Origin of the sequence: Pantoea sp. Fr+CA_20, assembly GCF_024520835.1 — a bacterium.
In the GTDB taxonomy this organism is placed as follows: Bacteria; Pseudomonadota; Gammaproteobacteria; order Enterobacterales; family Enterobacteriaceae; genus Pantoea; species Pantoea allii.
The window spans coordinates 1-105,549 of record NZ_JALNPN010000019.1 but is presented as its reverse complement, the minus strand read 5'-3'; the positions used below and the strand labels follow the sequence as shown (position 1 = coordinate 105,549).

Below are 105,549 nucleotides of genomic sequence, written 5' to 3'. Positions count from 1 at the left end.
TCAGAAGTGAAACGCCGTAGCGCCGATGGTAGTGTGGGGTCTCCCCATGCGAGAGTAGGGAACTGCCAGGCATCAAATTGAAAACCTGCACGTTACTTCGGGCAGTTCTCTACTCAAAGAGAGTAGGACAAAAGCGAATGCTTTTGAACGCTGCAGAGCAGCGGCCCGAAGGGTGAATCACCGCGTGATTCATCAACTGCCAGGCATCAAATTAAGACCAGTACGCTGGTCGTGACCTTACCGGTGACGCGGAAGGGCGAAACACCTGATATCAGAACGTTTTTCTGATGTCAGTACAGAATCGGTGGAGCGGTAGTTCAGTTGGTTAGAATACCTGCCTGTCACGCAGGGGGTCGCGGGTTCGAGCCCCGTCCGTTCCGCCACCCTTTTTAGGGGCGTAGTTCAATTGGTAGAGCACCGGTCTCCAAAACCGGGTGTTGGGGGTTCGAGTCCCTCCGCCCCTGCCAGAAAGAGAAAAATCCTTTGCTTCGGCAAAGGATTTTTTTTTGCCTGAAGAAAACTAAAAAAGAAAATCAGCCAGCAGAAACTGGCTTAATCCTCTCCCCTCATACCCTTAGTTCGGCACGACAGGAAACTTTAGCAACTGACGAATGTACGTTTGCTGATCGCTGTTTTGTAGCCACACCGCATAAAGGGGTCGAACTGCGACAGAAGTATCAGGCATCACCATCAGATCGCTGTACAGGCTTTGCCAGAAATCGGGCAGAAACGCGCAGGCTCCCGTGGTATGCAACAATTCCCGCGTAACCTGCGCTGATGTCGTTGTTAACACCGGTACATCATCTCCGCCGGAGAGATAGCTTTGATGCTGATGAAAGTCGGCTCCCCATTCCACTTTAATGTAGTCATATTTCTCACGCTTTTCTGTCTGCCGTGAGCGAAAAAGCGCCAGTGAAATATGACCGATCTGCTGGCTGGTTAATTCATCCATCTTCGGTGCTTCAGTCGTAATCAATAAGTCCAGCTGACGCTCGTGTAGCTGCTTAACCAACAAATGACGCTGTGCCACACGCGCTTCCAGATGCAGGCTCTCACGGTTCTCATAGAGCGTCTTAAGCCAGGGTGTTAAGTAGGCCTCCCATAGCGAGGCACTGGCACCGATAGACAGCTCATGGTGCTGCTGCGTATGTGACACTTCTTTCTTGGCCATCAGCCATGTATTCATCAGACTTTCGGCATAGGGCAGCAGGCGCTCTCCTGCAGAAGTCAGACGTATATTGTTGCGATGTCGGGTAAAAAGATTAACCCCTAGCTGGTTTTCTAACTGGCGGATGCGAAAACTGACAGCAGACTGCGTTAAGTAAAGTGCTTCTGCAGCGCGCCCGAAATGGCGAGTTCTGCTCACTTCCAGGAAAGTTTTCAGTAATTCCGTATCCACATCGTTCTCCCAAAATTTGTTTGTCGTATAGATTTAAATGTTTTGTTTTACACTCTGTCAAGCCTATCTAATACTCCGCGCCATAAATCGCACGGCCATAAGAGAAACAGGAGCGTGTAACATGGCGGAAAGCTTCTCAACGGAAAATCGTTTCTTTGATAACAAACATTACCCACGCGGTTTTTCGCGTCATGGGGACTTTACGATTAAAGAAGCACAGCTACTTGAACGCCACGGTGTTGCTTTTAATGAGTTGGATCTTGCTAAACGCGAGCCGACGACAGAAGAAGAACGTTTGTTCATTGAGGTTTGTCGTGGCGTGCGTGAGCCGCAAACGGAAGCAGAACGTGTATGGTCCAAATACATGACACGTATCAAGCGTCCTAAGCGTTTTCACACGCTGTCAGGCGGTAAGCCACAGATGGATACCGTTGAAGACTACACCGAAAGCGACGATTGATGAGAAGGGGCGAAAGCCCCTTTTTACTGCATGCTTTTATGAAGATAGATCATCAGCCGGTCAATGCTACGATAACTGACGGCTTCCTGAAGATGGTGACGCGTAATCGTCTCTTCACCCGCTAAATCGGCCACTGTCCGAGCCACTTTCAGAATACGTTGCCACGCCCGTACCGATAAGCCCAATTGATTTAAAACCGACTCAAGCCATTTGGCATCCGGCGGCGTAATCTCACACCACTGTAGTACATCCGAATTCGCCAACTGGGCGTTGATCTTTCCTGAGCGCGCCATTTGTATCTGACGTGCGGCGAGTACCCGTTCACGCACCTCCGCAGAGCTTTCCCCGGCATGACGTTGCTGACTCAGCATTCCGGCAGGAAGCAAGGGCACTTCCAGGGACAGATCAAAGCGGTCGAGGAAAGGACCTGAAAGCTTGCCGAGATAGCGCAGAATCTGCTGCGGCGACGTACGATTATGCTGGCCTTGATAGTGCCCGGTTGGACTGGGATTCATCGCGGCGATTAACTGAAAGCGTGCGGGATAAACAACTTTTGCCCTGGCCCGTGAAATCGCCACCTCACCGGACTCAATGGGTTCACGTAATGCATCCAGAACGCTGCGCTGGAATTCAGGCAATTCATCCAGAAACAGCACGCCGTTATGAGCCAGCGAGATCTCCCCTGGACGGGGTAACGCACCGCCACCGATGAGAGCATACAGTGAAGCACTATGATGTGGCGCTCTGAAAGGCCGCTTACGCCATTGCTGATGCCACGGTCCGGCAATGCTCAGGCTGGCAATGGCTGCGCACTCTAAGGCTTCCTGATCGCTTAACGGCGGCATGATGCCGGGTAAGCGCGTGGCGAGCATGGTTTTGCCTGTTCCTGGCGGCCCAATCAGCATCAGGTTATGTCCCCCTGCGGCGGTAATTTCCAGGGCGCGCCGACCCTGTTCCTGACCCACAATATCGCGGAGATCGTCTGTGATGATTTCATCGTGTTCCGTATGGGCGGCTGCAACAGCTAACTCACACTTACCGTGTAAAAAGGCACAGACTTCGATCAAGTGCGCAGCGACTAAGGTCGCACCTTTGCGGATCAAACCCGCGTCAGCCTGGTTTTCTGCCGAAAGGATGAGCTGTCGGTTGCCCTCAATCGCCGCCAACGCCGCCGGAATGGCACCCTTAACGCCGCACAGGGCACCGTTAAGGGCCAGTTCACCCAGAAACTCGTGCTGGTCGAGCTTGTCCGCAGGAAGCTGTTCAGAGGCCACCAGAATGGCGATAGCCATGGGCAAATCATAACGGCCGCCTTCTTTAGGTAAATCTGCCGGGCCTAAGTTGATGGTGATGCGTCGGGCAGGGAAGTCAAAACCGCTGTTTATGATGGCGCTACGGACGCGCTCACGCGCTTCTTTAACGGTGGTTTCAGGTAAACCCACCAGTGTCAGTGCAGGCAACCCGTTACTGATATGCACTTCAATCGTAACCAGCGGTGCTTCAACACCGATGGCTGCCCGCGTCAGCACCTTTGATAATGACATCGCCGCTCCCAAATACGGCAATTCTGCCTGCGGGATTCAGGTACGGCGAAGGGTAAAACAGCGAAATGTATCTTGCCCCGCAAACTTTTCCTTCGTCATACATTGGATTTCTTATTTTGCAGAAGCGTGCTGTGAAACGACCAGGATGCGATCAGCGTCATTTTTTGTCAGCAGCAGCACCTGATGAAATACTCTTTTAATAACAAATTGATAACGAAAGAGTGCAGCCTGACGGAATAAAAAACCTGATAAAAAATGTTGTATTTAGCCTGCTAACTATGATAACTCTGTAGGCATTACTTCGAACGAGTGAAAGAATCGAATACGTTATGAAAGCCCTTCTACTAGTGATTAGCCTTGTCGTGATTAGCGTGGTGGTGATTATTAACCCACTGTGCGGGGCAACGCTTGGAGCAAGAAAGGCTTAAAAATCAAGCCAGAACTCTAAAAAACCCCCCGCACCGAAAGGTCCGGGGGTTTTTTTTTGACCTGGCAAAAACTTAGTAAATCTGCAAGGAACAAACAATGAACAGTAGCATAAAATTCTGTTGTTCCCCTAAGGACACAGGAGAATAGCGATGACAGGTGCACAATGGGTAGTTCAGGCTTTACGCGCGCAGGGCGTTGATATCGTATTTGGCTATCCTGGCGGTGCAATCATGCCAGTATACGATGCGCTATACGACGGCGGCGTGGAACACCTGTTGTGCCGTCATGAGCAGGGCGCCGTCATGGCCGCTATCGGCTATGCCCGTTCAACCGGCAAAACGGGCGTTTGCATTGCAACATCCGGTCCCGGTGCGACGAATCTGATCACCGGGCTTGCCGACGCCATGATGGACTCTGTTCCGGTTGTCGCGCTAACCGGTCAGGTCTCTTCCGCGTTTATCGGTACAGATGCCTTTCAGGAAATCGATGTTCTTGGCCTGTCATTAGCCTGCACGAAACACAGTTTTATGGTTGAGTCGCTGGACGAGTTGCCTTCCGTCATGGCTGAAGCCTTTGCTATCGCTCAGTCCGGTCGCCCCGGCCCGGTTTTAGTGGATATTCCAAAAGATATCCAGATGGCAAAAGGCGAGCCTTCACCACAGTTGATGCCGGTCGAGGAAGTTATGTCGATGCCGCATCAGGCGATAGTGGAAGCACGGGCGATGATGGCTCAGGCCAAAAAGCCGATGTTATACGTGGGCGGCGGCGTGGGAATGGCGCAGGCAGTACCGGCACTGCGCGCCCTGGCGCAGGAAACAGGCATACCCGCGGTCGCCACGCTGAAAGGGCTGGGAAGTATTGATGCAGACAGCGATTTATATCTGGGTATGCTGGGCATGCACGGCACCAAGGCTGCGAATCTGGCTGTACAATCTTGTGATCTGTTAATTGCGGTTGGCGCACGTTTTGATGACCGTGTAACAGGCAAGCTGGACACCTTTGCACCGCTGGCAAGTGTGATTCACCTTGATGTCGACCCGGCAGAACTGAACAAGCTGCGCCGTGCGCATGTCTCGCTGCAAGGCGATCTTAACCACGTTCTGCCCGCCCTGAGCCAGCCTTTAGAGATTCAGGCATGGCGTGACGAAGTGACCGCACTGAAGGCACAGCATGCATGGCGCTACGATCATCCCGGCGAAGCGATCTATGCGGCGTTGTTATTGAAACAACTGTCCGACCGCAAGCCTGCCAACACCGTGATCACGACCGACGTCGGTCAGCACCAGATGTGGGCGGCCCAGCATATCTCCTGTGACGCGCCTGAAGATTTCATCACCTCCAGCGGATTAGGCACCATGGGCTTTGGCCTGCCCGCGGCGATCGGTGCGCAGGTTGCGCGTCCCAACGATACGGTGATCTGCGTCTCGGGCGATGGCTCAATCATGATGAACATCCAGGAGCTGGGCACAATCAAACGCGGTAAGCTGCCGGTAAAAATCTTGCTGCTGGATAACCAACGCCTGGGTATGGTCCGCCAGTGGCAGCAGCTGTTTTTTGATGGCCGCTACAGCGAAACCATCCTGACCGATAACCCCGACTTTCTTACCCTGGCCAGTGCGTTTGATATCCCCGGCCAGCGCATCACCCGTAAAGATCAGGTCGACGCCGCGCTCGATGCTCTGCTGAGCAGTGAAGGCCCTTACTTCCTGCATGTTTCAATCGATGAGCATGAAAACGTCTGGCCATTGGTACCGCCTGGTGCCAGCAACGCCAACATGATGGAGAAAACCGTATGAACCAGCATCAATTGTCTATCGAAGCGCGCTTTCGACCTGAAATATTGGAACGTATTTTACGTGTTGTACGCCACCGTGGCTTTCAGGTGTGTTCCATGAACATGGCCACTGTCGCTAACACTGAAAACATTAATATCGAAATGACCGTTGCCAGCCAGCGCTCTGTCGATTTACTGTCTTCCCAGCTAAGAAAACTGATGGATGTCGCCTGCGTCCAGATTCAACAACAGACATCACAACAAATACGCGCGTAGTCGCTATAGGAAATAATAATGAGCACGAAGAAAGCAGACTTTATTTGGTTCAACGGCGAAATGGTTAAATGGGAAGAGGCAAAAGTCAGCGTGATGTCTCACGCGTTGCACTACGGCACATCGGTATTTGAAGGCGTTCGCTGCTATGACTCCCATAAAGGGCCGGTTGTATTCCGTCACCGCGAGCACATGCAGCGCCTGCACGATTCCGCCAAAATCTACCGTTTCCCAATCAAACACAGCGTTGATGAACTGATGGAAGCCTGCCGTGAAGTCATTCGCGTCAACAACCTGAAAAGCGCCTATATCCGTCCGCTGGCTTTCGTCGGTGATGTGGGACTGGGCGTGAACCCGCCGGATGGCTTTACGACCGACGTGATCATTGCGGCCTTCCCGTGGGGCGCTTATCTGGGTGCTGAAGCGCTGGAAAACGGTATTGATGCGATGGTTTCCTCATGGAACCGTGTTGCGCCAAATACGCTGCCAACCGCGGCGAAAGCAGGCGGCAACTACCTTTCCTCACTGTTAGTGGGCAGCGAAGCACGTCGCCATGGCTACCAGGAAGGGATCGCGCTGGATACCAATGGCCTGATCTCAGAAGGGGCAGGCGAAAACCTGTTCGAAGTGAAAGACGGTGTGCTGTTCACCCCGCCGTTTACCTCATCTGCACTGCCGGGCATCACCCGCGATGCCATCATTACGCTGGCGCGGGATATGGGCATCGAAGTGCGTGAACAGGCACTGTCTCGTGAATCGCTCTACCTGGCCGACGAAGTCTTTATGTCCGGCACCGCAGCAGAAATCACCCCAGTACGCAGCGTGGATCGTATTCAGGTCGGTGCAGGCAAATGTGGACCGGTGACCAAACGCGTTCAGCAGGCCTTCTTCGGCCTGTTCACCGGCGAGACTGAAGACAAATGGGGCTGGCTGGACCCGGTTAACGCATAACCAGACCTGCGCGGATGTCGCTGGATGTCCGCGAACTTATTTTCACTGGAGTAAAGAGCATGCCTAAGTACCGTTCCGCTACCACCACCCACGGCCGCAACATGGCCGGTGCCCGTGCCCTCTGGCGCGCAACAGGAATGACCGACGATGATTTCGGCAAACCGATTATCGCCGTCGTGAACTCCTTCACCCAGTTTGTACCGGGCCACGTTCACCTGCGTGATCTGGGTAAGCTGGTTGCCGAGCAAATCGAAGCGGCTGGTGGCGTGGCCAAAGAGTTCAACACGATCGCGGTGGATGACGGTATTGCCATGGGCCATGGCGGCATGCTGTATTCTCTGCCTTCCCGGGAACTGATTGCTGATTCCGTCGAGTACATGGTAAATGCACACTGTGCCGATGCTATGGTTTGCATCTCAAACTGCGACAAAATCACCCCAGGCATGTTGATGGCGTCACTGCGCCTGAACATTCCGGTTATCTTTGTGTCCGGCGGCCCGATGGAAGCCGGTAAGACCAAGCTGTCCGATCAGATCATCAAGTTAGATTTGGTCGATGCGATGATTCAGGGCGCCAATCCGAACGTCAGCGATGCCGACAGCGAGCAGATCGAACGTTCCGCCTGTCCGACCTGCGGTTCCTGTTCGGGCATGTTCACTGCGAACTCCATGAACTGCCTGACTGAAGCGCTGGGCCTGTCTCAACCGGGTAACGGTTCCCTGCTGGCCACCCACGCCGACCGTAAAACGCTGTTTATCAACGCCGGTAAGCGCATCGTTAGCCTGACTAAACGCTATTACGAGCAGGACGATGCCAACATGCTGCCGCGTAACATCGCTAACAAGGCCGCGTTTGAAAACGCCATGACGCTGGATATCGCCATGGGCGGCTCCACCAACACCGTGTTGCACTTGCTGGCTGCCGCGCAGGAAGGCGAGATCGACTTCAATATCTCTGATATCGATCGCCTGTCGCGCAAAGTGCCTCAGCTGTGCAAAGTCGCACCCAGTACCCCGAAATATCACATGGAAGATGTGCACCGTGCCGGTGGCGTGATCGGTATTCTCGGCGAGTTGGATCGTGCCGGACTTATCGACACCAGCGCACGCAACATCCTGCAGCAAAGCATGCGTGAAACGATCGATCAGTACGACATCATGCTGACCCAGGATCAGGCAGTGAAGGACATGTTCCGCGCGGGCCCGGCCGGTATTCGCACCACACAGGCGTTCTCACAGAATTGCCGTTGGGACACGCTGGATGATGACCGTGCTGAAGGCTGTATCCGTACGCGCGAAAACGCGTACTCGCAGGACGGCGGTCTGGCTGTGCTGTACGGCAACATCGCCGAAGATGGCTGTATCGTGAAAACAGCGGGCGTAGACAAAGAGATTCTGACCTTCAGCGGCCCGGCCAAAGTGTATGAGAGCCAGGATGATGCAGTCGAAGCTATTCTCGGCGGCAAAGTGGTTGCGGGTGACGTTGTGGTGATTCGCTACGAAGGGCCTAAAGGCGGACCGGGCATGCAGGAAATGTTGTATCCCACGACCTACCTGAAATCAATGGGCCTGGGTAAAAGCTGTGCGCTGATCACCGACGGTCGCTTCTCAGGCGGTACGTCCGGCCTGTCAATTGGCCACGCCTCACCGGAGGCCGCGAACGGCGGCACCATCGCTCTGGTCAAAGATGGCGATACGATTGAAATCGATATCCCGAACCGCGGTATCAAATTGGCCGTGCCGGATAATGAACTGCACGCGCGCCGTGAAGAACAGCAGGCTCGTGGCGACGACGCTTACACGCCGGTGAATCGTCAGCGTGAAGTGTCGTTTGCACTGCGTGCCTATGCATCGCTCGCCACCAGTGCCGACAAAGGTGCAGTGCGCGATAAGAGTAAGCTGGGAGGCTAAAATGGCTGAGGCTCAACCGCTACCCGAGGCGCCCTGCGGCGCCGAGTATTTGCGCGCTGTATTGCGTTCACCGGTCTACGAAGTGGCTCTGGTTACGCCGCTGCAGAAGATGGAAAAAATCTCTGCGCGCCTGGGCAACACCATCCTGGTGAAGCGAGAAGATCGCCAGCCAGTGCACAGTTTTAAAGTGCGCGGTGCTTATGCGATGATCGCCGGACTTAATGAAGAGCAGAAAGCCCGCGGTGTCGTCACCGCGTCTGCTGGTAACCATGCTCAGGGCGTGGCGTTATCTGCCACGAAGCTAGGGATTAAGTCACTGATCGTGATGCCACTGTCTACCGCCGACATTAAGGTGGATGCCGTACGCGCATTTGGTGGAGAGGCCTTCCTGTTTGGTGCCAACTTTGACGAAGCCAAAGCCAAAGCCATCGAATTAGCGTCGCAACAGGGTTACACCTTTGTGCCACCTTTTGACCATCCGGCGGTTATCGCCGGGCAGGGCACGCTGGCGATGGAGCTGCTGCAGCAGGACGCCCATCTTGATCGGGTCTTTGTCCCGGTGGGCGGTGGCGGTCTGGCGGCCGGTGTGGCAGTCCTCATCAAGCAACTGATGCCGCAAATTAAAGTGATTGCCGTAGAGTCCGAAGATTCAGCCTGCCTGAAGGCGGCGCTGGATGCCGGTGAGCCGGTAGACTTACCGCGCGTGGGATTATTTGCCGAAGGCGTGGCGGTAAAACGCATCGGTGATGAAACCTTCCGTCTGTGCCAGGAATACCTTGACGATATCGTCACCGTGGACAGCGATGCTATCTGCGCGGCAATGAAAGACCTGTTTGAAGATGTGCGCGCCGTGGCAGAGCCTTCAGGCGCGCTGGCGCTGGCGGGCATGAAGAAATACGTTCAGCAGCATGACATCAAAGGCGAGCGTCTGGCGCACGTCTTGTCAGGTGCTAACGTCAACTTCCACGGCTTGCGCTACGTATCTGAACGCTGCGAACTGGGAGAACAGCGCGAAGCGCTTCTGGCCGTCACCATCCCGGAACAACAGGGCAGCTTCCTCAAGTTCTGTCAGACGCTGGGCGGTCGCTCTATTACTGAGTTCAACTACCGCTATGCCGATACCGATAAGGCCTGCATTTTCGTTGGCGTGCGCCTGACTCGTGGGATGGAAGAACGCGCTGAGATCATCAGCCAGTTAACGGAAAACGGTTATCAGGTGGTTGATCTCTCTGATGATGAAATGGCAAAGCTGCATGTGCGTTACATGGTCGGTGGGCGTCCTTCCAAGCCGCTGCGTGAGCGTTTGTTCAGCTTTGAATTCCCGGAAGCGCCCGGCGCATTACTCAAATTTCTGCAAACGCTGGGTACGCACTGGAATATCTCGTTGTTTCATTACCGTAGCCACGGCACCGATTATGGCCGGGTGCTCACGGCATTTGAGCTGGGTAACGATGAGCCGCGTTTTGAAGAGCACCTTACCGACCTGGGTTATGATTTCCATGACGAAACCCATAACCCGGCTTTCCGTTTTTTTCTGGCGGGTCAGTAATTACAGCAGATGCCAGAACGCATTAATCAGCGGCTCACCGAGCCGCTTTTTTTGTACACAAACGCCCAGTTCCAGCGGCGCGACCGACTCCACATTTTCCAGGGGCAGCACCCGGTTTCGTACCGGCTCAGGGCTGTTCTCCAGCACCACATCCGGCAGCAAGGCAATGCCACAGCCGAGCGCCACCATCGAAACGATCGCTTCATGGCCCGCTACCGTAGCGTAAATCAGCGGGTTGACGATGCGGTGACGACGGAACCACAGATCGATAGCCCGACGAACGGGCCCCTGCTCGGGCAGAATAAACGGAATCTGTGACCAGTCAGGTGCGGCTTCTGTTGCCTGAGTGCGCACCGGGCACGGCAGTGCAGGCGCAATCAGGCCCAGCGGAAGCAGTCCCAGCGTGGTGAAGTCTATGCTGGCTGGCAGCGATTCAGGGCGGCCGGCGATAGCCAGATCCGCGTTGCCGGACTGTACCGTTTCAATCGCATCCGCCGCATCCCCGGTGGTCAGTTTGATTTCAACCTGCGGATGTTCGGCGCGAAAGCGGTCCAGAATAGGCGGAAGATGGCTGTATGCGGCAGTCACCGAGCAAAACAGCCGTAGTTCACCACTGAGTGAGGGGCCGTTGAGATCCATGGCATGGCGCAATTGCTGATACTGCAGTAAGGTTTGTTGTGCAAACAGTTTGAGTCTTTCGCCCGCTTCGGTGAGCGCCACGGTGCGGTTATCGCGCAGAAACAAGGCGTGACCGACATCTTCTTCCAGCCGTTGGATCTGACGCGACAGCGTGGAAGGACTGACATGCATGGCGCGTGCGGTGCGGCCAAAATGGCAGCTTTCTGCCAAATGAAGAAACAATTTGAGATCGCGTAGATCCATGTGAGTCTCACCTCAGGACGACATTGCAATTATTGCAATGTAACGTTGTTAATATATCAATTTAAGCAACAGAAATCCTGTCATATGATGGGGTCATTCGCGGCGCTGAACCTGATGCCGTCATCAAACAAAAGCAAACACAACATTTAACCGGAGTTCGCATGGCTAATTACTTCAACACATTGAATCTGCGCAACCAGTTGGCGCAACTGGGCAAGTGTCGTTTTATGGGACGTGACGAATTCGCGGACGGTGCCAGCTTCCTGAAAGGCAAGAAGATTGTCATTGTTGGCTGCGGTGCTCAGGGTCTGAACCAGGGCCTGAACATGCGCGATTCGGGTCTGGATGTGTCCTATACGCTGCGTGCAGAAGCCATTGCTGAAAAACGTGCCTCATTCCGTAAAGCAACAGAAAATGGTTTTAAAGTTGGCACTTACGAAGAACTGATTCCACAGGCCGATCTGGTGGTTAACCTGACGCCGGACAAACAGCACTCTGCGGTCGTGCAGGCTGTTCAGCCGCTGATGAAAGATGGCGCAGCACTGGGCTATTCACACGGTTTCAACATCGTGGAAGTGGGCGAAACGATTCGTAAAGACATCACCGTCGTGATGGTTGCACCAAAGTGTCCGGGCACCGAAGTACGTGAAGAATACAAACGCGGTTTTGGTGTCCCTACGCTGATCGCGGTTCACCCGGAAAACGATCCTAAAGGCGAGGGCATGGCCATCGCTAAAGCCTGGGCTTCTGCAACTGGCGGCGATCGTGCTGGCGTGCTGGAGTCGTCCTTTGTTGCCGAAGTTAAATCTGACCTGATGGGCGAGCAGACCATTCTGTGTGGCATGCTGCAGGCTGGTTCCCTGCTGTGCTTCGACAAGCTGGTGGCAGAAGGGCACGATGCGGCGTACACCGAAAAACTGATTCAGTTTGGCTGGGAAACCATCACCGAATCCCTGAAGTTTGGTGGTATTACACTGATGATGGATCGTCTGTCTAACCCGGCAAAACTGCGTGCTTACGCACTGTCTGAACAGCTGAAAACCATCATGGCACCGCTGTTCCAGAAACATATGGATGACATCATTTCTGGCGAGTTCTCTTCCGGCATGATGGCTGACTGGGCTAACGACGATAAGAAACTGCTGACCTGGCGCGAAGAGACCGGCAAAACCGCGTTTGAAACCGCACCACAGTTCGACGGCAAAATCGAAGAGCAGGAGTACTATGACAAAGGTGTTGTTATGGTCGCGATGGTAAAAGCGGGCGTTGAGCTGGCGTTTGAAACCATGGTTGATGCAGGCATCATCGAAGAGTCCGCGTACTACGAATCACTGCACGAGCTGCCGCTGATTGCGAACACTATTGCGCGTAAGCGTCTGTACGAAATGAACGTGGTAATCTCAGACACCGCTGAATACGGCAACTACCTGTTCTCCTTCGCGGCGGTTCCATTGCTGAAAGAGTTCATGACCACGCTGCAGCCAGGCGATCTGGGCAAAGCGATTGAAGGCACTCAGGTTGATAATGCCCAGCTGCGCGATGTTAACGAAGCCGTTCGTCAGCATCCTATCGAGCAGGTTGGCCGCAAACTGCGTGGCTACATGACCGATATGAAACGTATCGCGGTTGCGGGCTAAATCAGAGCGACACCGTTTTCAGCAAAACGTTAGACGTGAAAAGGGCGCAGCCATCTGGCTGCGCCCTTTTTCATTTAGCAGGAAGATTCTGCCGCAATCACAGGCGGCAGCAGGCTTTTGTAACCGAAGCGCTGTCGCCCAGCGATAATTAACATCACGCCTGTGCATAACGCTAACAGCAGAATGATGCTGATAATGTCCAGCGGCATAAAATGTGGGGACAGCAGCGATACTAACGCCCCACTGGCGGGTATGGAACACAGATTCATGAGGCCGATCAGTCCCAGCGTTTTCCCCAAATGCGCCTCGGGAATAATCTGGCTGCGTAACGTACGCAGATAAACGCTGAATGCCCCATCGAACGCCATCAATAACGCATAACCAATCAGATACATAGCGTAATCCATCGACTGTGACATAACGGCACCCGAAAGGATCATCGCACAAAACGAAAAGGTGCCGAGTGCGGATAAACCAAAACGGTGTGAAAAGCGTGGAATAAAGAAAAACATCACGATACTCACCCCCGCGGCGGCGGTTTGAAGCGCGCCAAAGTAATGGTCGGCAAGATGAAATTCTTTAAGGATGACAGCAGCACTGACTACCAGTGCCGAACCGTAAACCAGATTGACAACCCAGGTCAGGGCACACAAATGCAGCAGGATTTTATTTTCTCTGAGCACCCTTAACGCTGTGCGGTTCGATTGCAGTAAGGTGCGTAACCGCAGTTTATCGGTTACGTGGGGATCACGAGTTTTCAAAAAAAGAACGTTGATGGCTGACAGGAAAAACAGCGCGGCGGCAATACTAAGAATACCGCGAATACCACCCCAGGCCGAGATAGCGACCGCCAGCGCCGGACCAAGTACCATCGTAACCTGATCGATCCCCTGTAACAGGGAATGGGCTTTGGGTAGCGCCTCGGCTGACACATGCCGCGGCAGCAGCGCATCTGCGGCGACAAAGCTTAATACATAAGCGACAGACAGTAAGCTCATCATACCGGCCAGGATGGCAAAGGTAGAGTCTGGAAAAACCGCTAAAAGCATAAAAGCCAAAATCATCAATGCCATACGGGCAATATCGACGTTAAAAAAGATAAAGCGCGGTTTCAGTCGATCGGCCAGAAAACCTGAGAGAGGGAAAAACAGGACGCGGGGAATCCACTCGACCACAAACGCCAGAGAAGAAAGCGTTAGCGAACCGGTGGTTTTCAAAATCGCCAAAGGCACAGCAAACAATAAAAACTGATCGCACAACGCACCGGTGAAGCGAGAAAATATAAAACGCTTTAAACTAAAATCAGACTTGTCCACCGCTGTCGCACTCCCTGATCGCATTCGCGCATACCATTGAACCAGAAGCACACGCTCTTACTTGCTTATATCACTACGGTTTTGTCGCGCAGAGGCGAAGCCGCCGTAATGGCATCGAATAATTGAATATCATACTTTACAGTGCTAGCCTGGCTAGACGTAACAGGCGCAAAAGAGTTGTGCGTGAAGAACATAAATGAATTAACAGACGTTCTCTCAGGGCTGGTGGTCTTTGTTCAGGTAGTCGACAGGGGGAGTTTTTCTTCGGCTGCAAAAGCGCTGTCCATGACGCCATCTTCAGTGAGTCGTATGATAGACAGGCTGGAAAAAAGGTTAAATGTCTTACTCTTTACCCGCTCGACGCGCGCGCTCGCTGTGACCGAGGCGGGACAAGAAATATATCATCAGGCTTTATCAGTTATCGCCGCAACTAAATCCCTGTTTTCCCAGGCAGACAGTTACAGTGACGCGCCTAAAGGATTACTGCGTATTACCGCGCCCACAACGCTTGGGAAAATTTTACTGACTCCTTTTCTGCCCGGCTTTCTGCGGCGCTATGCTGAAATCAATATTGAATTAAATCTGACTGACCATCTGGTTAACCTGACACACGAGTCGTACGACCTGGCATTGCGCGTAACGGATACACCACCTGTTAATATGGTGGCGCGTGCATTAATGCCTGTTGATTATGTTTTAGTGTGTGCCGAGCACTATGATCAGAAACTGCCGGATATGCCGGGCGAGCTCAAACAGCATAATATTTTCTTCCCAGACGACGCACAGTTTCGCGGGGAATGGCGTTTCTGGTTAAACGACACGCTGGAGAGCGTCATGCTTACGCCCCGGCTGATGATAAACAACAGCGATGCTATGATCGATGCAATATTGCAGGGCGTGGGCATTGCGTTAATCCCCACCTTTATCGCGAATGGCTATTTGCTCAATGGGCAGTTACGTCGCGTGTTACCGGACTGGCGGATTGAAAATACGCTCTCGATGACCACCTACGCCATCACCTTACCTAACCGTCTGCTGCCGCTAAAAACCCGTGTGTTTATTGACGATTTTATGGCCTGGCTGAAAGCGAAATAGCGTGACCTGAAACCCATAAAAAAACCCGGCCTGCGCCGGGTTTAATCAATGCTGGCGGAATTTACACTTCATACAGCGTTTGATGCCGCGTTTCTTTGCAGGCAATCAGCGCCAGCAGCGTCAGAAACGCCATCGAGGCCAGATACAAACCGACCGCATACAAGCCGTAATGTGCATTAAGCCAGGTGGCGATATAAGGCGCAACCGAGGCGCCCAGAATCGACGACAGGTTATAAGAGAAGGATGCACCGGTATAACGCACTTCTGTCGGGAACAGCTCAGGCAGCAGCGCCCCCATCGGGCCAAAGGTCAGTCCCATAATGCTCAAGCCCAGCAGCAGGAAAGCCATCACCAGCGCCTGTGAGCCCGATCCCAACATCACCGGGAACAGAAACGAAAAGCCAATAATCATCAGCGTAATGACGATCATGGTCTTACGGCGACCAAAGCGATCGGCCAGCAGGCCCGCAATCGGCACCATCACGCCAAACCCAATGACCGCCATCATCAGCATCCACAGCATACTGTTACGTGAGATCCCCAGGCCGGCAGGCGCGGCGGCGGTACCGTAACTCATGGAGTACACGGTCATGATGTAAAACAGCGTATAGGTGGCAAGCATGATGAAGGTGCCAAGTATCGTTGCCGTCAGATGTTTACTCAGGAGCGAAGCAATCGGGACACGCACCTGCTTCTTCTCTTTCTGCACTTTGGCAAACACCGGGCTTTCATGCAGCGATACGCGCACATACAGACCAATCAACACCAGCACGGCAGACAGGACAAACGGCACGCGCCAGCCCCACTGCATAAACTGCTCGTCGGTCAGCAGCCATGAGAGCAACAGAAAGGTGCCATTGGCAAAGAAGAAGCCGATGGGCGCACCGAGCTGCGGGAAGGAGCCATATAGCGCACGCTTTTTGGCGGGGGCATTCTCGGTGGCCAGCAGGGCTGCGCCGCCCCATTCACCGCCCAGACCTAAACCCTGACCAAAGCGCGCCAGCGCCAGCAGCAGCGGTGCCAGTACGCCAATGCTCTGGTAGCTGGGCAACAAACCGATGACCACGGTTGAGATGCCCATGGTCAGCAGCGAGGCCACCAGTGTAGCTTTGCGGCCTACGCGGTCACCAAAGTGACCAAACAGGGCAGAGCCGATTGGGCGTGCGATGAACGCGATAGCAAAGGTGGCCAGCGACTGCAGTGTGGCAACGGTGGCATCACCCTGAGGAAAGAAGATATGAGGAAAAACGATCACGGCAGCCGTGGCATAAATATAGAAATCGAAGAATTCGATAGCGGTGCCGACCAGCGAGGCGACCACCACTTTACTTCGTGAGTTGACTGGCGTGGGATCGTTTTGCTGATCAAGCGGTTCAGAGATGGAGGCTTGCATAAATGTTTCTTATTTTTAATGACAGATAGGGAATCTTACGCACCTGTATAACGGCATTCAATGGCTGAAAACCCCGTGGTCAGTGGTGTTGCGCCGTCAAAAGTGGAAAATTTTTGTCATGTGTTAAATGTTGGGGAATGGCAGGGTGAAGTGGCGCAAAAATGGCGAGATACTCTGAGAAAGCGCTGAAGAAAAGTGACCCCCCAGTTATTCATCCTGTAAATTGACGAATAAATAACCGGAGGGCGGTGTTTTTCGCTGGTTTAGCGCCGTGATTTTATTTGCTGGTGGTCAGAGAACCTTTTTCCGACATGCGCGGATCGTCTTTGTACTTCGCGGTGGCGATCCACGCAGCGCAAAACAGCGTCAGGCGCGCAAAGAAATAAAAGAAAGCCATTAACCCCAGCACCGATCCAAACGCAGCGCCCGACGGCGAACTGGCCAGTTTTGGTAAGGTCAGCGTCATCACAAATTTAATCACTTCAAAACCCACTGCCGCCAGCAGGGTGCCGCGTAGCAGCGCCTTCTTACGGGGTTTATGGCGAGGCAGAATCCAGAAAATCCACAGGAACAACAGATAGTTCGCCATGACGGAAATGGAGGTCGCAATAATGGTGAGCGCAGGACGTAACCACTCAATGCCATCCAGCCCTAACGCACTCACTATCATGGCCTGGGCGGAGCCCGCGACAGAGGTCAGTGACAGGGTAATCACCAGCGCCAGCATCAGGCCGGTCAGGGATAAGAAGTCGCGAATGTAGCGTTTCCAGAACTTTTCTTGATCGTCGGGCTGTCGCTCCCAGACATCACGCGACTGGGCGCGAATGGCCTCTCGCAAATTGCCCATCCAGTTCAGTCCCGAATAAAGCGCCAACAGCAGACCGGTGATACCGACGGTAGCACGCTGCTGGATAGCCGTATTCACCGTATTTTTCAGCGTCGTTGCCAGGGCAGGATCGCTGATGCTGCTGACGATTTTGTTGATGATATCGGTCAGCAGATCCTGATTCGATGCCAGCACAAAACCCACGGCTGCAAAAGACACCATTAAAATCGGGATTAACGATAAAAAAGAAAAATAGGTAATGGCAGCGCCAAACTGGCTGCCGAGACGATCGTTAAACCGCTCAAGTGCGCGGATAAAATGGGCCACAGCGGGTATCGCCTGAAACCAGGTGGCAAAACGTGAAACGCGCACGATGGAACGATCGACGGACTTGTTGCCCGTTTTGATGTCGATCAGGGGTTTGGGTGACTTTGCGTCTTTTGCGTTATCCTGCTCGTCTGTCATAGACATTCACTTCCTGTTAAACGTAAAAAACACATTATAGCCTGTCAGGTGACATACTCTTGAAGCACCTGACTTAACCACTCCATAAATACCCGAACGCGCCGTGCCACATTACGACGATGGGGATAAAGTAAATGAATCGGCATCGGCCTGGCCGGGAAGGCATGAAGCACCTCCACCAACTCACCGCTTTCCAGATATTTATGAATCCCCACGGTCGGCACCTGAATAATGCCCAGCCCTGCGAGGCAGGCCGCGCGATAGGTTTCGGTGCTGTTAACGGTGACGACACCGCCGGTGTGCACGTAGTGGCACTGCTTCCCATCGAAGTATTCAAAGCCCTGGGCAGGCTGACCAAGCTGCTGGCTGTAATGCACCATGGCATGCTGCGACAGCTCTTCAAGCCGAATCGGCCGGCCAAAACGCGAAAGGTAGCCAGGGCTGGCGCAGTTAATCAAGGTATGTGTACCGATTCGGCGGGCGATAAGCCCCGAATCTTTCAGCTCGCCAACGCGAATCACACAGTCAAACCCTTCGCGGATAACGTCCACCTGGCGATCGTTGCTGCTGAGTTCAATTTCAACGCCGGGATAATGCTGAAGAAATTCCGGCAGGCGGGGCAGGATAAGGTCGGTCGCCATCGCTGTGGACATATCCACCCGCAGCTTGCCGCTTAAGGTGGCGGGATCGTGCTGGAACAGGCTGTCCATATCACCAATCATCGCCAGCAAATCAAGACAGCGGTCGTAATACACTAAGCCATCCTGAGTCAGTTGCACCCGCCGGGTGGTTCGGTGAAGCAGACGCGTGCCCATCTGATTTTCCAGCGCCTGAATTTGCCGCGATACGCTTCCCTTCGGGAGCCCAAGACTTTCTGCTGCTGCAGTAAAACTGCCCATCTCAGCAACTCTGACGAAAACCTGCATTGCGTGAATTTTATCCATATGGCCTGCCGATTGTTGTTGTAAGTGGAACAGTGCTGCACGTTCTCAGGCGTTTATAGAACAATTATTAACGAATATCCTCAACCTGTGTTCAATTTTGCAACAGGAAACCAACATGAGTCGTAAAATCGTCTTGATTACGGGGGCTAATCGCGGTTTAGGCCGGAATGCAGCGGTAAAACTGGCAGCTAAAGGCCGGGATATTATTTTTACTTACCGCACTCATCAACATGAAGCGCAGGACGTGATCAGGGAAATTGAACGCGCAGGCGGCCGCGCGGTGGCGCTAAAGCTGGATGTGGGCGACCTGAGCCAGTTTGATTGTTTCATTTCTGAGGTGAAAAATGCACTGCAGCAGCACTGGCAGCGTGAGACGTTTGATTATTTAGTGAACAATGCCGGACAGGGTCACTATAAACTTTTTAGTGAAACCACCGAGGCTGAATTTGATGCGCTGATGAATGTGCATTTCAAGGGGCCTTACTTCCTGACCCAGAAACTGTTGCCAGCGATCGCGGACGGCGGGCGCATTCTGAATATCTCCAGCGGATTAACGCGCCTGACTTACCCCGGCTCAGGAACCTATGCGTCGATGAAAGGTGCGATGGAAGTGCTCACTCGCTATCAGGCCAAAGAGTTGGGCGAGCGACGCATTCGCGTGAATATTCTGGCACCCGGGGCCATTGAGACCGATTTTGGTGGTGGGCGCGTGCGCGATGATAAAGCCGTTAATGACACCATCGCGGCCTTTACCGCCCTGGGCCGGGTTGGTCTGCCTGACGATATCGGCGATGCCGTTTGTGCCATTCTCAGTGATGAAACCGGCTGGATCACCGCGCAGCGTATCGAAGCATCGGGCGGTCAGGCGCTGTGAAAAAAGTATTTGATGCCTGAGCATAAGGTTGAAGTATGAAAATCGATAAACCCACTTTGCCAAGACCATTGTATTCATTTTAAGCCATTGATTAATAATATAAGTCAAACGTATTCCTTTGTTTACCTTTTAAGCTAAATCTTGAGTGAAAAAGGAATACGTAATATAATATTAAACTAGTGATGCTATCAGGGGGATGTATGAACATTAGAGATCGTATCATTCAAAAAATTGACAGGTCGCCCGATGATGTTTTTTTACGTGATGAGTTTTCTACCCTTGGCGGACATTCACAAGTAAATAAGTTCTTGAATGAATTGGTGAGAATGGATGTTTTACATCGTCCAGGGAAAGGCATTTATGCTAAAAAGAATGCACTTAAAAAAAATGATAGCAATCGTCTTATTGAGTTGTTGAATACCATATTTAAGAAGCTCAGCATTCCTGTTAGCGACATTCAAATAAAAAAACAAAGTGGTGAGCGTTTCTTTTTGGTTAATCCGGTTTTGAATAATGTTTCACGAAAAATAGAGGTTGATGGAATACCTGTAAAATATAAGAAAACGAGTCAGGATCGATCTAGAAAGCTTTATGATGAGGTGCTTTTAAGTGTGGATGTTGATCTACTCCCTACGGTCAATGTTAAGCACTTTATTGAAAAGCTTGCCGTCAAATATCATATTAAACCTATCAGTAGTGGATTAGATGGTTTTGCTGAAACTATTACCAGACTCGCAGGAGATGATATAAAGCTGGATGTTATGGAAAAGACTCTAGTTAGTTTGAAAAAGAATAATTACATAACGGGGCCACAGATGGCTCGTCTTTTGACAAATTATCTCAAGGAAGAATAATATGTTTGATCCTTTTGGTGACTTCGAAACGGCAGGTTATCTTCGTAATGTCGAACGCATTAAAGATATAGACATTCTTAAACGTCAGGAGCATATTTTTTTTGAAGCAAATATTGAAGATGCAATGCGCTATCTGCAGTCAAAAAAAAGACTGATTACTTATCAGGATTTTTTGCATGTTCACCATATTCTTTTTGGCGATTTTTACCCATGGGCAGGTAAAGATCGGTTAAGCCTCGGCGTAGGACGTCTGATAAGCAAGGGCAAGGTTGTACAATTTGAAGCATCTGAATTATGCCAAAAAGCGGTAGAATGGGGATTATCTATTGCTAATAAGCCTGCGCTACTTCGTCAGCAACCGGGGAAGGTCATGGGTATTTTTGCTTGGGGTCATCCTTTTCTTGACGGTAACGGCCGTACGATGTTGTTAATTCATACGGAATTGTGCCGCCGTGCTGGATTCCTTATTAAATGGCATGCGACAAATAAAAACGATTATTTGAATGCGCTTACCTCTGAACTGAATGAGCCTCAGCATAGCCCCTTAGACAATTATCTAAAACCCCTGATAAGCGAATTAGAACACTCGGATTTGCTGGAGTACTTGAAAAGCATCCCAGGCCTGGATGGAAGTGTAACGATAGACATCCAGGATATTGCTTATAAAGAAAATGATCATGTTGCTCAAAAAGTCTATGAGGACGTCAAACAGAGAAGAAATGATTTTTACTCCTGAATGTGCCTTAATAAAATTTATTCAAAGCAGGGGGCGACGATCAACTGCCGCCCAATGCCACCCTCTACGAATGTGTAGTTACAACTGAATCGTGCCTTCTATCACTGTCACGGTTTTGCCACCGATCCAGATCGTATCGCCCTGATATTCCACCGTCACGCGTCCCTCTCGGTTTACCCGGGTGCCCTGACGGACGCGGTAATCTTGCGTCTTGCCCTGAGCAGCGAAGTAACGTGCCAGGCAGGCATTGGCGCTGCCGGTGATCGGGTCTTCGGTCAGGCTTCCGTGCTCAATCAGCAAACCACGAACCTCATAGTGCTCAGCTTCCCCTGCAGGCAGCGGACCAAATGGCATGATGCCGCTCACGTTAGCGTGATGGATGAGTCGCTGCAAATCGGCAATATCAGGCGTAATCGACAGGACCGCCTCTGCACTGACCATAGGGATCAGCAGCCAGCGAATGCCCATATCAACCACGACGGCCTCCTGGGCTGTATCGACGGCGTTACTGTTGAGTGCTGCACTAATGAGTGCATCATGGAAAGGCGTTAAGGTGGCCGCCGGGGCGGCAAAGGCCAGGGTGGTATCGTCGGCAATTTTTATCTTCACGTTGCCCACGCCGCATTCCTGAATAATCACCCCCGGCGTTTTTGTCTGGAAGCCCGCTTCCAGTAAAGCATGAGCGGTACCGAGCGTGGGATGACCGGCAAAAGGCAGCTCGCCCTCAACGGTGAAGATACGCACGCGGTAATCAGCCTGATTATCCTGCGGCGGCAGGACAAAGGTAGTTTCCGATAAGTTGGTCCAGCGTGCGATGGCCGCCATCTGGCTGTCGTCCAGACCTTGTGCGTCCATGATGACCGCCAGTGGATTACCGTTAAACGCGGTCGAGGTAAACACATCCACTTGTTTAAACGCAACGTTCATTGTCACTCCTTTTGAATAAGGTAAAGATGTTTTTTCTTGCCCGGGCAATTGCTTATGTCAGTTAACAGGGCTATGAATAAGTTAAGCAACTGGATGGAGCCTGCTATGTTAAAAATTCTTGGACGCGCCTCCTCAATCAACGTGCGCAAAGTACTCTGGCTGTGTGACGAACTGGACCTGCTCTACGAACGTGAAGAGTGGGGGGAAGGGTACAAATCCACGCACTCTCCCGAATTTATCGCGCTGAATCCCAATGCCATGATCCCGGTATTGATTGATCAAGACCTGATTATATGGGAATCCAATGCCATCCTGCGCTATCTGGCGACCGCCTACGGTGGCGACTGGCTCTATCCCGACAATCCGCGTTCACGTGCGCCAGTGGATCAGTGGATGGACTGGCAATCGACAGAACTTAACACCTCATGGCGCTATGCGTTCATGTCGCTGGTGCGCAATTCACCGGCCCATCAGGACCCAAGGCTGTTGGCCGCTGCCTGCAAAGGCTGGTCCCACACCATGGGTATTCTCAATCAGCAGCTCGAACATACCGGTCGCTATGTTGCCGGACGGAACTTCAGTCTGGCGGATATACCGATTGGTCTGGCCGTCAACCGCTGGTTCGAAACGCCGCTTGATCATCCAGATCTGCCTGCCGTGCGCACCTATTACGAACGCCTGACCGAGCGCCACGGCTATACCATCTGGGGACGTAACGGCACGCCCTGATCCTGACCCGGCGGCAGGCCCGCCAGTTCGCAGGCCACCTTCCCGGCCCGGATGATGGCGCGAACGTAGCGCTGATCAAACGGATAGCAGCATGAAAGGCGCAATGCATGGTTATAGCGCTCGCTCAGCGAATACAGCGCGCCCGGCGTAACGCAAATCTGCTCTTTCAACAAACGGGAAAACATCTCCGTCGTATCCACCTTGCCGGGCAGTTCGACCCAAAATACAAAGCCACCGCGCGGTAATGTGGCCTGGGTGCCCTGAGGGAAATGCTGCGCAATCAAGCCGCGCGCCTCATCCAGATTGCTGGCATAGCTGCGGCGCAGGCTGCGCAGATGATGGTCATAGCCCCCGTTGGCAAGGAACTCCGCCAGCGTTTCCGACAGCAGCGCCGATTCCGCCATTGATGACACGGCTTTCAGGCGTGCAATGGCATCGTGAAAGCGCCCGGCTGCAATCCAGCCGACGCGAAAATCGGGCGCAACGGTTTTGGTAAAGCTGGTGCAGTAGAGCACCCACCCATGCTGATCGAACGACTTAACTGCAGGAGAGAGCGGCCAGTCAAACTGCAACTCATCATAAAGACCGTCTTCAATCAGTGGTACTTGGTAAGTATTCACTAACTTCGCGAGCCTTTTCTTGTCAGGCAATGACATACAAAATCCCAGCGGATTTTGCGCCGAAGGCATGGCGACCAGCGCCTGAAGACGGTTTTCCTGAAGCAGCATCTCAAGCGCGTCCAGTGACAGACCGCGCTGAGGATCGGTAGGAATTTCCAGCGCCTTCAGGCCCAGGGACGCCAGCAGGGGAAACAGAAAGAAATAGGTAGGGGATTCCAGTCCGACGCAATCGCCTGGCTTCGTTACCGCCCTGAGTGCCAGTTGTAGCGCTTCCATACAGCCATGGGTGAGGGTGATATCGTCGGCGGTAAGCGATTGCCCGGCATGCAATGCACGACGCGCAATCTCCTCCCGTAAGCGCTCACTACCGGGCGGAAGCGCGTAGCGTCCAATAAGGTGTGGATCACGCCGCAATAAAGATGCCGTAATGCGCGCCAGTCTGGCTGACGGAAACAGATCGCTGTCCTGCGGGCAGGCCAGCGATATATTGGTGTAATCAGGGTGATTTTGCGCGGCGAACACCTTATCAATCAAATCCAGCTTTTCATTACTGGGATCGCGGACCACCCGGGCAGAGTGCTGCGCATTTCGCGTCACCATCGGCAGCACGCCGCGCACGTAGTAGCCCGATTGCGGGCGCGCCTCAATCAGCCCACGGTTTTCCAGCAGTTGCCAGGCATTCAGTACGGTATTCACGCTCACCTGATGTGACTGCGCGACGCGCCGGATGGCGGGCAAACGCTTTCCCGGTTTTAATGTGCCTTTATGAATCGCCTCGGCAAAGCTGTCGGCCAACTGCTGGTAGAGCGTTTGATCGGATGGGGTTTCAGGGGACACAATTGCCTCCGGGCGCGACAGGTACAGTTGAAATCAGTTGTGATTGTACCCATCAAAATAGCGATTTCTTGTCTCTGTTACCATAACTTTTCTCATCGTAGCATGAGGGTACTTTCGATTATCAGGAACGCCACTATGCTCGATCCCTCATTCTTCAGTTATGTCACCGTGATGTCGATTACACCGGGGCCGAATAACCTGTTGCTTGCCACGTCGGGTGTCAATTTTGGTATGCGCCGTACGCTACCGATGGTGTTTGGCATTCTGATCGGCTGTGCGCTGCAAACCGCGATTGCAGGACTGGCGCTGGAACTTCTGCTGCACTGGATGGCCTCTGTGCGTTTGCCGCTGACGCTGGTGGGATGTGGTTATCTGCTATGGCTCTCCTGGAAAATATTCCGGGCGAATGCACCCGAAGCCCGGGTAAAGCCGCAGCCCATGACCTTAGTGGGCGGTGCCTGTTTTCAGGCTATTAATCCCAAAGCCTGGTTAATGGCCAGCAACGTGGCACTGCTGTACAGCGCCAGCAGTGGCGTGCTGACCGTGATGGGCGCTTTCATGCTGCTGAATCTGCCGTGCATTTTATTATGGGCCGCACTGGGTGACCGCCTGCGCGGTCACCTGCAAATTCACTGGAAACGTCAGTTGTTTAACAGCCTGATGGCGCTGTCGCTGGTGGCAACCACGATCTGGATGTTGGTTGATGCCTTCAGGACCTTTTAATCCGGTGCGCCTGACGCGGTCGCTGAGGGCCACTTCCAGTTCTGTACTTCCGGGACATCTTCGCCATGAATCCGCACGTAGCGATGATGCTCGGCGAGTCGCTGCTCCAGGTCGTCGAGCAGCTCAGGGTGACGTTCGGCAAGCCCCGGGACGTGACGAATAGCGGCCTGGGCAAGATGATAGCGATCCAGCTCGTTAAGCACCGTCATATCGAAAGGCGTGGTCGTCGTGCCCTCTTCATTAAAGCCATGCACATGGAAATTACGATGGTTATTGCGCTGACAGGTCAGGCGATGAATCAAGCTGGGGTAACCGTGAAAGGCAAAAATCACGGGCTTGTCGGCGGTAAACAGTGCGTCAAAGTCCTCTTCTGACTTACCGTGCGGATGCTGTTTCTGGGTTTGCAGTGCCAGCAGGTCCACCACGTTTACCACCCGAATGCGCAGGTCAGGCAGGAAGGTGCGCAGTAAATCTACCGCCGCCAGGGTTTCCATGGTGGGAACATCGCCCGCACAGGCCATGACCACATCCGGCTCTGCGTTCTCGGGGGTTGTTCCGGCCCAGCGCCATTCACCCATCCCGGCCTCACAATGGGTGATGGCGCTGTCCATATCCAGCCACTGAGGCGAAGGCTGCTTGCCTGCCACAATCACGTTGATGCGGTCCCAGGTGCGCAGGCAGTGATCGCCCACCCACAGCAAGGTGTTGGCATCGGGTGGCAGGTAGATACGCACAATATCGGCTTTTTTATTGGCAACGTGGTCAATAAACCCCGGGTCCTGATGGCTGTAACCATTGTGATCCTGACGCCAGACATGGGAAGAGAGCAGATAGTTAAGGGAAGAAATGGGCTTACGCCAGCCCAGTTTGCGCGTCACCTTCAACCATTTGGCATGCTGGTTGAACATGGAGTCAATGATGTGGATAAAGGCCTCGTAGCAGTTAAATAAACCGTGCCTGCCCGTAAGCAGATACCCTTCCAACCAGCCCTGGCACTGATGCTCACTCAGAATCTCCATCACTCGCCCATCAGCAGCTAACTGCTCGTCGTAAGGCTCCATGGCTTCGAGCCAGGTGCGGCTGGTGGTCTCAAAGACCGGTGTCAGCCGGTTAGAGGCCGTTTCATCCGGGCCAAACAGCCGAAAATTATCCTGGTTGCGCTGGAATATGACGTTAAGGTAGCGGCCAAACTGTTCTGTCGCCTGTCCTGCCTGTGAGCCGGGCTGCTGCGTGTCGAAGGCAAATTCGCGAATGTCGGGCGTGGCAAGCTCACGGCGCAGTAAGCCGCCGTTAGCGAACGGGGACGCGCCCATGCGTTTTTCACCCTGAGGGGCCAGCGCCTGCAGTTCCGGCATCAGGCGTCCCTGTTCGTCAAACAGGTCTTCCGGGTGATAGCTGCGCATCCAGTTTTCCAGGATGTCCCGATGACCGTCATCTTCCCGACAGGCGGCAACCGGCACCTGATGTGCCCGCCAGAAATCTTCCACCTTCTTGCCGTCGACCGTTTTGGGGCCGGTCCAGCCTTTGGGACTACGCAGAATAATCATCGGCCAGTGGGGAATCGCCTGCGTCGGCGAACCGCCGCGTGCCGCCTGTTGAAACGCCGCAATCTCAGAAAATGCGCGATCCAGCGTGTCGGCCATCAGCTTGTGCATCGTCTCGGGTTCATGACCGCAGACAAACAGGGGCTCATAGCCGTAGCCCCGAAACAGCTGGCGTAGGTCGTCGTCACTGGCGCGGCCCAGAATGGTCGGGTTGGCAATCTTATAGCCATTCAGGTGTAAGATTGGCAGCACGGCGCCGTCCCGTTGCGGGTTCAGAAATTTAATACCGTGCCAGCTGGAAGCCAGCGGACCGGTCTCTGCTTCGCCGTCGCCAATCACGCAGGGCGCAATCAGATCGGGATGATCAAAGACTGCACCAAACGCATGTGACAGGGAGTAGCCCAGTTCACCCCCTTCATTAATCGAGCCCGGGGTTTCTGGCGCGGCATGGCTGGGGATGCCACCCGGAAAGGAAAACTGTTTAAACAGTTTCTGCATGCCCGCGGCATCCTGACTGATATGCGGATAGATTTCGCTGTAGCTGCCTTCGAGCCAGGTGTTCGCCACCATGCCCGGACCGCCATGACCGGGGCCACAGATATAGATCAGGTTTAGATCGCGCTGACGAATGATGCGGTTTAAATGGGCATAGATAAAATTAAGCCCGGGCGTTGTGCCCCAGTGCCCCAGTAAACGCGGTTTAATATGCTGTGGTGTTAACGGCTCGCGTAATAATGGATTATCCATTAAATAAATCTGCCCGACAGACAAATAGTTAGCGGCGCGCCAGTAGCGGTCAAGCAAGGCGAGTTCGTGTTCAGTGTTCGGTTGGGCCATGACATGTCCTCCTGCATTAAGGCAGATTTAACCCTAATAGAGAATGTGGCAGTCAACCAGGCAAGCGGTAAACAAAAAGGCCTCGCAGTGCGAGGCCTTCTGTATCAAGGGCGGCTTATTTGCCGATAACAAAGGCGGTTTCACGGCCCTCATCGTTTGCGGCCACTGGCGTAACCGGCGTGTACTCGAGCTGCAGGATGCGGCTGGTTTTTGCCAGCACTTTTTCGGTCAGGGCCACATCACCATTCAGCCTGCGTCCCCAGGACGGCACCACGGCACGAATTTTATTTTGCCACTCCGGCGAAGCCATCTGCTCTGGATACACCTTATGCAGCAGCTCCAGCATAATAGGTGCCGCAGTGGAGGCACCCGGCGAAGCACCCAGCAACGCAGAGACTGAGCCGTCTTCGGACGACACCACTTCCGTACCTAAACGCAGCACCGCGCCTTCTTTCTCATCTTTCTTGATGATCTGTACGCGCTGTCCGGCCGTCACCAGGCGCCAGTCTTCCTGTTTCGCCTGCGGCACATAAGCACGTAGCGCATCCATACGATCACGGTCACTTTGCAGTACCTGATCCATCAGATATTTCACCAGGTCAAAGCTTTTCAGCCCGACTTTAATCATCGGCATCACGTTGGTGCTGTTGAGCGAGGCAAACATATCCAGCAGCGAGCCCTGCTTCAGGAATTTGGTTGAGAAGGTCGCAAAAGGACCAAACAGCAGAACCTGCTTGCCGTTCAGCACGCGCGTGTCGACGTGGGGCACAGACATCGGTGGTGCGCCCACGCTCGCTTTGCCGTACACCTTCGCCATGTGCTGTTTCACGACCTCGGGATTCTCGGTGACCAGGAAGGAACCGCCGACCGGGAAGCCCGCGTAACCGTTAGCTTCCGGAATACCGGCCTTCTGCAGCAGCGGCAGCGCCGCCCCGCCTGCGCCAATAAAAATCTTACCGGCCGTCAACGTGCGGCGTGTCCCGTCCGTCAGGCAGACAAGTGTCACCTGCCAACGACCATCGTTAAGACGAGTGATTTCGCGGACTTCCTGATTCATGCGCAAACGGAAGTTGGCTTTTTTCTCCAGTGAGCTAATCAGCTGGCGCGTCACTTCACCAAAATCCACGTCGGTGCCCATGTCTGTCCAGGTCGCCGCTACTTTTTGACTGTCGGCCCGGCCTTTCATCACCAGTGGAATCCACTGTGCGATTTGCTGCGGATCTTCAGAGTAAGCCATACCACGGAATAGCGTGCTTTTCTGCAAGGCATTAAAGCGCTTACGCAGAAACGCCACGTTGTCATCGCCCCAGACAAAGCTCATATGTGGCGTGCTGTGAATAAAGCTTTTTGGTGTGTGCAGATTGCCTTTCTGAACGTGGTAAGCCCAGAACTGACGGGAGATTTGGAATGACTCATTGATCGCCACCGCTTTCGCGATATCGATACTGCCATCGGCTTTCTGCGGCGTATAGTTCAACTCGGCCAGCGCCGCATGGCCTGTACCTGCATTGTTCCAGCCATTTGAGGACTCTTCGGCGACATGCCCCAACCGCTCCACCATTTCAATGGACCAGTCTGGTTCAAGATCCTGAAGCCAGGTTCCTAACGTAGCACTCATGACGCCTGCGCCAATAAGCAGTACATCAACGTCTTTACGCTCCTGCGCCCTGGTGGTGTCCTTTCCGCTAACACTCATTGTGAGCGCAAGATTTACAGCTGATTTGCACATGAGGCGACATCTCCTCTTCTGTTGACCTGAAGCTCAACAGTGTTGCAGGCGAAATAGTCACGCTTCTGATGAGCGCGTTGCGCTACTTCCGGGTTAAGACTCAGGTATGGGTTAAAGCGACGATAACGAGTTAACTGAACGTTATGCTTTGTTGCTCAAATATAACATTCTCGCATCCGATTTAAACATTTGTTTATTTTTTAAATGCAGAAATGATTCAGCATAAGAAATAATCATAATGGCAAGTCCGCCATAAGTGATTTTTCCTTGTAGATTAGCAGGTTAAATAAAATGAGATGTTGCGGGATTGCTTTGTAATGGTGCAGGCTGAAAATGTCACATGGCGGAAGGAATAATTTAAATTAATGAAAAATAGACTTTATTTAATTTTATTCCTGTGGATGAATTTGTACTCGCAGGGAGAATGGGCCTGTCTGTGTAAAACAAATGTTACATTTTTGTGACCTAAGGACGCGGCCTTGACGCCGCGATACCCTTACGCCCCGAGGTGAACGACATGCGGTTTTCGTCCCACTTTCAGATTTTCTTCAGAAGAGAAAACAGCGCAGGGCCTTAAACCCCAGAACGCAGGTTCAGCTGGCCGATGTGCCGGGATGCGTCAGCTTCACACGCGGAACCAGCGCCGCCAGACAAAGCGGATCACAAAGAACTCAAGCGCGCCCAGTAACAAGAACCACAGACAGAATACCAGGGTGTACAGCTGGCTGAGATCCTGCAAATGGAACATCTGCTGTAAATGCTGCGCTACCGTCAGGCTAAAAGCCGGTGCGGGTAGCAGCAGGGCAGACAGAAAGCCCAGCAGCAAAGTGCCGCCGGGAAGGATTAAGGATTCGAAAGGGTTATTCATGAGCAGTGTTCCCTGTTTATCAGCCCGATATTTTCCGGTATTCCGTGCCAGGGTTCAATCACGGGATGTCTGTGCCTGTCATGGTTATGTCGAAACGGCGCAGAAAAGGCTTAAATGACATTAACTTAGCTGCATTCATAGCGGATGTTATGAGTTATAGCCTTGGCTATACTTAAATCCCTGATTTTATTGTCTTTTTATAACGATAATCGCGTGGTAGACTGCGCGCACTTTTTAAATTACCGAGCAATTTGTGTGATGGATTTAGCATGAAGTCGTGCTTTTTCATCCCAAGTGAACAAATCATGACCTTTATTGCCACCCTTATTCTTGCTCTTGGAATGTCAATGGACGCATTTGCCGCCGCGCTGGGCAAAGGTGCGGCCTTGCATCGCCCTGGCCTGAAAGAAGCCGTGCGGACCGGTCTGATTTTCGGTTGTATTGAAGCTCTGACGCCCCTTATCGGCTGGGCGCTGGGTCTGGCTGCCAGCCAGTATGTTGCCGCATGGGATCACTGGATCGCCTTTTTCCTCCTGGCCTTCCTGGGCGCGCGTATGATGATGGAAGGCTTCCGCAAAACCGCCGCCGAGCCGTGCGAAGCGCCGCAAAGTCATGGCTTTATGGTACTGGCCACCACCGCAGTCGCGACCAGCCTTGATGCTCTGGCGGTAGGGGTCGGACTGGCGTTTCTGCAGGTCAATATCGTCACCACGGCGCTGACTATCGGGGCCGCCACCACCGTAATGGCGACCACGGGCGTGCTGATTGGTCGTTTCATCGGGCCGGTTTTAGGCAAATGGGCTGAAGTCCTGGGCGGGCTGGTCCTGATCGCTATCGGTTCAACCATTCTTATTGAGCATTTGGCCCTGTTTCAGTAACGGGTGTAAACGTGAATTTTGTGATCTGGTTCAAAATTTATTGCTGATTAAAACAGCAGGCGCTATACTTTTCCTGTAGTTATTCAACAAAATTTTAACCGGATGATGTATGAAACGTTTTTTTAAGTACGTGTTCCACGCTTATGTTGAAACCTTTAAACACGTACCACCCGGCGCGCTCAACTAAGCGCCCACCGAATACCCTCGATAGTCGCGGTCAGGGACAGACCGGTGATTATCACCCCCGTTTTCGCTTCCCCGCTTTGATTGCATAGCGCCGTAACGGCGACTTTTTCAGCTTTCGTTATCCACACACTTCCTGCTGACATAACGTGATACATCTGGACATCCACTGTGCCAATCGATGTACGATTTTTATCGCGTTTTTTGCTACGCTGCGCACCGATTTCTTTTAAAACATAGGGTTATCACCCGTAGCCATGACGAGGCAGCAATGCAGCTATGCAGTTTACCTGGTTTACCGCCGGCAAGAACTGGCCGCAGACCGGGGGCTTCGGGCCCTGGATGACCACCGCCGACGACATTCCTGAACCACAGCAGTTAACCATTAAAACGGTGCTGAATGGTCGGGAAGTGCAAAACGATACCACCGCCAGCATGGTGCATCCGGTCGCCAAAATTATTGAATACATTTCCGCCTTTAGTCCGCTGTCGCCAGGGGATGTCATTATTACCGGTTCACCGGGCGGCGTGGGCAAAAAACGTACGCCGCCGCTGTTCATGTTTAGTGGTGATGTGATTGAAGTGGAGATCGAAAAAATCGGTCGCCTGCGTAACACCATTGCCTGACAGCATGCATTAACCGCCTGTCTCTGCGATTCCCGTCCTACACTCAATGGATACCCAGGAACAGGAGCAGCTGATGAGGCGTACCATCCAGTGTAAAAAGCGGCAGGGCATGGCGCTAGCCGCCGGGATTGGTTTAGGTGTCGCGGCGGTCGTATGGGGCACGAAACGCTGGCAGCAAATGAAGCAAACGCCACCCGTTTCGCCACGCAGCCATCACGCGGGATTAGCGGGTTACTATCAACAGATAGGCGACTGGCGCATGTTTACCCGCGTGACGCCTGAGGAACCCCACGGCTTGCCTGTTGTACTAATCCACGGCCTGGTGATGTCGGGGCGCTCAATGGAGCCGCTCGCACTGGCGCTGGGACGGGATTATCACGTCCTGGTTCCCGACCTGCCGGGCTTCGGCGGCAGCGCATTGCCCGCATCGGCCCCTGTTCTGTCGGTTAATGAACTGGCCGATATCCTGTGGCAGTGGTTGCAGCACAACGGTTTTCAGCGAGCAATCTGGGTGGGCAGCGCTTTTGGCTGTCAGGTACTGGCGGCGCTGGCGGATAAATACCCTGAAGCGGTGGCGGGACTGGTGCTACAGGGACCCACTGCCGATCGCCATGCGCGCAGCCTGGTACGTCAGATGTGGCGAGGCTGGCGTAACAGCCGGATGGAAGCGCATCGCTCGCCGGGCGCGCTGGCCCGGATCGACTGGGCCAAAGCCGGCCTGCCGCGCGCCGTTGGCACGATGCGAGCCATGCTGAACGATCCCATCGAACACCATCTTACCTATGTCACTGCACCAACCTTACTGCTGAGAGGCTCACGCGATCCGGTCTGCCCGGCGCGCTGGCTGGATGAGCTGGCGGGGCTGTTACCGCACAGCGAAAAAATCACCTTACGCGGCGGGACGCACAGGCTGCACTACGTTTATCCGTGGAGTTTCTGCCACGCCATCCGGCCTTTTTTAGCGCGTATTCAGCAGGAGAGCCAGCATGAGTAAACCGCCCAAGGGCATCGCCCGGTTTGATTCAGCCGCCACAATGTTGCTGACCTTAGCGAATGCACTTCACGATCGGCCTTTTGCCAGCCCGAGCCAGTCACCGATGTTAGACCGCTTATTGCCTTCGTTTGATCGCTTACCGACCCGGTTGCGTGAGTGGGGCTATGCGGTCAGCGGTCTGGCCGAGGGCATCAGTCATAAACAGGCCAGCGAGCTGGATATAGAAGGTATCGCCGAATGGATGGTCAGCACCTATCCTCAACGCGACTATCCGGCTGCATTTGTGGGTGCCACCAATGGTGCCCTGGTGCACCTGGCCGCGGCGATGGGAACGCCGTGGCTGCCGCAAACCTTTCTGTGCCCGGTACGCATGCAGCAGAACGACCCGGATGATGCCCAGTCAGGATTCGAGGAAGGTAAGGCCGTGGCGGCGGCACTGCTGGCGACCTGGCCGAAGCTGGCGGTACATCACATGCAAGATCCGAGTCAGGATCGCCTCCTGCTGGAGAAAATGCACGACTTCCGCCTTAAGTTGCGCGACATGCCGCTGGCCTTCAATGAGTTTCTGCTGGGCGGATTACCGGCGGGAGCAACGCTGTTCATTAATCACTGCACGCGACAGTGGCCGGTAACGCGCACCAGTGATCGCTCTTTCTTCCAGTTTGGCGCACCCGGCGGTGCAACCGAAAACGAGTATTTGCGCGGCGGGCCGAGAGTCGCCGAATACCTGGCGCGGGCAGGCGTGGATCGCGCGCGCTGGGAGCCACCTGCCATCACCGATCATGTCCCTGAGGCGGAGTGGGGGCTGGACGGCTACCTGATTCCTCCGCTGAAAAAACTGGCAGAAGCCCAGCGCTGGACGCTGATGGAGATTCGTTACGATGACCCGGAGGCGCTGAGTTTTGTGGTCGCCGAAATTTACCGTGACTGGTATCTGGCGGCGGGCATACTGCCAGCCCGGCTGACGGTAGACAGCTTTTTACTGATGGACCCCTGGTGCAGCATGCAGCAGCACGCGATTCCCTTCTGGCTGATGTTTCCGTCCGTGCCGTCGGCGGATGCACTGCAACGCTTTCTTGAGAAGCAGCCGCCTTTTAACCATATCGACATGATGCTCTATTCCCATGGCACTGACAGCATCGGCCTGGCGGACATCGATCGCTGGAAACAGCTGTTAGCCTTTGCCAGGGAAGAGGGGGCATTCGTCGGGGTAGATGAAACGCGCTTCCCTCACGATTTTTCCACCTTTTCACGGTTCGATTCGGCGCTCCGGGAACGCGCACCGCTGCTGCCTGTCCCGCCGCCACTCAGTGTCGATAACGTGATTGCGGGGATTCAGCGTTACGGTGCGCGCCACGGCGTCACCCTCCAGGCGCTGACCTGAATCAGGTGCCGTCGGTAATGGGGTTGCGCACCAGCAGCAGGTACGCCAGCGCGCCGACCAGGGTGACGCAGGCACAAATCATCAGCGCCAGGCTGAATGATTTAGTGGTATCCAGCACCCAACCGGTGATGACTGGCGCAAAAGAGGCAAAGATAAAGCTGGCAAAGTTTTGAATGCTGCCCACGGACGCCGTCATGCGGGCGGTGACGTTGGCATGGATCAAGCCCCAGCAGGAGGTGCCGGCAAAGTGGATACAAAACAGCGCCATACCGATCAGCGTCACAGCGCTGGTGGTGTCGGTGGCGCGCGTCACGATGGCGGTAAAACCTGCCGACAGGATCATGCCGCTCACAATGCAGGCTTTACGGGTTTTTACCGCATCCCAACCGCGTCTGACCAGCGCATCAACCACATAGCCGTTTAGCAACATGCCCGCAGCACCAAACAGGAAAGGAATCGCCGCCAGTAAACCGGTGCTTTTCAAATCAAGATGATAGGTCGATTGCAGATAGCCCGGCAGCCAGGCAATGTACAGCCAGGCGGTATAGTTAATACCGCTGAAGCCAATCATCATGCCCCACATGGTGCGTTGTTTAAACAATCCGCGCCATTCGCGAAAACTGATCGGCTCTTTACGCGATGCCACGCTGCCTGCCTGCAGGTAGTGGATCTCTTCAGCGCTTAGCTGTTTGTTATCGCGATCGCGGTAAACCAGGTACCAGCCGAGGGCAAGAAACACACCCAGAATACCGATGGTGACAAACATGCCGCGCCAGCCCAGAACCAGCATCATGGCAGCCAGTATGGGCGGCGCGATGGACAAGCCAATCATGGAGGCGGCGTTAAACATCCCCATCGGCATACCGCGATCTTTAATGTTAAACCAGTCGTTGATGACCTTTACCCCACAAGGATTCATGGGGGCTTCACCAATGCCCAACCCAATTCGCACCAGGACAAACTGGGTAAAGTTATGCACCAGACCGGACGCGGCCTGGAACAGCGACCAGATAAACATTCCCAGGGCCAGCATAATGCGCGGCCCTTTACGATCCAGCAGGGCACCTGCGGGCAACTGTGCCAGCCCATAAGCCAGCGAGAACGCCGACAGCAGCACGCCGATCTCGGTGGCGCTGAGTCCCATTTCACCCCGAATGGTCATGTTGGCCACAGACAGTGAGCTGCGATCCAGGTAGTTAATGATGGCAGCAAACAGCAGTAGCAGCATGGCGGTAATCTGGACTTTACGAATGCGCGGCGAGCGCACGATATCACTGCGCAACGGCACAAACGCCTCGCCGGGCGAGGTGTCGGGCGGATTCGCGTGATCAACAACCGATCTGTGTTCCATGGCAATCTCCCTGGACAGGCGATTTATCATTATGATGAGTAGCAATGTCGCCCAACGGCACAGGGCCGTCGGTGCGTTGCGCTGAGAGTAATGGGAATAAAAGCGAGATGTTGTAAAGTTGTTTCAAAATCGTGCGGGAGCTAATGCTTTGTGGTTTTTAATCGGGTTTTAATTGTACTGATTAATGCTCCGCACCATTGAACGCTTGGCGGTCGCCAGATGGTTATGCAACGCGCACAGCGCATCCACATCCCGGCGGCCAATCAAAGCAGACAGAATCGCCATATGCTCTTCCAGCGCGACGATATTTCGCTGCTTAAGATCGCTTTCATCCCACTGATAATGCGAATGGAAAATCACCGAAATAATCTCCAGCGACTGATTAAAGAAGGGGTTATTGGCGGCCGACAGAATCAGCCAGTGCAGCTCTTTATCCAGTGCAGCAAAATGGCGATAGTTGCTGGCGATGGTTTCGCGCATCGATCGGTGCCGATCCAGCAGATCTCGCGCCTGAATCCAGCGCTCATCCTCCCTGGGCAAATTCAGGAAGCGGGTAAGCGCATGGGTTTCCAGCATTTCACGCAGTTCAAATAACTTTTCAGCGTACTCTTGCGAAAACTTTTTCATCTGCCAGTGACCACGTTTTACCGGCTCCAGCAGGTTATAGCGCATAAAATGCAGCAGGAATTCGCGAACCGCCACCGGGCTGACGTTGGCCTGCCTGGCCAGCTGTAATTCACTGAAGGTATCGCCGGGCTGCAGCAGTCGCTGATTGATCATATCAAAAAAGCGTTTTTCCACCTGGCTGGCCTGCTGCTCAATGGCGGGGGCAACGGCGCTGAGGCCGTCTTCTGCTTCAGGCTCGCGTACGATAACCCAGCTCTCATTCACTGTTTCCAGAACGCCACGTTCATGCAGATAGCGCAAAGCATGGCGCACCGTGGTACGGCTGATGTTGAACATCTCAGCCAGCGCGGCCTGGGGCGGAAGTGGCGACTGGATGTGGCCCTGGGCAATGCTCTCCAGCATATGGTTAATCACGTTATGGCGTAAATTCTGGCTACGGCTCATGAGCGGCTCCGGTTTTTTAAGCATTAAAAACCATTGAAGTCCCAAAAAAACCGTCACGCTTCACAGATTGAGCAAAGGAAAACCGTTATTGCGGCAAGATTCGCCATAACTGCGCTAACGCTAACGGGAGAATTACCATGACAACAATGAAAGCACTAGTCATCACCGAACCACGCAACATGGTCTGGACCACGCGCGACGTCCCCCGTCCTGCGCCTGCGGAGGCGCTGATTAAACTCGTCAGTGCCGGCATCTGCGGCACCGATATCCACGCCTGGGCAGGAAACCAACCTTTTTTTAGCTATCCACGCGTACTCGGGCATGAACTCTGTGCAGACATTGTTGAAACGGGCAGCGCCGTGCAGGGTTTTGCCGTCGGTCAGCGGGTGGCGCTGATTCCTTACCTCTCCTGCTATGAGTGCGATGCCTGCCAAAGCGGTAAAACCAACTGCTGTGAGAACATTTCGGTGATTGGCGTGCATCAGGATGGCGGCTTTTGCGACTATCTCAGCGTGCCCGCCGCAAACCTGCTGGCGGTGGATGAGTTGGCACCCGAGGCGGCAGCATTGATCGAACCCTTTGCGATCAGCGCCCATGCGGTAAGGCGTGCGGCGGTGGCACAGGGCGATCAGGTGCTGGTGGTGGGCGCCGGTCCTATTGGCCTGGGTGCAGCGGCTATCGCCGCAGCCAATGGCGCGCAGGTGATCGTGGCCGACACCAGTGATTACCGTCGTCAGCACGTCAGTCAGCAGCTCGGCCTCCTTGCGCTGAATCCGGCGGAAGCTGATTTTATTGCTGCACTGCGTGCCGGGTTTAACGGGCAACTGGCGTTAACCGTGATCGATGCCACAGGTAATCCGGCAGCGATGAACGCGGCGGTTAGCCTGATTCGTCACGGCGGCACGGTGGTTTATGTGGGCCTGCATAAAGGCGATTTGGTCATCCCCGACAGCGAATTCCACAAAAAAGAGAGCACGCTAATGGGCAGCCGGAATGCCACGCGCGAAGATTTTGACCGGGTGCGTGAACTCATGGCCGCAGGGAAACTGCGTGCAGAAATGATGCTCAACCAGCGTTTCGCCTTCTCGACGCTGGCAGAGCAGTTTGAGGAAGCGGTCATTAACAATCGTGAGTTGATTAAAGGCGTTATCGATTTTGATCGCTAACGGTGGCCGCCAGGTTTATCGACTGAGTACCTGAAAAAAGTGTTGTCGCACCGCCTCCGCGTCGACGCCTAATGCGATGCGCTGCCGGGGAAGATCGCGGAAGGGATTATGCCGGGAAGCCAGCGTACTCTGTTGACGCACCGTCTGACCGCGGGCAATGCCTTCCGTAATAACCCGAAGCGGGCTTTCCACCAGCGTGAACGCCTCTGGCAGGCAGAGCCAGGAGAGGGTCAGCGTGTCGTGCAGCGCCATGCCAGAAAATCCTTCTTTCTCAAGACTGTAGGCCAGATAAGGGCGACAGATGGCACGCAGCACCGGCTGATTAAGCCGATCCACCTCTTCACTGTGGATCAATACTTTATGGGTCACATCAAGCGGGATCAGCACGATCGGTAAGGCGGAGGAAAAAACCTGATCGGCGGCGTGCGGATCTTTCCAGATATTAAATTCGCTAAAGGGCGTCACATTTCCGCAGTGCCCGTCCGTGCCAAATGCGCCGCCCATCACGACTAACTCTTTTACCAACGGAATGATATCGGGTGCCTGATTGATTGCGCTGGCGATATTGGTCAGCGGACCAATGGCGACAAGGGTGACCGCACCTGGGTTGGCCCGCACGCTGTCGATAATAAACTGCACCGCACCGGGTGCCTTGTCGCTGAAGGGATTATCAAAGGCATCGCCCAGGCCATCTTCGCCGTGCAGTCGGGCGGGCGCACTGGGTGCCTGGGCCAGTGGACGGGAACAGCCACGGTAAACCGGCACATCAATCGCCATTTTCTGGCAAAACAGCCTGGCGTTTCTCACGGCCTGTCCGACGGCAACGTTGCCAAACACGGTGGTTATGCCCAGCAAATGTTGGGTGCGGGCGGCATAAGCCAGGGCAAAGGCATCGTCTACACCGATATCAGTATCAAAAATGACAGTTCGCACAGGCCGCTCCATAAGAGAGTTTTACCCCTTCGCCGCTGGCGAAAGGCATTCAACGGCTCTACAACGCCGCTGCCGGATAAACATTTAAGCGCAAAACGGCAACCGGGGAAACCTGAATCATGCCCGCCTGGACCTTCTGCTTTGCGGCGGCACAAGGTGCTGCGCTGACGTCAGTTCACGTAACGATTCTCTCCGCTCAACCACGGTTGCCAGCCAGAAAAAGGCATCGTATGATGGCCCGCATAAGGTGATGGCGTTCCACCTTTCCCAACCGCCTGCAGGCGTAACCTGCGGCTGATGACGCCTGACATTATCCTTAATCCTTTCGCGGGAGTCGGTGTGTCAGGTGTATGCTTTTTTCTTGCCCTCCACCGTCTTCTGCGCCAATCCTGAAATGGAGTCTGTGATGTTAAAACCGCTATTCGCTGTGATTCTGGGCGGCAGTATTGGCTGTGTGTTGCGCTGGTGGTTCGCCATGCGGTTTAACGCGTTATTTCCCAATCTGCCGCCGGGCACGCTGTTAGTGAACCTGATTGGCGGATTTGTGATTGGCGGTGCCATGGCCTGGTTCGTCAGGCATCCCCAGCTCGACCCGGCCTGGAAATTATTAATTACCACCGGCTTATGTGGCGGACTCACCACGTTCTCGACGTTTTCGGCGGAGTTAATGACATTGTTGCAGTCTGGCAAATACCTGTGGGCAATGAGCAGTGCACTGGTCCATGTCATTGGCTCATTGCTGATGTGCTTTGCCGGTTTCGCGCTCGTTAACCTGTTGGGCTAACGCAGCGGCGAAACCGGCGTGCCTGCGGTGGTGAAAGCGTGTTTAGTCCTGTAAGCACTGGGCAATAAACCCGGCGGCATGCATTGCGCCCTGGGCTGAGATGGTGTGGCCGGTCTGAGGTTCAAACACCGCTTCGACCGGGACGCCCACCGCTTTCAGGCGAGTCGCCGCCGACTCACTTTCACTGGCCGGTATCACCGTGTCGGCCCGGCCGTGAATCAGCAGGGCTGGCGTGTGAGCCTGTGGCGTGATCGGGCCGTCAAAGGCCAGTCGCCCCGAAAACGCCACCACGCCCGCCAGGGGATAACGCCCGGAAGCCAGCAGGTCCAGCGCCATAATTGACCCCTGGGAAAAGCCCACCAGGATGACGTTTTCCCAGCGGTCTGCCATCCCGTTCTGAGACATCAGATGACGGATAACGCTGTCAAAGGCCTCACGGGCCTCACGCACCCGACCCGGACGATTTTCTGGCGTAATATCGGCCAGGCTGAACCACTGATAGCCCGCGCCATGTTCAAAGGCGTAAGGCGCATCCGGTGACGCAAAGGCGACATCCGGGAGCAGGGTGGTCCAGTAGTCGCCAATCGGGGCCAGATCGTCTCCGTTACTGCCCACGCCGTGTAGAAAGATCACCAATGCTTTAGCCATGCCCGTTCCTTCGCTGTTTTTTGTCAGATTCTGCAGGCATTTGAACAGGTGACGGGATTAACGTCAAAACCAAACTACGCTTCAGGTAGCGCGTGCGCCTGAGCGGGGTCTGCATGAAGCATTCCGTGCCCTCCTCCTTTCCCTGAAACCTAAAACCTGCTTGACTACTGTGTCACCGGTTGCCGTCTGGAGTTATGCATGTCGTTGTTTCACCTGAGTTCGCTTTCAGACATTCCTGCCGCTGAATGGGATGCCCTGTTGACCGATCAACAGCCCTTTTTACGTCACGCATTTTTACTGAGCCTGGAGGAAAGCGGCAGCGTCAGGCCAGAAAGGGGCTGGCAGTCCGATCATCTCCTCTGGCGTGAGGCAGGCGAGCTTCGCGCCGTCCTTCCCGGCTATCAAAAATTCCATTCTCAGGGTGAATACGTGTTCGATCACGCCTGGGCCGATGCCTGCCAGCGTGCCGGCATTCCTTACTACCCAAAATGGCTGGGCGCGATTCCTTTCAGCCCGGTTACTGGCGCACGCGTGCTTGGTGCACCGGATGCCGCCGCCCGGCTTCTTGCTGCGTTACCGGACGCGCTGGCGGAGCAGGGGTTAAGTGGTGCGCATATCAACTTCACCGATCCGCAAGCGAACGTCTTGCTGGCGGCGCAACCTGACTGGCTGGCACGACTGGGCTGCCAGTATCACTGGCACAATCGGGGCTATCGCGACTTTCAGGACTTTCTGGATACGCTGATGTCTCGGAAACGTAAACAGTTGCGTAAAGAGCGCGAGCAGGTCGTACAGAGCGGTTTTGCATTTGACTGGTATCGCGGCGATCAACTGCGTGAGGATCAGTGGGATTTTGTCTATACCTGCTATGCCAATACGTATGTGGTGCGCGGTCAGCGTCCCTATCTGACCCGTGCCTTCTTCAGCCTGCTGGCTGAGAGGATGCCGGACAATATTCGCGTCGTCATCGCCCGTTTACAGCAGCAACCTGCGGCGATGGCCTTCTATCTTAAAGATGGCGAAAGCCTGTATGGCCGCTACTGGGGATGCCTGGCGGAATTTGACCGGCTCCACTTTGAAACCTGCTTTTATCAGGGGATGGATTTCGCTATAGCGGAAGGGCTGCAACGCTTTGATGCTGGCGCGCAGGGCGAGCACAAGCTGGTGCGGGGTTTTGAACCCCAGATTACCCACTCCTGGCACTATCTGTGCCATCCCGGCCTGCGCGCCGCCGTGGAGGATTTTTTGCAGCAGGAGCGGCAAGGCGTCCACCTGTGGGCCGATGAAGCCCGTGACGCCTTGCCCTATCGACGCGGCGATTAATCTGCGCCCACAAATCCCCCCGTCTGGTGCTGCCACAGACGGGCATACAGGCCGTTTTGTGCCAGTAGCTCCTGATGGCTACCGATTTCCACAATCTGGCCTTTTTCCAGCACCACCAGACGATCCATTTTGGCGATGGTGGACAGACGGTGAGCAATGGCAATCACGGTTTTACCCTTCATCAAGGATTCCAGGCTTTCCTGAATCGCGGCTTCCACTTCCGAGTCGAGCGCGGACGTCGCTTCATCCATAATCAGGATCGGCGCATCTTTCAGCAGCACACGGGCGATGGCCACGCGCTGGCGCTGACCGCCTGACAGTTTCACGCCGCGTTCGCCCACATGGGCATCCAGGCCAAAACGGCCCTGTGAATCGGACAGCAACGGGATAAACTCATCGGCGCGGGCGCGCTGGATGGCTAACTGAAGCGCCTCTTCACTGGCATTTGGTCGTCCGTACAGCAGGTTTTCGCGGATGGAACGGTGCAGCAGTGAGGTATCCTGGGTGATCATCCCGATCTGGCTGCGCAGGCTCTCCTGCGTCACCTCTGCAATATTCTGACCGTCAATCAGGATACGACCACCGTTGAGGTCGTACAGGCGCAGCAACAGGTTCACCAGGGTGGATTTACCCGCACCGGAAGGCCCAATCAGGCCAATCTTTTCACCGGGTTTGATGGTCAGATTCAGGCCATCAATGACCGGACGGCCGCCACCGTAGTCAAAACGGATGTCCTGAAAACGAATCTCACCTTGCGCCACCTTCAGTTGGGTTGCTTTGGGAGCGTCCTGCACGCTGAGCGGCTGTGAAATGGTGTTGAGTCCGTCCTGCACCATGCCGATGTTTTCAAAAATACCGTTGACGACCCACATCACCCAGCCGGACATGTTGACCAGGCGGATCACAAGGCCGGTTGCCAGGGCAATCGCCCCTACGCTAATCAGCGATTCGCTCCACAGCCACAGTGCCAGGCCAGAGGTTGAGACAATCAACATCCCGTTCAGCGTCGACAGCGTCAGATCCATGCTGGTCACCATCCGGTTAGCCTGCTGCGTCTTATCCGTCTGCTCCTGAATCGCTTCGCGGGCGTACTGACGTTCCAGATCGCTGTGCGCGAACAGCTTAATGGTGGCGATGTTGGTATAGCCGTCAACAATGGTGCCCATCAGCTTCGAGCGGGCCTCTGACGACACCACCGAACGGGATTTAACCCGTGGCACGAAATAGCGCAGCGCGGCAACGTAGGCCACAATCCAGATAATCAATGGAATCATCAGGCGCCAGTCGGCTTCTGCAAACAGTACCAGCGCCGTTGCGGCATAGATCAGCACATGCCAGATCGCATCCACCAGTTGCACCGCAGAGTCGCGCAGCGAGTTACCGGTTTGCAAAATACGTTGCGCAATCCGCCCGGCAAAGTCGTTTTGAAAAAAGTTCATGCTCTGCCGCAGGACATAATTATGATGCTGCCAGCGGATCATACTGGTCATGCCGGGGTTGATGCTCTGATGAACCAGCATATCGTGCAGCGCAATAAAAACCGGCCGCAGTATCAGCGCAACACAGCCCATCCACAACAACGTTTGCCAGTTATCCCGGAACAACGTGGCCGGCGTAGAGTGGTTCACCAAATCAATAATGCGGCTCAGATAACTGAACAGCGCTACCTCAATCAGCGCGCCGATTAATCCCACCACCAGCAACGCGGCAAAGCTCGGCCATACCTGGCGCAGATAGTAAAAATAAAACGGCCAAACCCGCGAGGGCGGCATGTCGGTCGGTGCATCCTGAAAAATATTGATAAAACGTTCGAAACGACGATACAACATAGAGGCACTCTTTCCGTTCGATAAGAGTTACAGCTTAGTGCATGTGTATGCCCGATTAAAAAGGATTAAATATGGATATCACTCTGCGCGGCCGTGAGCCGCACGATGCGGCGGCTTATCAACGTCTTTACGGTCATCCGGACGTTTATCCCTGGACGCTACAGTTGCCTTTTCCCAGCGTAGCCACCTGGGAGAAGAAGTTTGCAAAGATGGATGCGGAAGGCTTTATCAATTTTATCGCCGAAGTTGACGGTGAAATGGTGGGCGAACTCACGCTGTTCACTAATCATAATCCGCGTACCCGGCACTGCATCAGTTTCGGTATTGGCGTCAATCCTGCCTTTTCCGGTCGCGGCATCGGCGCGCATTTAATTCGTAACGCCATGGATTATGCCCGTAACTGGCTGGGCATCACCCGCATGGAGCTGGAAGTGTTCCACGATAATCATCGGGCGTTAGCGCTCTATGAACGACTGGGCTTTGAGCGTGAGGGCGTCCGTCGTCAGGCATCGCTGCGTGAAGGTAAACTTCACGATGTGGTGATGATGGCAATATTGCTCACTGAGAAAGCGTAACCACGCCCGTTTTCTTTTACCGGTGAACGGGAAAACGCTCTCTCTGGCGTCTAAAATTTGTGCTGCACCACAGTTCGCACAAAATGACCTGCATAAAACCGAGTGCCTGCCGATATCACGATATCACCCGCTGATACTCTGGAGGGAGATTGTGATTAAACTCATAACAATCGACGAACTGAAACCGGGTATGTTCGTCCACAAACTCGAAGTCTGGTGGTTTAAAGACAAACGCATTCGCAACCAGATGTTGATCACCGATCAACGTCAGGTTTTGATGTTTCGTCATGAAGGCATAGCGCGTTTATGGATCGATATGGAGAAATCGATTTCATTGACGCCATCTGCGCCGAAAAAAGTCGATTCAGGCATCCGCGCGCCGTTCTCTCAGGAAATGGAGCAGGCACAGCATATCTTTGAACAGGGCAAGCCAAAGGTGCTGGCCATGTTCAACGAGGCACGCCTGGGCTATGGCCTGAATCTCAGCGATATGATTGCGATTGTCGATCAGATTGCCGGTTCCATCGAACGTGAGCCTTCGGCGCTGTTACGTGTGGCGCAGCTTAAAGATCATGACAACTACACCTATCTGCACTCTATGGCGGTATGTGGGCTCATGATCGCCTTTGGTAAAAAGCTGGGGCTGGATGCTCAGCAACTGCAACGGGTCGGCATGGGCGGATTACTGCATGATTTGGGTAAGGCGGCGGTGCCACTCTCTATTCTCAATAAACCCGATAAGCTCAGCGACGATGAGTTTCAGGTGATGTGTGAACATCCGATTGCCGGTGCGCAGATGCTGATGGATGCCCATGCGGGCGACGATCTGGTCGATATAGCGCTGCATCATCATGAAAAATATGACGGCACTGGCTATCCCTATGGCCTGAAGGGCCATGAGATTAGCGTGTATTCCCGCATGACGACCATCTGTGACGTTTATGATGCGCTGACCTCAACGCGGCCCTACCGTAAAGGCTGGACGCCCGCCAAAACGCTGCAGATGATGTTGAGCTGGCAGGGGCATTTTGACACCACCTTACTGCACGCTTTTGTCAGTACCATCGGTCTGTATCCTGTCGGTTCGCTGGTCCGCCTGGCATCAGGCCGCATCGCGTTGGTGGTGAAGGGCGGAGATAAGTCATTACAGCGACCCAAGGTGCATGTTTTCTGGTCACTGCATGCGCAACGGGAAATTAAACCTGAGGTACTGGATCTGGGCGACAGTTTCTGTACTGACAGTATTGTCTGTGCCGAAGATAACGGTGGCTGGGACGGCGTGGATCTGAGCCGCATCTGGCAGTTGGAAGCCGCCTGATATTACGGCTATTTTTATACATTTTTTATATCCCCGACCCGCTTTTTAACCCTTTCTTTATGTGCCCAGGCGCAAGCTACTCAGCAAATCCAAACCTCTGGAGGTTGCTGTGAGCGCAGGCGTAATAACCGGCATTGTGCTGGTGGTGTTGTTACTGGGCTATCTGATTTATGCCCTGTTAAATGCGGAGGCCTTCTGATGGCGGCCAATGCGTTTTTACTGATAGCGGTTTATCTGCTGTTACTGATGGTGATGGCGCAGCCGCTGGGGCGCGGGCTGGCCGCGTTAGTCGCGGACAAGCCCCTGTTTACGCGTGCAGAAGCCTTTCTGTGGCGCATCTCAGGAACCCAACAAGGCGATATGCGCTGGCAGCAATACTTGCTGGCGATCCTGGTGTTCAATCTGCTGGGCATGGCTGTGCTGTTGGCCATGCTGATGTTTCAGGGACAGTTGCCCCTTAATCCGCAGCATCTGCCCGGACTGAGCTGGGATCTGGCGCTGAACACGTCCATCAGTTTTGTCACCAACACCAACTGGCAGTCGTATGCGGGCGAAAGCACCTTAAGCTATTTCAGTCAGATGGTCGGACTGACGGTGCAGAACTTCGTGTCCGCTGCCACCGGTATTGCCATCGCGTTTGCATTGATTCGCGGTTTTGCGAATCGATCTATCGCCACGCTGGGCAACGCCTGGCGTGATTTGACGCGCGTGACGCTCTACGTTCTGCTGCCGATTAGCCTGCTGATGGCGCTGTTTTTTGTCAGCCAGGGCAGCATCCAGAACTTCCTGCCTTATCACAACCTCACCAGTCTGGAAGGGGCGCAGCAAACGCTGGCAATGGGGCCGGTTGCCTCTCAGGAAGCAATCAAAATGCTGGGGACCAACGGCGGCGGTTTCTTCAACGTCAACTCCGCCCATCCGTTTGAGAATCCCACCGCACTCACCAATTTTGTCCAGATGCTAAGTATCTTCCTGATTCCGGCGGCTCTCTGCTTTGCCTTTGGCGAAAGCGTCAAAGATCGTCGTCAGGGAAATATGTTGCTGTGGTCAATGACGCTGATGTTCGTGGTGGCCGCGGCGCTGGTGATGTGGGCCGAACTGCATGGTAATCCGCACTTCCTGACGCTCGGCGCTGACAGCGCTATCAATATGGAAGGCAAAGAGACGCGCTTCGGCATCCTTAACTCCAGCCTGTATGCGGTGATTACGACGGCGGCTTCCTGTGGCGCAGTGAACGCCATGCACGACTCGTTTACCGCACTGGGCGGCATGGTGCCCATGTTGCTGATGCAACTGGGCGAAGTGGTGTTTGGCGGAGTCGGTGCCGGTCTGTACGGCATGCTGCTGTTTGTCTTGCTGGCGGTGTTTATTGCCGGGTTGATGATTGGCCGCACGCCAGAGTTTCTTGGCAAGAAAATCGACGTGTGGGAAATGAAAATGACCGCTCTGGCGATTCTGGTCACCCCCGCGCTGGTGCTGATTGGCACGGCGATCGCGATGATGACCGATGCCGGACGCGCCGGCATGGCAAACCCGGGAACGCATGGCTTTAGTGAAGTGCTGTACGCCGTCTCGTCGGCTGCCAATAACAACGGTAGCGCCTTTGCGGGCCTGAGCGCCAATACGCCGTTCTGGAACCTGCTGCTGGCGGTGTGCATGCTGCTGGGACGCTTCGGCATCATCATTCCGGTCATGGCAATTGCCGGTGCCATGGCGGTGAAAAAAGTGCAACCGGTCGGTAACGGTACGCTGCCTACGCACGGTCCTCTGTTTATCGCCCTGTTAATCGGTACCGTCTTGCTGGTCGGCGCGCTGACCTTTATTCCTGCTCTGGCGCTGGGTCCGGTGGCCGAGCATCTGCAACTTATTCAGGGACAATCATCATGAGTCGTCAACAACAGGTGTTTGACGCAGCGCTGTTACGTGCCTCAGCGATCGATGCTGTAAAAAAACTCGATCCCCGCGTGCAGTTTCGCAATCCGGTCATGTTTGTGGTTTACCTGGGCAGCATCCTGACTACGATTCTGGCCTTACTGATGTTTACCGGACACCAGAGCGGCAGCGCCAGTTTTACCGGTGCCATTGCCCTGTGGTTATGGTTCACCGTGCTGTTTGCCAACATGGCAGAAGCGCTGGCGGAAGGGCGCAGTAAGGCCCAGGCAAACAGCCTGAAAGGGGTTAAAAAAACCAGCTTCGCCAAAAAACTGTCGGCTGCGCACTACGGCGCAAAATGGCAGCAGGTTGCGGCTGACCAACTGCGCAAAGGTGACGCGGTGCTGGTGGAAGCCGGTGATGTCATCCCCTGTGATGGCGAGGTCGTTGAAGGGGGCGCATCGGTGGACGAAAGCGCGATCACCGGCGAATCGGCACCAGTGATCCGTGAGTCGGGGGGGGATTTTGCCTCGGTGACTGGCGGGACACGCATTCTGTCCGACTGGCTGGTCATCACCTGTAGCGCCAACCCAGGGGAAACCTTCCTGGACCGGATGATCGCCATGGTTGAAGGCGCGCAGCGCCGTAAAACCCCGAACGAGATTGCCCTGACTATTCTGCTGGTGTCGCTCACCATCGTGTTTCTGTTAGCCACTGTCACGCTGTGGCCTTTTTCAGCCTGGGGCGGCACGCCGGTTACCATCACGGTGCTGGTGGCGTTGCTGGTATGCCTGATCCCAACCACCATTGGTGGTCTGCTGTCCGCCATCGGTGTGGCCGGGATGAGCCGTATGTTGGGGGCTAACGTGATTGCCACCAGTGGCAGGGCAGTCGAAGCCGCAGGGGACGTAGATGTGCTGATGCTGGATAAAACCGGCACCATCACCCTGGGTAACCGTCAGGCAACGCAGTTTTTACCGGCACCCGGCGTAACGGAAGAGCAGCTGGCAGATGCTGCGCAACTGGCGTCACTGGCGGATGAAACCCCGGAAGGGCGCAGTATTGTGGTACTGGCAAAGCAAAAGTTTAACCTGCGTGAACGCGATCTGAGCAGCATGGGCGCCAGCTTTATTCCCTTCTCTGCCCAAACCCGCATGAGCGGCGTCAACGTACAGGACCGTCTGATCCGTAAAGGTGCGGTCGATGCGGTGCGTCGTCATATTGAAGCCAGCCACGGTGCCTTTCCGGCAGAAGTAAACGCCCGGGTTGAAGAGGTGGCGCGGGCCGGTGGCACACCGCTGGTGGTGGCCGAGGGCGCAAAAGTGCTGGGCGTGGTTGCGCTGAAAGACATTGTGAAAGGCGGTATCAAAGAGCGTTTCGCAGAACTGCGCAAGATGGGCATTAAAACCGTGATGATCACCGGTGATAACCCACTAACGGCGGCCGCCATTGCGGCAGAGGCGGGCGTGGATGACTTTTTGTCAGAAGCGACGCCGGAAGCCAAGCTGGCGCTGATTCGTCAGTATCAGGCGGAAGGGCGCCTGGTCGCGATGACCGGCGACGGCACCAATGATGCCCCGGCACTGGCACAGGCGGATGTGGCGGTTGCCATGAACTCCGGTACTCAGGCAGCAAAAGAAGCGGGGAACATGGTCGATCTGGACTCGAACCCCACCAAACTGCTGGAAGTGGTACACATTGGTAAACAGATGCTGATGACGCGCGGTTCTCTGACCACCTTCAGTATCGCCAATGACGTCGCCAAATATTTCGCCATCATCCCGGCGGCGTTTGCGGCGACCTATCCACAGTTAAATATGCTCAATGTGATGCATCTGCACTCACCCGCATCAGCCATCCTGTCGGCCGTTATCTTTAACGCCCTGGTGATTGTGTTCCTGATCCCTTTAGCGCTTAAAGGTGTCAGCTATCGCCCCTTGAGTGCCGCGTCGCTGTTGCGCCGTAATTTACTGATTTATGGATTAGGTGGGCTGCTGGTGCCGTTTGTGGGCATCAAGGCGATTGATATGTTGCTCGTGCTGTCTGGTATGGCCTGAGGAGAATAAAATGAGTCAGTTACGTCCGGCGGTTTTCCTGCTTTTGTTGCTAACGATTGTGTGCGGCGTGGTTTATCCTTTGCTCACCACTGGCCTGTCGCAGTGGCTGTTTCCCTGGCAGGCCAACGGGTCGTTGTTAAAAGTGGATGGCGAAGAACGGGGTTCTGCGCTGATTGGTCAGAATTTTAGCCACCCCGGTAATTTCTGGGGACGGCCTTCTGCAACCGGTGATAAACCTTACAATCCGCTGGCATCCAGCGGCAGTAATCTGGCCGCCAGCAATCCGGCGCTGGATAAAGCGGTGGCAGAACGCGTAGCGGCGTTACGGGCGGCGAATCCGCAGGCCAACGGCGCGGTACCCGTGGAACTGGTTACCACATCCGCCAGTGGGCTGGACCCGGAGATTTCGCCTGAAGCCGCGCTGTGGCAGGCCCCGCGCATTGCGGCAGCACGTCAGTTACCGCTGGCGAAAGTTGACGCACTGGTAGACAGCATGACGCAGCGTCCGCTGTTGCCCTTCATCGGTGAACCTACTGTGAACGTGCTGCAGCTTAACCTGGCGCTGAATGACCTCAAATAAGTCTAAGGAAGCTATGAACCACGAACCGCTGCGCCCCGATCCGGATGCCCTGCTGCAGGCCAGCAGTGACAGCCATCGCGGCAAACTGAAAATCTATTTTGGTGCCTGTGCGGGCGTAGGGAAAACCTATGCCATGTTGCAGGAAGCGCAGCGGCTGCGTGCCCAGGGACTGGATGTGCTGGTGGGCGTGGTGGAAACGCACGACCGCCCGGAAACGGCCCAGCTTCTTAATGGACTGGTGCTGTTGCCGCGCCGCGCCACTGGCCGTTCGCGGCACGCAGAGTTTGACCTTGATGCCGCGCTGGCACGCCATCCGGCGGTCATTCTGATGGATGAGCTGGCGCACACCAACGTGAAAGGATCACGTCATCCCAAACGCTGGCAGGATATTGAAGAACTGCTGGAGGCCGGCATTGATGTCCTGACTACAGTGAACGTTCAGCATCTGGAAAGCCTGAATGATGTTGTCGGTGGCGTCACCGGCATTCAGGTACGCGAAACCGTACCCGATCCCTTTTTCGACGGTGCCGACGAAGTGGTGCTGGTCGACCTTCCCCCCGACGACCTCCGCCAACGCCTGAAAGAGGGCAAGGTGTACATTGGCGATCGTGCCGAACGGGCCATCGAAAATTTCTTTCGTAAAGGCAATCTGTTTGCCCTGCGTGAGCTGGCGCTGCGCCGCACGGCCGATCGGGTGGATGACCAGATGCGCGCCTGGCGCGACAGCCAGGGACGGGATCGTGTCTGGCATACGCGTGATGCCATTCTGCTGTGTATTGGTGACGACACCGGCAGTGAAAAACTGGTGCGGACGGCGGCGCGGCTGGCCGCCAGACTGGGCAGCGAGTGGCATGCGGTTTACGTGGAAACGCCTCGCCTCAACCGGCTGCCGGAAGCGCGGCGTCGGGCTATTTTACGCACGCTGAAGCTGGCGCAGGATATGGGGGCCGAAACCGCGACGCTCTCCGATCCGGATGAGGCGCAGGCGGTCCTGCGTTACGCACGTGAACACAACCTCGGTAAGATCGTGACGGGGCGACGCCCGGTGCGGCGCTGGCGGCGTGACAGCTTTGCTGAACGTCTGGGGCAACTGGGGCCCGATCTGGATCTGCTGGTGGTGGCGCTGAATGAGCCGATTCAGGATGCACCCCATCCGTTAGCCGAGGATCGGGTTAACAGCGATAAATGGCGGCTGCAGCTGCGCGGCGTTCTGATGGCGCTGGTGCTGTGTATTCTGGTCACCGCCGCAGGGCAGTCGGTGCTGATCAGCTTCGATCCGGCCAACTGTGTGATGATCTACCTGCTGGCGGTGGTGATCGTCGCGTTGCGCTATGGGCGCTGGCCGTCGGTCATTGCCACGGTGATGAACATCATTGCCTTTGACCTGTTTTTCGTCGCGCCAACCGGCACGGTCGCGGTGTCGGATCTGCAATATTTAGTGACCTTTGGCGTCATGCTGGCGGTGGGGGTGATTGTGGGTAATCTGACGGCCGGTGTCCGCTATCAGGCGCGGGTTGCCCGTTACCGTGAGCAGCGCACGCGGCATCTGTACGAAATGGCTAAGTCACTGGGAAGCGGCCTGACGCCCGAAGATATCGCCGCAACCAGCCAGCGGGTGCTGGAGGCGACGTTACAGGCGCGCTGCCTGCTGCTGTTGCCCGATGAACAGGGTGAACTGCAAACCTTGGGCAATGCGCTGCCGGGCAATGAACCGGATCGGGCAATTGCGAAATGGAGCTTCAGTAAGGGCCAGCCTGCTGGTGCAGGCACGGATACCTTACCGGCGGTGCCCTACCAAATTCTTCCGTTGAAAGTGGGCGATCTGTGTCGCGGATTGCTGGTCGTTGAACCGCAAAATGTGCGTCAGCTGATGGTGCCGGAACAGCAGCGGCTGCTGGAAACCTTCACCGTGCTGATTGCCAACGCCCTGGAGCGGATGGCGCTGTCGCAAAGTGAGGCGGCTTCGCGACTGTCTGCGGAACGGGAACAGCTGCGCAATGCCTTGTTGTCAGCCCTGTCCCATGATTTACGCACGCCGCTGACGGTGCTGTTTGGTCAGGCCGAAATGCTGATGCTGGATCTGGCCAGTGATGACTCAAAGTATGTGCCGCAGGCCAGCCAGATTCGTGAACAAACCCTGAGTACCATTCGCCTGGTCAGTAACATGCTGGATATGGCGCGTATCCAGTCGGGTGGTCTGAATTTGCGCGAAGAGTGGCTGGCGCTGGAAGAGGTGATTGGCGGCGCGCTCAGCAGCATGGCTCCGTCGCTCAAGGGACGGGAGGTTGAGCTCGATCTGCCTACGGATATCGTTCTGATTAAAGGCGACAGCACGCTCCTGGAGCGGGTATTTACCAACCTGATTGAAAACAGCCTGAAGTACGCAGGCAACTGCGCGCCTCGTGGCATTCGGGCCTGGTGTGAAAATACGCGGCTGGAAATCGCCATCTGGGATGGTGGCCCAGGCATAGCCGACAATGACCTGACGCGAATTTTCGACAAATTTTCGCGCGGGGATAAAGAATCGGCGGTGCCGGGTGTCGGCCTGGGGCTGGCGATCTGTAAAACGATTATCGAGAGCCATGGCGGCCAGATCTGGGCGGAAAATCGCCCGGAAGGCGGTGCCTGCTTCCGCCTCTCTTTACCGCTGCCACCGGTTCCTGAAATTTCTCCTGAAGGCTTGAAATAACTTCACAGATGATCGGTTATAATGCGCGACCTTACTGATTATGATTGGGAAATTATGGAACGTTTTACCGAAAACCTGATGTATGCATCGCGCTGGTTGTTGGCTCCGGTTTACATTGGACTTTCGCTGGGATTGCTGGCGCTCACCGTCAAATTTTTCCAGGAAATTTTTCACCTGTTGCCCAACATTTTTAGCATCGCAGAAAACGATCTGATTTTGCTGCTGCTGTCGCTGGTGGATATGACGCTGGTGGGCGGGCTGCTGGTGATGGTCATGCTGTCAGGCTATGAAAACTTTGTGTCCAAACTCGACATTGACGAGGGCAAAGAGAAGCTGAGCTGGCTGGGTAAAATGGATTCCGGCTCGCTGAAAAATAAAGTCGCGGCCTCGATTGTGGCGATTTCCTCCATCCACCTGCTGCGGGTATTTATGGATGCGCGCAATGTCGAAAACGACAAGCTGATGTGGTACGTCATCATCCATCTGACCTTTGTCCTGTCGGCCTTCGTGATGGGCTGGCTGGACAACATGTCGCGAGCGGAAAAGAAAAACGTCTGACCAACCGCAACATCGCCGAACGCCGTCCGCTTATACGGCTTCCCTTGTGGGGGAAGCCCTGTTCAGCCTGACGCGGGGCGCGCGCCCGTCAGGTGCGGAAATACCGCTTTGATCATGGCAAAAAACGCGGTCAGCCTGGCAGGATAGTAGCTTGCCCAGGGATAGGTCAGCCACACCGGCAACGGGGGAGCCTGCCATTCCGGCATCAACTGAACCAGATTGCCCTGCGCCAAATCCTCCTGTATGACCCATGTCGACATAATAGCCGCACCCAGGCCCGCCAGGGCGGCCTTGCGCACGGCATACAGGCTGTCGCTGCTGAGCACGGGAACGATGGGCAGATTCACCGGTTCATCCCTGTCCTGATTCTGTAACGCTATCTCGTTACGGTAGAAGCTGGTCAACGCCAGCCAGGGCAAATCCCCCAGCTGTTCCACCTGCCTGACCGGCGGATGCTGCAAGAGTAGCGCGGGCGCGGCAACGACAATGCGTGGCACTTCAGCCAGCAGCACAGCCACCACAGAAGGATCGGTCGGTGCGCCAACCTGAATCGCACAGTCCACGTTCTCGGCGACGAAGTCTGGCGTCCTGTCGTTCAGCATCCATTCAATGCGTAAACGGGGATAGCGGCGCATAAAAGTCACCAGCGGTGCGACCAGTTGATCCTGACCGAATGCATGAGGCGCCCGCACCCGCAATATCCCGACCGGATCACTGCCCGCGCCGGTCAGTTCATCCTCCAGCGCGTGCCAGGTCGCCATGAGCTGCCGGGCCTGAGCATAGCAACGTTCCCCATCATCGGTGAGCTTCAGCGCATGCGTGGTGCGCAGTATCAGCTTCAGCCCAAGCCCCTGCTCAAGAGACTGCAAGCGGCGGCTGATTGTCGGTTGCGTAATGCCCAGTTGTAACGCGGCTGCGGTCAAACTGCCGCTCTCGACAATGCGAATAAAAGTGTGCATCAATTCGATACGATCGCTGTTATTGAAATTGCTCATGCGTCCCACGTATAACCGTTTTGTCTTTTATGAGTCTACCGCGTATGTCAAAAACAGGCTTTACTTGTCACACTATTTTTTGAGGATGCCACCATGTCAGCGGTAAACAATATCACTCCACCTGCCACCGAACGTATGCCCGCGCCCCTGGTCTTTACGCTGGCTGCCGGCGCGGGCCTGAGCGTCGCCTCGATTTACTACAGCCAGCCGATGCTGGATATCATCAGTAAGCAGTTCCAGATCAGCGTCGGTACTGTTGGCATGGTGCCGATGTTAACGCAGGCCGGTTATGCCTTAGGCATTCTGTTGCTGGCCCCGCTTGGCGATCGCCACGATCGGCGCACCATCATTTTAGTTAAGGGATTGCTGCTGGTGATGGCGCTGCTGTTATGTGGGTTCTCCGGCGGCATCAGCGCGCTGCTTATCGCCAGCTTTGTGACCGGGCTGACGGCGACCGTGGCGCAGGACATTGTTCCGGCCTCGGCCGCGCTGGCTCCGGCACAACGTCGGGGTAAAATCGTTGGCACGGTAATGACGGGGTTACTGGTGGGGATTTTATTATCCCGGGTCGTGAGCGGCGTGGTGGCGGAGTATTTTGGCTGGCGCACGATGTACATGATAGCGGCCATGGCCGTATTGCTGATCAGCCTGACCTTGTGGCGCGTGCTGCCACGCTTTACGCCCGGCACGTCAGTGAGCTATCCCCGTCTGCTTTTATCGCTGGTACAGCTGTGGCGTGAACATCAAACCCTGCGACGTGCCGCACTGGCTCAGGGGCTGCTCTCTGTGAGCTTCAGCGCCTTCTGGTCCACACTGGCGATCATGCTCAGCGAACGTTTTCACTTTGACAGTGCTATCGCCGGTGCCTTTGGCCTGGCGGGGGCAGCAGGTGCACTGGCCGCGCCGCTGGCAGGTAACGTCGCCGATCGTATCGGCCCGGCGCGTGTCACCCAGTTTGGTGCCGCTCTGGTCACGTTCTCTTTCGCCCTGATGTTTTTGTTGCCGCTGCTGCCGCTCCCCGGTCAGCTGGTATTAATCATTATCTGCACCATTGGCTTTGATTTAGGCGTGCAAGCCACGCTGGTCGCCCATCAAACCCTGATTTATGGCCTGGTGCCCGACGCGCGTAGCCGACTGAATGCCCTGCTGTTTACCATCGTGTTTATCGGCATGGCGAGCGGTGCGGCGCTGGGCAGCCTGGCGCTTGCTCACTGGGGCTGGAATGGCGTTGTGGTCTTGTCGACGCTGGCCGCGGCTGTCAGCCTGATCGTGCGTCTCGCCAGTCGCCACCTCAAGGACTGATCCTTCCGCCCGTCAGCAAATGTGCCAGGCTTAGTCATAAACTCAATTAAAACGGTGCGTTATGAACTTTATTGCCTGGACAGCTGCGACGGGCTGTCTTCTGTTATTAATGTCGCTGGCGTCAGGGTGGATACACCGTGGCCCGGTGACCTCTTTTGGTCTTTTCTTGTTAGCCGGGATAGCCTGCGGGCCGTGGGTATTTGATGTTATCGAAATCGATATCCTTCGCCATGCTGAACTGGTCACGCACATTACTGAAATCACCATGGCCGCGTCGTTGTTCATTACCGGCCTAAAGCTGCGCCTGCCGCTTAAGGCCCGGAGCTGGCGCGCTGGCGGCTTACTGGCGTTCCCGGCGATGTTGATGACGGTCGCGGCCATGACGCTGCTGTCTCACTGGCTGGTGGGGCTGTCGTGGCCCATTGCCCTGGCGTTTGGCGCGATTGTTGCGCCCACCGATCCCGTGCTGGCGAGCCTGATCTCCGTGAGCGATGCTCAGGATGATGATGCACTGCGCGTAGCCATTTCCAGTGAGGCGGGCATGAACGATGGTTCCGCACTGCCCTTACTGATTCTGGCGCTGCTGCTGTTTAACGGCGAAAGCCTGGGCACGGGCATGGTGGCGCACTGGGCTGCTGTCGATGTCGTGTGGGCCATTGGCGGCGGCATCCTGTTGGGATTTGGACTGGGTCGCCTGGTCGGTCTGCTGGCCACCCGACTGCGCAATGCCCACGGCGATGTGGCACCCAATGACTTCCTTGCGCTGGCGCTGATCGCGCTCAGCTATGCACTGGCCGAATGGGTCGGTGCTTCGGGCTTTCTGGCCACCTTTGCGGCCGGTCTGGGCCTGCGCCGCGCGGAGCTGGGCGTCTTTAAACGCTACCAACCTGACGATATGCCCGATGACGATCGGCTGCTGCCTGCCGAGGCGCTGGTGAATCCCAACAAACGGTTACAGCAACGTAGCAGTGGCATGGTGAAATCGGTCGGTTTAGTGGTAGGCGATGCGCTCTCTTTTGGCGATACTATCGAACGCCTGTTGGCTGCCATGATGATGGTGGTACTTGGCGTGACCATGGCGCACCACTGGAACATGCAGGGCGTCCTGCTTGGGCTGTTGCTGTTTGCGGTGGTGCGACCGCTTGCCGTCTGGCTGGTGACCCTGCGCACTGGCATGCCGGTTCCTCAGCGGTTGCTGATTGGCTGGCTGGGTATCCGTGGTATTGGTAGTCTTAACTATATTGCGTTTGCCTGGGTCCATGGCATGGTCGGGGCAGAGGCAAAGATAATGGTTGATATGGCGCTGACGCTGGTGGTGTGCAGCATCGTGGTCCACGGTATTTCTGTGACGCCGCTGCTCAACTGGCGCCAGGCGCGACTGGAGGCGAAACAGCGCCAGTCATGAGAGTGAGTTAACTGATAACAGGAGTAGATGATGAAGATATCTCAGATACTGTTGCTGAGCATGCTGGCTTCTGGCAGTGCACTGGCGGCAGAGAACAGTGAAGAAAGCGTGTATGCCAGCCAGCTGTGCCATATTGTCAGCAGTGAAAAAAGCGTATCGACAGCTGACCAGTATGTCGAAAAAATGAAAGCCAGCGTGGCAGGATCGCAGTCCTCCTCTGCTGTCAGTAAGCCTGAATTTGACGAAGAGCTGGCAAACGAAGTGGCGAGTGCATGGCTACAACTGGGCGATGAAGAACGCGCCAAACTGCGTACCAATTCACAGCAGTGTGAGCAAACGGTAATGACGCAGTTTCAGCAAGAAGATTAACCGCCGTTAAATCGTCAATAAACGCGCTAAAATGGCGCGTTTTTTAATGGATTTTCACTACCGATTGCGTACATAATCGCCAGCGTCTTAACCAAATGTGCGATACATAATAACAACGCAGCGGGCCGAAAAGGTCGGCTAACCTTTATGGCATTGATTTAACAGGCATCATGATTACGCGTCGACGCTTTATTTTCGGCACAGGAGCGCTTGCGCTCTCACTGGCTACCAGCAAACTGTTTGCCCGCGATGATATTATTCCCCTCTGGCCGGACGAACCGCCCGGCGGCGGCGGTCCGTCTGGCACCCTGCATGTTGATGCATGGGGTTCATGGTCCAATATTGTCAGCCCGGCGATTCAACGTTTCAGGCCAGAAAATCCCAACGGCGAAGCGGTATTAATCGCGGCCGGTGGCGGTTATCGCTGGATTGGCATGGGCCGCGAAGCCTGGCCCGTCGCGCACTGGTTAAATGCCAATGGTTATACCGCCTACGTGCTGAGCTATCGTTTGCCGCGCGAGAAATGGCAGGCGGGCAATCTTGCGCCCTTGCAGGATGCACAGCGTGCCCTGCGCCTGATACGATCATTTGAACGTAAAGTGCATGTCTTAGGCTTTTCAGCCGGTGGACATTTACTGGGCATGGCGGCGGCGCGCCCGGAGTTTCAGTCATACACGCCCGTTGACAGGCTGGATCAGGAAGTGCCAAAAGCCGACAGCGTAGGGCTGATTTATCCGGTGATTACGCTGGAAGCGCCGTATCAACATACCAATACTCACCTGATGATGGTGGGCAACGACGCCAGCCCGCAGGAAGAAGCCAGTTGGTCCGTACAAAACTACGTGACGAATCTGTATCCGCCCACATTTCTGGCTCAGGCCGGCGACGATCACACCTCAAAACCCTTTAATACCCAGTTAATGCGTGACACCTGCCGTCGCAATCGTGTGCCAGTACAGCTGATCCAGCTTTCCAGCGGTGGACATGGTTTTGGACTGGGTAAAGCCGGCACGCCTGCCGCCCTGTGGGATCAGGCTTACGTGAAATGGCTGGAAAACCTGGGTCAGGGCACGTCACCCGTCAGGCACGCTGCCACCTCCGCCCTTTAGCCATTTTCTCTGCGGACTGACGTAAAAAAAGCCGGCATTCGCCGGCCTCGCGACAGTAGCGATTCTCAGGATTGAAGCGATACAGGTTAAAGCACGTGTGCAGGCAGGGGCCGCCTGTTAAAACTGATAAGTCAGGCCCATACCGATACTGTTTTTTGTCGTAATGCCGGTTGCACGGGTAAAGTCATTTTCTTTCAGCAAGTTAATGCGGTAATCCACATAGGTCAGCATGTTCTTGTTGAAATAGTAGTAGGTGCCCACCGCAATATATTTCTGCATAGTCTGACTACCACCGGCAAAATTCCCCGCGCCCTGCAGGTTTTCGCCACGCTGTGTCACAAACCCAACAGAGGGACGCAAGCCGTTCAGGAACTGGTATTGCGCAATCGCCTCAAAGTTATGGGTTTTATCGGCGACCTGTGCCAGCTGTCCATAAGGCGTCACATCGTTGGCTTCACCGTACATGGCGGCCAGATAGATTTGGTTGGCATCATATTTCGCCGCCGTTACCCAGGCGGTCGCCTCGTCTCCCTGGCCGTCAGCTTGCTGAGTCAGGGTACGTTTTGCTTTCATGCCCGCGGCGGCAATGCTCAGGCCATCGGTGATGCTGTAGGTCAGACCGGCACCGTAGCCATCCCCGTTCGCCAGTTTGGCGGTTGAACGATCATTTTTCCCTTGGTACTGCAGGGTTAACTTTAATCCGCCCCAGTCCGGGGAGTGCCAGGTCGCAAGACCGGTCGAGCGTTTTGACAGGAAGTTATCGTTGGTGGTCATGGTGCCAGAACCGTAGATTGGCGCCATGTCTGTGTAGGCAGAGGCAATATACAGTGCGCCAAAGCTGCGACCATAATCGAATGATCCGAAGTCATCCAGCTTCAGACCGGCAAACCCCAACCGCGTGGCATTACCTGTTTGGGCGTCGGTGGTGCCTTCACTGTGATTCAACTGGAAATTATATTCCCATTGACCATAGCCGGTAAGCTTATCGTTAATTTGCGTCTGACCTTTAAAGCCCAGACGTGCATAAGAGTTGTCACCATCTTCCGCGATATTATCGGAAAACACATGGCGTGCATCGACTTTACCGTAGAGGTCGAGTTTATTACCGTCTTTATTATAAATTTCGGCGGAGCATGCAGAAAATGAAACCAGAAAACATATTGCATACGGCGCGACTGTTTTTATTTTGTTGTGCATATCATCTACCCTTATCTAGTCATTGAAGCGTGAGGATGTGACCGCGCAGGGCGGCATTTATTTCAACGTCACATTCGTTTTGTCGAATAGCGAAACAATAAAATCAATTATCTGGCCATAAATAACATGGCCATTTTTTATAATGGTTTTCCCTGGTGCCAGCCCGTCAGGCAGGTAATGCCCTGATGGTTTTTTATTAAAATACTTTTTATTAAAATGCTAAGTCGGGTATATCGCTTAACACCGTTTGCGCGCCCGCGTCGATATATTTGCGGGCCAGTGCCGGGTCATTAATGGTGGCAATCGCGAACTCAATCCCTGAATGGGACAGGCGCTGCAGGTCATCGTCCGTGGCGAAGTCGCCCAGGAAATGCAGGATCTGGCAATCTGTTCTGGCGAGCAGCGCTGCAGGATCTTTCGGCGGCACGCACACCGCCAGTCCACGTGGGACGTCCGGCATAATCTTTGCGGCAACCTGTAACGAGAGTTCAGAGAAGCTGCTAATAAATAACTTCTTCTCGCCTGCGGGCCACAGCGACTTCAACTGGGTAATCGCAATCTCCGCCGTTTCAATTTCCTGTCCTGAGGTCGGCTTAATTTCCAGCTGCAGCCCGATGCCTTTATCCAGCACAAAGCCCACTGTTTCAGCCAGCGTGGGCACTTTGACGCCTTTAAAGATGTGACCGTAACGCACGCCAGCATCCAGCGAGCGGATCTCATCCAGCGTTAAGTTCGCCACATAACCTTTACCATTGGTGGTCCGGTCGACAGCATCATCATGAATAATGACCGGGTGCATATCTTTGGTCAGTTTGACATCCACCTCTATCCACGTTGCCCCGTGTTCAACGGCCGCCTGAAACGAAGGCAGCGTGTTTTCTGGCGCTAACAGGGGCGCGCCACGGTGGGCAATCAGGTGCGAGTTCACCACGCGCACAGGATGTTTTTTCTTCGACATTCTTCGCTTTACCTTCTGTTATGGGTGTATCGCCGATCTACTTGAGTAAGACCTGATTAGAAAATTCTGTTCTGACTTCATCACCCAGCGGCTTAGGCATGAACTGGGTACCATGAATGCGCTCTTTGCTGTTGATTAGCCCAGCATCGCGATTCACTTCTTTATTTTGCGGCGTGATGCCATACACCTGCTGAAACAGCCGTTGGGTGGTGGGCAGCGTCAGCCAGTGTATAAACAGCAAGGCTGCGGCTTTGTGTTGTGCGTTTTTAGGAATGGCCACCATATTTCCGCCGCCGGGCATGCCGAAGTCAGGAATATAAAGTTTGATGGTTTTAGGGACTTCACCATGGTTTTCTAAGCCCACCAGATAATCTTCCCAGGCCGGCACCAGCAGAAACTCGCCGCTGACCAGTCGGGTAACGCTGTCGGCGTTAGACGCGGTAATGATGTAATTGGGACGCTGCTGTTTGAACCAGTTCCAGGCGGGCTGGAGCGCCGTCAGGCTTTTTACATCGGCATCGCCTTTGGTAAAATCAAAACCCGGCACCAGCGTGCGAGTGACTGACTCAATAAACGCCGGACCCGACCCACCGTTTTCGACGTTAAAACCAAATTCCTGTGGATGACTTTGCAGGAAGGCCGTTATCTGCGGCAGGGTTCTGGGCAGCTCGCTTTCTTTCATGCGACGGGAATCATAAGCCAGGCCCGTCTGGTTGCCCCAAAACGCCACGCCATAGCCTTTGCTGTCGGTTCCCTCAATCGAATAATTTAGGGTTTTACCTTCAGGAAGTAATGTATTAATCGGACCAAAAAATGTCTGCTGTGGTGATACCGTACCGAAGGCGCCACCGCCAATGGAAAACAGATCGATATCGCCCGCTTCACGTCCACGGTCAGCCATGAGTTTATTAATATTGCCCTGCAATGGGCCTTCAGAGAGCGTGACCTTAATTCCATACTGTTTTTCAAACAGGCTGACCTGTTCTTTTAAACGATCCTGGTAATACCAGTGATACCAGGTTAATGTCCCTTCTTTCTTAGCCTGCTCGACAATCTGTTGCCAGTTCATCGTGGTCAGATCCTGAGCCTGGCTACAGAAAGCCCCGGCCAGCAATAACATTGCGGCAAATAGTCTGAACATAATAGTCCCCAATAACGAGTGATAATGGCTGTCAGCCTTTTCCTGCAAAGGAGGCAACAGGGTTTTTAGTCAGTAATTTTTCTGCTATCAACATTAAAATGACATTTGGCACAACCAGCATTAAAGAAATAACCGCCGCATTGGGTCGGATAAAGTTGTAACCCAGATAGGAATACAGAATGGTCGGCACGGTAATAAAATCGGGTGAGCCGACAATAAAACTTATCGCGAATTCTTCTATTGATAACGTAAAGACAATAATTAATGCGGCAAATATTCCGGGCCGGATGGTGGGCAAACAAGCCACAATAAAACGATTAATTACAGAGGCACCCATATCGCGTGCCGCATCAAGCGTGTCCTGGCGTATTTGAGAGAAAGAGATAGTCAGGATTCGCACGGCGTAGGGCATTAATATAATGGTATGTCCCAGCAAAATGCCGCCAAATCGGGTGTGGATGCCCGCGACGTTCAACAGCATGGAAAAAAACAGCGCGACGACAAACCCTGGTACGATCAGCGGCAGTAAAATTGCATTCTGTAACAGGTGCTTGCCGGAGAATGACATTCTGCCGAACGCCCACGCCGCAGGCAGGGCCAGCACCAGGGTGCAGATGGACACGGTTGCCGCCAGTAGATAGCTGTTCCTGAGTGCCTGAGGTAGCGCGGTCGTGGTCCATACCTCGACCCAACGGCCCAGCGAGAGAACGGGCGGCAGGGCATCTGGCCATGCCCAGGGATGGGTTTTGTCGACGAGTGACCACAGTACGGTCAACATAAAGGGAATAACCAGCCACAGCATAAACAGGGCGGTGATCAGGATCATCATGATGACCCGCAGCGGGGACAAGGTCTCTCTGGCTTGCATTATTTGTTTTCTCCGGCTTGTTGTAGCCATTTCGCCAGACCGGCAAGCACGACCGCACCGACAAAAGCCGCCAGCATTAAAATAACCGCGACAACCGCCGCAAGATTCCAGCCCTGGGCGCTGATTTCGGGGAAACGCAGCATGTATTGCGACAGGGAAAAGACGCTGGTCGGCCCTGCAACTACCTGAAATGAAAAGTCACCTAATGCGCCGATGAAAATCAGCACCAGCGACACCTGAACGGATTTAATGGATAAAGGCAGAATGATCTGTAACAGCCGGGCAGCGTTGCCGGCACCCAAATCTCGCGCGGCATCAAAGAGTTCATCACCAATGGCGCGCAGGCTGCCGGTAATAATCAGCAAGGCATAGGGAAGCTGTTTCCAGACCTGCAAAATAATCACGCCAATTCCCCAGCGGTCATTCTGCATCCTGATGGGGTGAGAGATGATCCCCAGTTTAAGTAACCCCAGGTTAATAAAGCCCTGCCAGGAGATCAGATTGATGAACAGTAGCGCGGCGACCAGTCCGTGCACCATCAGCGGGGCTTTCAGCAAGCCGCCCATCAGCATTGAGCCGGGAAAGGGCTTTCTCAGCCACAGCGCCAACGGGAGCGCCAGCGCGACGGACAGAACGGCACTGATGACGCCAATCTTGAGTGAATAGCCTGTCGCGCGCCACAGCTGACTGTCGTTCAGGATGGTTTGCCAGTACTGAAGCGTGAAGTGGGCCGGAGCGCCAAAATTAAACAGGCCAACGGACTGCGCCAACGCCATGATGACAATCAGCACCAGCGTGAGCACCACCGGCGCGACGGCAGGCAGAACCAACAGCCAACACAGCCTGTTCCGGTTGCGTGTTTTCATGAACAGCTTTCCTGTAAAAAACGGATTCTGTCAGGCGCAATGGAGAAGTTAACCCGGTCACCTTCCTGTATGTGGTTTTTGCCGACCAACTGGATACACCACTGATATTCCGTTTCTTCATGCCCAATCGGATGGACCTGGAGTTCAGAAATATTGCCAAGAAAACTCACTGCACCGATCTCGAAAGCGCGGGTGTTTTTCCCCGTGCTGTGTTCGCTCAGCAGGGCATCCTCAGGACGCCAGAAGGTATAGACAGAGTCTGAGACGGGCGGCTGGTGACTGTGTATTTCCATTTCGCCCATGACACACGCAATACGATAAATACCCGTGCTGCTGTCCCCGTCCAGTACGCGGGCTTTCATGAAGTTAGCCTGACCGACAAACCCCGCGACAAAGCGGTTCACCGGCGAATAATAGATATCGTCAGGGGTGCCGGTTTGCTCAATCTTTCCTGCATTCATGACCACCACGACGTCAGACATCGACAGGGCTTCGGCACGATCGTGCGTGACATAGATAGCGGTAAAGCCATGTGAACGCTGTAGCTGTCGGATCTCCAACCGAACGCTGTCGCGTAATTTGGCATCCAGGTTCGACAGTGGCTCATCAAACAGAACGATTTCCGGTCGCACGGCCAGCGCTCTGGCCAGCGCAACGCGCTGCTGCTGACCGCCGGATAGCTGGGCAGGCAACTTAGGCAAATGCGCATTGAGCGATACCTGAGAGGCGGTTTGCGCCACGCGCTGCTGGATGTCCGTTTTTGCCATCTTCATCTGCTTCAGGCCAAAACCGATGTTTTCAGCAACGGAAAGGTGAGGGAAAAGCGCATAGGACTGAAAGCACATCGCCGTGTCGCGATGTTCAGGCTTAACATGATGCATGTCCTGTTGATGGATCAGCACTTCGCCACTATCAAGACTGTGAAAGCCGGCAATAACTTTAAGCAGCGTGGTTTTGCCACATCCAGATGGGCCAAGCAGGGAGACAAACTGCCCTTTTTTGGCCTGAAGTGAAATGCCGTTCAGTGCGACAAAATCGTCGAACGTCAGCATGGCATTATGGATCTCGAGTGTGTTCACGTATGGCTGCCCCGTCTTAGTCTGCATGTGTGCCTTGCAATTAATGCGATGTGCATAATAATTGTCGGATGTTAATTTAAGCAATTTCAGGCAGGTTAAGAATTCGTTAAGTTTTTAAAACCCATATTTAACATTAAGATAGGTTAATTCTTTGAGTTCTTACATTTAACGTGCTAACTATTTTAATGCGTAGTGGATAATATTGAGCGCAGAGGCAGTGAGGTGTGGCTGAGCGGCAAAATTAAAAAAAGAGGGCAGGACAGCGCCGAAACGCTGTCCTGAACGTGCAGTGATGAGATAAGCCGTGGGCAGTCTGTTTTTCAGGCGGGGGTAAAGCGGGGATGGGGGATAAACTGGGCAGAAAGGCGGTTCATTTCTGCGGTTCCGACACTGACATGCGTCATGCTTTTTTCCTGTGTACCGGCAAGGTGCGCTTCCAGGCCTGCCGCTTTACAGAGCGCATAACCCGCAGAAACGTCCCACATGCTGCTAAAACATTCCTGATAACCGTCCACATAACCGAGCACGCTAAAGGTTAAACCGACCGTGGCGCAACGATAGCGCACCACATTCCAGCCATCATCCCGGTAGGCTTTCTCAATGCAGAGCTGGTGGGTAAAATCCCATGAAGGACTGTCGCCAATGGCGACGGTTTTAAGCGCCTCAGCGATCACGGGCCGTTCAAAAGGCTCGCCATTCAGATAAACGCCCGCCTCTTTACCGCCGCTCACCATGATATTTAATGCTGGATGGATGATGACGCCGATTAGCGGCTCGCCGTTATGCACATAACCAATAGAAATGCCCCACAATGACGAGCCGCGTAAAAAATTGCTCGTACCGTCAATGGGATCGACTGACCAATAGCTGGCGCTGAGTTCGCCTCCCTGTTCTTCACCGATAACACGATCCTGGGGGAAATGCTGTTCCAGACGCTGGCGTATACGATTTTCCACTTCCCGGTCTGCCTCACTGAAGACATCCTGTGGCCTTTTTTCGCAGATCGCTAATTCACTCAGCTGCCTGAAATAATCCAGGGCCAGTAGTGCAGCTTCTTGTGCGATGCGTTCAGCAACTTTTAAGCGCGTATCCATTGTTTACCTGATGCAAAGAGAAAGAAGAAGGGGATGTGCGACCCATCCGTTTATGTAGCATGAGCATAAATACGCCACATAAGGCATCGCCTTTAATATAATGCTTACTGCATGATATTAGAGTGTCTCTCTGTTATGTTTCACTATTATGACGATTTTATGATTGAGGCATGTCAGTCAGAATCAGCCGCTATTCAGCACATTTTATTAAAACGTAAAGGCCATTCCCTTTACTATTCGTGATGTATAAAAGCATGCTAGGGTGTTAACAGAACCCATTATTAAATACGGTGAGGACAATGCTGTGGTTCATGGAAATTCAGGTCATCATGAAGTAGAACTTAATCGCAGTGAAAAACTTATTCTTGAACTTGTCCGCCGTAACGATGGGATTTCTCGCTCCTCTCTGGTTTCACAAACGATTCTGAATCAGTCTTCTGTGCACCGCATTGTTGATACGCTGACCGAAAATGGCTTTCTCAGCCTGGGGGAATCGCCGTCCCAGGGAAGAGGCAAGCCCAGCCCGTCATTATCGCTTAATGCGGACGCACGTTACGGCTATGGTATTTCAATTAATTCGGACAGCGTTGCCGCCAGCCTGATTAATTTTCGTGGCGGTATCACTGAATACAGTGTGCTGGATACGCATCCCCGCGATCCTGCCCGTACCTTACTGGATATCAAACACCACTATCTGGATACCTTAAAGCAACAGGGTATTTCGCCAGAAAAAGTGTGCGGTGTGGGATACAGCATGGCGGGCTTTCTTTATGACTCGCGTAAATATTTTAATCCGCCTGAACCATTAAAAAGCTGGATGGGCATCGATCTGCGTCGTGAAATTACGGGGTTATTTGACCGCCCGGTATGGATTGAAAATAACGCCACCACGGCGGCACACGCTGAGGCTTTTTTAGGTGCCGGGCTGAAATACGATACGTTTGGCTACCTCTCTTTTAATTACGGTTTTGGCGGCGGCATCGTGATCAACGGTAAACCGTTTCAGGGGGCTTTTGGTAATGCGGGGGAGATCAGCCGTATTTTTACGCCGGAAGAGGGCAAGCTGCGTCCTGCATTGGGGATCTTGATCGATCGACTACGCAGCGGCGGCATTGAAATTAAAGATATTCGCGATCTCAATCATCAATTCGATCCGGCATGGCCGATCGCTCAGCAGTGGGTGGAAGAGGTGACTCCGAATCTGCATCGGGCGATGGATGCGCTAAACGCGGTGATCGATCCCGGTGCCATTATATTAGGCGGAGAGATCCCCCGTAAGCTGGGCGAGATGTTTTTAGCCATGCCACGGGTGAGTTCGGGTACACGCTGGGACATTTCTGCGGAATATCCGGATATCCTGCTGAGCGAGATCGAAGGGGACAGTTCGGCGCTGGGTGCCGCGTTAACGCCGCTGCGGGAAAACTATTTTAATTGAATTAACGTAAATTTAGACTGGCTTACCTATTCTCAAAGAGATCAGCCCACTTTAAATTGACGCCGGACGAATAAAATCCAGTTTGATGGGTAATGAGTCATTGTTTTTAATTTTATCTTTAATTAAATTGTATTGAGCACGATTTTCTAATACGACTCCACATGTCAGACCTTGGCTGATCATAATTTATCCGGCTCCAACTGTGGCTGTGAATGTTGTTTAGTGTAAGTCTGCCTTTAATGCATAACTTATTGATTTATTTGATATTGATAATTATTTTTTATTGAAAATTAAGGCGGGATGATTTAAATGAAACGGACGCTTGATATCGAAATTGTTCAAACCTCATGGCCTTCAAATCCACCTATTCCAGTTTTCCCACCAACCTTTCATTCTGGAACAACAACACAAGACATAAATATACTAGCCCTGTTACTTGAAATTGGCTATTTAACCACACCAACATCAGCCACTGGCGTTTCATTAAGTGAGTTCTGGGCCTGGGTCAGATACCTTTCGGCAATTACACAAGACCAGGACATAAGAATTACCAGTAGTTTTTCCAGCCTGGATGCCCATCAAAAAACGATACTCAGCGATGATTTTGGTATGGGTGTTCCCATGCTATGGCTGAAAAAAGCACTCTCGTTTCAAAAAACAGTCGATGGGAACTACTTTATTCAGAAGGTTGCGGCCTCAATCAACGCCAAAGGCGTTAAAACAGGAAAGCGTGGGCCAAATAAGACGCCCGATTTTGTTTCTGTAGACAATAATGGAGTCTGGCATGTTGTTGAGTGTAAAGGCACCCAATCTGGATTGAAATATCTGAATAATCAACTGGGTATTAATGGTCAAAATAATACCGGTGGGGTTATACAAAAAAAATCAATCACTTTCCCGCCCGGCTATACCGGTCAACGTCTGGCATGTGGATTGAGCATCGGGCTTGAAGGGAAAAGCTCTAGCCTGCTCAAAATAGTAGATCCTGAACCTGAAGAACCTTTTGCTATTGAAAAGAAGGATATCGTTTATGCTCAGGATGCCATGATTCGCGGCACGGTATCTAAGCTATTACGATTGTCTGGCCTTGAAGTTACGGCGGAAAGAATTGCTGCCCCTTTAGGCATAACGCCCGATGTAACACCCTTTAAATCCAGAACAGCTGACGTTAAAAGACAAGAGCTGGTAAGCGATCGTGAGCGAAGCTCAATAAGAGAGTTGAAGGATTTTGCGGCAGCCTTTCGAACTAACAATAATCACTTTAGTTACCGGGTGCAGGAATTTGTATTACCGCGTGAAATCCTGGTTGAGGGTAGGTGGATCTCAAAAGTGACAGTACAACAAAGGCTAAACCTGGAGTTTATCGACATGCTAACGGGCACTTCTTTCAACGAAGAGCCTATTCATGAAAGGATAAAAGAGCTGAACTCTTTAATGACTGGGGATGACGTTCGTCAGGACGATTTCTCAGCGGCAATCAATTATGGCGGGATTCTTGAGTCGGAGATGATTCTAAATACCAAATAGTTCAGGCACCTGAAGCACAAAACAGTATAAAGCGGCTTTTCATAAAAGCCGCTTTCTTGAAGCCTGTATTCAAAGTCGTATTAACGCATCGTCACAAACTCTTCCGCTGCGGTCGGGTGAATCGCCACGGTATTATCGAAGTCTTTTTTGGTTGCGCCCATTTTCAACGCCACCGCAAAGCCCTGCAGCATCTCGTCCATTCCACCACCAATGCCGTGAATACCGACAATCTTCTCCTCTGGGCCGACGCAGACTAATTTCATGCGGCACGGCTGGCGATGTTGGGTGACTGCGGTGTACATCGCGGTAAAGGACGACTTGTAGACTTTAACCTGATCATCACCGTACTGTTCGCGCGCCTGCGGTTCCGTCAGGCCCACGGTGCCGATCGGCGGATGGCTGAACACCACGGTAGGAATGTTAGTGTAATCCAGATGCTCATCCGGTTTGTTATTAAACAAACGCTCAGACAGGCGACGACCTGCTGCCACGGCCACCGGGGTCAGCTCAACGGCACCGGTGTTATCGCCTACGGCATAAACGCCTGACACATTGGTGTTCTGGAATTTATCGACCTTGATATAGCCTTTCTCATCCAGCGCAACGCCTGCCGCCTGGATATTCAGGCTGTCGGTTTCCGGTACACGACCAATGGCCCAAACCAGGCAATCGACGGTGTAGTCGCTGCCATCTTCCAGCTGTAACGTCAGACTGCCGTCGGCATTTTTTACCACCGCTTTTGGCGTCGCCTGAGTGTGCAGCGTCGGGCCTTCCGCGTTCATGACTTCAACCAGCGTCTCGGTGATCAGCGGATCAAAGCTGCGCAGCGGGGCATGTTTACGGACGAATAAATGGGTTTCGGAGCCGAGTGCGTTCACCACGCCCGCCAGTTCGACGGCGATATAACCGGCGCCAATCACCGCGGTGCGTTTTGGCAGCGCGTCCAGTTCAAAGAAGCCGTCTGAATCAATTCCGTATTCCGCACCGGGGACAGAGGGATGGCCTGGACGTCCACCGGTGGCGATCAAAATATGGTCGGCCGTAATGGTTTCGCCATTGACTTCAACGGTATGCGCATCAATAAAACGGGCAAAGCCGTGGATGACATCGACCTTATTTTTCCCCAGCACATTGTCGTATGATTGGTGAATACGGTCGATATAGGCGCTACGGTTTTTGACCAGCGTGCCCCAGTCGAAGCGGTTTACCGTGGTGTCAAAACCATAATCGGGGCCGTAAAGATGAATCGCCTCGGCGATTTGCGCGGCATGCCACATGACTTTTTTCGGCACACAGCCCACGTTGACGCAGGTTCCGCCCAGTGCTTTGGCTTCTATCAGGGCACATTTCTGGCCATAGCTTGCTGCACGGTTAATCGAGGCAATACCGCCGCTGCCGCCGCCGATGGCGAGATAGTCATAATGTCGGGTCATTGAAGTATCATCCGGTTACATGGAAATTGACATAGAGTGTAACGCCGCAGGGCAGGGTGTCGCAAAAATTGCGCCTATGATTGTAACAGGCCATTGTTTTCCACTACTTACAGAGAAGCATAGCATGCACCTGACTTTTCTTGGCACGGGCGGTGGCGCGCCGAGCTTGCAGCGTAACGTCACTGCCATTGCCTTTACCCGTGCAAACAGTGGCGACACCTGGCTGTTTGACTGCGGTGAAGGGACACAGCTTCAGTTTATGCGCTCCGATCTTAAACCCGGCAAGCTCGATAAAATCTTTATTACGCATCTGCACGGTGACCATATTTTTGGTCTGCCCGGCCTGCTTACCAGCCGTTCAATGGCGGGACTTACCACGCCGATGACGGTTTATGGCCCCAAAGGCCTGAAAGCCTTTGTCGATAACGCTCTGTCTCTTTCCAGCTCGTACACCGACTATCCGCTGGAGGTGATTGAGATCGAGGCGGGCGAGGTGCTGGATGATGGCGAGTTTCGTGTTACGGCCTGGCCGATGAATCACACCATTGCCTGCTTTGGCTATCGTATTGAGCAGCGAGACAAGCCCGGCTTTCTGGATGCCGCACGTCTGAAGGCAGAAGGTGTGCCGCGTGGCCCGTGGTATCAACAGCTAAAGCTGGGGGACAGTATCACGCTGGAGGATGGTCGCACGGTTCATGGTGCTGAGTATTTGGGGCCGCCCACCAAAGGCAAAACGCTGGCGATTTTTGGCGATACCGCACCTACCGAGGTGGCGTTACAGCTGGCCGCGAATGTGGATGTGATGGTACACGAAACCACGCTGGAGGATGCACTGGCTGAAAAAGCCAACGGACGCGGTCACTCAACCACCGTGCAGGCCGCAAAAGTGGCAAAGCAGGCCGGTGCAAAACGGATGATCGCCACCCATTTCAGTTCGCGCTATCTTGCCAGAGATATGGCCCGTTTACTGGCCGAGTGCCAGGCCATCTTCCCTGAAACGGAGATGGCCCAGGACCTGGCGGTATTCAGGCTGTGATGGTCAGTGCGCCAGTGCCGGATAGGTAAAAAACAGCAGGTGGACCATATTGAGCGCAAAATGGCACGCCGTTGCCAGCCATAAGCGACCGCTCCAGTGCCAGACCAGGCCATAAATCAGCCCGGCCAGCCCGGCAAAGACCATCAGCAGCACGCCGCCGGGCGCATGCGCCAGGCCAAACAGCAAGGCGGTGACCAGCAGGGCAACTGTGCTGCCCCATTTCTGGCGCAGGCGCTGCTGCAGGTAGCCGCGGAAAAATGCTTCTTCAGCCAGCGACACAAAAAACAGGTTTGCCAGGGCAAAGGCCCCCAGCCAGTCAGGAACGTGTCGCTCAAACGCCAGGCCACCCAGCCATACCGCGCTGACTAACAGCAGTGGAATCGCCGCTACGGGCAGCAGCCATAACACCGGCGTGCGCGGTGGGTGCGCCTCGGCTTTAAACAGCGTTGGCATACAGGCCAGCAGCAAGAAAGGAATCAGGGCTTTATCGAAATTAAATGAAAAAGAGAAGGGCAGGCTGTGCGCGCCAGCCCGAACGGCATCAATCTGGCGTGGGTTGTTGAAGCCAGGAATAAGATGCAGCATTAGCGCGAGGGCAATCAACACCAGAAGCGCCTCGCTGATGCTCTGCCACACTTGGCTCCGACGGTCGTAAATACGAAACGCGACCAGTGCGGCAACAGCAGCAAAAACGAGGGTAACAGGCCAGTCGAGAACGTTCTGGTAAACCCCCAGCGCCGTTGCCAGTGCCAGTAATAACAGCGAGAGGCGTTTCGCCGGTTGCAGGGCAGCCAGTGCACCTGCCAGGATGATCCACATAAAAATGACCTGAGGTATAACGCCTCCGCACCAGACGCGGTGGCGCTAATCTGAGAAGGGCGTTATTCCGGTACGATCTGGTTTACGCTGAAATGGCCTGTACCGGTTGGCACCAGTTTCTGGTGTAACCACGGCAGCAATGTATTCATCTGATCGGCCAGTTTCCACGGTGGATTGATCACAATCATCCCGGAAGCCGTCATACCGCGCTGATCGCTGTCAGGACGCACGGCCAGCTCAATTTGCAGGATATTACGAATGTTGGTTGCCTGCAGATCGCGCAGCATATGTTTGATTTGCTGACGCATAACCACCGGATACCACAGGGCAAAAACGCCCGTGCCAAAGCGCTTGTGGCCTTCCTGAATGCCTTTGACGACCGCCTGATAATCGCTCTTCATTTCGTACGGGGGATCGATCAGTACCAGACCACGACGAGACAACGGCGGCAGCTTTGACTTTAACTGCTGATAACCATCGGCCTTTTCAACGCGCGCGCGGCTGTCTTTACTGAATTCGGTTCGCAGCAGGGGGTAATCACTGGAGTGCAGTTCGGTAAGCTGAAGCTTATCCTCTGGACGCAGCAAATGACGGGCGATCAGCGGCGAGCCCGGATAGTAACGCAGCGTACCGCTCCGGTTCAGGGCATGAATGGCATCAAAATAAGGTTGCAGCAATGCGGGCGCATCCGGCTGCTGCCAGACGCGGCCAATGCCTTCCAGATATTCGCCGGTACGCTCTGCATGCTCGCCGCTCAGTTGATAACGGCCTGCACCGGCATGGGTATCAAGATAGAGAAAGGGTTTTTCTTTCTCTTTCAGGGCGGTGATGATGAGGCTTTGTACGGTGTGCTTAAGCACATCGGCATGGTTGCCGGCGTGAAAACTGTGGCGATAACTCAGCATAAAAAAGGGGATGTCCGCGGTTGAAGCTAAAAATGATAACGTTGGCCCGATTATAACGACAGACAGGAATAATTGCTGGCATTTCGCGCGCAGCCGTGGGCCGGGCGTCCTGCCTGCGCTGTTCAGTCCGCTTTACACGCTAATCAGGATGCTGACACAGGCTGTTAACATCTGTTAACCATGCCGCGACAGGAAAGTGATAGCCTGCGTTGTCCTCAGCTATGCTTGATCTCATCGTCTGTAGGATCATAATCCGCGCCATTGTTTACATCACGACAAGTCGCGCCATTGATTTTCGCGGTATCCGACCGCATGTTAATTGAATTGCGTTGCGCGACTCATCGCGCCCCACACATTGTTAAAGGACTGCGCTATGACCAATCCGTTACTCACCTCGTTCACACTTCCCCCGTTTTCAGCGATTAAGCCTGAACATGTGGTGCCCGCCGTGACCGACGTTTTGAATGAATGCCGTGCAATGGTGGAAAAAGTAGTGGCGCAAGGCGCACCTTACACCTGGGACAATCTGGTACAGCCGCTGGCGGAGACCGACGATCGCCTGAGCCGGATTTTTTCGCCGGTCAGCCATCTGAACTCGGTCAAAAACAGCCCGGAACTGCGCGAAGCCTATGAACAAACGTTGCCGCTGCTTTCTGAATACAGCACCTGGGTTGGCCAGCACGAAGGTCTTTATCAGGCCTACCGCAATCTGAAAGAAGGCAGTCACTATGCTTCGCTGGATCAGGCAAAGCAGAAAGCCGTCGATAACGCCCTGCGTGATTTTGAGCTTTCCGGTATTGGTCTGGAAAAAGACAAGCAGAAACGCTACGGCGAAATTGCGGCCCGCCTTTCCGAGCTGGGTTCGGCCTACAGTAACAACGTGCTTGATGCCACAATGGGCTGGAGTAAGCTGATTACGGACGAAAGCGAGCTGGCCGGCATGCCGGAAAGCGCGCTGGCCGCAGCCAAAGCCCAGGCGGAAGCCAAAGGGCAGGAAGGCTGGTTGCTGACGCTGGATATCCCGAGCTATCTGCCGGTGATGACCTACTGCGATAATGCCGCTCTGCGTGAAGAGATGTACCGCGCCTATTCGACCCGCGCCTCCGATCAAGGCCCTAACGCGGGTAAATGGGATAATGGTCCGATTATGGCGGAAGAGCTGGCGCTGCGACACGAGCTGGCGCAACTGCTGGGCTTCGACTCCTTCGCGGATAAATCCCTGGCCACCAAGATGGCACAGAGCCCGGCACAGGTGATCGATTTTCTGAACGATCTGGCCGACCGCGCCCGTCCACAGGGTGAGAAAGAGCTGGCTCAGCTGCGCGCTTTTGCGCAAAAAGCGTTTGGCGTAGAAACCATGAACCCATGGGATCTCAGCTACTACGGCGAAAAGCAGAAGCAGCATCTTTATACCATCAGCGATGAGCAGCTGCGCCCTTACTTCCCGGAATCTCGTGCAGTGTCCGGCCTGTTTGAAGTGGTGAAGCGCATTTACGGTATTACCGCCAAAGAGCGCACTGACGTCGATGTTTACCATCCGGATGTCCGCTTCTTTGATCTGTTCGATGAAAACGGCGAGCTGCGCGGCAGTTTCTACCTCGACCTCTATGCTCGCGAGCACAAACGCGGCGGTGCATGGATGGACGACTGCGTGGGGCAAATGCGTAAAGCGGACGGCAGCCTGCAAAAACCGGTGGCTTACCTCACCTGTAACTTCAATCGTCCGGTAAGTGGTAAGCCTGCGCTGTTTACGCATGACGAAGTGATCACGCTGTTCCATGAGTTCGGTCACGGCCTGCACCATATGCTGACGCGCATTGAAGCGGCAGGCGTTTCCGGCATCAACGGTGTGCCCTGGGATGCTGTTGAGCTGCCAAGCCAGTTCATGGAAAACTGGTGCTGGGAGCCAGAAGCGCTGGCGTTTATTTCGGGTCACTACGAAACCGGTGAGCCGCTGCCCAAAGCGCTACTGGATAAAATGCTGGCGGCGAAAAACTACCAGGCGGCGCTGTTTATTCTGCGTCAGCTGGAGTTCGGCCTGTTCGACTTCCGCCTGCATACCGAGTTCAACCCGGAAAAAGGTGCACAGATTCTGGAAACCCTGCGTGAGGTGAAAAGCAAAGTGGCCGTCGTGCCCAGCCCGGAATGGGGCCGCTTCCCTCATGCCTTCAGCCATATCTTTGCCGGAGGTTATGCGGCAGGCTATTACAGCTACCTGTGGGCCGACGTGCTGGCGGCGGATGCCTATTCGCGCTTTGAAGAAGAAGGGATTTTCAACCGGGAAACCGGGCAGTCCTTCCTCGACAACATTCTGACGCGCGGCGGTTCAGAAGAGCCAATGGAACTGTTTAAACGCTTCCGCGGTCGTGAACCACAGCTGGATGCCATGCTGGAACACTACGGTATTCAGGGATAAGCCGTACGTGAAAATCTGTTTGCTTGATGAGACAGGCGCCGGTGACGGCGCCTTAACTGTTTTAGCCGGGCGCTGGCAACTGACACACTGTGAAGACGCGACGCTGGCGCTGGTCAAAACCGCCACACATCTTGAACTGCGTAAACGGGATGAGCCCAAGCTGGGCGGTATCTTCGTGGATTTTGTCTCTGGCGCGATGGCGCACCGTCGCCGTTTTGGTGGCGGTCGTGGGGAAGCGGTAGCCAAAGCGGTCGGGATAAAAGGCGATTATCTGCCCGATGTCGTGGATGCCACCGCCGGATTAGGTCGGGATGCTTTTGTGCTGGCCGCGCTCGGTTGCCGGGTACGGATGCTGGAGCGTCATCCGGTGGTCGCCGCACTGCTGGATGATGGGCTGACGCGCGGTTATCAGGATGCAGAGATTGGCGACTGGCTGCGTGAGCGCCTGACGCTGATTCATGCCTCCAGCGTTCAGGCCTTAACCGATATCACCCCGCAGCCGGATGTGGTTTATCTCGACCCGATGTATCCCCATCGGCAAAAAAGCGCCATGGTGAAAAAAGAGATGCGGGTCTTTCAGTCGCTGGTTGGGGCGGATGAGGACGCTGATGCTCTGTTGGCACCGGCTCGCCGTCTGGCAAAGAAACGTATCGTGGTGAAACGCCCGGATTACGCGCCACCGCTGGCAGGGGTTGTTACGCAGTCTGCGGTGCTTACCAAAAGCCACCGCTTCGATATCTATCCGCCACTGGCTGAGTAGCGGATTTTGTGAAGCCGGTGGGCACGTCAGCCGCACCGGCTTAACGCAGGCGAATTATTCTTCCTCTTCGTCGCGCAGCGGCACAATCAGCATGTCGATATGCACCGTATTGATCAACTGGCGGGCAGACGACATCAGTTTGCTCCAGAAGTCCTGATGATGACCGCACACCACCATGTCCACATCGTATTTCTTAATCGCATCCACCAGCACCTGACCGAGATCGCCACTGCCGCTCAGGGTTTCGGTGATAGGATAGCCCGCGGCATCCGACAGGCTTTTAAGCGCCTGATGTGTCTCTTCAGAAATCCGCTTTTGCATATCGCCCAGGTTGACATCAATCAGGCCGGTGTAGAGATCAGAGTAATTTACATCGACATGAATCAACGAAATTTTTGCGTCATAAGGACGCGCGAGCGAGACAGCTTTATCGACTAACAACTGGCTTTCTGGCGAAAGATCGACTGCAATCAGGATATGTTTGTAAGCCATGATATAACTCCTTCCACGAGATTCAGAATGGCAGCGGTTTCCAGACGCGTCATAGCTGCGAAATCCATTGCGCGAACGGGCGATGCGCGCCACCGAAATGGTTAACGTACAGCACAGGCGATAATGTTGTTATACCTGAAAGTATAGTCATCTGTGTTAACAAATGCGTCTGAAGCCGTCTGGGTTGTGAATAAGATCAATGATGAACGATTTTTACTCGTATAAAACGAAAATCCTTGCTGGTAAAAAATTGAACATTGCTCCTAAACTGAAAAAGCAGCCTTCGTCACATTGCTGCATCTGTTCAGATATTTCAAAAATAAAACTACAAATCATTTAATGGGGTTGTTGGCTAATTCTGCAGGGACTGTTCAGCAGGGTGCGCGTTCAGCACTTTTCTGCAGTGCCGGTAAGGAGGGGTAGATGATCAGCACTATCGCGCTTTTTTGGGCTCTCTGTGTGGTATGTATTGTGAATATGGCGCGCTATTTCTCTTCGTTGCGTGCGCTGTTGGTGGTTTTGCGTGGCTGCGATCCGTTGCTGTATCAGTACGTTGACGGCGCAGGGTTTTTCACCGCCCATGGTCAGCCCGGCAAGCAGGTCAGGCTGGTGCGCTATATCTGGGCAAGACGCTATCTTGATCATCATGATGACGAATTTATTCGCCGGTGTGAGCGGGTGAGAGGCTTGTTTATGTTGGCCAGTTCGCTGTGCGGATTAGTGATGATCAGCCTGATTGCGCTAGCTATCTGGCATTAAAAAGGGCGACCGAAGTCGCCCTGATTTGCCGCTGTCTCAGATGAGCTTGAGCGCGATCCAGTAGAGCGAACCCGACAATAAAATACAGACCGGCAGCGTAAATACCCACGCCATGGCGATGTTTTTGATGGTTTTGCTCTGCAATCCACCGCCGTCTACCAGCATCGTACCGGCAACGGAAGAGGACAGGATGTGCGTGGTGGAGACCGGCATGCCGGTGTAGCTGGCAATGCCTATCGATACGGCGGCCGTTACCTGTGCGGACATGCCCTGCGCATAGGTCATGCCTTTCTTACCAATTTTCTCACCGATGGTGGTGGCAACACGACGCCAGCCAATCATGGTGCCGATGCCTAAAGCCAGCGCCACCGCCATGATAATCCATACCGGCGCGTACTCAACGGTGTTCAGTAGATCGCCTTTGAGCTTGCCAAGGAAGCGTTTATCGTCAGCGGAGGTTTCCGGCAGCTTCGCCGCTTTATCGGCGGTGTCGGAAATACACAGCAACAGGCGGCGCATCTGACTACGCTGATCGACGGACAGATCGCCATAGCTTTGCAGATTGTTCAGCAACACCTGAGCACGCTGCACGGCCTGCAGCGCACGCGCGCTGTCGCAATGAAACTCGGTTGACGTTGCCGGGGCGACTTCTTCTGGCGTGGGCAGTTTAGGCGGAGCCATCTGGATGATATGGGTCAATGACGCCTGATGCTGTTGGTAATATTGCTCAAGGTGGTTAACCGCATCGCGCGTGCGCGTGATGTCGTAACCCGATGAATTCATATTGACCACAAAGCCTGCTGGCGCAACGCCAATCAGAACCAGCATGATCAGGCCAATCCCCTTTTGCCCGTCGTTTGCACCGTGTGAATAGCTGACGCCAATGGCGGAGATAATCAGGGCGGTACGCGTCCAGAAAGGCGGCTTTTTCTTGCCATCAATTTTCTCCCGGTCTGCGGGCGTCATATGAATACGCGCACGCTTCTTGGTGTTACTCCAGTAACGGCGAAGAAGAAAGATTAAGCTGCCCGCAATCACCAGGCCGACGATGGGAGAAAGGATCAGAGACAGGAAGATATTCAGCACTTTAGGAATGTTAAGCGCATCGACGACCGAGGTGCCGTTCATTAATGCATTGGTCAGGCCGATGCCGATAATCGCGCCGATTAAGGTGTGGGAACTGGAAGCCGGAAGCCCCAAATACCAGGTGCCCAGGTTCCAGATAATCGCCGCCAGCAGCATGGAAAACACCATGGCGAGACCGTGAGCCGAGCCAACATTCAGCAGCAGATCGGTAGGCAGCATATGCACGATAGCGTAAGCCACGCTTAATCCGCCGAGCAATACACCAAAGAAGTTGAAAACCCCTGCCATCAAAACGGCAAGCTGAGCACGCATGGCACGGGTGTAGATGACCGTCGCAACCGCGTTGGCCGTATCATGAAAGCCGTTAATTGCTTCGTAAAACAATACAAACAGCAGAGCAAGTATCAGTAACAGGCCGGTGCTAAGATCTAGACCAGCAAACAGATGTAGCATAGACGTTACGCCATTTTGGAGGACATGAACGCGGCGCATTATCCGCGACAACATGCGGTCTGGGAAAGGAAAATATAGTCATGATTTGGACTAAAAATGTCAATTAACCCGGTTAACAGGTACAAAGTCTATATAAATTAACTAGTTACATTGTGACATATTTACGGCAAAATTTTGACACTGGCATCCACAGGAGCAGATCACTACAATCTGCCCCTCTCTTACCAGGTGGGCAATTGCAGTGGAACAGTTTGACGTTATCGTAATTGGGGCAGGCGCTGCCGGGCTTTTCTGTGCTGCGCAGGCAGGACAGCGTGGTCGCCGTGTATTACTGCTGGATAACGGCAAGAAGCCGGGCCGCAAGATTTTGATGTCCGGCGGCGGGCGCTGCAATTTCACCAATCTCTACACTGAACCCGCCGCCTATCTGTCGAATAATCCCCACTTTTGTAAGTCGGCCCTTGCGCGCTATACCCAATGGGATTTTATCGATCTGGTGAATCGTCACGGCATTGCCTGGCATGAGAAAACCCTGGGACAGCTGTTCTGCGATGATTCTGCCCAGCAGATGGTGGATTTATTAATGGCCGAGTGTGACAACGGTGGCGTCACCGTTCGCCTGCGCAGCGACATTCTGAGCGTATCCCGGGATGACGCGGGCTACCATCTGCAGCTCAACGGCAGCGCGGTGCAGGCAGAGAAGCTGGTGATTGCCAGCGGCGGGCTTTCCATGCCGGGCCTGGGCGCATCGCCGTTCGGCTATAAAATTGCTGAGCAGTTTGGGCTTAGTGTGTTGCCAACGCGCGCGGCGTTGGTGCCTTTTACCCTGCACAAACCGCTATTAGACCAACTGCAGACGCTGTCTGGCGTCGCGCTGGATACGACCATTGCGGCAAAGGACGGCACGCTATTTAAAGAGGCGATGCTGTTCACCCATCGCGGTCTGTCCGGCCCGGCAGTGTTGCAGATTTCCAGCTACTGGCAGCCCGGCGAGTTCCTCACGGTGGATCTCTCTCCGGCCACCCGTCTGGATGATTTTTTGACGATTCAGCGAGAGGCGCATCCGAATCTGAGCCTGAAAAACAGCCTGGCCAAAATTCTGCCTAAGCGCCTGGTCGAAGTCTTGCAGGAAATGAAAGTCGTGCCGGATGTCACGCTGAAGCAACTCAATAGCAAACAGCAGACAGAACTGGTGCAGACGCTGCACGGCTGGCAGGTGCAGCCTAACGGCACGGAAGGTTACCGCACCGCCGAAGTCACCCTCGGCGGCGTTGACACGACTCAGCTTTCATCCAAAACCATGGAAGCGCGCGACGTACCGGGGCTCTACTTCATCGGCGAGGTGGTCGATGTGACCGGCTGGCTGGGGGGGTACAATTTCCAGTGGGCCTGGAGTTCGGCCTGGGCTTGCGCCCAGGCTCTGTAACATCACCACAAACCGCGCGGCTCAGGCATAGCGCGACACGGCATAGTCCGCATGGGCAATCGCCGGCGGTTTGCCTGAAATCACATCACTCAACAGCTGGCCGGAGCCGCAGGCCATCGTCCAGCCCAGCGTGCCGTGCCCGGTATTCAGCCACAGGTTGGTGAAATGCGTCGGACCAACGATGGGCGTGCCGTCCGGCGTCATTGGACGTAATCCGGTCCAGAAGGTTGCCTGACTCACCTGTCCGCCCTGTGGAAAGAGATCGTTGACGACCATCTCCAGCGTTTGCCGCCGGGCGGGCAGCAGGGTTTTGCTGTATCCCACGATTTCCGCCATACCGCCCACGCGAATACGATTATCAAAACGCGTAATGGCAATTTTATAGGTTTCATCCAGCACCGTGGATACCGGCGCGCCGGACGCATCGACAATCGGAATCGTCAGTGAATAGCCTTTTAGTGGGTAAACCGGAACAGACAGCAGCGGCCGGAGCAATTGCGTGGAGTACGAGCCCAAAGCCATGACGTATCCGTCCGCCGTCAGCGTTTCAGCGCCACAGACAATCCCGCTTATCCTGTCTCCCTGTGTCAGCAGCGCATCGACGTTGGTGTGATAACGGAAGTCGACGCCAGCCTCGCGCGCCCTCGCCGCAAGCTGCTGGGTAAATAACTGGCAATCTCCGGTTTCGTCATTAGGCAGTCGTAGCCCGCCGGTCAGCTTATGCTTAACCGCCGCCAGCGCCGGTTCAACCTCGGCCAGTTGTGAGGCTTCCAGCAGTTGATAAGGAACGCCAGCGTCTTGCAACACGGCGATATCGCGTGCCGCATTGTCAAACTGCTGAGCGGTGCGAAACAGCTGCAGCGTGCCTCCCTGACGTCCTTCATATTCAATGCCCGTGCTGGCCCGCAGTGCTCTGATGCAGTCGCGGCTGTACTCTGCCAGCCTGACCATCCTGGCCTTATTTTCGGCATAGCTTTGCGGATTGCAGTTTTTCAGCATTTGCATCATCCAGGCGAGCTGAAAGCGGGAGCCGTCCGGACGCACGGAAAGGGGCGCGTGGCGTTGCACCATCCATTTAACCGCTTTTAAGGGGACACCCGGCGCGGCCCAGGGCGCGGCGTAGCCAGGGGAGATCTGCCCGGCATTGGCGGCGCTGGTGCCTAATGCCGGACCGGCTTCTTTTTCAATCACGGTTACCTGATGCCCGGCCTGCTGCAGATACCAGGCGGTTGTCACGCCCACGACACCACTACCGAGTACAATAATTTTCATCTTGATATTTATCCTGAACGCGTTATCGCTCAACCACGCGGGCATTGTCCGCGCGGTCTGTGTTCGGTATGGCTTAGGCCTGGATGGGGTTTTGCGCCTGCCAACATCTCACCGCACTGCCTTTTTCCTGTAATAACAGTGGCTGGGGCGACTCGCAGCCGCGTGTTGCCTGTGGACAGCGATCGCGAAAATAGCATCCCGTCGGCAGGTGACGGTTACCCGGTAGCTCGGTGTTGACCGGCGCGCCGTCCAGCGCCGCGCCGATGCGCGGTACCGACTCCATCAGTAACTGGGTATAAGGATGCTGGGGCGCATCCAGAACACGCTGTGTTTCGCCCAGCTCCACAATCTGCCCCAGATACATGACCGCGACGCGATCGCTCATATGGCGCACCACCGACACGTTATGCGATATCAGGATGTAGGTGAGGTTTTGCTGTTTTTGCAGGTCCACCAGCAGATTCAGAATCTGCGCCTGAACAGAAATATCCAGCGCGGAGGTCGGTTCATCCAGGACGATAATATCAGGCTCGGATGACAGGGCCCGGGCGATGGCGATGCGCTGACGCTGCCCGCCGGAAAACGCATGCGGCGGCCGGTCCAGGTATTCGGGACGAATACCGACCTGGTTTGCCAGTGATTCCGCCAACGCCCGCCGCGCTTTTTCTGACGGACGCGACTGAATCCACACCGGCTCGGTGATGATGCGCCACACGGGCAGGCGAGGATCGAGGGAAGAGAGGGGGTCCTGAAACACCATCTGCATACGACGTCCCCGATGACCGGCTGGGGCCGTTGCCAGTTCAAGCTGGCCTGAGGTTGGACTCAGCATGCCCATCAACAGTTTCGCCAGGGTGCTTTTCCCACAGCCGGATTCGCCAACAATCCCCAGTGTTTCGCCCTGTCGGACCTGAATATCCAGGCCATTCAGCGCATGAACCCGTTCCGTCACTTTGCCGCGCCAGTTCTTTTTGGCAGGGAAGGTGACATGCACGTTTTGCAGCGTAAGCAGAGCATCAGACATGACGCGTCTCCTGTTGTGGATACCAGCACGCGACCTGCTGGGCGGTGTCGCCTGTGGCATGAAGTCGCGGCGGGTTGCTGCAGCGTTCTCCCGCCGCAAAACAGCGCTCGCGAAAGGCACAGCCTGCGGGCAAGCAGGCCAGATTGGGTACGGTTCCGGAAATCGATGCCAGCGGCGCACGCGGTTCAATGGCGTCCGGCGAGCAGGCCAGCAGGCCGATGGAATAGGGATGGCACGGTGAACGCAGGACGGTGTCAGTCACGCCGCTTTCAATGACGGCCCCGGCATACATGACGTAAATCCGATCGCACAGTTGGGAAACCACAGCCATATCATGGCTGATAAACAGCACGGCGGTGCCGGTCGCTTCGGCTTTTTGTTTCAGCAGGCGCAGCACCTGGCGCTGAACGGTAACATCCAGCGCGGTTGTGGGTTCATCCGCAATCAGCAGGTCAGGCTCACAGGAAAAGGCCAGGGCAATCATGACGCGCTGCCGCATTCCGCCTGAAAGTTCAAAAGGATAGCGCTCCATGACGTTCTTCGCGTCCGCGATTTGCATATCGCCCAGTAGCGTGAGCGCACGGGCTTTTGCCTCACGGGCAGACAGAGGACGATGCTGACGAATCACATCCACCATCTGTTTGCCGATGCGGCGGGTCGGATTCAGGGCGGTCATGGGCTCCTGAAAAATCATGGCAACGCGATTGCCGCGCAGCTTGCGCATGTCGACTTCACTGGCGGCAAGCACATCCTGCCCAGCCAGCTCCAGCTTGCCGCTCTTGATGTGATAGCTGTGTTCTGGAATCAGCCGCATCGCCAGCATGGCGGTGACGGATTTCCCCGAACCCGATTCGCCAACCACGCCGACAATTTCGCCACGATTGATGTGCATCGATACGCTGTTCAGCACGTTCACCTCTCCCTGAAAAACCGGGAAACTCAGCCGTAGATCCTCAATCGTCAGGATTCTCTCTTGCATCAGTTACGTCCTCCCGCTTTCGGATCCAGCAGGTCCTGGATGCCATCGCCAAACAGATTGAATCCCACCGCCGTGATTAAAATGGCGGCCCCGGGAAAGGTGCAGTACCACCACTGATCCAGAACGTAGTTGCGGCCGTTAGCCACCATCGCGCCCCATTCCGCTGTGGGTTGCTGAGCGCCCAGGCCAATAAAACCCAACGTAGCCGCCATCAAAATCGCGCTGCCAATATCCAGCGAGGCCTGCACCACCAGCGGCGGCAGGGCATTGCGCAGGATATGCCAGCTAATCAGGTGCCAGCGCGAGGCACCAAAGGTTTTTGCCGCTTCCACGAAGGTATGCTGCCTGACGATTAACGTTTGACCCCGCGCCAGCCGGACATAAAAGGGGATGCGCACAATGGCGATAGCCAGCATGGCGTTAAACAGGCTCGGCCCCAACGCCGCAGCCAGCGCCATGGTCAGTACCAGCGAAGGAATCGACAGCATGATGTCCATCAGGCGCATAATCATCGCATCGCTGCGACCGCCTAACACACCGGACAGGCAGCCCAGTAACGAACCGCTTATGCCTGCCAGCAGCACGACAGCCAGGCCTGCCGCCACCGACTGTTGGCTGCCGACCAGTACCCGGCTGAACAAGTCCCTGCCCACTTCATCAGTACCGAACCAGTGCGCGGCACTGGGTGCCTGGAGGCGATCGGTCAAACTGATGGCATTGGGATCGTGGGGGACAATCCAGGGTGAAAACACCATTAACCCCAGCATCAGAATGATGATGGCGGCACCCAGCAGCGTCAGTGGGCTTTTGCTCAGCATCCACAGGCGGCGTTTCCAGGCGAACAGGCCGGGTTTGACCTGACGCACGGCAGGCTGTTCTTGCGTTATCATCATGTTCTACGCTCCCCGACCCATGCGCGGGTCAATCCACAGATAAAGAAGATCCACGAACAGGTTTACCAATACGTACGCAAAGGAAACCACGATGGCAAAGCCCATCACCGCCGGGAAATCGAGCGCCTGAATAGAGGACACCACATAAGCGCCCATGCCGGGCCAGGCAAACACGGTTTCGGTTAATACCGCGCCATACAGCAGGTCGCCTAATGCCAGCCCCAGGACCGTCACGGAGGGAATCAGGGCATTGGGCAGGGCATAACGCACGACGATCGTCCATTTCGGCAGGCCGCTGGCCAGCGCGGTGCGAATATAGTCTTCGCTCAGTTGTTCCAGCATGGCCGAGCGAATCTGGCGCGCCACGATGCCCAGATGAACAAAGGCCAGGGTGGTGGCAGGCAGAATCAGATGCTGAAGCGCATTAAAAAAGACCTCGATGTTGCCTTCCAGCAGGGCATCAACCAAATAGAAACCGGTGATGCGCGTGGGGGGATCGAGCCAGTCATCCAGGCGTCCGCCACCGGGCAGCAGGTTTAACTTGCCATAAAACAGCACAATCGCGCCCAGGCCCAGCCAGAACGCCGGGGTTGAAATCCCGGTCAGCGCCAGCAGGCGCACCAGATGATCGAGCCAGCGGTTACGATACACCGCAGAGAGCAAGCCCAACGGCACGCCAACGATCAGGGCGATCAACAGGGCACAACTGGCCAGCTCCAGCGTTGCGGGAAAAAACGCCCGTAAATCCTCTAACACGGGGCGGCCTGTCCGGATAGAGGTACCCAGATCGCCATGTAACAGCTGTTCCACATAACGAATAAATTGTTGCCATAACGGTAAATCCAGCCCTAACTGCTGACGGATATGCTGGACGATTTCATCACTGGCGCGATCACCTGCCAGAAGTCTGGCTGGGTCCCCGGGAATAAGATGCGAAATAATAAACGTAATGACGCAGACGCCGGCGACCACCAACAGCAGTCCCCAGCTACGCTGTCTTACTAAACTCCAGTAACTCATCATGTCTTCCTCAGCAGGGCCGGGCAGGCCCTGCATGAACGGGCGTGAGGGGTGTTATTCTTTGTGCATGGTGGCGATATTAAAGATTTGCTCCAGCATCGGGTTAAACACGTAGCCTTTAACCGATTTATTCATCGCCACCTGATAATTCTTCTGGAATAAATAAACGTAAGCCGCATCCTTAATCACGATATTTTGCGCTTGCTGGTAGTCGGTCGTCCGTTCAGCCTGATTCGGGGTCGATACCGCTTTTTTCAGCAGCGCATCCACGTCCGGGTTGGAATAAAACGAGCGGTTACCTGGCAGCCCTTTTTTGTCAGATTCAAACCAGTAATTCATAAACATATAGGGGTCGGCGAAGTCTGGGCTCCAGTTACCAATTGCAATGTCATAGTCCGCCTTGCCGATGCGCTCGCGCATGGTGGCGTTAGCCAGTTTTTCCAGCTTTACCTTGATCCCAATAGCCTGCAGGTTGGCCTGCATTGACAGGGCAATCGGCTCCCAGTTTGGGTCGCTGTCAGAATAGAGAAACGACAGCGACTGTGGCTTACTGGCAACCTTGTCCAGTTCAGCTTTGGCTTTTGCGATATTGAAGCTGTACTGCATGGCCTTCGCGTCGTAACCCCACATGCCTTCCGGGATCGGTCCACGCATCTGTTTTCCGTTGCCACCCAGAATGCCTTGCACCATCCCCTGATAATCGGTGGCCCAGGATATCGCCCGGCGCAAATCTGGCTGATTGAGCGGCGCTTTGCTGTTGTTCAGGTAGAGATAGGTGACCCGCAGGGCGGGATAATCCATCACGGCCACATCATTTTGCTTTTTCAGCGCGGCAAACTGGTCCACCGGCAAGGCATCAGCAATATCCACATCCCCTTTGGCCAACTGCAGGCGTCGGGCTGAGCTTTCACTGATGATCTTCACCGACACCCGTTTAAACGCCGGTTTTGGCCCGGCAAAGTGTGGGTTAGGCACCAGCACAAGTTGCTGACCTTTCTGCCAGCGCTGCAACATATAAGCGCCCGAGCCTGCAGTATGTTCCGCCAGGTAACTGCGCGCGTCGTCAGTCGCGTTAGCCTTGAGCACGGCCGGGTTAATGATGGAGGCACCGTCGTTAGCGAGGGTGTACAGGAAAGGCGCAAAAGGCGTACTCAGGGTGAAGCGCACGGTTAGCGGATCTACCACTTCGACTTTAAGATCGGCCGGGAAGGCTTCGGAAGGGCCCTGTTTGATACGCAGCAGGCGCTCAAACGACAGCTTAACGGCCTCAGCATTCACGGCTGAACCGTCCGCAAACGCAGCGCCTGGGCGTAATTTAAACGTCCATACCTTACCCTCCTCGCTGCTCTGCCAGCTTTCCGCCAGATCGCCTTCAACGTCTGTAGAACCCTTACCGCCTTCGGTTTTGTATTTGATCAATCGCTGATAGGCAGGGTAGGTAATGGTCCAGTCGTTATTATCGATGGTGACGGCAGGATCAAGCGTCTGAGGATCGGCAGCTTTACCAATCACTAACATATCTTTGGGTACCGCCGCCAAAACGGACGTCGTTGTGGCGGCCAGGGTGATGGCGAGTAACAAAGGGCGAAAATAGCCGGGGGCTGTGTGCGTCATTTTCATGGTAATACTCCGTCAGTCTGGGCTGGGGATATGCAGGTGAAAACATCGTTGAGAAGCGGGTAACGGGCCGCTTCCGGTAATTCGAAATGCCACCATTCCGTGGCAATGCCAGTAAAGCCGCCGCCAAACATCACGGCATTAAGCAGCAGTCTGTTGCGTTGGGCAGCAAGCGGTACGTCGGGATGATAAGGATGGGATAGCGCCTGCATGTCATCGAACCCGGTGCCCATATCCAGCGTCTGTCCTGTCGCATCGACCAGCGTGACGTCAATGGCGGTGCCACGGCTGTGGTTGGAGCCTTGCGATAACGGCACGACATAATTCTGGTCAGGGCAGGCGTGCCACAGCAGCTCCTGCGCTTTTTGCGGGCGATAGGCATCCAGCACCAGCAGGGTGAATCCGGCCACTTTTGCAATCGCCATGCTTTTCTCCAGCGCTTTCACGGCATCAGGGTGCAGCAGGCAGCGGGCGACGCTGTAGATAGGCTGGCCCGTGATGTTGTCGGCGGTGGCATATTTGAGGTCGATACTGAGCTCAGGAAAGGCTGCTGCAATATCGACCAACTCTGTTTCCTGCATCATGCGGTGATCCCTGTTTTATTAATGTTCAAATTGACCAAATTCCTGCTGTAACAGTCGGTTTTGTGCCAGTCGCTGAGAAAGCGCGGGGCCAAGGCGTTCAACAACGGCGGAAAGCAGCAGGTTAAACAGGCAACTCAGGGGCGCGAGTGAGTCCCAAAAATTGGCGGTGTCCGTTTTGACCTGAAGCAAATCCACCGGGTAATCACGTGCCCAGGGACACCAGATATCGGTGACGAGTGCCGTTGCAACCTTGCGCTCGGTGGCAACCCGGCAAAACTGTCTTGCCACGGTGGAATAGGCGCGCGTATCCGTCAGAATCACATAAGGTTTGGCAGACTCAGAATTCAGCGACTCCAGCCAACTGCCTGAGCTGCCATCGGCGTAGGTCACGCGCGGGCGTAAATATTCCAGATGACTGAAAAAGGTGTTAGCGATACCGCGGGTAGACTGAATACCCAGCACGATGACCGTTTCGGCATCCGCGATTTGCTGGCTGATATGGCGAAACGTATCTGTCTGAGCCAGTTGATAGACATAGCGGATAGCATCTAACTCCATTTGTAGCGACTGACTGGAGGGATCGGGCAGCGTGCGTTGCTGTTCCCATGAGTCAAGACGATCAATAACGCCCCATTGCTTGTAGGGTGTGTTAGGCACATCGCGCAGCAGGTTTTTCACATCATCAAGATTTTTAAAACCCAGCTTGCGCAGGTAACGCCCTACGGTAATACCGCTGGTCCCGGTTGACTGGGCAATGCTGTCGGCCGTTTCAAACGGTATTTGCTCGGGATGACTTAACAGCCACGAACTAATCCGCTTTTCGCTTGGCGTTTGCAGGCTAAAAGCGGCCTCAATCTTTTTGAACAGGTCTGCGTTAGCGCTCATCTCGTCCTCAATGTTACCTGGCTGTCATTGATCGCCATGTTGTTAGTTAAGTAACAAGCACAATGCATGCCATATTTCTGAGGTGCATAAAAACAGGCCGCACCTCAGATGATTCAGTGAAGGGGTTTGCGAGAAGTTGATATCCCGTTCATCAGGCAAGCGCAATTGGGGTGCAACATATTTAAAACCTGCATCACACTAGTGCAACAATATCGCCAGGATATGTGATGCAGGTGGATAAACCGACGCGCCTTTCCACCGTAACGCAGAGCCGGTGAGGTTGAGGTCGCACGGGACGGTGACCGCTGACTGACCGTAGAGAAGGCAAGTCGGCAGGGCACTACGCTGAAACCGCCAGGATTCTCATGAATATGCGGAGATGCGCACGCCTCAGGATTATCAGAAACGGGCCTGCCACATTCATCGAAATAAGGGTGAAATATGGAGTTTCTCAGCAGGATTTTATCAATGTGGCACAAATGACTGGCCGCAATAATTATGCTTTATTACCGCTTCGTTAATCATCTTTTAGGAATGTTTACCGACTATAAAATGGCAGTAAACACGATTCGGTCACATACTTGTTCTTTTAACTCGTTAAGTGACACACCATGATTAGCTTTGTTCGTTCTTTGTTCGCCAGCCCGGATAAATTCCTCCAGATAATGAGCCGCCAGGACATAAACGACTCCATTGCGGATGGTGAACGCATAATTATCGATGAAAACGGCAATGCTGCCGTCAATATTCTCAGTGATGAAGTGAAAGACGATTTCAATCGACACGTCAATACCTTAAAAGGAGTCTGAGGTGGGAACCGCAATTTTTATGGTATTGATGGTGAGTGGTTACTGGTATACCAGCCGGGATCTGTCCAGCCGTTTTAAAATGCGCCGTTCTTCAGGCTGGGATGTCTATTTTCTGGTCGCACTTTACGGTTGTATTTTTGTGCTTCAGGGCGTTTTCGTCACCGCCTTTATCTGGTTTATCTTGTTTATTATTTCAACCGTTTCTAATTTCCTGTATGTGTTTCCCGGCGATCATCTGCAGCTGCAAATGAAGTTTATGAACTGGAGTTTTCTGGGTATCCAGGCACCTGTGGTGATTATGCTGGCCTTTGCCATCCTGTTTTGCCTTTATCGTTCAAACTGGGCGGGCAGTGCGCAACTGAACGTTTCAGGCCGAAAAGATCTCTATCAAAAACTCTCTCGATCTAATGGTGTCGAACAGATGCTGTTTCAGTGTATGGAAGAGGGGGAGCTGGCGTGGATCACCTTAAAATCCCGACGGATTTATATCGGTATGGTGCATGCCGCCACCTTTGAATACGAAAGCACAGCCAATATCGTGCTTATTCCGATGCTGAGCGGCTACCGCGACAGCCATACGCTGAAGCTGTCGGTGGAACACAATTACAGCAGCTGGTATGCCGAGCATGGCATTACGCTGGATTCTGAGCCGAAGAATGCGATGGCATTCCGCAAAGTCATTATGGTGGACCAGATTGAAAGCTTCTCGCTATTCGATCCCGCCAGCGCTACCGCCCTCTCAATAGGGGAAGACCATCCGCAGAGCGTCGAGAAGAGTCGTGAAGGTGACAAGTCATCACCGCCAGATCAGCAAATCGAATAACACAGGGAGAATGCACGGCGTCAGTATTGCTGTGTTAATCCAAAAAAGCATTCAGGATGCAGTGTGTTCGTCGATCAACATCTACTCTGATTACTGACTTCATCAACGAGGAAACCGTATGGCTTATCAAGGGAAAATCTTAGTGATTGGCGCATCACGTGGCATAGGACTGGCCGTCGTAAAGGCGTTTGCCGCCCATGACTGGCAGGTGACGGCGACCCATCGCGGGGATCATCCACCGCAAGGTGATATCCCTCAGGTTGACTGGCACCGGCTTGATATGACGCAAACCGAGGCGGTTAAGCATTTTGCTGTTGGACTGAGCGGACAGCCTTTTGACGCCATTCTGATTAATGCCGGTATTTATGGCCCGTCCCATCAAAAGCTGTCGGAAAGCGACGACGCTGAACTGGCCCAGCTGTTTATGACCAATGCCGTGGCACCGATTCGGAGTGCGGAAATTCTGCTGCCGTTACTGAACCAACAAAACGGCGTACTCGCACTCACCTCCTCTCAACTTGGCAGCCTGAATGAGAATCGCAGCGCAGACGCGCCGCTTTATTCTGCCAGTAAAGCGGCCCTGAATATGCTCACTCGCTCGTTGGTCAGAACGGTGGATGCCCAGAACGGGACGTTAATCACCTTGCATCCCGGCTGGGTCAAAACAGATATGGGCGGCGATGCAGCGCCATTGACGCCTGAAGAGAGTGCCAACGGCATCTTTACCCAACTGACCACCCACCGTGGACGTGGCGGCCATCACTATATTGACTATGCAGGTAAAACGCTGCAGTGGTGATAGCACATCGCTCAGGGGTGACCGGCGGGCTGGCGCATGTCAGCCCGTTGTTATGCGAAATTTTGCAACATTTACGTCCCGGCATTACACTGCCTCTTTGATTCCATTGATTGAAGGTGCTTATGTCTCAGCCCTACCAGCGTGAACCGCTACCGCTGCCCGGCGGTCACAAGAAAGTTCTGTTGCACTCCTGCTGCGCGCCCTGTTCGGGAGAAGTTATGGAGGCCATGCTGGCATCCGGCATCGAGTACACCATTTACTTTTACAATCCGAATATTCATCCGCTTAAAGAGTACGAGCTGCGCAAAGAAGAAAACATTCGCTTTGCCGAAAAGTTTGGTGTGCCCTTTGTGGATGCGGACTACGATCGTGACGACTGGTTTAAACGCGCCAAAGGCATGGAGTGGGAACCCGAGCGAGGTGAGCGCTGTACCATGTGCTTCGATATGCGTTTTGAGCGCACGGCGCTGTACGCCCACGAAAATGGCTTCCCGGTGATAACCAGTTCCCTGGGGATTTCCCGCTGGAAGAACATGCAGCAAATTAATGACTGCGGCGTACGCGCTGCCGCCCACTATCCCGATCTGACCTACTGGGAATTCAACTGGCGTAAAGGCGGGGGATCGGCGCGCATGATTGAAATCAGTAAGCGTGAGAGTTTTTATCAGCAAGAATATTGCGGATGTGTTTACTCCTTGCGTGATACAAATCGTCATCGTGTCGCCAGTGGCCGCGAGCGGATTCAGATTGGCGTACAGTACTATCAACCTGACGATAACGCGCGTTAACGGTTTTTGTTAAAGCAGGCGGGCTATATTGTCGAAACCGCGGGTTTCCTTTATTCCGCCCGATCCTTTCTTTTTTGCGCTGTTTTCCCCCCGACTACATAAGCTGCAAGGATGCGTATTCGCATCCTGATTGCTGTCGTCCAATAGCTGTCTTTTACGACATACGCTCGGCGTACAGCCCATCATCTGCTTAAATGAACGTGTAAATGACTGCTGGCTTTCGAAATGGTATTTCACCGCCAGACTGATGATGGGCGCGCGGCTGTATTTTAAATCATTAATACAGGCAATTAATTTCTTTCTGCGAATATAACGCGCCAGAGTTTCATTGTTGTAACGGGAAAATAATTTTTGCAGATACCATTTTGAATAACCGGCTTTTTCGGCAATATCATCGATGCTTAAACGCTGATCCAAATTTTTATTAATCCATTCGGTAACAGAAATAATCACGCTCTCATTGTATTTATTCTCATTCATAACACCCCCTTAAATTTTGAAGGTGATTGTAAATTATCCTATGTTTCTCAAAACATTACGAACGTAAAGATTCTTAAGGAAGTGAATGGTTATTTCCTGCCATGTGGAGCTATAGGTCGAATAATTATATTAGGTAGCCGCATGTGTGCTTTTTGTTTCTGAGATGAGGAAGGGCGAGGCGTAATGTTATTGTATTATGAGCGTTGTGAGGGTGGTTAATTTATTGCCTTGCAGGACGGGAAGAACTCCTTCTGCGCTGGCGCAAGCGCCGTCGCAGAAGGCCCGTCATTTAGCCTTTAGAGCAGCTTGTTTTCAGCCAGCTCAAGCGCAAAATAGCTGAAAATCAGATCTGCGCCAGCACGCTTAATCGCCCCCAGACTTTCCAGCACGACGTTGCGTTCATCAATGGCACCCGCCTGAGCGGCGAATTTGATCATCGCGTACTCACCGCTGACCTGATAGGCCGCTAGCGGCAGTTCGCTGCGATCACGAATATCGCGCAGAATATCCAGATAGGCACCCGCCGGTTTAACCATCAGCGAATCAGCACCTTCCGCGGCGTCAATCAGTGACTCGCGAATGGCCTCACGACGGTTCATCGGGTTCATCTGATAGGTTTTACGATCGCCTTTCAGCGCCGTGCCGGCTGCTTCGCGGAAGGGGCCATAGAAAGATGACGCAAACTTGGTGGAATAGGACATGATTGCCGTTTGGGTAAAGCCTGCGGCATCCAGCGCCTGACGAATCGCTTTTACCTGACCATCCATTGCGGCAGAGGGCGCGATAAAATCTGCCCCCGCTGCGGCCGCGACAACGGCCTGTTTGCCCAGGTTGATCAGGGTGGCATCGTTATCGACGCCGTGATCACAGAGCACGCCACAGTGACCATGGCTGGTGTACTCACAAAAGCAGGTATCCGACATCACGATCATTTCAGGCACGGTGTCTTTGCAAATTTTCGACATGCGCGCCACCAGACCGTTTTCATTCCACGCATCGCTGCCGGTCGCATCGGTATGATGGGAAATCCCGAAGGTCATCACCGAGCGGATACCCGCCTTAGCAATACGTTCAATTTCATAGGCCAGACGTTTTTCCGGAATACGTCTTACGCCAGGCATAGCCTGAATGTCTTTATAGTCATCAATACCTTCCTCAACAAAAATGGGCAGCGCCAAATCGTTCAGGCTAAGGCTGGACTCCTGGAACATTGCTCGCAGTGACGCGCTGGCACGCAATCTTCTGGGACGTTGGGTAAGGGAAAAATCAGACATTGTTACTCACCTGGCCAAATTAAATAAGACGGCTAGTCTACTCCGATTAGGCGCAGGCGATGAAGGTTTGTGTGCGGTGTGCCGAGACAGTAAATGTGTCTCCCGCCACAGGGGCGGGAGACGAGGAGGTTACTCGTTGATATCCGGGTGCTGCTGCACAAGGTTTTTACGCTTCGCTTCCAGTCGGGCGATTTCTTCGTCGATATCTTCGATTTTCTGCTCGATGTTATCGTGATGCTCCTGAAGAATTTCGCGCGCTTCTTCCATGTCAGAGGCGGCAGGTGTGGCACCTTTCAGGGGCTTGTTCGCCGTTTCTTTCATATAAAGACCGGTAATCAGGCCAATCACCGCGACCACCATCAGATAGTAGGCCGGCATGTAGAGGTTATTGGTGGTCTCAACCAGCCAGGCTACCGCGGTTGGTGTCAGACCGGCAACCAGTACCGAAATGTTAAAGGCGCTGGCCAGTGCACTGTAGCGGATATGGGTGGGGAACATGGCAGGCAGTGATGAGGCCATCACGCCGGTAAAGGCGTTAAGGATAACGGCCAGCAGCAGCAGTCCGGCAAAAATCAATCCCAGCACGCCACTGTTGATCATCATGAACGCGGGAATAGCAAAGATCATCAGGGCGATGCTGCCGATAATCACAAACGGACGGCGACCAAAGCGGTCACTCAGCAGCCCCATGACCGGCTGGACAAACAGCATTCCTATCATGATGGCGATGATAATCAGAACGCCGTGATCTTCGGAGTAATGCAGGTTGTGCGACAGGTAGCTAGGCATGTAGGTCAGCAGCATGTAGTAGGTCACGTTGGTTGCAATAACCAGACCGATACAGGCTAACAGGCTACGCCAGTGTTTGGTGGCGATCTCTTTGAAAGAGACTTTCGGGCCGTCACGCAGACCTTCGCGGTCGCCTTGCTCCAGCTTATCCACGTGCTGCTGGAACGTGGGGGTTTCTTCCAGGGCATGGCGCAAATACAGGCCAATAATCCCTAGCGGCAGCGCCAGGAAGAACGGAAGACGCCAGCCCCATTCAAGGAAGTTTTGTTCACCGATAATGGTCGAGATCAACACGACAACGCCGGCACCCAGCACGAAGCCGGCGATCGAACCGAAGTCCAGCCAGCTTCCCATAAAGCCGCGCTTGCGGTCAGGCGAATATTCGGCGACGAAGATAGACGCGCCGGTGTATTCCCCGCCGACCGAGAAGCCCTGGGCCATTTTGGCCAGCAGCAGCAGAATCGGTGCCCAGATGCCAATGGAGGCATAGGAGGGAATCAGGCCGATACAGAAGGTACTGATCGACATAATGACGATGGTAATCGACAGTATTTTCTGACGACCGTACTTGTCACCCAGCATGCCGAAGAACAGGCCGCCTAAAGGACGAATCAGGAATGGAACGGAGAAGGTTGCCAGGGCGGCAATCATTTGAATCCCTGGCGAGACATCCGGGAAAAACACTTTACCCAAGGCATAAGCCACAAAGCCATAAACACCAAAATCGAACCACTCCATGGCGTTACCCAAAGAGGCGGCGGTAATGGCTTTACGTAAACGGGAATCATCAATGATGGTGACATCATCTATCCCAATTGGTTTTACACGCTTCCTACGCAATTTCATAGAATTACCCTGTAATGGAACATGAAAGTCCTCAACGGCGCGAACCGAAAATAGCGTTCAGACCGCTTCGTTGAGGAAATTTAAGCATAGCCGTAAAACAGCATTCTCTGTCGACTCACCAATACAACCAATACTGCCGTCATCTGGTTTATCGGCGGAAGAGTATAACGTTTTTGTGTGATATTTGTCATGTTTGAACTGAAAACGAGCAGTTTCACCTGCGGTTTGTAGCAGGAAACGACGCGAAAAAAAGTCAGGCTTCCCGCGCGTTTGCCTGGTAAATAAGCGCTTCGATGTTGAACGACAGTCACCGCCTGGCTTAAGTTATTAATAAATTTTAAGCATTTGTCGGGGTGGGGTTTGAAACTTGCCTAATGGAGCGCCTTCGGCAATACTCTTTCACCTTGATTTGGAGGAAGAATGTCAAGGAAAGCATCCAACACTTGCCAGAGCCCCTGGGTGGCGCAGATCGATAGTGTAGAAAGAAAATTAATGGATTCTTCTGAGGTGGGTCGCGCTCCCCGGCAGACTGACGTCGCCACTCACGTGCCGCTCCATTCAGGATGGCTAAGCTGCCGGGCTAAATACTGGATTGATCGACTGACACAGTTGAGCGAGACGCTGCAAACGTCGACGGTAACGGGCAAGCAGTGCTCGGACTATGAGGTGTGCCAGCAGCTGTTACAGCAGTCGATGCCAACGCTGCAACGCCTGAATCAGCGTGCCGGGCGTGCGTCTGATGCTGCCTCTTGCGACCAACAGGAAGACGCGGTGGCGGTGGCATTGCGGGCGGCGAGTAAACAACGGGCGTCGCAGCGAAAATAAGCCAGTCAACGCCGTCGCCATCAGGCTGATTCTGCGTGTAGCGCCCGCGGCTCAGGGGTTATCCACCTCAACGGGCAGATGACCATACTGCGCCATCCACGCAATCGTCGCCGTATTATCCATGGGTCGGGCATAAAAATAGCCCTGGACGAAGGTGACGCCATGCTGCTGCAAATAGCGGAACTGCAATGCCGTTTCCACGCCTTCTCCCAGGACCTGCAGCTTCAGTTTATGACTCAGGCTGATAATGGCATCCAGCACCGGCGTTTCCCCCTCCAGCGACTCGATTGCGTTAATAAAACCCTGGTCGATTTTAAGATAGTCCAGCGCAAAGGTTTGCAGGTAGCTAAGTGAGCAATGACCTGTGCCAAAGTCATCAATCGCCACTTTCATCCCGGCCTGGCGCAGCTGAGCCAGCTTAGTGGCGACCACGTTCCCTTCTTTAATCAGGCTGCGCTCCGTCAGTTCCAGGGTAATGTTAAACTCCGTTTTCGCCATCCTTTTAGCAAAGTTCAGCATGTCATTGACGAAGTCTGGGTGCTGCAGATGTTCGGCTGCCACATTAATCGCCAGATGAAAGCCTGGATTGGGCTTCCAGTGTTGCGTGTCCTCCACAATCAGATCCATCAGATGGTGCGTCACCGGGATAATCATGCCTTCCGCTTCGGCGGCGGTAATAAATGTGTCAGGGCGCACGCTGTCACCATTGGGCAGCGTCCAGCGCAGCAGTGCTTCTGCACCGGAGCAGCGTTGCAGTGTGCAGCTGTAGGTTGGTTGGTAATGCACGCTGAATTGCCGGGAGCGGATAGCGCGACGCATTTCATCTCCCCATGAAAAGCGCCTGCGTAACCAGGATGTCGTCAGAATCATAAACAGAACGGAAAAAATCGCCGCCATTGGCATAAACACGAAAAGCAACTGTGCCCACGTCTTGACCCGCTCGGCGCTCGGCGCAATCAGGGTGACACTAATGGGATAACGAGAGGAAGCCGCCTTGTATATCTGCGGTAAAAGCCAGTGGTTGCCTGGCATTTCGCGATTGCCTGACACTATTGGCGCGCCGTTATTAAAACGCATGGTGATTCTGTACTCATGTGTGCTGCCCAGGGCACTCATAAAATCAATCAGGTACTGTCCTTCCACCATCACCCAAAGTGCTTTGTCCGCAGAAATCTGGCGCACGAATATCACCGCAGGCCGATCCGGCACGCTGTAAGAACCGGTGAGGGATAAACTCCACCGGTCTTTGCCCGTCACCGGCGGTGTAGTACCAATCATGGCTTCAAGGGTCGCGGGTTTGTTGCCATAGGCGGAAGAGCAGCTGACCATGTCGCTTTCCAGCCTGCCGATACCGCGAAAATAGGGATGAAGGGTGCCATTGATGCGCAGCGTATTCTCGACCTGATCGCATGATTGATCGTCATATTGACGAAGCGAAGCGATCATACTCCAGGCGTTATCGCTGATTTTTTCAGCCTGAGACAGCAAGGTCGCTGCCGTATTCACTTGTTGTTCTTTAACGGTCTTTCTGGCATCGATAGCAGTAAATAGCAAACCCAAAAGCAGGGGCAGAAGCCCTGCAAGGACGATGAGCGATCTGGCGTGATCGCGCTTTCTTTTTATTAGCGGCACCGTAAAAACCTCTGAATCGTTATGATGTTTTGCGAGGTGCTAAGGGTCACTGCAACATAGCACGCCAGTTCACGCCGCTGGTGAACGGTCGGAAATCCCTTATCATCCGATAAGGTCAATTATCGACCTTGTGGGCATTTAATTGACACAAAATTCATACTATTGGTGAAAGTTCAGCGATTAGTTTGATGGCTGCAGCAAAACGGTGATCGCGTAAGGCGGAAGAACGGACGGTGACTGACCTGTAAACGGTCGCGGTTGGGCGGCAACCCAGAGCGAAACCCAAACCCGGCGGGGTAAAATGCGCACTGTCTTTTTACGGCGGGAGGGCGGTTGCCGTCGGATAATCGGGTAAATAGCGGGCGCGGATAAGGCGATAACCGTGAAATAAAAACGAGGTCAGACGGATGTGTGCCCCGACAGCCTGAACAGCGCGGGGCAACGACCTGTTAATCCTGAAAATAAATCTGCTTCAGTGCCACTTCCACACCGCGCAGCTCTGCCAGCCCTTTAAGCCGCCCAATCGCGGAGTAGCCCGGGTTGGTGCGCTTGTGCAAATCGTCCAGCATCTGATGACCGTGATCGGGACGCATCGGAATGGCACGTTGCTCGCCCGACCGGCGACGACGCTGCTCCTCGGCAAGGATCACCTTGATGACGCCAACCATATCCACATCGCCGGTCAGATGGCCCGCCTCGTGGAAGCTGTTGGGGTTCGCTTCTCGTTTTGTCGCCCGCAGGTGCACAAAGTTAATGCGATCGGCATAGGCTTCTGCCATTGCGACAAGGGCATTATCTTCACGGACGCCGTAGGAACCGGTACAGAAACAGAATCCGTTGTGCAGACTGTCTACCGTTTCTTTCAGCCACTGCATATCTTCTTGGGTAGAGACGATGCGCGGCAGGCCAAGGATCGGACGCGGTGGATCGTCAGGATGGACGGCCAGCTTAATGCCGACCTCTTCCGCTACGGGGACGATGGCCCGCAAAAAGGTAGCCATGTGTTCGCGCAGTTTGGCTTTGTCGATACCGTCATACTGGGCCAACTGAGCCTGAAACTGCTCAAGCGTGTAACCCTCTTCCGCGCCGGGTAAGCCAGCGATGATATTGCGCACCAGCGTGGTTTTTTCTTCTTCGCTCATCGCAGCAAACCGTTCTGCGGCAACTTTTTGCTCGGCGGGGCTGTAATCTTTTTCTGCACCGGGGCGTTGTAGCAAGTGCAGTTCAAAGGCGGCAAACGCATCGGCATCAAAGCGTAACGCTTTCGCACCGTCCGGCAGTGCCCAGGCCAGATCGGTACGCGTCCAGTCCAGCACCGGCATAAAGTTGTAGCAGACGGTATCAATCCCGCACGCGGCCAGATTGCGAATCGACTGCTGATAGTTGGCGATATAGTGCTGATAATCGCCGCGTTGCGTCTTAATGGTTTCATGAACGGGAATGCTTTCAACGACAGACCAGGTGAGCCCTTTTTCTGCCAGCAGCGCCTGACGTGCTTTGATTTCGGCGACAGGCCATACTTCGCCGTTCGGGATATGGTGAAGTGCTGTGACAATCCCGGTTGCACCTGCCTGGCGAGCATCGTCGAGTGACACAGGGTCGTTTGGGCCGTACCAGCGCCATGTATGTTCCATTATTACTCCTTGGTGAACGTGTGGCCCAGTGGTCAGGCCGCTGGACCAAGAGTAAGATAGCGCGTAAATTAAGGCCGTGATCCGGATCGCAGCATAGTAAATACGTATCATCCAAAGCCTAAAAGCGTGTCGACAACAGGAGAGGGTTATGGCGCTACCGGTCTTAAAAACTGAGCGGCTTTATCGGCAGATTGCCAATGCCATTATTGACGGCATTAATCGCGGCGATTTCGTCCCGGGCGGTGCGCTGCCGCCGGAGCGGGAACTGGCTAAACAGCTTGGCGTCAGCCGGTCGTCGGTGCGCGAAGCGCTGATTGCGCTTGAGATGACGGGCTACGTCAATATTTACACCGGCACAGGGGTTTTTGTCGCTCAGACCTTACCCCAGCCCTCACCCGGCAAAGAAACGGAGAGTTTCAGCCTGCAGGACCTGCTACAGGCGCGCGAAGCCTATGAGAGTATGCTGGCCGGGCTGGCGGCGCGAAACGGCAGTGAAGCTCAGCGTCAGCAACTGCTGTCCCTCAGCGCAGCGCTGCAGGCATTTAATGAAAACGACGCGGCTTTTATTGAGCAGGACAAGGGGTTTCATCTGCTGATTAGCGAGATGAGCGGCAACGATCTGCTGCGGGAGATGATGGAAAATTTGTGGAACAAACGCGACAGCGCGCATGTCCGCCGACTGGAAAGTCACTATGCAGACAATACCTTTGCGGAGGAAATGAATGCCGACCATCAGCGTATCGCTGAGGCGATTGTTGCCGGGGATGAGCAGGCTGCACAGGCGGCGATGAGGCATCATCTGCAACATGTGCAGCAGCGCTTACTTGGTTAACAGTCGCGAAGGTTTGGGCCGGCCGGTGCCCAACATGATAGCCAGACGGCTGCCGCCCGGCGTGGTTTCCATCAGAATCTTGGTGATGCTGGTCAGGGGAACCGATAGCAACATCCCGACCGGGCCCAGCAGCCAGCCCCAGAATATCAACGACAAAAACACCACCAGCGTTGATAAACCCAGGCCGCGCCCCATGATGCGCGGCTCCAGCATATTGCCAAATACCATATGAATGGCAGTGAACAGCGCCGCCACCATCGCCGCGTCAAAGACGCTGTTGAGCAGCAGCGCCTGCAGGAAAGGCGGAATACCGGCGATAATCGGCCCGATATTGGGAATAAAGTTAAGAATAAAGGCCACAACGCCCCACAGTAACGCAAACTTCACGTCCAGCAGGTAGAGCGTCAGCCAGACCGCTATCCCGGTGATCAGGCTGATCAACGTCTTCAGTGCCAGGTAGTGCGTCACACCTTTGAGTGCCTTGTGTAATCCGGCAATGCGAATTTTGGGGTTCACAAAGGAGTTACGCATTTTATAAGGCAAATGGTGCACCTCAAACAGCATGAAGACCACGGTGAGGACCAGTAAAACGGTATTGGTCATGGCACCGGAAAACCCACTCAGCGCCACGCTGGCCAGGTTCATGACGGTGTTAGGGTCAAAGCGTTGAACCAGGGAGTTAGTCGAGATATTAAGATGGATGCTGGCCGCCAGATGCTGAACCACCACCATTTTCTTTTCCAGGATGGTGCGCAGTTGAGGATAAAGGTCGGAAAACTCACTCATGGAGCTGGCCAGCACGGCTCCCAGCAGCAGAATGACGATAAAAATCACCGTAATCACCAGCCCGATCGCCATCCCGCGTCGCAGCCCGCGCCGCATCAGTATCGTCACGAGCGGATTCAGTACGATGGCAAAAAAGGCCGCCAGAAGTAACGGCACCAGAATGTCGGAGGCGGCTCGTATCCCCGCAAGAATAATCACCAGCATCGCCAGTTTAATTAAGATGTTTTGTCCAATTTTTTCCTGCTGCAACGCGTTCATTCTTTATCTCTACGCATAAATAACTGATGAAAGTGTAGCTGAAGGAAAAGTAACCGTCTGATTCATTAAGGGAAACGGTAAATCAGGCGCTGCGGCTGGCTGGCTACGGGCACGATAACCTGGCTTCACGCTTGCGCATAAAAGCGCGCTATCGGCGCTGAGTGAGGCACGCCACGTTATGACACTGTGCGTCTGCGCGCACAGCGACGCACCCACGACAACGCTGGCGTGGGTGCGGATGCGGTGTTAAAGCGACTGCGCGGATTCGCCCTGTTTTACCTCTTCACACACAGCGGTTTCACCACCCGGGATAAGAAGGTTCAGGACAATGGCGACAAGGCCGCCGCTGGTGGCTGCCGAACCAAACAGGTTCTCAATCATGGGCGGCAGATGGGAAAGCGATGCAGGAACGGATTCAATCCCCAGGCCGAAACTAAAAGCCAGCCCGACAATAAGCATCTCCCTGCGCGTCAGCGCGGTCTGGCTGAGGATGCGAATCCCTGCCGTGACCACACAGCCGAACATCACCATCGTTGCGCCACCCAGCACCGGCGTGGGGATCTGTCGCAGCGCCTCGCTAAAGGGGGGAAACAGCCCCAGCAGGATAAGCATCACACCGACATAGCGACCGACAAAACGACTTGCTACGCCGGTCATCTGGATCACGCCGTTATTTTGCGCAAATGTGGTATTGGGAAAGGCACTGAGCATCGCTGCAATCATACAGCTCAGCCCGTCAGCCAGAATGCCCCCTTTGAGACGGGCGCTGAAGGCCCGATCGGTAATCGACTTGCCGGAGATCAGGCTGTTCGCGGTAAGGTCGCCCACTGCCTCAATAATACAGACCAGCGAGACCAGCACCACGGGGATGAAAATGGTGCTACTGAAGTGGAAGCCAAACGGAAACAGGGACGGTAAACGGAAGGTGCTGTCACCCAGACCCTGAATATGAAATTTGCCACTCAGCGCGGCGGCGATACAGCCCGTGACGATGCCCACTACGATGGAGGACAGTCGCAGCCAACGGTTGCTGGCGCAACTTAGCAGCACTATCACCCCCAGGGTTAACGCACCGAGTGCAAGGTTGCTGAGGCTGGCGAAATCCGGTGCCTTTTCACCGCCGCACCAGTTTATGACGCTGACCTTAATCAGGCTGATACCAATGAGCGCAATAACGCTGCCCGTCACCACGGGAGTAAAGACCCGCTTTAAGGTGTCGATAAAGCGGCTGACGATAACCGGAACCAGCGCCGCCACAAAGTTGACGCCAAACAGCATCGCCATAATGTCCTCTGGCTTGCCGCCTTGCGCTTTGACCCACAGGCCACCGGAGATGGCCACACCGAGAAAGGCGAAGCTGGTGCCCTGCATGCATATCATGCCCGCACCCACGCCCCAAACGCGGTTTGACTGCAGGAAGGTGCCGATGCCGGAGGCAAGCAACGACATGCTGATCAAATACGGCAGCCACGCGTCCAGACCCAGCGCCGTGCCGATCAGCAACGGGGGCGTAATGATGCCGACCAGGCCGGCCAGCACATGCTGTGAGGCGCTAAAAAAAGCCTGAAGTGGCGGAATGCGTTGGTCCAGACCGTAAAGCAGGCCGCTGTTTTTTTCGTCAGACACGGTTATCTCATCTCAGTGCGGGGAAGTGGTTCGATGTTGCATAAAGCAGGCCAGCTTTTTGACTTATCATGTCTGAATGCTTTTAACGTTATTAAATCAACAGGATAGGGTGGTTCTGTCTGGTGTATTACGCCCGGATGCACATGAAACAGATGATTCCTGACTGGGCATGTAAGAAATTATGGGTTCATGAAATCGCCATTAAGCCGTTTTTTTGCACCATGGAAGTGCGTCACGAGGCGATCCATAAGGAGCGCGATGGCATGCTGCACGCTTATCTCCTCACACCGATAAGGAAGAAACACGGCGCTAAAAGAAACTTTTATTTCGAATTTGTTGAATTTGAAATTTTAAAAGAGTGTTTTTTCGCTTCAGTCTGTCTGACCGCAACCGGCATCTTCGCTGAGAGATCGATAAAAAGCCTGACAGGTGGGCGTTTCGTTATCTGCCGCGTCGGCAGATGTGACGCTGCGGCGAGCCAAAGAACAGCCTTTGCTGGCGGCTCATCGGGGATAAAATGAAGAAATGCGATCTGCTCCACTAAAAAGTAATTTTCCAAAAACATTTATTTGAAAAATTTGTTTCATTGTAATAGCTTCATAGCATGCTTTTGGCTTCATCTGCCCAGCCAGCATGCCACTTCTTGTGCTTTGCCTGCTGGAACCGTACACACCAAAGAGGCAACATCATGACTATCGTAGGAAATTTTATTGGCGGTAAAACCACGTTCAGTGCCAGCAACGAAACCATTCCTGTGTTCGATCCGGCGACCGGCAAGGTTATCCGTGAACTGACCCAAAGCAGCGCAGATGAAGTGGCCCAGGCGATTGACGTGGCACATGCTGCCTTTCCTGCCTGGTCCAAAACCTCACCGCTGCGTCGCGCCCGGGTGATGTTCAACTTTAAAGCCTTAATGGAACAACATCGTGATGAACTGGCGGCATTGATCGTGTCTGAGCACGGTAAAGTCTGGTCCGATGCGTTAGGCGAACTGACGCGCGGCATCGAGGTGATTGAGTTCGCCTGCGGCATTCCCCACCTGCTTAAAGGTGAGAACTCACCCAATGTGGGAGGCGGGGTAGACAGCTACTCGCTCATGCAGCCTGTGGGTGTGGTCGCCGGAATTACACCTTTCAATTTCCCTGCCATGGTGCCGCTGTGGATGTTCCCTATTGCGCTGGCCTGCGGTAACACGTTCATTCTTAAGCCACCGGCACTGGACCCGTCAGCCGCGGTACGCATGGCGGAGCTGCTGAAGGAAGCGGGCTTGCCGGACGGCGTTTTCAACGTTGTCCACAGTTCGAATGACAACGCAGAACAGCTCTACAAAGATTCCCGTATCGCGGCCGTCAGCTTTGTCGGCTCGTCGGGTGTGGCTGAGCACATTTATAAAACGGCCAGTGCGCATGGTAAACGCGTACAGGCATTTGGCGCGGCAAAAAACCACGCCATTGTGATGCCAGATGCGGATCTGGATGCCACGGTCAATGCCATCATGGGCGGTGCATTTGGCTCTGCGGGTGAGCGCTGTATGGCCCTGCCGGTGGTGGTGGCGGTAGGTGATGACACGGCGGATAAGCTGATTTCGCGCCTGACGCCGCTGATTAAAGCATTACGCATCGGTCCCGGCATCAACAAGGGCAGCGACGAAAATGAAATGGGTCCTGTCGTCTCTGCCGCCCATCAGAAAAAAGTGCTGGGCTATATCGATAGTGGCGAGCAGGAAGGGGCAACGTTGGTCGTCGATGGGCGTAACCAAAAGGTCGCGGGTTTTGAGGACGGTTACTACGTCGGCGGCACGCTATTCGATAATGTCACGCCAGAGATGGTGATTTGGCGCGAAGAGATTTTTGGCCCGGTGCTGAGCATCATGCGCGCGGCGGATTACGACAGTGCGCTGAAACTGGTTAACAGTCACGAATTTGGTAACGGTAGCGCCATTTTTACCAGTAATGGTCACACTGCGCGTGAGTTTGTGCAGGATGTCGAAGCTGGCATGGTCGGCGTCAACGTGCCGGTTCCGGTGCCGATGGCGTTCCACAGTTTTGGTGGCTGGAAGCGGTCGGTATTCGGGGCGCTTAACGTCCACGGGCCAGATGGCGTGCGTTTTTATACGCGCATGAAAACGGCTACCGTACGTTGGCCGAGCGGTCAGCAAACGGTTTCTGAATTTAGTATGCCAACGTTAGGTTAAGTGGATGGGCCAGTTAGCCTGATCGTGGGCGCTGGCTAACAGCATGTTTACTCTGAAGGACGGCGGATAAGGAGACGGCGGATGTCATTACTCTCGAAGGTAAAACAGCCTGATAACCAGGGGCGCATACAGCAGGTGACGCCGGAAAGTGCGGGCTGGCGCTATGTAGGTTTCGAGTCTTACCTGTTGAAAAAAGGGCAAACGCTCAACCTCACTAGCGGCGATACTGAACTTTGTCTGGTGCTGGTCGCGGGCCTGGCTTCCGTCACCACGCGCCATGCGACCTTTCCGGGGCTTGGCAAGCGGATGTCGCCGTTTGAACGTATACCGCCTTATTCCGTGTACGTCCCGCATGATGATGCCGTGACGGTAACGGCTGACAGCGATCTGGAACTGGCCGTGTGTCAGGCTCCGGGCCAGCGCGACAAACTGCCCGCCCGCTTGATTGCGCCAGAAGATGTCGGCGTTGAACGGCGTGGCAAAGGACACAACCAGCGCCTGGTGCATAACATTCTGCCGGACAGTGAACCGGCAAACAGCTTGCTGGTGGTAGAGGTGTTTACCGACGAGGGCAACACCAGTTCCTATCCGAGTCACAAACACGATCAGGAAAACAGTGAGAACGAAACCTATCTCGAAGAAACCTATTACCACCGCTTTGAACCCGAACAGGGCTTCGCTATGCAGCGCGTTTACACGGACGATCGTTCGCTGGATGCGTGCATGGCCGTTTACAACCGGGATGTGGTCACGGTGCCGCGCGGTTACCATCCCGTGGCGACGATAGCGGGTTACAACAACTACTATCTTAATGTGATGGCAGGGCCGGTTCGCTTGTGGAAATTCAGCTGGGAAAGCGATCACGCCTGGATTAACAGCGATCACTATCCGGCGGGTTAATCACTGCGGATAGCAACGGGCAGCCTGCGGGCTAATGCCGATCATTTAAGGATCGGTTGACCGATCCAGTGGCAGGTGTAAAAAGGGTTCATGTTCATCATGGAC

At 54.2% G+C, this 105,549-nt stretch carries 94 protein-coding genes, 2 tRNA genes, 1 pseudogene and 1 riboswitch; of the genes and pseudogenes, 52 read left to right on the top strand and 45 right to left on the bottom strand.

The features are described 5' to 3' along the window. Nucleotides 1–306: 306 nt before the first annotated feature. Nucleotides 307–383: transfer RNA gene (locus NR177_RS19215), tRNA-Asp, on the top strand. Between the two features lie 8 nt (nt 384–391). Next, nucleotides 392–467, top strand: a tRNA-Trp gene (locus NR177_RS19210). Between the two features lie 107 nt (nt 468–574). Here the strand turns inward: NR177_RS19210 and hdfR are convergent. Next, entirely contained in the window at nt 575–1,399 is an 825-nt protein-coding gene (gene hdfR / locus NR177_RS19205; protein ID WP_063877653.1) for an HTH-type transcriptional regulator HdfR, read from the bottom strand. A 121-nt stretch (nt 1,400–1,520) separates the two neighbouring features. Between hdfR and NR177_RS19200 the strand changes: the two genes are divergently transcribed. Then, nucleotides 1,521–1,859 carry a DUF413 domain-containing protein gene (locus NR177_RS19200; protein ID WP_063877652.1) on the top strand — a complete coding sequence of 113 codons (339 nt, stop codon included), beginning with the start codon at nt 1,521–1,523 and terminating at the stop codon, nt 1,857–1,859. Between the two features lie 23 nt (nt 1,860–1,882). On the opposite strand, the gene NR177_RS19195 is transcribed toward NR177_RS19200, so the two are convergent. After that, entirely contained in the window at nt 1,883–3,403 is a 1,521-nt protein-coding gene (locus NR177_RS19195) for a YifB family Mg chelatase-like AAA ATPase (protein ID WP_256853425.1), read from the bottom strand. Between the two features lie 329 nt (nt 3,404–3,732). On the opposite strand from NR177_RS19195, the gene ilvL reads away from it, so the two are divergent. The 6 genes from ilvL (at nt 3,733) to ilvA (ending at nt 10,289) form a co-directional block, all read left to right on the top strand. Continuing rightward, complete coding sequence (ilvL, locus tag NR177_RS19190) at nt 3,733–3,831, top strand: ilv operon leader peptide (RefSeq protein ID WP_071785161.1); 99 nt, start codon at nt 3,733–3,735, stop codon at nt 3,829–3,831. Nucleotides 3,832–3,981: 150 nt separating this feature from the next. Next, nucleotides 3,982–5,628 (top strand): acetolactate synthase 2 catalytic subunit, encoded by a 1,647-nt coding sequence (gene ilvG, locus NR177_RS19185; protein ID WP_256853424.1) that lies wholly within the window; start codon nt 3,982–3,984, stop codon nt 5,626–5,628. Then, nucleotides 5,625–5,882: an acetolactate synthase 2 small subunit gene (gene ilvM / locus NR177_RS19180; protein ID WP_063877649.1), complete on the top strand. Its 258-nt coding sequence runs from the start codon at nt 5,625–5,627 to the stop codon at nt 5,880–5,882. Before ilvG ends, ilvM begins: the two co-directional genes overlap by 4 nt. Before the next feature lie 18 nt (nt 5,883–5,900). Continuing rightward, the gene (locus NR177_RS19175) at nt 5,901–6,830 is read left to right on the top strand and encodes a branched-chain amino acid transaminase (RefSeq protein WP_063877648.1); all 930 of its coding nucleotides are present in this window, start codon (nt 5,901–5,903) and stop codon (nt 6,828–6,830) included. A 59-nt stretch (nt 6,831–6,889) separates the two neighbouring features. After that, a complete protein-coding gene (ilvD, locus tag NR177_RS19170) occupies nt 6,890–8,740 on the top strand; it encodes a dihydroxy-acid dehydratase (protein WP_063877647.1) in 1,851 nt (616 codons plus the stop codon). Nucleotide 8,741: 1 nt separating this feature from the next. After that, on the top strand, nt 8,742–10,289 hold the full coding sequence (gene ilvA, locus NR177_RS19165; protein ID WP_241568222.1) for a threonine ammonia-lyase, biosynthetic: 1,548 nt from the start codon (nt 8,742–8,744) through the stop codon (nt 10,287–10,289). Here ilvA and ilvY read toward each other — a convergent pair whose 3' ends face one another. Continuing rightward, nucleotides 10,290–11,171 (bottom strand): HTH-type transcriptional activator IlvY, encoded by an 882-nt coding sequence (gene ilvY, locus NR177_RS19160; RefSeq protein WP_063877645.1) that lies wholly within the window; start codon nt 11,169–11,171, stop codon nt 10,290–10,292. It lies immediately after the preceding gene. 161 nt (nt 11,172–11,332) lie between these two features. Here ilvY and ilvC point away from each other — a divergent pair, with 161 nt between their 5' ends. Then, on the top strand, nt 11,333–12,808 hold the full coding sequence (gene ilvC / locus NR177_RS19155) for a ketol-acid reductoisomerase (protein ID WP_063877644.1): 1,476 nt from the start codon (nt 11,333–11,335) through the stop codon (nt 12,806–12,808). 74 nt (nt 12,809–12,882) lie between these two features. On the opposite strand, the gene NR177_RS19150 is transcribed toward ilvC, so the two are convergent. Then, nucleotides 12,883–14,124 (bottom strand): MFS transporter, encoded by a 1,242-nt coding sequence (locus NR177_RS19150; RefSeq protein WP_256853423.1) that lies wholly within the window; start codon nt 14,122–14,124, stop codon nt 12,883–12,885. A gap of 183 nt (nt 14,125–14,307) precedes the next feature. Between NR177_RS19150 and NR177_RS19145 the strand changes: the two genes are divergently transcribed. Continuing rightward, on the top strand, nt 14,308–15,219 hold the full coding sequence (locus NR177_RS19145) for a LysR family transcriptional regulator (protein ID WP_256853422.1): 912 nt from the start codon (nt 14,308–14,310) through the stop codon (nt 15,217–15,219). Between the two features lie 61 nt (nt 15,220–15,280). Here the strand turns inward: NR177_RS19145 and NR177_RS19140 are convergent, their stop codons facing one another. From NR177_RS19140 to NR177_RS19130, 3 genes are all read right to left on the bottom strand, one after another. Continuing rightward, nucleotides 15,281–16,612, bottom strand: coding sequence for an MFS transporter (locus NR177_RS19140; RefSeq protein ID WP_145394677.1), 1,332 nt, complete (start codon nt 16,610–16,612; stop codon nt 15,281–15,283). Between the two features lie 277 nt (nt 16,613–16,889). Beyond that, nucleotides 16,890–17,909, bottom strand: a complete 1,020-nt coding sequence (yhjD, locus tag NR177_RS19135) for an inner membrane protein YhjD (protein WP_172823883.1) — start codon at nt 17,907–17,909, stop codon at nt 16,890–16,892. 38 nt (nt 17,910–17,947) lie between these two features. After that, on the bottom strand, nt 17,948–18,847 hold the full coding sequence (locus tag NR177_RS19130) for a LysR family transcriptional regulator (RefSeq protein WP_063877640.1): 900 nt from the start codon (nt 18,845–18,847) through the stop codon (nt 17,948–17,950). Between the two features lie 115 nt (nt 18,848–18,962). Between NR177_RS19130 and NR177_RS19125 the strand changes: the two genes are divergently transcribed. The 3 genes from NR177_RS19125 to NR177_RS19115 all read left to right on the top strand — a co-directional run bounded on the left by NR177_RS19125 (nt 18,963) and on the right by NR177_RS19115 (nt 21,311). After that, nucleotides 18,963–19,721, top strand: a complete 759-nt coding sequence (locus NR177_RS19125) for an SDR family NAD(P)-dependent oxidoreductase (protein WP_256853421.1) — start codon at nt 18,963–18,965, stop codon at nt 19,719–19,721. Nucleotides 19,722–19,921: 200 nt separating this feature from the next. Next, on the top strand, nt 19,922–20,575 hold the full coding sequence (locus NR177_RS19120; protein ID WP_082875152.1) for a hypothetical protein: 654 nt from the start codon (nt 19,922–19,924) through the stop codon (nt 20,573–20,575). Between the two features lies 1 nt (nt 20,576). Then, complete coding sequence (locus NR177_RS19115; protein WP_256853420.1) at nt 20,577–21,311, top strand: Fic family protein; 735 nt, start codon at nt 20,577–20,579, stop codon at nt 21,309–21,311. 78 nt (nt 21,312–21,389) lie between these two features. Here NR177_RS19115 and NR177_RS19110 read toward each other — a convergent pair whose 3' ends face one another. Further along, entirely contained in the window at nt 21,390–22,238 is an 849-nt protein-coding gene (locus NR177_RS19110) for a PhzF family phenazine biosynthesis protein (RefSeq protein WP_256853419.1), read from the bottom strand. A gap of 105 nt (nt 22,239–22,343) precedes the next feature. Here NR177_RS19110 and NR177_RS19105 point away from each other — a divergent pair, with 105 nt between their 5' ends. Then, on the top strand, nt 22,344–22,967 hold the full coding sequence (locus NR177_RS19105; RefSeq protein WP_256853418.1) for a glutathione S-transferase family protein: 624 nt from the start codon (nt 22,344–22,346) through the stop codon (nt 22,965–22,967). Here NR177_RS19105 and NR177_RS19100 read toward each other — a convergent pair. Next, on the bottom strand, nt 22,934–24,424 hold the full coding sequence (locus NR177_RS19100; protein ID WP_096012721.1) for a PLP-dependent aminotransferase family protein: 1,491 nt from the start codon (nt 24,422–24,424) through the stop codon (nt 22,934–22,936). The two genes, NR177_RS19105 and NR177_RS19100, sit on opposite strands and share 34 nt — an antisense overlap. Before the next feature lie 135 nt (nt 24,425–24,559). Between NR177_RS19100 and NR177_RS19095 the strand changes: the two genes are divergently transcribed. Next, nucleotides 24,560–25,147 (top strand): LysE family translocator, encoded by a 588-nt coding sequence (locus NR177_RS19095; RefSeq protein ID WP_063877634.1) that lies wholly within the window; start codon nt 24,560–24,562, stop codon nt 25,145–25,147. Here NR177_RS19095 and NR177_RS19090 read toward each other — a convergent pair. The 3 genes from NR177_RS19090 to NR177_RS19080 all read right to left on the bottom strand — a co-directional run bounded on the left by NR177_RS19090 (nt 25,144) and on the right by NR177_RS19080 (nt 30,125). Further along, nucleotides 25,144–27,528, bottom strand: coding sequence for a phosphoketolase (locus tag NR177_RS19090; protein ID WP_256853417.1), 2,385 nt, complete (start codon nt 27,526–27,528; stop codon nt 25,144–25,146). The two genes, NR177_RS19095 and NR177_RS19090, sit on opposite strands and share 4 nt — an antisense overlap. A gap of 115 nt (nt 27,529–27,643) precedes the next feature. Further along, the gene (mqo, locus tag NR177_RS19085) at nt 27,644–29,257 is read right to left on the bottom strand and encodes a malate dehydrogenase (quinone) (protein ID WP_256853416.1); all 1,614 of its coding nucleotides are present in this window, start codon (nt 29,255–29,257) and stop codon (nt 27,644–27,646) included. Nucleotides 29,258–29,882: 625 nt separating this feature from the next. Next, the gene (locus NR177_RS19080; RefSeq protein ID WP_256853415.1) at nt 29,883–30,125 is read right to left on the bottom strand and encodes a DUF1158 domain-containing protein; all 243 of its coding nucleotides are present in this window, start codon (nt 30,123–30,125) and stop codon (nt 29,883–29,885) included. A 305-nt stretch (nt 30,126–30,430) separates the two neighbouring features. On the opposite strand from NR177_RS19080, the gene mntP reads away from it, so the two are divergent. The 5 genes and pseudogenes from mntP (at nt 30,431) to NR177_RS19060 (ending at nt 34,191) form a co-directional block, all read left to right on the top strand. Then, nucleotides 30,431–31,003: a manganese efflux pump MntP gene (gene mntP / locus NR177_RS19075; protein ID WP_063881056.1), complete on the top strand. Its 573-nt coding sequence runs from the start codon at nt 30,431–30,433 to the stop codon at nt 31,001–31,003. A 109-nt stretch (nt 31,004–31,112) separates the two neighbouring features. Continuing rightward, a complete protein-coding gene (gene azuC / locus NR177_RS24055; RefSeq protein WP_112900613.1) occupies nt 31,113–31,190 on the top strand; it encodes a stress response protein AzuC in 78 nt (25 codons plus the stop codon). A gap of 275 nt (nt 31,191–31,465) precedes the next feature. Continuing rightward, nucleotides 31,466–31,813: pseudogene (locus NR177_RS19070) on the top strand (fumarylacetoacetate hydrolase family protein); the annotation flags it as partial. Nucleotides 31,814–31,886: 73 nt separating this feature from the next. Continuing rightward, a complete protein-coding gene (locus NR177_RS19065) occupies nt 31,887–32,807 on the top strand; it encodes an alpha/beta fold hydrolase (protein WP_241568215.1) in 921 nt (306 codons plus the stop codon). Continuing rightward, nucleotides 32,800–34,191, top strand: coding sequence for a hypothetical protein (locus tag NR177_RS19060; protein ID WP_172897015.1), 1,392 nt, complete (start codon nt 32,800–32,802; stop codon nt 34,189–34,191). The genes NR177_RS19065 and NR177_RS19060 overlap by 8 nt, the downstream gene beginning before the upstream one ends. A gap of 1 nt (nt 34,192) precedes the next feature. Here NR177_RS19060 and NR177_RS19055 read toward each other — a convergent pair whose 3' ends face one another. After that, nucleotides 34,193–35,542 (bottom strand): MFS transporter, encoded by a 1,350-nt coding sequence (locus NR177_RS19055; RefSeq protein WP_109717859.1) that lies wholly within the window; start codon nt 35,540–35,542, stop codon nt 34,193–34,195. 168 nt (nt 35,543–35,710) lie between these two features. Continuing rightward, entirely contained in the window at nt 35,711–36,613 is a 903-nt protein-coding gene (locus NR177_RS19050) for a GntR family transcriptional regulator (protein WP_063877627.1), read from the bottom strand. A gap of 137 nt (nt 36,614–36,750) precedes the next feature. Here NR177_RS19050 and NR177_RS19045 point away from each other — a divergent pair, with 137 nt between their 5' ends. Continuing rightward, nucleotides 36,751–37,779 carry a zinc-binding alcohol dehydrogenase family protein gene (locus NR177_RS19045; RefSeq protein ID WP_218995839.1) on the top strand — a complete coding sequence of 343 codons (1,029 nt, stop codon included), beginning with the start codon at nt 36,751–36,753 and terminating at the stop codon, nt 37,777–37,779. Nucleotides 37,780–37,794: 15 nt separating this feature from the next. On the opposite strand, the gene NR177_RS19040 is transcribed toward NR177_RS19045, so the two are convergent. Beyond that, on the bottom strand, nt 37,795–38,712 hold the full coding sequence (locus NR177_RS19040; RefSeq protein WP_256853414.1) for a nucleoside hydrolase: 918 nt from the start codon (nt 38,710–38,712) through the stop codon (nt 37,795–37,797). Nucleotides 38,713–38,949: 237 nt separating this feature from the next. Then, a riboswitch (Fluoride riboswitch) is annotated at nt 38,950–39,026 on the top strand. A 92-nt stretch (nt 39,027–39,118) separates the two neighbouring features. Here NR177_RS19040 and crcB point away from each other — a divergent pair. Continuing rightward, the gene (gene crcB / locus NR177_RS19035; RefSeq protein WP_063877625.1) at nt 39,119–39,496 is read left to right on the top strand and encodes a fluoride efflux transporter CrcB; all 378 of its coding nucleotides are present in this window, start codon (nt 39,119–39,121) and stop codon (nt 39,494–39,496) included. A gap of 42 nt (nt 39,497–39,538) precedes the next feature. Here crcB and NR177_RS19030 read toward each other — a convergent pair whose 3' ends face one another. Continuing rightward, a complete protein-coding gene (locus tag NR177_RS19030) occupies nt 39,539–40,144 on the bottom strand; it encodes an alpha/beta hydrolase (protein ID WP_063877624.1) in 606 nt (201 codons plus the stop codon). 198 nt (nt 40,145–40,342) lie between these two features. Here NR177_RS19030 and NR177_RS19025 point away from each other — a divergent pair, with 198 nt between their 5' ends. Beyond that, nucleotides 40,343–41,467 carry a GNAT family N-acetyltransferase gene (locus tag NR177_RS19025; protein ID WP_256853413.1) on the top strand — a complete coding sequence of 375 codons (1,125 nt, stop codon included), beginning with the start codon at nt 40,343–40,345 and terminating at the stop codon, nt 41,465–41,467. Here NR177_RS19025 and NR177_RS19020 read toward each other — a convergent pair. Then, a complete protein-coding gene (locus tag NR177_RS19020; RefSeq protein WP_256853412.1) occupies nt 41,464–43,296 on the bottom strand; it encodes an ABC transporter ATP-binding protein in 1,833 nt (610 codons plus the stop codon). The genes NR177_RS19025 and NR177_RS19020 overlap by 4 nt on opposite strands. Nucleotides 43,297–43,367: 71 nt before the next feature. On the opposite strand from NR177_RS19020, the gene NR177_RS19015 reads away from it, so the two are divergent. The 8 genes from NR177_RS19015 (at nt 43,368) to NR177_RS18980 (ending at nt 52,945) form a co-directional block, all read left to right on the top strand. Beyond that, nucleotides 43,368–43,871 (top strand): GNAT family N-acetyltransferase, encoded by a 504-nt coding sequence (locus NR177_RS19015; protein WP_063877621.1) that lies wholly within the window; start codon nt 43,368–43,370, stop codon nt 43,869–43,871. A 151-nt stretch (nt 43,872–44,022) separates the two neighbouring features. Next, complete coding sequence (locus NR177_RS19010) at nt 44,023–45,189, top strand: HD-GYP domain-containing protein (protein WP_256853411.1); 1,167 nt, start codon at nt 44,023–44,025, stop codon at nt 45,187–45,189. A gap of 109 nt (nt 45,190–45,298) precedes the next feature. Further along, nucleotides 45,299–45,388 (top strand): K(+)-transporting ATPase subunit F, encoded by a 90-nt coding sequence (gene kdpF / locus NR177_RS19005; protein WP_015699348.1) that lies wholly within the window; start codon nt 45,299–45,301, stop codon nt 45,386–45,388. Then, nucleotides 45,388–47,076, top strand: a complete 1,689-nt coding sequence (gene kdpA, locus NR177_RS19000) for a potassium-transporting ATPase subunit KdpA (protein WP_063877619.1) — start codon at nt 45,388–45,390, stop codon at nt 47,074–47,076. The genes kdpF and kdpA overlap by 1 nt, the downstream gene beginning before the upstream one ends. Next, entirely contained in the window at nt 47,073–49,118 is a 2,046-nt protein-coding gene (kdpB, locus tag NR177_RS18995; protein WP_096012710.1) for a potassium-transporting ATPase subunit KdpB, read from the top strand. The genes kdpA and kdpB overlap by 4 nt, the downstream gene beginning before the upstream one ends. 10 nt (nt 49,119–49,128) lie before the next feature. After that, on the top strand, nt 49,129–49,698 hold the full coding sequence (gene kdpC, locus NR177_RS18990) for a potassium-transporting ATPase subunit KdpC (protein WP_256853410.1): 570 nt from the start codon (nt 49,129–49,131) through the stop codon (nt 49,696–49,698). Nucleotides 49,699–49,711: 13 nt separating this feature from the next. Then, nucleotides 49,712–52,387: a two-component system sensor histidine kinase KdpD gene (gene kdpD, locus NR177_RS18985; protein WP_063877616.1), complete on the top strand. Its 2,676-nt coding sequence runs from the start codon at nt 49,712–49,714 to the stop codon at nt 52,385–52,387. Between the two features lie 54 nt (nt 52,388–52,441). Continuing rightward, on the top strand, nt 52,442–52,945 hold the full coding sequence (locus tag NR177_RS18980) for a TIGR00645 family protein (protein ID WP_014604798.1): 504 nt from the start codon (nt 52,442–52,444) through the stop codon (nt 52,943–52,945). A gap of 62 nt (nt 52,946–53,007) precedes the next feature. Here the strand turns inward: NR177_RS18980 and NR177_RS18975 are convergent, their stop codons facing one another. After that, nucleotides 53,008–53,940: a LysR family transcriptional regulator gene (locus NR177_RS18975; protein WP_063877615.1), complete on the bottom strand. Its 933-nt coding sequence runs from the start codon at nt 53,938–53,940 to the stop codon at nt 53,008–53,010. A 93-nt stretch (nt 53,941–54,033) separates the two neighbouring features. Between NR177_RS18975 and NR177_RS18970 the strand changes: the two genes are divergently transcribed. From NR177_RS18970 to NR177_RS18955, 4 genes are all read left to right on the top strand, one after another. Beyond that, a complete protein-coding gene (locus tag NR177_RS18970) occupies nt 54,034–55,242 on the top strand; it encodes an MFS transporter (protein WP_256853409.1) in 1,209 nt (402 codons plus the stop codon). Between the two features lie 61 nt (nt 55,243–55,303). Continuing rightward, nucleotides 55,304–56,647, top strand: a complete 1,344-nt coding sequence (locus NR177_RS18965) for a sodium:proton antiporter (RefSeq protein WP_063877613.1) — start codon at nt 55,304–55,306, stop codon at nt 56,645–56,647. 30 nt (nt 56,648–56,677) lie between these two features. Then, nucleotides 56,678–57,016 (top strand): hypothetical protein, encoded by a 339-nt coding sequence (locus tag NR177_RS18960; protein ID WP_063877612.1) that lies wholly within the window; start codon nt 56,678–56,680, stop codon nt 57,014–57,016. A 170-nt stretch (nt 57,017–57,186) separates the two neighbouring features. Further along, nucleotides 57,187–58,125 (top strand): alpha/beta hydrolase, encoded by a 939-nt coding sequence (locus NR177_RS18955; RefSeq protein WP_063877611.1) that lies wholly within the window; start codon nt 57,187–57,189, stop codon nt 58,123–58,125. Nucleotides 58,126–58,242: 117 nt separating this feature from the next. Here NR177_RS18955 and NR177_RS18950 read toward each other — a convergent pair whose 3' ends face one another. The 7 genes from NR177_RS18950 to NR177_RS18920 all read right to left on the bottom strand — a co-directional run bounded on the left by NR177_RS18950 (nt 58,243) and on the right by NR177_RS18920 (nt 65,328). Beyond that, nucleotides 58,243–59,322, bottom strand: a complete 1,080-nt coding sequence (locus tag NR177_RS18950; protein WP_256853408.1) for a porin — start codon at nt 59,320–59,322, stop codon at nt 58,243–58,245. Between the two features lie 211 nt (nt 59,323–59,533). After that, nucleotides 59,534–60,280, bottom strand: coding sequence for a glycerophosphodiester phosphodiesterase family protein (locus tag NR177_RS18945; protein ID WP_063877609.1), 747 nt, complete (start codon nt 60,278–60,280; stop codon nt 59,534–59,536). A 37-nt stretch (nt 60,281–60,317) separates the two neighbouring features. Next, on the bottom strand, nt 60,318–61,421 hold the full coding sequence (locus NR177_RS18940) for an extracellular solute-binding protein (RefSeq protein WP_063877608.1): 1,104 nt from the start codon (nt 61,419–61,421) through the stop codon (nt 60,318–60,320). 31 nt (nt 61,422–61,452) lie between these two features. After that, nucleotides 61,453–62,289, bottom strand: a complete 837-nt coding sequence (locus NR177_RS18935) for an ABC transporter permease (RefSeq protein WP_096012707.1) — start codon at nt 62,287–62,289, stop codon at nt 61,453–61,455. Then, entirely contained in the window at nt 62,289–63,155 is an 867-nt protein-coding gene (locus tag NR177_RS18930) for an ABC transporter permease (protein ID WP_063877606.1), read from the bottom strand. Before NR177_RS18930 ends, NR177_RS18935 begins: the two co-directional genes overlap by 1 nt. Beyond that, a complete protein-coding gene (locus NR177_RS18925) occupies nt 63,152–64,261 on the bottom strand; it encodes an ABC transporter ATP-binding protein (RefSeq protein WP_256853407.1) in 1,110 nt (369 codons plus the stop codon). The genes NR177_RS18930 and NR177_RS18925 overlap by 4 nt, the downstream gene beginning before the upstream one ends. Before the next feature lie 293 nt (nt 64,262–64,554). Beyond that, on the bottom strand, nt 64,555–65,328 hold the full coding sequence (locus NR177_RS18920) for an inositol monophosphatase family protein (protein ID WP_063877604.1): 774 nt from the start codon (nt 65,326–65,328) through the stop codon (nt 64,555–64,557). A 304-nt stretch (nt 65,329–65,632) separates the two neighbouring features. On the opposite strand from NR177_RS18920, the gene NR177_RS18915 reads away from it, so the two are divergent. After that, complete coding sequence (locus NR177_RS18915; protein ID WP_256853406.1) at nt 65,633–66,763, top strand: ROK family transcriptional regulator; 1,131 nt, start codon at nt 65,633–65,635, stop codon at nt 66,761–66,763. Between the two features lie 309 nt (nt 66,764–67,072). Next, nucleotides 67,073–68,290 (top strand): hypothetical protein, encoded by a 1,218-nt coding sequence (locus NR177_RS18910; RefSeq protein ID WP_217268212.1) that lies wholly within the window; start codon nt 67,073–67,075, stop codon nt 68,288–68,290. Between the two features lie 80 nt (nt 68,291–68,370). On the opposite strand, the gene gorA is transcribed toward NR177_RS18910, so the two are convergent. Then, a complete protein-coding gene (gene gorA / locus NR177_RS18905; RefSeq protein ID WP_256853405.1) occupies nt 68,371–69,723 on the bottom strand; it encodes a glutathione-disulfide reductase in 1,353 nt (450 codons plus the stop codon). Between the two features lie 124 nt (nt 69,724–69,847). Between gorA and rnz the strand changes: the two genes are divergently transcribed. Then, nucleotides 69,848–70,759, top strand: a complete 912-nt coding sequence (rnz, locus tag NR177_RS18900) for a ribonuclease Z (RefSeq protein ID WP_256853404.1) — start codon at nt 69,848–69,850, stop codon at nt 70,757–70,759. A gap of 3 nt (nt 70,760–70,762) precedes the next feature. Here rnz and NR177_RS18895 read toward each other — a convergent pair whose 3' ends face one another. After that, nucleotides 70,763–71,578 (bottom strand): CPBP family intramembrane glutamic endopeptidase, encoded by an 816-nt coding sequence (locus tag NR177_RS18895; protein ID WP_109717840.1) that lies wholly within the window; start codon nt 71,576–71,578, stop codon nt 70,763–70,765. 62 nt (nt 71,579–71,640) lie between these two features. After that, a complete protein-coding gene (locus NR177_RS18890; RefSeq protein WP_063877600.1) occupies nt 71,641–72,483 on the bottom strand; it encodes a 23S rRNA (adenine(2030)-N(6))-methyltransferase RlmJ in 843 nt (280 codons plus the stop codon). A gap of 373 nt (nt 72,484–72,856) precedes the next feature. Between NR177_RS18890 and prlC the strand changes: the two genes are divergently transcribed. Both prlC and rsmJ read left to right on the top strand, forming a co-directional pair. After that, nucleotides 72,857–74,899, top strand: coding sequence for an oligopeptidase A (prlC, locus tag NR177_RS18885; protein ID WP_256853403.1), 2,043 nt, complete (start codon nt 72,857–72,859; stop codon nt 74,897–74,899). Between the two features lie 7 nt (nt 74,900–74,906). Further along, nucleotides 74,907–75,659 (top strand): 16S rRNA (guanine(1516)-N(2))-methyltransferase RsmJ, encoded by a 753-nt coding sequence (gene rsmJ, locus NR177_RS18880; RefSeq protein WP_279627547.1) that lies wholly within the window; start codon nt 74,907–74,909, stop codon nt 75,657–75,659. 54 nt (nt 75,660–75,713) lie between these two features. Here rsmJ and uspA read toward each other — a convergent pair whose 3' ends face one another. Continuing rightward, nucleotides 75,714–76,151, bottom strand: a complete 438-nt coding sequence (gene uspA, locus NR177_RS18875) for a universal stress protein UspA (protein WP_063877597.1) — start codon at nt 76,149–76,151, stop codon at nt 75,714–75,716. Between the two features lie 423 nt (nt 76,152–76,574). On the opposite strand from uspA, the gene uspB reads away from it, so the two are divergent. Next, a complete protein-coding gene (uspB, locus tag NR177_RS18870; protein WP_241568199.1) occupies nt 76,575–76,910 on the top strand; it encodes a universal stress protein UspB in 336 nt (111 codons plus the stop codon). 36 nt (nt 76,911–76,946) lie between these two features. Here uspB and pitA read toward each other — a convergent pair whose 3' ends face one another. Continuing rightward, a complete protein-coding gene (gene pitA / locus NR177_RS18865) occupies nt 76,947–78,449 on the bottom strand; it encodes an inorganic phosphate transporter PitA (protein WP_063877595.1) in 1,503 nt (500 codons plus the stop codon). Nucleotides 78,450–78,690: 241 nt separating this feature from the next. Between pitA and NR177_RS18860 the strand changes: the two genes are divergently transcribed. Next, nucleotides 78,691–79,875 carry an NAD(P)/FAD-dependent oxidoreductase gene (locus NR177_RS18860; protein WP_063877594.1) on the top strand — a complete coding sequence of 395 codons (1,185 nt, stop codon included), beginning with the start codon at nt 78,691–78,693 and terminating at the stop codon, nt 79,873–79,875. A 21-nt stretch (nt 79,876–79,896) separates the two neighbouring features. Here the strand turns inward: NR177_RS18860 and NR177_RS18855 are convergent, their stop codons facing one another. The 8 genes from NR177_RS18855 to NR177_RS18820 all read right to left on the bottom strand — a co-directional run bounded on the left by NR177_RS18855 (nt 79,897) and on the right by NR177_RS18820 (nt 88,149). Further along, nucleotides 79,897–81,147, bottom strand: coding sequence for a D-amino acid dehydrogenase (locus NR177_RS18855; protein ID WP_063877592.1), 1,251 nt, complete (start codon nt 81,145–81,147; stop codon nt 79,897–79,899). Nucleotides 81,148–81,220: 73 nt separating this feature from the next. Continuing rightward, on the bottom strand, nt 81,221–82,171 hold the full coding sequence (locus NR177_RS18850) for an ABC transporter ATP-binding protein (protein ID WP_256853402.1): 951 nt from the start codon (nt 82,169–82,171) through the stop codon (nt 81,221–81,223). Next, on the bottom strand, nt 82,164–83,150 hold the full coding sequence (locus tag NR177_RS18845) for an ABC transporter ATP-binding protein (protein ID WP_063877590.1): 987 nt from the start codon (nt 83,148–83,150) through the stop codon (nt 82,164–82,166). Before NR177_RS18845 ends, NR177_RS18850 begins: the two co-directional genes overlap by 8 nt. Beyond that, entirely contained in the window at nt 83,150–84,043 is an 894-nt protein-coding gene (ddpC, locus tag NR177_RS18840) for a D,D-dipeptide ABC transporter permease (RefSeq protein WP_063877589.1), read from the bottom strand. The genes NR177_RS18845 and ddpC overlap by 1 nt, the downstream gene beginning before the upstream one ends. Nucleotides 84,044–84,046: 3 nt before the next feature. Continuing rightward, a complete protein-coding gene (locus tag NR177_RS18835; RefSeq protein ID WP_256853426.1) occupies nt 84,047–85,063 on the bottom strand; it encodes an ABC transporter permease in 1,017 nt (338 codons plus the stop codon). A 54-nt stretch (nt 85,064–85,117) separates the two neighbouring features. Further along, nucleotides 85,118–86,683, bottom strand: coding sequence for an ABC transporter substrate-binding protein (locus NR177_RS18830; protein ID WP_063877588.1), 1,566 nt, complete (start codon nt 86,681–86,683; stop codon nt 85,118–85,120). Next, nucleotides 86,680–87,264, bottom strand: coding sequence for a D-alanyl-D-alanine dipeptidase (gene ddpX, locus NR177_RS18825; RefSeq protein ID WP_063877587.1), 585 nt, complete (start codon nt 87,262–87,264; stop codon nt 86,680–86,682). The genes NR177_RS18830 and ddpX overlap by 4 nt, the downstream gene beginning before the upstream one ends. An 18-nt stretch (nt 87,265–87,282) precedes the next feature. Further along, nucleotides 87,283–88,149 (bottom strand): MurR/RpiR family transcriptional regulator, encoded by an 867-nt coding sequence (locus NR177_RS18820; RefSeq protein ID WP_063877586.1) that lies wholly within the window; start codon nt 88,147–88,149, stop codon nt 87,283–87,285. A 611-nt stretch (nt 88,150–88,760) separates the two neighbouring features. On the opposite strand from NR177_RS18820, the gene NR177_RS18815 reads away from it, so the two are divergent. From NR177_RS18815 to NR177_RS18800, 4 genes are all read left to right on the top strand, one after another. After that, on the top strand, nt 88,761–88,958 hold the full coding sequence (locus tag NR177_RS18815) for a hypothetical protein (RefSeq protein WP_074180982.1): 198 nt from the start codon (nt 88,761–88,763) through the stop codon (nt 88,956–88,958). A 1-nt stretch (nt 88,959) separates the two neighbouring features. After that, complete coding sequence (locus tag NR177_RS18810; protein ID WP_063877584.1) at nt 88,960–89,781, top strand: hypothetical protein; 822 nt, start codon at nt 88,960–88,962, stop codon at nt 89,779–89,781. Nucleotides 89,782–89,899: 118 nt separating this feature from the next. Then, nucleotides 89,900–90,580, top strand: a complete 681-nt coding sequence (locus NR177_RS18805) for an SDR family oxidoreductase (protein WP_256853401.1) — start codon at nt 89,900–89,902, stop codon at nt 90,578–90,580. A gap of 122 nt (nt 90,581–90,702) precedes the next feature. Beyond that, complete coding sequence (locus NR177_RS18800; protein WP_063877582.1) at nt 90,703–91,368, top strand: epoxyqueuosine reductase QueH; 666 nt, start codon at nt 90,703–90,705, stop codon at nt 91,366–91,368. Nucleotides 91,369–91,377: 9 nt separating this feature from the next. Here the strand turns inward: NR177_RS18800 and NR177_RS18795 are convergent, their stop codons facing one another. The 3 genes from NR177_RS18795 to proP all read right to left on the bottom strand — a co-directional run bounded on the left by NR177_RS18795 (nt 91,378) and on the right by proP (nt 94,757). Beyond that, a complete protein-coding gene (locus NR177_RS18795; RefSeq protein ID WP_256853400.1) occupies nt 91,378–91,848 on the bottom strand; it encodes a helix-turn-helix domain-containing protein in 471 nt (156 codons plus the stop codon). 296 nt (nt 91,849–92,144) lie between these two features. Continuing rightward, a complete protein-coding gene (hemB, locus tag NR177_RS18790; protein WP_241568191.1) occupies nt 92,145–93,122 on the bottom strand; it encodes a porphobilinogen synthase in 978 nt (325 codons plus the stop codon). Nucleotides 93,123–93,251: 129 nt separating this feature from the next. Further along, nucleotides 93,252–94,757: a glycine betaine/L-proline transporter ProP gene (gene proP, locus NR177_RS18785; RefSeq protein ID WP_063877579.1), complete on the bottom strand. Its 1,506-nt coding sequence runs from the start codon at nt 94,755–94,757 to the stop codon at nt 93,252–93,254. A 492-nt stretch (nt 94,758–95,249) separates the two neighbouring features. Here proP and NR177_RS18780 point away from each other — a divergent pair, with 492 nt between their 5' ends. Next, a complete protein-coding gene (locus NR177_RS18780) occupies nt 95,250–95,582 on the top strand; it encodes a hypothetical protein (protein ID WP_172896994.1) in 333 nt (110 codons plus the stop codon). A gap of 51 nt (nt 95,583–95,633) precedes the next feature. Here the strand turns inward: NR177_RS18780 and NR177_RS18775 are convergent, their stop codons facing one another. Beyond that, on the bottom strand, nt 95,634–97,214 hold the full coding sequence (locus NR177_RS18775; RefSeq protein WP_109717830.1) for an EAL domain-containing protein: 1,581 nt from the start codon (nt 97,212–97,214) through the stop codon (nt 95,634–95,636). A 449-nt stretch (nt 97,215–97,663) separates the two neighbouring features. Further along, nucleotides 97,664–98,848, bottom strand: a complete 1,185-nt coding sequence (uxuA, locus tag NR177_RS18770; protein WP_109717829.1) for a mannonate dehydratase — start codon at nt 98,846–98,848, stop codon at nt 97,664–97,666. 148 nt (nt 98,849–98,996) lie between these two features. Here uxuA and NR177_RS18765 point away from each other — a divergent pair, with 148 nt between their 5' ends. After that, nucleotides 98,997–99,680, top strand: a complete 684-nt coding sequence (locus tag NR177_RS18765; protein WP_063877575.1) for a FadR/GntR family transcriptional regulator — start codon at nt 98,997–98,999, stop codon at nt 99,678–99,680. Here the strand turns inward: NR177_RS18765 and NR177_RS18760 are convergent. Together NR177_RS18760 and NR177_RS18755 are read right to left on the bottom strand one after the other, a co-directional pair. Then, the gene (locus tag NR177_RS18760) at nt 99,669–100,724 is read right to left on the bottom strand and encodes an AI-2E family transporter (RefSeq protein ID WP_096012684.1); all 1,056 of its coding nucleotides are present in this window, start codon (nt 100,722–100,724) and stop codon (nt 99,669–99,671) included. The two genes, NR177_RS18765 and NR177_RS18760, sit on opposite strands and share 12 nt — an antisense overlap. A gap of 246 nt (nt 100,725–100,970) precedes the next feature. After that, nucleotides 100,971–102,350, bottom strand: a complete 1,380-nt coding sequence (locus NR177_RS18755) for a nucleobase:cation symporter-2 family protein (protein WP_256853399.1) — start codon at nt 102,348–102,350, stop codon at nt 100,971–100,973. Nucleotides 102,351–102,493: 143 nt separating this feature from the next. Here NR177_RS18755 and NR177_RS18750 point away from each other — a divergent pair, with 143 nt between their 5' ends. From NR177_RS18750 to iolB, 3 genes are all read left to right on the top strand, one after another. Next, entirely contained in the window at nt 102,494–102,871 is a 378-nt protein-coding gene (locus tag NR177_RS18750) for a hypothetical protein (protein ID WP_256853398.1), read from the top strand. Between the two features lie 167 nt (nt 102,872–103,038). After that, nucleotides 103,039–104,544, top strand: a complete 1,506-nt coding sequence (locus tag NR177_RS18745; protein WP_063877571.1) for a CoA-acylating methylmalonate-semialdehyde dehydrogenase — start codon at nt 103,039–103,041, stop codon at nt 104,542–104,544. Nucleotides 104,545–104,625: 81 nt separating this feature from the next. Next, nucleotides 104,626–105,444, top strand: a complete 819-nt coding sequence (gene iolB / locus NR177_RS18740) for a 5-deoxy-glucuronate isomerase (protein ID WP_256853397.1) — start codon at nt 104,626–104,628, stop codon at nt 105,442–105,444. Nucleotides 105,445–105,549: the final 105 nt, after the last annotated feature.

What these genes read in the sequence shown, in the direction of transcription:
- NR177_RS18970 (WP_256853409.1), top strand. Translation starts at nt 54,034, where the DNA reads ATGTCAGCGGTAAACAATATCACTCCACCTGCCACCGAACGTATGCCC.
- NR177_RS19120 (WP_082875152.1), top strand. Translation starts at nt 19,922, where the DNA reads ATGAACATTAGAGATCGTATCATTCAAAAAATTGACAGGTCGCCCGAT.
- ddpC (WP_063877589.1), bottom strand. Translation starts at nt 84,043, where the DNA reads ATGATGATAACGCAAGAACAGCCTGCCGTGCGTCAGGTCAAACCCGGC.
- NR177_RS19095 (WP_063877634.1), top strand. Translation starts at nt 24,560, where the DNA reads ATGCTCGATCCCTCATTCTTCAGTTATGTCACCGTGATGTCGATTACA.
- NR177_RS18855 (WP_063877592.1), bottom strand. Translation starts at nt 81,147, where the DNA reads ATGAAAATTATTGTACTCGGTAGTGGTGTCGTGGGCGTGACAACCGCC.
- NR177_RS18890 (WP_063877600.1), bottom strand. Translation starts at nt 72,483, where the DNA reads ATGCTGAGTTATCGCCACAGTTTTCACGCCGGCAACCATGCCGATGTG.
- NR177_RS18800 (WP_063877582.1), top strand. Translation starts at nt 90,703, where the DNA reads ATGTCTCAGCCCTACCAGCGTGAACCGCTACCGCTGCCCGGCGGTCAC.
- proP (WP_063877579.1), bottom strand. Translation starts at nt 94,757, where the DNA reads ATGAAATTGCGTAGGAAGCGTGTAAAACCAATTGGGATAGATGATGTC.
- hemB (WP_241568191.1), bottom strand. Translation starts at nt 93,122, where the DNA reads ATGTCTGATTTTTCCCTTACCCAACGTCCCAGAAGATTGCGTGCCAGC.
- ilvG (WP_256853424.1), top strand. Translation starts at nt 3,982, where the DNA reads ATGACAGGTGCACAATGGGTAGTTCAGGCTTTACGCGCGCAGGGCGTT.
- uspB (WP_241568199.1), top strand. Translation starts at nt 76,575, where the DNA reads ATGATCAGCACTATCGCGCTTTTTTGGGCTCTCTGTGTGGTATGTATT.
- NR177_RS18920 (WP_063877604.1), bottom strand. Translation starts at nt 65,328, where the DNA reads ATGGATACGCGCTTAAAAGTTGCTGAACGCATCGCACAAGAAGCTGCA.
- NR177_RS19055 (WP_109717859.1), bottom strand. Translation starts at nt 35,542, where the DNA reads ATGGAACACAGATCGGTTGTTGATCACGCGAATCCGCCCGACACCTCG.
- kdpB (WP_096012710.1), top strand. Translation starts at nt 47,073, where the DNA reads ATGAGTCGTCAACAACAGGTGTTTGACGCAGCGCTGTTACGTGCCTCA.
- gorA (WP_256853405.1), bottom strand. Translation starts at nt 69,723, where the DNA reads ATGACCCGACATTATGACTATCTCGCCATCGGCGGCGGCAGCGGCGGT.
- NR177_RS18830 (WP_063877588.1), bottom strand. Translation starts at nt 86,683, where the DNA reads ATGAAAATGACGCACACAGCCCCCGGCTATTTTCGCCCTTTGTTACTC.
- pitA (WP_063877595.1), bottom strand. Translation starts at nt 78,449, where the DNA reads ATGCTACATCTGTTTGCTGGTCTAGATCTTAGCACCGGCCTGTTACTG.
- NR177_RS19200 (WP_063877652.1), top strand. Translation starts at nt 1,521, where the DNA reads ATGGCGGAAAGCTTCTCAACGGAAAATCGTTTCTTTGATAACAAACAT.
- NR177_RS18910 (WP_217268212.1), top strand. Translation starts at nt 67,073, where the DNA reads ATGAAACGGACGCTTGATATCGAAATTGTTCAAACCTCATGGCCTTCA.
- crcB (WP_063877625.1), top strand. Translation starts at nt 39,119, where the DNA reads ATGTTAAAACCGCTATTCGCTGTGATTCTGGGCGGCAGTATTGGCTGT.
- NR177_RS18925 (WP_256853407.1), bottom strand. Translation starts at nt 64,261, where the DNA reads ATGCAGACTAAGACGGGGCAGCCATACGTGAACACACTCGAGATCCAT.
- NR177_RS19080 (WP_256853415.1), bottom strand. Translation starts at nt 30,125, where the DNA reads ATGAATAACCCTTTCGAATCCTTAATCCTTCCCGGCGGCACTTTGCTG.
- NR177_RS19140 (WP_145394677.1), bottom strand. Translation starts at nt 16,612, where the DNA reads ATGCAAGCCTCCATCTCTGAACCGCTTGATCAGCAAAACGATCCCACG.
- prlC (WP_256853403.1), top strand. Translation starts at nt 72,857, where the DNA reads ATGACCAATCCGTTACTCACCTCGTTCACACTTCCCCCGTTTTCAGCG.
- NR177_RS18940 (WP_063877608.1), bottom strand. Translation starts at nt 61,421, where the DNA reads ATGTTCAGACTATTTGCCGCAATGTTATTGCTGGCCGGGGCTTTCTGT.
- NR177_RS18780 (WP_172896994.1), top strand. Translation starts at nt 95,250, where the DNA reads ATGGATTCTTCTGAGGTGGGTCGCGCTCCCCGGCAGACTGACGTCGCC.
- rnz (WP_256853404.1), top strand. Translation starts at nt 69,848, where the DNA reads ATGCACCTGACTTTTCTTGGCACGGGCGGTGGCGCGCCGAGCTTGCAG.
- NR177_RS18745 (WP_063877571.1), top strand. Translation starts at nt 103,039, where the DNA reads ATGACTATCGTAGGAAATTTTATTGGCGGTAAAACCACGTTCAGTGCC.
- NR177_RS18965 (WP_063877613.1), top strand. Translation starts at nt 55,304, where the DNA reads ATGAACTTTATTGCCTGGACAGCTGCGACGGGCTGTCTTCTGTTATTA.
- azuC (WP_112900613.1), top strand. Translation starts at nt 31,113, where the DNA reads ATGAAACGTTTTTTTAAGTACGTGTTCCACGCTTATGTTGAAACCTTT.
- NR177_RS18835 (WP_256853426.1), bottom strand. Translation starts at nt 85,063, where the DNA reads ATGAGTTACTGGAGTTTAGTAAGACAGCGTAGCTGGGGACTGCTGTTG.
- mqo (WP_256853416.1), bottom strand. Translation starts at nt 29,257, where the DNA reads ATGTGCAAATCAGCTGTAAATCTTGCGCTCACAATGAGTGTTAGCGGA.
- NR177_RS18955 (WP_063877611.1), top strand. Translation starts at nt 57,187, where the DNA reads ATGATTACGCGTCGACGCTTTATTTTCGGCACAGGAGCGCTTGCGCTC.
- NR177_RS19030 (WP_063877624.1), bottom strand. Translation starts at nt 40,144, where the DNA reads ATGGCTAAAGCATTGGTGATCTTTCTACACGGCGTGGGCAGTAACGGA.
- NR177_RS19130 (WP_063877640.1), bottom strand. Translation starts at nt 18,847, where the DNA reads ATGGATAAAATTCACGCAATGCAGGTTTTCGTCAGAGTTGCTGAGATG.
- NR177_RS18935 (WP_096012707.1), bottom strand. Translation starts at nt 62,289, where the DNA reads ATGCAAGCCAGAGAGACCTTGTCCCCGCTGCGGGTCATCATGATGATC.
- NR177_RS18765 (WP_063877575.1), top strand. Translation starts at nt 98,997, where the DNA reads ATGGCGCTACCGGTCTTAAAAACTGAGCGGCTTTATCGGCAGATTGCC.
- NR177_RS18960 (WP_063877612.1), top strand. Translation starts at nt 56,678, where the DNA reads ATGAAGATATCTCAGATACTGTTGCTGAGCATGCTGGCTTCTGGCAGT.
- ilvL (WP_071785161.1), top strand. Translation starts at nt 3,733, where the DNA reads ATGAAAGCCCTTCTACTAGTGATTAGCCTTGTCGTGATTAGCGTGGTG.
- NR177_RS19045 (WP_218995839.1), top strand. Translation starts at nt 36,751, where the DNA reads ATGACAACAATGAAAGCACTAGTCATCACCGAACCACGCAACATGGTC.
- NR177_RS18845 (WP_063877590.1), bottom strand. Translation starts at nt 83,150, where the DNA reads ATGCAAGAGAGAATCCTGACGATTGAGGATCTACGGCTGAGTTTCCCG.
- NR177_RS18895 (WP_109717840.1), bottom strand. Translation starts at nt 71,578, where the DNA reads ATGTGGATCATCCTGGCAGGTGCACTGGCTGCCCTGCAACCGGCGAAA.
- NR177_RS19015 (WP_063877621.1), top strand. Translation starts at nt 43,368, where the DNA reads ATGGATATCACTCTGCGCGGCCGTGAGCCGCACGATGCGGCGGCTTAT.
- iolB (WP_256853397.1), top strand. Translation starts at nt 104,626, where the DNA reads ATGTCATTACTCTCGAAGGTAAAACAGCCTGATAACCAGGGGCGCATA.
- NR177_RS19060 (WP_172897015.1), top strand. Translation starts at nt 32,800, where the DNA reads ATGAGTAAACCGCCCAAGGGCATCGCCCGGTTTGATTCAGCCGCCACA.
- ilvA (WP_241568222.1), top strand. Translation starts at nt 8,742, where the DNA reads ATGGCTGAGGCTCAACCGCTACCCGAGGCGCCCTGCGGCGCCGAGTAT.
- NR177_RS18760 (WP_096012684.1), bottom strand. Translation starts at nt 100,724, where the DNA reads ATGAACGCGTTGCAGCAGGAAAAAATTGGACAAAACATCTTAATTAAA.
- NR177_RS18820 (WP_063877586.1), bottom strand. Translation starts at nt 88,149, where the DNA reads ATGAGCGCTAACGCAGACCTGTTCAAAAAGATTGAGGCCGCTTTTAGC.
- NR177_RS18750 (WP_256853398.1), top strand. Translation starts at nt 102,494, where the DNA reads ATGAAACAGATGATTCCTGACTGGGCATGTAAGAAATTATGGGTTCAT.
- kdpC (WP_256853410.1), top strand. Translation starts at nt 49,129, where the DNA reads ATGAGTCAGTTACGTCCGGCGGTTTTCCTGCTTTTGTTGCTAACGATT.
- ilvC (WP_063877644.1), top strand. Translation starts at nt 11,333, where the DNA reads ATGGCTAATTACTTCAACACATTGAATCTGCGCAACCAGTTGGCGCAA.
- NR177_RS19115 (WP_256853420.1), top strand. Translation starts at nt 20,577, where the DNA reads ATGTTTGATCCTTTTGGTGACTTCGAAACGGCAGGTTATCTTCGTAAT.
- NR177_RS19195 (WP_256853425.1), bottom strand. Translation starts at nt 3,403, where the DNA reads ATGTCATTATCAAAGGTGCTGACGCGGGCAGCCATCGGTGTTGAAGCA.
- kdpA (WP_063877619.1), top strand. Translation starts at nt 45,388, where the DNA reads ATGGCGGCCAATGCGTTTTTACTGATAGCGGTTTATCTGCTGTTACTG.
- yhjD (WP_172823883.1), bottom strand. Translation starts at nt 17,909, where the DNA reads ATGTCTATGACAGACGAGCAGGATAACGCAAAAGACGCAAAGTCACCC.
- NR177_RS19065 (WP_241568215.1), top strand. Translation starts at nt 31,887, where the DNA reads ATGAGGCGTACCATCCAGTGTAAAAAGCGGCAGGGCATGGCGCTAGCC.
- NR177_RS18950 (WP_256853408.1), bottom strand. Translation starts at nt 59,322, where the DNA reads ATGCACAACAAAATAAAAACAGTCGCGCCGTATGCAATATGTTTTCTG.
- uspA (WP_063877597.1), bottom strand. Translation starts at nt 76,151, where the DNA reads ATGGCTTACAAACATATCCTGATTGCAGTCGATCTTTCGCCAGAAAGC.
- NR177_RS19125 (WP_256853421.1), top strand. Translation starts at nt 18,963, where the DNA reads ATGAGTCGTAAAATCGTCTTGATTACGGGGGCTAATCGCGGTTTAGGC.
- NR177_RS19050 (WP_063877627.1), bottom strand. Translation starts at nt 36,613, where the DNA reads ATGAGCCGTAGCCAGAATTTACGCCATAACGTGATTAACCATATGCTG.
- NR177_RS19175 (WP_063877648.1), top strand. Translation starts at nt 5,901, where the DNA reads ATGAGCACGAAGAAAGCAGACTTTATTTGGTTCAACGGCGAAATGGTT.
- ilvM (WP_063877649.1), top strand. Translation starts at nt 5,625, where the DNA reads ATGAACCAGCATCAATTGTCTATCGAAGCGCGCTTTCGACCTGAAATA.
- NR177_RS18815 (WP_074180982.1), top strand. Translation starts at nt 88,761, where the DNA reads ATGATTAGCTTTGTTCGTTCTTTGTTCGCCAGCCCGGATAAATTCCTC.
- NR177_RS19110 (WP_256853419.1), bottom strand. Translation starts at nt 22,238, where the DNA reads ATGAACGTTGCGTTTAAACAAGTGGATGTGTTTACCTCGACCGCGTTT.
- NR177_RS18795 (WP_256853400.1), bottom strand. Translation starts at nt 91,848, where the DNA reads ATGAATGAGAATAAATACAATGAGAGCGTGATTATTTCTGTTACCGAA.
- NR177_RS19105 (WP_256853418.1), top strand. Translation starts at nt 22,344, where the DNA reads ATGTTAAAAATTCTTGGACGCGCCTCCTCAATCAACGTGCGCAAAGTA.
- ilvD (WP_063877647.1), top strand. Translation starts at nt 6,890, where the DNA reads ATGCCTAAGTACCGTTCCGCTACCACCACCCACGGCCGCAACATGGCC.
- NR177_RS19025 (WP_256853413.1), top strand. Translation starts at nt 40,343, where the DNA reads ATGTCGTTGTTTCACCTGAGTTCGCTTTCAGACATTCCTGCCGCTGAA.
- NR177_RS18980 (WP_014604798.1), top strand. Translation starts at nt 52,442, where the DNA reads ATGGAACGTTTTACCGAAAACCTGATGTATGCATCGCGCTGGTTGTTG.
- uxuA (WP_109717829.1), bottom strand. Translation starts at nt 98,848, where the DNA reads ATGGAACATACATGGCGCTGGTACGGCCCAAACGACCCTGTGTCACTC.
- NR177_RS19020 (WP_256853412.1), bottom strand. Translation starts at nt 43,296, where the DNA reads ATGTTGTATCGTCGTTTCGAACGTTTTATCAATATTTTTCAGGATGCA.
- NR177_RS18850 (WP_256853402.1), bottom strand. Translation starts at nt 82,171, where the DNA reads ATGTCTGATGCTCTGCTTACGCTGCAAAACGTGCATGTCACCTTCCCT.
- ddpX (WP_063877587.1), bottom strand. Translation starts at nt 87,264, where the DNA reads ATGATGCAGGAAACAGAGTTGGTCGATATTGCAGCAGCCTTTCCTGAG.
- NR177_RS18945 (WP_063877609.1), bottom strand. Translation starts at nt 60,280, where the DNA reads ATGTCGAAGAAAAAACATCCTGTGCGCGTGGTGAACTCGCACCTGATT.
- ilvY (WP_063877645.1), bottom strand. Translation starts at nt 11,171, where the DNA reads ATGGATCTACGCGATCTCAAATTGTTTCTTCATTTGGCAGAAAGCTGC.
- mntP (WP_063881056.1), top strand. Translation starts at nt 30,431, where the DNA reads ATGACCTTTATTGCCACCCTTATTCTTGCTCTTGGAATGTCAATGGAC.
- kdpD (WP_063877616.1), top strand. Translation starts at nt 49,712, where the DNA reads ATGAACCACGAACCGCTGCGCCCCGATCCGGATGCCCTGCTGCAGGCC.
- NR177_RS19090 (WP_256853417.1), bottom strand. Translation starts at nt 27,528, where the DNA reads ATGGCCCAACCGAACACTGAACACGAACTCGCCTTGCTTGACCGCTAC.
- NR177_RS18930 (WP_063877606.1), bottom strand. Translation starts at nt 63,155, where the DNA reads ATGAAAACACGCAACCGGAACAGGCTGTGTTGGCTGTTGGTTCTGCCT.
- NR177_RS18805 (WP_256853401.1), top strand. Translation starts at nt 89,900, where the DNA reads ATGGCTTATCAAGGGAAAATCTTAGTGATTGGCGCATCACGTGGCATA.
- NR177_RS18975 (WP_063877615.1), bottom strand. Translation starts at nt 53,940, where the DNA reads ATGAGCAATTTCAATAACAGCGATCGTATCGAATTGATGCACACTTTT.